Source organism: Oerskovia enterophila, from assembly GCF_001692445.1.
GTDB lineage: Bacteria > Actinomycetota > Actinomycetes > Actinomycetales > Cellulomonadaceae > Oerskovia > Oerskovia enterophila.
The window spans coordinates 113,435-228,777 of record NZ_MAQA01000001.1; the positions used below are offsets into that span (position 1 = coordinate 113,435).

At 71.9% G+C, this 115,343-nt stretch carries 82 protein-coding genes, 4 tRNA genes and 1 riboswitch (2 of these 87 running past the window's edge); of the genes, 56 read left to right on the top strand and 30 right to left on the bottom strand.

The window, feature by feature from the left end; translation table 11 throughout:
• The 9 genes from OERS_RS00490 to OERS_RS00530 all read left to right on the top strand — a co-directional run.
• On the top strand, positions 1–114 hold the 3' end of the coding sequence (locus tag OERS_RS00490; RefSeq protein ID WP_169834154.1) for a sensor histidine kinase. 3,636 nt of this gene lie to the left of the window's left edge; only the last 114 of its 3,750 coding nucleotides appear in the window; its start codon lies off the left edge, out of view; it ends in the stop codon at positions 112–114.
• A 40-nt stretch (positions 115–154) separates the two neighbouring features.
• Positions 155–604: a roadblock/LC7 domain-containing protein gene (locus OERS_RS00495; RefSeq protein ID WP_030151141.1), complete on the top strand. Its 450-nt coding sequence runs from the start codon at positions 155–157 to the stop codon at positions 602–604.
• A 10-nt stretch (positions 605–614) separates the two neighbouring features.
• Entirely contained in the window at positions 615–1,031 is a 417-nt protein-coding gene (locus OERS_RS00500) for a DUF742 domain-containing protein (protein ID WP_056652781.1), read from the top strand.
• A 319-nt stretch (positions 1,032–1,350) separates the two neighbouring features.
• Positions 1,351–1,959 carry a GTP-binding protein gene (locus OERS_RS00505; RefSeq protein ID WP_068623645.1) on the top strand — a complete coding sequence of 203 codons (609 nt, stop codon included), beginning with the start codon at positions 1,351–1,353 and terminating at the stop codon, positions 1,957–1,959.
• A gap of 194 nt (positions 1,960–2,153) precedes the next feature.
• Positions 2,154–2,241, top strand: a tRNA-Ser gene (locus OERS_RS00510).
• A 144-nt stretch (positions 2,242–2,385) separates the two neighbouring features.
• Positions 2,386–3,657, top strand: coding sequence for a threonine/serine exporter family protein (locus OERS_RS00515; RefSeq protein ID WP_082609033.1), 1,272 nt, complete (start codon positions 2,386–2,388; stop codon positions 3,655–3,657).
• Between the two features lie 82 nt (positions 3,658–3,739).
• Positions 3,740–4,396 (top strand): TetR/AcrR family transcriptional regulator, encoded by a 657-nt coding sequence (locus OERS_RS00520; protein WP_068623502.1) that lies wholly within the window; start codon positions 3,740–3,742, stop codon positions 4,394–4,396.
• 41 nt (positions 4,397–4,437) lie between these two features.
• Positions 4,438–7,077, top strand: coding sequence for an MMPL family transporter (locus OERS_RS00525; protein ID WP_068623504.1), 2,640 nt, complete (start codon positions 4,438–4,440; stop codon positions 7,075–7,077).
• Positions 7,078–7,269: 192 nt separating this feature from the next.
• A tRNA-Ser gene (locus OERS_RS00530) sits at positions 7,270–7,358 on the top strand.
• A gap of 180 nt (positions 7,359–7,538) precedes the next feature.
• Here the strand turns inward: OERS_RS00530 and OERS_RS00535 are convergent.
• Positions 7,539–8,903: an FtsX-like permease family protein gene (locus tag OERS_RS00535; protein ID WP_068623506.1), complete on the bottom strand. Its 1,365-nt coding sequence runs from the start codon at positions 8,901–8,903 to the stop codon at positions 7,539–7,541.
• The gene (locus OERS_RS00540) at positions 8,900–9,745 is read right to left on the bottom strand and encodes an ABC transporter ATP-binding protein (RefSeq protein WP_083201109.1); all 846 of its coding nucleotides are present in this window, start codon (positions 9,743–9,745) and stop codon (positions 8,900–8,902) included. The genes OERS_RS00535 and OERS_RS00540 overlap by 4 nt, the downstream gene beginning before the upstream one ends.
• Positions 9,746–9,922: 177 nt before the next feature.
• Here OERS_RS00540 and OERS_RS00545 point away from each other — a divergent pair, with 177 nt between their 5' ends.
• The gene (locus OERS_RS00545; RefSeq protein ID WP_056764551.1) at positions 9,923–10,522 is read left to right on the top strand and encodes a TetR/AcrR family transcriptional regulator; all 600 of its coding nucleotides are present in this window, start codon (positions 9,923–9,925) and stop codon (positions 10,520–10,522) included.
• Positions 10,519–11,772, top strand: coding sequence for a DUF418 domain-containing protein (locus OERS_RS00550; RefSeq protein ID WP_083201110.1), 1,254 nt, complete (start codon positions 10,519–10,521; stop codon positions 11,770–11,772). The genes OERS_RS00545 and OERS_RS00550 overlap by 4 nt, the downstream gene beginning before the upstream one ends.
• 97 nt (positions 11,773–11,869) lie before the next feature.
• Here the strand turns inward: OERS_RS00550 and OERS_RS00555 are convergent, their stop codons facing one another.
• A complete protein-coding gene (locus OERS_RS00555; RefSeq protein ID WP_068623508.1) occupies positions 11,870–12,613 on the bottom strand; it encodes a fumarylacetoacetate hydrolase family protein in 744 nt (247 codons plus the stop codon).
• A gap of 234 nt (positions 12,614–12,847) precedes the next feature.
• Between OERS_RS00555 and OERS_RS00560 the strand changes: the two genes are divergently transcribed.
• The gene (locus OERS_RS00560; RefSeq protein WP_169834155.1) at positions 12,848–14,713 is read left to right on the top strand and encodes a potassium transporter Kup; all 1,866 of its coding nucleotides are present in this window, start codon (positions 12,848–12,850) and stop codon (positions 14,711–14,713) included.
• A 189-nt stretch (positions 14,714–14,902) separates the two neighbouring features.
• Positions 14,903–14,975: transfer RNA gene (locus OERS_RS00565), tRNA-Arg, on the top strand.
• Positions 14,976–15,037: 62 nt separating this feature from the next.
• Here the strand turns inward: OERS_RS00565 and OERS_RS00570 are convergent.
• Positions 15,038–17,668, bottom strand: a complete 2,631-nt coding sequence (locus OERS_RS00570; RefSeq protein ID WP_169834156.1) for a family 20 glycosylhydrolase — start codon at positions 17,666–17,668, stop codon at positions 15,038–15,040.
• Positions 17,669–17,937: 269 nt separating this feature from the next.
• A complete protein-coding gene (locus OERS_RS00575; protein WP_082849226.1) occupies positions 17,938–21,852 on the bottom strand; it encodes a ThuA domain-containing protein in 3,915 nt (1,304 codons plus the stop codon).
• A gap of 254 nt (positions 21,853–22,106) precedes the next feature.
• Here OERS_RS00575 and OERS_RS00580 point away from each other — a divergent pair, with 254 nt between their 5' ends.
• From OERS_RS00580 to OERS_RS00590, 3 genes are all read left to right on the top strand, one after another.
• Positions 22,107–23,000 carry a sugar phosphate isomerase/epimerase family protein gene (locus tag OERS_RS00580; protein WP_068623516.1) on the top strand — a complete coding sequence of 298 codons (894 nt, stop codon included), beginning with the start codon at positions 22,107–22,109 and terminating at the stop codon, positions 22,998–23,000.
• Positions 23,001–23,085: 85 nt separating this feature from the next.
• The gene (locus tag OERS_RS00585) at positions 23,086–23,712 is read left to right on the top strand and encodes a TetR/AcrR family transcriptional regulator (protein WP_068623518.1); all 627 of its coding nucleotides are present in this window, start codon (positions 23,086–23,088) and stop codon (positions 23,710–23,712) included.
• Positions 23,713–23,924: 212 nt separating this feature from the next.
• Entirely contained in the window at positions 23,925–25,148 is a 1,224-nt protein-coding gene (locus OERS_RS00590; protein WP_068623520.1) for a substrate-binding domain-containing protein, read from the top strand.
• Between the two features lie 105 nt (positions 25,149–25,253).
• Here the strand turns inward: OERS_RS00590 and OERS_RS00595 are convergent, their stop codons facing one another.
• The 5 genes from OERS_RS00595 to OERS_RS00615 all read right to left on the bottom strand — a co-directional run bounded on the left by OERS_RS00595 (position 25,254) and on the right by OERS_RS00615 (position 35,486).
• A complete protein-coding gene (locus OERS_RS00595) occupies positions 25,254–25,961 on the bottom strand; it encodes an LbetaH domain-containing protein (RefSeq protein ID WP_068623522.1) in 708 nt (235 codons plus the stop codon).
• A gap of 76 nt (positions 25,962–26,037) precedes the next feature.
• Complete coding sequence (locus tag OERS_RS21695) at positions 26,038–27,555, bottom strand: GmrSD restriction endonuclease domain-containing protein (protein WP_068623524.1); 1,518 nt, start codon at positions 27,553–27,555, stop codon at positions 26,038–26,040.
• Positions 27,556–27,723: 168 nt separating this feature from the next.
• Positions 27,724–28,092: an ArsR/SmtB family transcription factor gene (locus OERS_RS00605; protein WP_068623527.1), complete on the bottom strand. Its 369-nt coding sequence runs from the start codon at positions 28,090–28,092 to the stop codon at positions 27,724–27,726.
• A 67-nt stretch (positions 28,093–28,159) separates the two neighbouring features.
• Positions 28,160–32,158 (bottom strand): discoidin domain-containing protein, encoded by a 3,999-nt coding sequence (locus OERS_RS00610; RefSeq protein WP_068623529.1) that lies wholly within the window; start codon positions 32,156–32,158, stop codon positions 28,160–28,162.
• 85 nt (positions 32,159–32,243) lie between these two features.
• The gene (locus OERS_RS00615) at positions 32,244–35,486 is read right to left on the bottom strand and encodes a GH92 family glycosyl hydrolase (protein WP_068623531.1); all 3,243 of its coding nucleotides are present in this window, start codon (positions 35,484–35,486) and stop codon (positions 32,244–32,246) included.
• 206 nt (positions 35,487–35,692) lie between these two features.
• On the opposite strand from OERS_RS00615, the gene OERS_RS00620 reads away from it, so the two are divergent.
• From OERS_RS00620 to OERS_RS00645, 6 genes are all read left to right on the top strand, one after another.
• Positions 35,693–36,904 (top strand): LacI family DNA-binding transcriptional regulator, encoded by a 1,212-nt coding sequence (locus OERS_RS00620; RefSeq protein WP_083201113.1) that lies wholly within the window; start codon positions 35,693–35,695, stop codon positions 36,902–36,904.
• Positions 36,905–37,421: 517 nt separating this feature from the next.
• Complete coding sequence (locus tag OERS_RS00625) at positions 37,422–38,711, top strand: ABC transporter substrate-binding protein (protein ID WP_056652737.1); 1,290 nt, start codon at positions 37,422–37,424, stop codon at positions 38,709–38,711.
• Positions 38,712–38,906: 195 nt separating this feature from the next.
• Positions 38,907–39,812, top strand: coding sequence for a carbohydrate ABC transporter permease (locus OERS_RS00630; RefSeq protein ID WP_083201114.1), 906 nt, complete (start codon positions 38,907–38,909; stop codon positions 39,810–39,812).
• Positions 39,809–40,723: a carbohydrate ABC transporter permease gene (locus tag OERS_RS00635; protein WP_082609024.1), complete on the top strand. Its 915-nt coding sequence runs from the start codon at positions 39,809–39,811 to the stop codon at positions 40,721–40,723. Before OERS_RS00630 ends, OERS_RS00635 begins: the two co-directional genes overlap by 4 nt.
• Before the next feature lie 286 nt (positions 40,724–41,009).
• The gene (locus OERS_RS00640; RefSeq protein WP_068623536.1) at positions 41,010–46,478 is read left to right on the top strand and encodes a GH92 family glycosyl hydrolase; all 5,469 of its coding nucleotides are present in this window, start codon (positions 41,010–41,012) and stop codon (positions 46,476–46,478) included.
• A 98-nt stretch (positions 46,479–46,576) separates the two neighbouring features.
• Positions 46,577–47,824 carry an AGE family epimerase/isomerase gene (locus OERS_RS00645; RefSeq protein WP_068623538.1) on the top strand — a complete coding sequence of 416 codons (1,248 nt, stop codon included), beginning with the start codon at positions 46,577–46,579 and terminating at the stop codon, positions 47,822–47,824.
• Positions 47,825–47,897: 73 nt separating this feature from the next.
• Here the strand turns inward: OERS_RS00645 and OERS_RS00650 are convergent, their stop codons facing one another.
• From OERS_RS00650 to OERS_RS00660, 3 genes are all read right to left on the bottom strand, one after another.
• Positions 47,898–50,159 (bottom strand): ABC transporter permease, encoded by a 2,262-nt coding sequence (locus OERS_RS00650; protein WP_068623540.1) that lies wholly within the window; start codon positions 50,157–50,159, stop codon positions 47,898–47,900.
• Positions 50,160–50,250: 91 nt separating this feature from the next.
• Complete coding sequence (gene modA / locus OERS_RS00655; protein ID WP_082849230.1) at positions 50,251–51,111, bottom strand: molybdate ABC transporter substrate-binding protein; 861 nt, start codon at positions 51,109–51,111, stop codon at positions 50,251–50,253.
• Positions 51,108–51,515, bottom strand: a complete 408-nt coding sequence (locus tag OERS_RS00660) for a TOBE domain-containing protein (RefSeq protein ID WP_068623648.1) — start codon at positions 51,513–51,515, stop codon at positions 51,108–51,110. Before OERS_RS00660 ends, modA begins: the two co-directional genes overlap by 4 nt.
• A gap of 155 nt (positions 51,516–51,670) precedes the next feature.
• Between OERS_RS00660 and OERS_RS20870 the strand changes: the two genes are divergently transcribed.
• Positions 51,671–51,856 carry a hypothetical protein gene (locus OERS_RS20870; protein ID WP_139107601.1) on the top strand — a complete coding sequence of 62 codons (186 nt, stop codon included), beginning with the start codon at positions 51,671–51,673 and terminating at the stop codon, positions 51,854–51,856.
• 65 nt (positions 51,857–51,921) lie between these two features.
• Here the strand turns inward: OERS_RS20870 and OERS_RS00665 are convergent.
• Positions 51,922–51,992 (bottom strand) — tRNA-Gly (locus tag OERS_RS00665).
• 136 nt (positions 51,993–52,128) lie between these two features.
• On the opposite strand from OERS_RS00665, the gene OERS_RS22190 reads away from it, so the two are divergent.
• The 11 genes from OERS_RS22190 (at position 52,129) to OERS_RS00720 (ending at position 63,638) form a co-directional block, all read left to right on the top strand.
• Complete coding sequence (locus tag OERS_RS22190; RefSeq protein ID WP_068623542.1) at positions 52,129–52,770, top strand: TM2 domain-containing protein; 642 nt, start codon at positions 52,129–52,131, stop codon at positions 52,768–52,770.
• Positions 52,771–52,971: 201 nt separating this feature from the next.
• Positions 52,972–53,547 carry a dCTP deaminase gene (gene dcd, locus OERS_RS00675; RefSeq protein ID WP_056652708.1) on the top strand — a complete coding sequence of 192 codons (576 nt, stop codon included), beginning with the start codon at positions 52,972–52,974 and terminating at the stop codon, positions 53,545–53,547.
• Positions 53,548–53,612: 65 nt separating this feature from the next.
• A complete protein-coding gene (locus tag OERS_RS00680) occupies positions 53,613–54,704 on the top strand; it encodes a hypothetical protein (RefSeq protein ID WP_068623544.1) in 1,092 nt (363 codons plus the stop codon).
• Between the two features lie 128 nt (positions 54,705–54,832).
• The gene (locus OERS_RS00685; protein ID WP_068623546.1) at positions 54,833–55,468 is read left to right on the top strand and encodes a PadR family transcriptional regulator; all 636 of its coding nucleotides are present in this window, start codon (positions 54,833–54,835) and stop codon (positions 55,466–55,468) included.
• Positions 55,469–55,753: 285 nt separating this feature from the next.
• Entirely contained in the window at positions 55,754–58,792 is a 3,039-nt protein-coding gene (locus OERS_RS00690) for a Na+/H+ antiporter subunit A (RefSeq protein ID WP_248948252.1), read from the top strand.
• Between the two features lie 89 nt (positions 58,793–58,881).
• Positions 58,882–59,436, top strand: a complete 555-nt coding sequence (locus tag OERS_RS00695) for a Na(+)/H(+) antiporter subunit C (RefSeq protein WP_056653481.1) — start codon at positions 58,882–58,884, stop codon at positions 59,434–59,436.
• A complete protein-coding gene (locus OERS_RS00700) occupies positions 59,433–61,007 on the top strand; it encodes a Na+/H+ antiporter subunit D (protein ID WP_068623550.1) in 1,575 nt (524 codons plus the stop codon). The genes OERS_RS00695 and OERS_RS00700 overlap by 4 nt, the downstream gene beginning before the upstream one ends.
• A complete protein-coding gene (locus OERS_RS00705) occupies positions 61,004–61,684 on the top strand; it encodes a Na+/H+ antiporter subunit E (protein WP_068623552.1) in 681 nt (226 codons plus the stop codon). The genes OERS_RS00700 and OERS_RS00705 overlap by 4 nt, the downstream gene beginning before the upstream one ends.
• Positions 61,681–62,136: a monovalent cation/H+ antiporter complex subunit F gene (locus OERS_RS00710; RefSeq protein ID WP_082609020.1), complete on the top strand. Its 456-nt coding sequence runs from the start codon at positions 61,681–61,683 to the stop codon at positions 62,134–62,136. The genes OERS_RS00705 and OERS_RS00710 overlap by 4 nt, the downstream gene beginning before the upstream one ends.
• On the top strand, positions 62,133–62,561 hold the full coding sequence (gene mnhG / locus OERS_RS00715; RefSeq protein WP_068623554.1) for a monovalent cation/H(+) antiporter subunit G: 429 nt from the start codon (positions 62,133–62,135) through the stop codon (positions 62,559–62,561). The genes OERS_RS00710 and mnhG overlap by 4 nt, the downstream gene beginning before the upstream one ends.
• Before the next feature lie 66 nt (positions 62,562–62,627).
• Complete coding sequence (locus OERS_RS00720; RefSeq protein WP_082849231.1) at positions 62,628–63,638, top strand: cation diffusion facilitator family transporter; 1,011 nt, start codon at positions 62,628–62,630, stop codon at positions 63,636–63,638.
• A 25-nt stretch (positions 63,639–63,663) separates the two neighbouring features.
• On the opposite strand, the gene OERS_RS00725 is transcribed toward OERS_RS00720, so the two are convergent.
• Positions 63,664–64,623, bottom strand: coding sequence for an alpha/beta hydrolase (locus OERS_RS00725; protein ID WP_068623556.1), 960 nt, complete (start codon positions 64,621–64,623; stop codon positions 63,664–63,666).
• 215 nt (positions 64,624–64,838) lie between these two features.
• Entirely contained in the window at positions 64,839–65,516 is a 678-nt protein-coding gene (locus OERS_RS00730; protein ID WP_068623558.1) for a hypothetical protein, read from the bottom strand.
• Between the two features lie 285 nt (positions 65,517–65,801).
• Between OERS_RS00730 and clpB the strand changes: the two genes are divergently transcribed.
• The 4 genes from clpB to thiC all read left to right on the top strand — a co-directional run bounded on the left by clpB (position 65,802) and on the right by thiC (position 72,779).
• Positions 65,802–68,420 carry an ATP-dependent chaperone ClpB gene (gene clpB / locus OERS_RS00735; RefSeq protein WP_068623562.1) on the top strand — a complete coding sequence of 873 codons (2,619 nt, stop codon included), beginning with the start codon at positions 65,802–65,804 and terminating at the stop codon, positions 68,418–68,420.
• Positions 68,421–68,622: 202 nt separating this feature from the next.
• Positions 68,623–69,708 carry a CAP domain-containing protein gene (locus OERS_RS00740; RefSeq protein WP_139107602.1) on the top strand — a complete coding sequence of 362 codons (1,086 nt, stop codon included), beginning with the start codon at positions 68,623–68,625 and terminating at the stop codon, positions 69,706–69,708.
• A gap of 67 nt (positions 69,709–69,775) precedes the next feature.
• Complete coding sequence (locus OERS_RS00745) at positions 69,776–70,759, top strand: diacylglycerol/lipid kinase family protein (RefSeq protein WP_068623565.1); 984 nt, start codon at positions 69,776–69,778, stop codon at positions 70,757–70,759.
• A gap of 177 nt (positions 70,760–70,936) precedes the next feature.
• Positions 70,937–71,046, top strand: a riboswitch (TPP riboswitch).
• Entirely contained in the window at positions 71,037–72,779 is a 1,743-nt protein-coding gene (gene thiC / locus OERS_RS00750; RefSeq protein WP_082848882.1) for a phosphomethylpyrimidine synthase ThiC, read from the top strand. Its footprint overlaps the riboswitch before it by 10 nt.
• A 76-nt stretch (positions 72,780–72,855) precedes the next feature.
• Here thiC and OERS_RS00755 read toward each other — a convergent pair whose 3' ends face one another.
• From OERS_RS00755 to OERS_RS00770, 4 genes are all read right to left on the bottom strand, one after another.
• Complete coding sequence (locus tag OERS_RS00755; RefSeq protein ID WP_068623568.1) at positions 72,856–73,515, bottom strand: response regulator; 660 nt, start codon at positions 73,513–73,515, stop codon at positions 72,856–72,858.
• Positions 73,512–75,002, bottom strand: a complete 1,491-nt coding sequence (locus OERS_RS00760; protein ID WP_068623570.1) for a sensor histidine kinase — start codon at positions 75,000–75,002, stop codon at positions 73,512–73,514. Before OERS_RS00760 ends, OERS_RS00755 begins: the two co-directional genes overlap by 4 nt.
• A 231-nt stretch (positions 75,003–75,233) precedes the next feature.
• The gene (locus OERS_RS00765) at positions 75,234–76,127 is read right to left on the bottom strand and encodes an ABC transporter permease (RefSeq protein ID WP_056652637.1); all 894 of its coding nucleotides are present in this window, start codon (positions 76,125–76,127) and stop codon (positions 75,234–75,236) included.
• Positions 76,127–76,840, bottom strand: coding sequence for an ABC transporter ATP-binding protein (locus tag OERS_RS00770; RefSeq protein ID WP_068623572.1), 714 nt, complete (start codon positions 76,838–76,840; stop codon positions 76,127–76,129). Before OERS_RS00770 ends, OERS_RS00765 begins: the two co-directional genes overlap by 1 nt.
• Positions 76,841–77,203: 363 nt before the next feature.
• On the opposite strand from OERS_RS00770, the gene OERS_RS00775 reads away from it, so the two are divergent.
• The gene (locus tag OERS_RS00775; protein WP_082848880.1) at positions 77,204–77,941 is read left to right on the top strand and encodes a TetR/AcrR family transcriptional regulator; all 738 of its coding nucleotides are present in this window, start codon (positions 77,204–77,206) and stop codon (positions 77,939–77,941) included.
• Positions 77,942–78,128: 187 nt separating this feature from the next.
• Here OERS_RS00775 and OERS_RS00780 read toward each other — a convergent pair whose 3' ends face one another.
• The 3 genes from OERS_RS00780 to OERS_RS00790 form a co-directional block, all read right to left on the bottom strand.
• On the bottom strand, positions 78,129–80,453 hold the full coding sequence (locus OERS_RS00780; RefSeq protein ID WP_068623574.1) for a glycoside hydrolase family 3 C-terminal domain-containing protein: 2,325 nt from the start codon (positions 80,451–80,453) through the stop codon (positions 78,129–78,131).
• Positions 80,454–80,550: 97 nt separating this feature from the next.
• On the bottom strand, positions 80,551–81,210 hold the full coding sequence (locus OERS_RS00785) for a DUF4190 domain-containing protein (protein ID WP_083201115.1): 660 nt from the start codon (positions 81,208–81,210) through the stop codon (positions 80,551–80,553).
• Positions 81,207–81,869, bottom strand: coding sequence for a DUF4190 domain-containing protein (locus OERS_RS00790; protein WP_056652626.1), 663 nt, complete (start codon positions 81,867–81,869; stop codon positions 81,207–81,209). The genes OERS_RS00785 and OERS_RS00790 overlap by 4 nt, the downstream gene beginning before the upstream one ends.
• Positions 81,870–82,172: 303 nt before the next feature.
• Here OERS_RS00790 and OERS_RS00795 point away from each other — a divergent pair, with 303 nt between their 5' ends.
• Complete coding sequence (locus OERS_RS00795; protein ID WP_082848878.1) at positions 82,173–84,395, top strand: NTP transferase domain-containing protein; 2,223 nt, start codon at positions 82,173–82,175, stop codon at positions 84,393–84,395.
• A 127-nt stretch (positions 84,396–84,522) separates the two neighbouring features.
• Positions 84,523–86,979 (top strand): GH36-type glycosyl hydrolase domain-containing protein, encoded by a 2,457-nt coding sequence (locus OERS_RS00800; RefSeq protein WP_068623576.1) that lies wholly within the window; start codon positions 84,523–84,525, stop codon positions 86,977–86,979.
• Between the two features lie 141 nt (positions 86,980–87,120).
• On the opposite strand, the gene OERS_RS00805 is transcribed toward OERS_RS00800, so the two are convergent.
• Positions 87,121–87,912, bottom strand: a complete 792-nt coding sequence (locus tag OERS_RS00805) for an exodeoxyribonuclease III (protein ID WP_068623578.1) — start codon at positions 87,910–87,912, stop codon at positions 87,121–87,123.
• A 125-nt stretch (positions 87,913–88,037) separates the two neighbouring features.
• Here OERS_RS00805 and OERS_RS00810 point away from each other — a divergent pair, with 125 nt between their 5' ends.
• From OERS_RS00810 to OERS_RS00830, 5 genes are all read left to right on the top strand, one after another.
• Positions 88,038–88,805 (top strand): SDR family NAD(P)-dependent oxidoreductase, encoded by a 768-nt coding sequence (locus OERS_RS00810; protein WP_068623580.1) that lies wholly within the window; start codon positions 88,038–88,040, stop codon positions 88,803–88,805.
• Positions 88,806–88,866: 61 nt separating this feature from the next.
• Positions 88,867–89,451 (top strand): orotate phosphoribosyltransferase, encoded by a 585-nt coding sequence (gene pyrE / locus OERS_RS00815; protein WP_056652610.1) that lies wholly within the window; start codon positions 88,867–88,869, stop codon positions 89,449–89,451.
• 61 nt (positions 89,452–89,512) lie between these two features.
• Positions 89,513–90,247, top strand: coding sequence for a hypothetical protein (locus OERS_RS00820; RefSeq protein WP_068623582.1), 735 nt, complete (start codon positions 89,513–89,515; stop codon positions 90,245–90,247).
• 144 nt (positions 90,248–90,391) lie between these two features.
• Positions 90,392–90,988 carry a LemA family protein gene (locus OERS_RS00825; protein ID WP_056652604.1) on the top strand — a complete coding sequence of 199 codons (597 nt, stop codon included), beginning with the start codon at positions 90,392–90,394 and terminating at the stop codon, positions 90,986–90,988.
• Between the two features lie 245 nt (positions 90,989–91,233).
• Positions 91,234–95,943 (top strand): HtaA domain-containing protein, encoded by a 4,710-nt coding sequence (locus OERS_RS00830; RefSeq protein WP_068623584.1) that lies wholly within the window; start codon positions 91,234–91,236, stop codon positions 95,941–95,943.
• 266 nt (positions 95,944–96,209) lie between these two features.
• Here the strand turns inward: OERS_RS00830 and OERS_RS00835 are convergent, their stop codons facing one another.
• Both OERS_RS00835 and OERS_RS00840 read right to left on the bottom strand, forming a co-directional pair.
• Complete coding sequence (locus OERS_RS00835) at positions 96,210–96,983, bottom strand: HAD-IIA family hydrolase (RefSeq protein ID WP_056652593.1); 774 nt, start codon at positions 96,981–96,983, stop codon at positions 96,210–96,212.
• Positions 96,983–97,927: a DedA family protein gene (locus OERS_RS00840; RefSeq protein WP_068623587.1), complete on the bottom strand. Its 945-nt coding sequence runs from the start codon at positions 97,925–97,927 to the stop codon at positions 96,983–96,985. Before OERS_RS00840 ends, OERS_RS00835 begins: the two co-directional genes overlap by 1 nt.
• Positions 97,928–98,045: 118 nt before the next feature.
• Here OERS_RS00840 and OERS_RS00845 point away from each other — a divergent pair, with 118 nt between their 5' ends.
• Together OERS_RS00845 and fbaA are read left to right on the top strand one after the other, a co-directional pair.
• Positions 98,046–98,801: a TrmH family RNA methyltransferase gene (locus tag OERS_RS00845; protein ID WP_083201116.1), complete on the top strand. Its 756-nt coding sequence runs from the start codon at positions 98,046–98,048 to the stop codon at positions 98,799–98,801.
• 162 nt (positions 98,802–98,963) lie between these two features.
• Positions 98,964–99,986 (top strand): class II fructose-bisphosphate aldolase, encoded by a 1,023-nt coding sequence (fbaA, locus tag OERS_RS00850; RefSeq protein WP_056652591.1) that lies wholly within the window; start codon positions 98,964–98,966, stop codon positions 99,984–99,986.
• A 157-nt stretch (positions 99,987–100,143) separates the two neighbouring features.
• Here fbaA and OERS_RS00855 read toward each other — a convergent pair whose 3' ends face one another.
• Positions 100,144–100,599, bottom strand: coding sequence for an STAS domain-containing protein (locus tag OERS_RS00855; RefSeq protein ID WP_082609009.1), 456 nt, complete (start codon positions 100,597–100,599; stop codon positions 100,144–100,146).
• Between the two features lie 114 nt (positions 100,600–100,713).
• On the opposite strand from OERS_RS00855, the gene OERS_RS00860 reads away from it, so the two are divergent.
• Positions 100,714–103,104, top strand: coding sequence for an ATP-binding SpoIIE family protein phosphatase (locus tag OERS_RS00860; RefSeq protein ID WP_083201117.1), 2,391 nt, complete (start codon positions 100,714–100,716; stop codon positions 103,102–103,104).
• A gap of 33 nt (positions 103,105–103,137) precedes the next feature.
• Here the strand turns inward: OERS_RS00860 and OERS_RS00865 are convergent, their stop codons facing one another.
• Positions 103,138–103,479, bottom strand: a complete 342-nt coding sequence (locus tag OERS_RS00865; RefSeq protein ID WP_056764619.1) for an STAS domain-containing protein — start codon at positions 103,477–103,479, stop codon at positions 103,138–103,140.
• A 69-nt stretch (positions 103,480–103,548) separates the two neighbouring features.
• Here OERS_RS00865 and OERS_RS00870 point away from each other — a divergent pair, with 69 nt between their 5' ends.
• The 7 genes from OERS_RS00870 (at position 103,549) to purD (ending at position 110,605) form a co-directional block, all read left to right on the top strand.
• On the top strand, positions 103,549–103,989 hold the full coding sequence (locus tag OERS_RS00870; protein WP_056652584.1) for a DUF3151 domain-containing protein: 441 nt from the start codon (positions 103,549–103,551) through the stop codon (positions 103,987–103,989).
• 365 nt (positions 103,990–104,354) lie between these two features.
• On the top strand, positions 104,355–105,641 hold the full coding sequence (locus tag OERS_RS00875) for an adenylosuccinate synthase (protein WP_068623590.1): 1,287 nt from the start codon (positions 104,355–104,357) through the stop codon (positions 105,639–105,641).
• A gap of 350 nt (positions 105,642–105,991) precedes the next feature.
• Complete coding sequence (locus OERS_RS00880) at positions 105,992–106,531, top strand: SipW-dependent-type signal peptide-containing protein (RefSeq protein ID WP_068623592.1); 540 nt, start codon at positions 105,992–105,994, stop codon at positions 106,529–106,531.
• Position 106,532: 1 nt separating this feature from the next.
• Positions 106,533–107,240 (top strand): hypothetical protein, encoded by a 708-nt coding sequence (locus tag OERS_RS21355; RefSeq protein ID WP_068623594.1) that lies wholly within the window; start codon positions 106,533–106,535, stop codon positions 107,238–107,240.
• 121 nt (positions 107,241–107,361) lie between these two features.
• Positions 107,362–108,717 (top strand): RCC1 domain-containing protein, encoded by a 1,356-nt coding sequence (locus OERS_RS00890; RefSeq protein ID WP_068623596.1) that lies wholly within the window; start codon positions 107,362–107,364, stop codon positions 108,715–108,717.
• Positions 108,714–109,295, top strand: a complete 582-nt coding sequence (locus OERS_RS00895) for a signal peptidase I (protein WP_169834158.1) — start codon at positions 108,714–108,716, stop codon at positions 109,293–109,295. The genes OERS_RS00890 and OERS_RS00895 overlap by 4 nt, the downstream gene beginning before the upstream one ends.
• 11 nt (positions 109,296–109,306) lie before the next feature.
• Entirely contained in the window at positions 109,307–110,605 is a 1,299-nt protein-coding gene (gene purD / locus OERS_RS00900) for a phosphoribosylamine--glycine ligase (RefSeq protein WP_068623600.1), read from the top strand.
• A 109-nt stretch (positions 110,606–110,714) separates the two neighbouring features.
• On the opposite strand, the gene OERS_RS22195 is transcribed toward purD, so the two are convergent.
• Positions 110,715–113,417 (bottom strand): cellulose binding domain-containing protein, encoded by a 2,703-nt coding sequence (locus tag OERS_RS22195; RefSeq protein WP_068623602.1) that lies wholly within the window; start codon positions 113,415–113,417, stop codon positions 110,715–110,717.
• Positions 113,418–113,606: 189 nt separating this feature from the next.
• Positions 113,607–115,343: the 3' portion of a cellulase family glycosylhydrolase gene (locus OERS_RS00910; RefSeq protein WP_083201119.1), read on the bottom strand. The gene runs 330 nt beyond the window's last position; the window shows 1,737 of its 2,067 coding nt (coding positions 331–2,067); its start codon lies off the right edge, out of view; it ends in the stop codon at positions 113,607–113,609.

The following is a 115,343-nucleotide window of genomic DNA, read 5'->3' on the forward strand; positions in this document are numbered from 1 at the left end:
GCCTTCCAGTCGGCCACGGCCCGGGGACGGGTCGAGGCCGACGACGAGACGGGGTCGACGGACCCGTCCTCGCACGGGAATGATGTCCCTGACTCAGCGCCGCAGTCGCGGTAACGAACAGCTCGCCGTCTGTGGTAACTGACAAGGAGGAAGTGTGAACGCGCTCAGCACCGAAGCAACCAATTTCGGGTGGTTGCTCGACAACTTCGTGCGGACCGTCCCGGGAAGTCGGCACACCCTGGTGGTGTCTGCGGACGGCCTGCTCATGGCGATGTCCGACCAGCTGGACCGCACGAGCGGTGACCAGCTCGCCGCGATCGTGTCCGGCATGTCCAGCCTGACCCGCGGGGCCGCACGTCAGCTCAACGGGGGCAACGTCCGTCAGTCGATCGTCGAGATGGACAACGGCTTCCTCTTCCTCATGAACGTGTCGAACGGATCGGTCCTCGGCGTCGTCGCCGAGTCCACGTGCGACATCGGCCTGATCGGCTACGAGATGGCGCTTCTCGTCTCCCGGACCGAGGCGACCCTGACGCCTCAGTTGATCTCGGAGATGCGCGGTAGCCTGCCTGTTGACGGAGCAACACGAGCCCCGGTGGGATGAGGTTAGGTCGATGACGAACGCACCTTTTGGCAGCTTGGGAGCGCACAGCTCGGACTCGTACGAGGCCGCGACGGTCCGTCCGTACGCGGTGACCGGCGGACGTGTCCGTTCGGCGACCTCGGACCTCCCGCTCGAGGCCCTCGTCGAGGTGATGCCGGGTGCTGTGAACAGCTACGGCCTGCCTCCTGAGAAGCGCGCGATCCTCCAGCACGCTGCTCACAACTACGTGTCGATCGCCGAGCTCTCAGCGCTTCTGCGGATGCCCCTCGGCGTCACCCGCATCCTCGTCGCCGACCTCGCCGAGGACAACTACCTGACGGTTCACACGTCGACACCGTTGAACGTCCACACCGGCCACGGCGGCAGCAACTCGGGACTGTCCCTGAGCATCTTGGAGAGTGTTCTCAATGGCATTTCCACCCTCTGACGCTGCCTCGGCCGGTCAGCCGCAGCCCGGCGCCGGCCCGGCCGTCGCGAGCCCGTCGTGGGCTCCGGTCGCGCCCGGCGGCGGTGCTCCCAGCGTGCAGGCTCCCGCCGCGCAGTCGCCGGCCCCGGTCCGCCAGAGCGTCCTGAGCCCTCAGGCCGCTACGGCAACGACGCCCTCTCCGCAGACCCCTGCCCCGGTCGCTGCGCAGCAGGCCCCGACGGTCCACCAGACGCCGCCCGTGCAGCAGGCTCCCGCCCCCGCGGCCCAGCAGCCGGTGCCGGCTCAGCAGGTGGCCGCTCAGCCGGTGCCCGCTCAGCCCGTGGCCGCCCCTGCAGCGGCTCCCGCAGCCGCCCCCCAGGCGACGCGGACCGCGCCGACGGTGGTCAAGATCGTCGTCGCGGGCGGCTTCGCCGTGGGCAAGACGACCTTCATCGGGTCCATCTCGGACATCGAGCCGCTCAACACCGAGGCCGCGATGACGGAGCACTCGGTGGGGGTCGACGACGCGGGTGGCGTGAGCGACCGCAAGATGACGACCACGGTCGCGATGGACTTCGGTCGTATCGAGCTCCCGGGCTCGCTGTGGCTCTACCTGTTCGGCACGCCGGGCCAGGACCGCTTCCTCTTCATGTGGGACGACCTGGTGCGCGGCGCGATCGGCGCCGTGGTGCTCGTGGACACGGACCGCCTGGAGCAGTGCTTCCCGGCGATCGACTACTTCGAGTCGCGTGGCATCCCGTTCGTCGTCGGCGTCAACTGCTTCGACGGCGTCGCCAAGCACAAGCTCGAGGACGTCCGTGAGGCGCTGCAGATCCCCGCGCACGTGCCCATGCTCTACACCGACGCGCGTTCGCGTGCGGCGACCAAGCAGACGCTGATCTCGCTCGTCCAGCTCGCGATGCGCCAGCTGCGCTCGGGCGCGGCCTGACGCATTCCTCGCGCGGGCCGGACAGCCCGACGATCGCTTGCGGCGGCGGGTCCCCTCCCAGGGTGACCCGCCGTCGTCGTGCCGGGGCGAGGGCAGCGCGACCGTGCCCACCGGTGGTCGCGCCGGGGCCCGGTCGGTGCCGGTCAGCGCCGGCAGGTGCCCGGACGTGCCAGAATGTGCGTCGGAGCATCCCAGGAGGGCTGACAGAGCGGCCTAATGTGACGGTCTTGAAAACCGTTGTTGCGCAAGCAACCGGGGGTTCGAATCCCTCGCCCTCCGCCACCGGCGAGAGGCCCCGGACCGCACGTGCGGTCCGGGGCCTCTCGTCGTCTCACGGGCTCGGTGGCGCGCGGGACACGTGGACCGGACCGTCTCACCGGGTCGCCCGTGGGTGCACCGGGGGGACGGACGGGACATCATGACGGGGTGACAGCAGAAGCGACCGACGAGCCGGGCCTGGGGCCGAGCGAGCTCGTCCGACAGTCCGGCACGGTTCTGCGGGTCGGGCGCCTCGCGCTCTCCGCGGGGACCGGCAGCTACCGCGTGAAGTCCCACATGACACGGGTGGGGCGGGCGCTGGGGCTGGACCGTACCGCTGCCCACGTGACGCTCACCGAGATCACCGCGACGTCCTACCGCGACCGGAACTTCCGCACCGAGGTCTCCGAGGTCCGTGCGGTCGGCATCAACTCGGACCGCCTGTCGGAGCTCGAGTCGTACGTCGGGGACCTGCCCGAGCACGTCACGGCCGCCGAGGTCGACGCGGAGCTCCAACGGATCGCCGCCAAGCCCTTGCTCTACGGTGCGTTCCTCAACGCCCTGTGGGCAGCGATCGCATGTGCGGCGTTCGCGTTCCTCAACAACGGTGGCGTGATCGAGTGCGGCGCGGTGTTCGTCGGCGCGTTCCTGGGGCAGATGGTGCGCCGGGCCATGTTGCACAAGGGGATCAACCAGTTCGGCACGACCATGCTCGCGGCGACCGTGGCGGCGTCCGCATACCTGCTGGTCGTCCTGGCCTTCGAGAACGTGCTGGGGCTCTCTGGCGGGCACGAGGCCGGCTACGTGTCCGCGGTCCTGTTCCTGGTGCCCGGGTTCGCGCTCGTGACGGCGGCTCTCGACCTGGCCAAGCTGGACTTCTCGGCCGGGATCGCACGCATGACCTACGCGCTGATGATCCTGGCGTCGGCGGCCCTCGCGGTGTGGGCCGTGTCCGCGATCGCGGGCCTGCAGCCGGACCGGCTGCCGCCGCCTGCGCTCGACGACACGCTGTTCCTCGCGCTCCGGCTCCTGGCCAGCTTCGCGGGCGTCCTCGGCTTCGCGCTGATGTTCAACAGCCCCTGGAAGATGGCAGTGGGCGCGGCGTCGATCGGCATGGTCGCCAACGTGGGTCGTCTCCTGATGATCGACGCGGGCTTCGCGTCGCAGGCCGCCGCTGCGGCGACCGCGCTCGTCGTCGGCGTCCTCGCGGCCTACATCGCCCCGGCGATGAACGTTCCCCGCATCACGCTGTCCGTGCCCGCCGTGGTGATCATGGTGCCCGGAGTCACGGCGTACCGGGCGGTGTACCAGTTCAACAGCGGGGCCACGGTCGACGCGCTGGCCTCGACCGTGGAGGCCGGGCTCGTCATCATCGCGCTGTCGATCGGGCTCGCGGTCGCGCGCATGCTCACCGACAAGAACTGGACGTTCGAGCGGTAGGTGCCCGAGTCGGCCCGATTGCTTCACAGGTCTCTCACCCGGCTCGTTGCACCGAGTGCATCGATGCACTTAGCGTAGGAACATGTCCCTCGCCACCGGAGATCGTCGTGCTGCCCTCAAGGCGCGCCACCGGCGCGCGATCGTGGACGCAGCGGCCGCCCTGATCGGCGAGTCGGGCGGCACGGCCTTCTCGGTCGACGAGCTCGCGTCACGGGCGGACGTCTCGCGACGCACGGTCTTCAACCACTTCGCCTCGCTCGACGACGTCGTGACCGAGGTCTGCAGCGAGGTCGTCGGTGCGGCGCTCGGCCGCCTCGACGCGCTCTCGACCAGCGCGGACCCCGCCCACGCGGACGCCGCGCTGCTCGACGAGGTCGCCGACGCCCTGCGGGCGACCGACTTCGTGACCCCGCTGACCTACCTGACGCGGGTCCTCGGGGACGAGGGCGGCCCCTCTCCCCGCCGCGCGTTGACCCTCATCAAGGTGTTCGCCGAGGTCAGCACGCGCCTCACGACAGGACTGGCCTCGAGCCACCCCGAGGCCGACCCGTTCGACGTCGAGCTGCTCGTCGGCTCGGTCATGAGCGGGCTCATCGTGATCTATCTCCACTGGGTCGAGGTCACGGGGGCGGTCGACGACGTCGACTCCCGCGAGACCTGGTCGGCCCTCCTCGAACGGCTCCTCGACGCGACACGGACCGGGCACGCCTCGGTCGCGTCGTCGCGCCGCACCCACTGACTCCTGTTCACCGCGTACTCGCGCGCAACCGAAGGACTCTCATGGCTGAATTCCTCTATCGCGTCGGCCGCTGGTCGGCGCGCCGAGCCCGGACGGTCGTCGTCTCGTGGCTCGCGATCCTCGTCGTGGCGGGCGTCGCGTTCGCGCTCGGCGCCGGCACGCTCGCGACCACGTTCTCGATCCCCGGCACCCCGACGGCCGAGGTCACCGACCGCCTCCAGAGCGACTTCCCCGACGCCTCGGGCGGTACGGGCACCGTCGTGGTCCAGACCGAGGACGGCGAGCCCTTCACGGCCGAGCAGGAAGAGGCCGTCGCCGGGCTGGTCGCCGAGGCCGCTGCGGTCGACGGCGTCACCACGGTCATGGACCCGTTCCAGACCGAGGCGGACCGTGCGGCGCAGGCGCAGCAGGTCGAGTCGGGCCGTACCCAGATCGAGGACGGCCGGGCGCAGCTCGACGCCGGGCAGGCGCAGCTCGACGCGGGTCGTGAGCAGCTCGAGGGGGGCCAGGCTCAGCTCGACGCCGCGCGCGCCCAGGCGGAGGCCGCGGGCATGCTCGCGCAGGTCCAGCCGCAGCTCGACGCTCAGCAGTCCGCTCTCGACGAGGGGCTCGCGGCGCTCGACACGCAGCAGACGACGCTCGACGACGGCCGCGCGACGCTCGAGGAGCAGGAGGCCCAGCTCGAGCAGGGGGCCGCGCTCCTCGACATGGCCTCGGAGATCCGCATGGTCTCGGAGGACGGCAGCGCGGCGATCGTCATGGTCTCGTTCGCCGACCCGCAGATGGAGATCCCGCAGGAGACCAAGGACGCGCTCGTCGACGTCTTCGCGGACGCTCCCGAGGGGCTGCAGATCGACCTCTCGTCCGACATGACCATGGGCGCACCGAGCATCATCGGCGCCGGCGAGATCGTGGGCCTCCTGGTCGCCGCTGTCGTCCTGGTCATCATGCTCGGCACGCTCATCGGTGCGGGCCTGCCGATCCTCACGGCTCTCATCGGCGTGGGCATCGGCGCGCTGGGGGCGCTGTCCCTGTCCGGCGTCGTCGAGATGGCGTCCGTGACCCCCGTGCTCGGGCTCATGCTGGGCCTGGCCGTCGGCATCGACTACTCGCTCTTCATCGTCAACCGGCACCGCCGCCAGCTCAAGGCGGGCGACGAGCTGCACGAGTCGATCGCGCTCGCGAACGGGACCTCGGGCAACGCCGTGGTGTTCGCGGGGACCACGGTGCTCGTGGCGCTGCTGGCCCTCAACGTCACGGGCATCCCGTTCCTGGGGCTCATGGGCACGGTCGGCGCGCTGTGCATCGCGATCGCGGTGCTCATCGCGGTCACGCTCACCCCCGCCCTGCTGGGCCTCGTGGGTCTGCGCATCCTCAGCACGAAGGAGCGCGCGCAGCTCGAGTCGAGCACGGGGACCGGGGGAGCGGCTGTCGCGGCCCCCGCCGCAGCCTCTGCGACCCCCGTCCGTCCCATGTCGACCGGGTGGGCCGTCGTGCGCGTCGTCGTCGGTGTCGCAGGGCTCCTGCTCGTCGCGCTGCCGGCGCTCGACCTCCGGGTGAACCTGCCCGACGGCTCGACCGAGCCGCACGACTCCTCGCAGTACCAGGCGTACGCGACCCTGGCCGAGAAGTTCGGCGAGGGCCAGAACGGGACGTTGCTCGTGGTGGCCGACCTGCCGGCCGTCGAGGCAGGGTCTGAGGCCGAGGCTGCTGTCGACTCGATGACGGCCCAGGTGGAGATCGCCCAGGTGCTGTTCGACCAGGAGGACGTCGTGGCGGTCGCGCCGATCGGCACGTCCGAGGACGGCACGGTCGCCGCGTTCCAGGTGGTGCCCCGCGAGGGACCCACGAGCGAGTCGACCGAGGAGCTCGTGCACACGCTGCGCGACATGTCGCCCATCGACGGGACGTACGAGATCGGGGTGGCCGGCTCGGCGAGCGGCAACGTCGACATCTCGGAGAAGCTCGAGTCCGCGCTGCCGGTCTACCTCGCGGTGGTCGTCGGCCTCTCGCTCATCATCCTGGTCCTGGTGTTCCGGTCGATCTTCGTGCCGGTCATCGCGACGCTCGGCTTCATCCTGTCGTACTTCGCGGCGCTCGGTGGGGTCGTCGCGATCTACCAGTGGGGCTGGCTGAGCGGTGTGTTCGGCGTCGAGAGCCCGGGCCCGATCCTGAACTTCCTGCCGACCATCCTGGTCGGGATCCTGTTCGGGCTCGCGATGGACTACATGCTCTTCCTCGGCTCGGGCATGCGTGAGGCGTACGCCCACGGTGCGCCCGCGCGGATCGCGGTCGTGCAGGGCGTCCGGGCAGGGCGCTCGGTCGTGACCGCGGCGGCGATCATCATGATCGCGGTGTTCGGCGGGTTCATCTTCTCGCACAGCGCGATGATCCGGCCGATCGGGTTCGCGCTCGCGTTCGGCGTGCTCGTGGACGCGTTCGTCGTGCGGATGATGCTCGTGCCCGCGCTCATGCACCTCGCGGGCGACAAGGCGTGGTGGCTGCCGCGCTGGCTCGACAAGATCCTGCCCGACGTCGACGTCGAGGGGGCCTCGCTCGAGCGGCGCCACCCGCACGCGCACCCAGCGGCGAAGGACCCGGCCGAGGGCGCTGCCGACCCCGCGGAGGGCGCCGAGCGGGACGGTGACGTCGAGAAGGACGAGGTGCCCGCGCGGGGCTGACGCTTCGCGACCAGGGCACCGGAGCCGCTCTCCTCGCGACGAGGAGGGCGGCTCCGCTCGTTCCCGGACTCCGGGCAGCGCTGTTCGGACGGGCGGCCGGGACGTGCTCGGAGGGGTCTCGGCGACCGCGTTTTGCTCCGCGGTGCCGGGAGAAGGTAGCCTTGCGACGCTCGGTGCCTAGCATCCGAGCAAGGAGACGTCGCATAGCCAGGTCTAGTGCGCCACCCTGCTAAGGTGGTAACGGGGCAACCCGTTCGAGGGTTCGAATCCCTCCGTCTCCGCTCAGGAAGGTCCCGGCTGCGTCAGGCCCGGGGCCTTTTCTGTCGCCCGTGATTCGACCGGCCGCCCAGCGCGCAGAGGCCCACCACTGCGGCCCGCGCGCCCACCCCGCCCCGCTCGTGCGGAACGCCCGACGACGGAGCGCACGCCCCGCCGTCGGGCACCCGCAGGCGCAGCTCGGCTCAGGCCGCCATCGCCGAGCGGACCACGAACCGCGACGCGGCCGCGCCGGCCAGGACGAGCGCCGACGCCCCTGCGACGCACAGCAGGAACTGCAGCACCACGTCCACGTTCGCGAACGCGTTGAGGCCCACGATCGGCGCCATGAACATCAGCGCGCCGGTCGTGGCCACGCCCACGCTCGCGACGAGCGGGATGACCGTCTCGCGCAGCCGCGCCTTGTCGAGGGTCTTGAGGTCGGTGCCCGCGAGGGTCAGCGTGCGGTACTCGCCACGCTGGTCGATCACGCGGCCCGCCTGCATGACGCCGGTCGAGACCGCGGCGAGCACGCCCGCGATCGCGAGCGTCAGGAAGCCGCCGGTCGTGAGGTCGGTGAGGAACTGGATCTCGCCCGGGTCGGCTCCCATGCCCGGGTCGAACAGCGCGAAGATGCTCGTCATGCCGGCGATGAACGTCGCGAGGGCGACGCCGCCGACCGAGCGCCACGCGGTCTTGGGCGAGTCGACGATGCGGCGGCCCGCGAGGAGCGTGGGGACGGTCCGAGCGCGGTGCGCGGTGATCCGACCGACGACCCAGATGACGAACGGTCCGACGACGTTGAGCGTCGCGAACCCCGCGACGAGCACGAGCACCAGGACCGTGATCGCCACGGCCGCGCTCCCGAGCGACACGTTGGTCACGACGATCATGGCGAGGAACGCGACGCCCGTGCTGACCAGGCGCACGGCCTTGAGGCCCGGAGGGGTCACGCGTGCGGCGACGCCGAGCGGCGTGATGGCGACGCGGCGCAGCGACACGGCCGCCGAGACCAGCGCGACGAGCACGACCCCGACGACCGCGATCAGCATCGCCGGGACCCCCACCCAGAGCTCGGACAGCGCGAACGTCCGGCCCTGGAAGCGGAGCTGGGCCACCAGGGGCAGCAGGGCTGCGTAGCCGACCAGGCCCGCGAGGGCCCCCACGAGGGCCTGCGCGGCCGCGTCGAGGACCGTGAGGGTCGCGACCTGCCCCGTGGTCGCTCCCGCGAGGCGCAGCGACGCGAGGCGCGCGTCGCGGCGGGCGACCGCGAGGCGGGCGGCGGCGCCTCCCAGCGTGACGAGCGGGATGAGGAGCAGGAGCGCGGCGATGCCCGCGAAGAGCGGGTACTGGGTGTCGTAGGACGTCACGTCGGCCTCGACCCCCCGGGTCATGCCGTCGAGGCCGCCCGCGCGCCCCAGGAAGGCGCCCACGCCCCCGACGACGACGAGCAGGATCGCGGTCGTCGTCGCGAACGCGATGATCGCCAGCACGTTGGTCAGGCCCTGGGGGTCGCGGCTGTCGGAGCTGCGGCGGCGCAGGAGCCACCACAGGTCGAGCGTGGCCCTCATCGCGTCGCCCCGTGGCTCTGGCCGGGCTGCGTAGCGGACGGGGCCCCGTTCGCGGGGTGAGCGGCCATGGCTGCCTGCGTGGCGGCGTCGGGCACGGGCGTCTGCGGAGGTGCCTGCTGCGCGGGGGCTCCCGCGAAGAACTCGCCCGACACGAGCCCGTCGCGCATGGTGACCGTGCGCGAGCAGTAGCGGGCCACGCCCGCGTCGTGGGTCACGACCACGAGGGCCGCGCCGGACGCCTGGACCGCCCCTGTGAGGACCGAGAGGACCTCGGCGCCCGTGGCCTGGTCCAGCGCACCGGTCGGTTCGTCGGCGAAGACGACGCCGGGCGACCCGACGAGGGCGCGCGCGATCGCGACGCGCTGCGCCTGCCCGCCCGAGAGCTCGCCCGGGCGGCGCTGCTCCATGCCGGCCAGACCCAGGTGCGCGAGCCAGCGCGCGGCGACCTGCGTGGCCTCGGCCCGCGGCGTGCCGGCGAGCATGAGGGGCAGGGCCGCGTTCTCGACCGCGGGGAGCTCGGGAAGGAGCTGGCCCGACTGGAAGACGAAGCCGAAGTCCTGGCGGCGCAGGGCCGTGCGGCGGCCCTCGCTGAGCGTCGTGAGGTCCTCGCCCCGCCAGGACACCGCGCCCGACGTGGGCTTGATGATGCCCGCGAGGCAGTGCAGCAGGGTCGTCTTGCCCGAGCCCGAGGGGCCCATGATGGCCACGGACTCGCCGGGCGAGACCGTGAGGGAGACGCCCGCGAGGGCGTGCGTGGCGGTGTGGTCGGTGCCGTAGACCTTCGTCAGCCCGGAGGCGACGAGGGGCGAGCCGGTCGAGGGGGCAGGGCCGAGGTTCGTCATGCTCCCATCCTTCGGCGGGGACGAGGGGCGCCGCGTCCGGCCACGGTGGGGACCTGCCCGACGGCGTGTCATGCCCTGGGGGGACCGGCCGCCGTTCTCGCGGCGTACGGGGTTGCCGGACTCCTCGGCGTCCGGTTATTTTTGAGTGAGTACTCAATCAAAGAAAGGGCGGGACGTATGAGGACGGTCGACGAGGAGCAGCGCGCCGCTCGGCGGACTGCGCTGCTGGACGCCGCGGAGGTCTGCTTCGCCGAGCGCGGATACGACGCGACCCGCACGGCGGACATCTGCGCAGCGGCGGGCATGAGTGCGGGCAACCTCTTCCACTACTTCCCGTCCAAGCACGACGTGCTGCTCGCCGTCGTCGACCGGGACGCCGAGCGCACCGCGACCGAGGTGGGCGAGCTGGCGCATGCCGACGACCCGTGGGACGCGTTGCTCGCGCTCCTCGACGAGGTCTGCCGGCTCGCCTCCGACCCCGCCGCGGCCGGTCTCGCGCTCGAGCTCTCCGCGCTGGCCCATCGCGACGAGGACGTGCAGCACCGGCTCCAGGCCGGGGACCGCGCCTTCCGGGACGCGCTCGCCGAGCTCCTGGCCGCGGGGGTCCGGACCGGGCAGGTGGCCACGAGGCTGTCGGTCGAGGAGGGGGCGACGTGGCTCGCGGCGCTGGTCGACGGGGTCTTCGCGCGCGTCGCCGCGGACCCGGGGTTCGACGCCCTGGCACAACGCTCCACGTTGCGGCGCGTGGCGACCGCGCTGCTCGCGGACGAGTCGTGAGCCCGGAGCGAGGGCCGCGGGGCACGATCGAGGGCCGGTCGGCGGGCCCGGAGGCCGAGAGCCCGGCCGGTCGTGCGGCTCGGGGGAGACGGCTCACCGACGTCGACGCGCTGCGGGCCTTCGCGCTGCTGGGGATCCTCGCGGTCAACGTCTGGGCTTTCGCCGACCCGTACTACGCGACGGCGAGCAGCAACCCCGCGTTCGCCGGTCCGCTCGATCACGCCGTGCGGTTCGTGGTGGCCGCGCTGTTCGAGACCAAGTTCTACCTGCTGTTCTCGTTCCTCTTCGGCTACTCGTTCACGCTCCAGATGGCCTCGGCCGAGCGCGACGGCGCGTCCTTCGTGGGCCGGATGCTGCGGAGGATCCTGGGGCTCGCGGTGCTGGGGGCGGTCCACGGTGTCGCGCTCTACTACGGCGAGATCCTGGTGGTGTACGCGGGGCTCGCCCTCGTGCTGCTCGTGGCGCGCAACCTGGCCCCGCGACGGGCCGTGGTCCTGGGGAGCGTGCTGCTCGCGGCCGTGGGGATCCTGTGGGTCGGGCTCGGAGCCCTCCAGCTCGCGTCCGGCTACCCGTCGGCTCCCGCCGGTGCAGGGGCGGGCGAGGCGCTCGCGAAGCTGGCGGCGTTCGGCGGGGAGGCGGGGGCGACGTTCGCGTTCACCGCGGGACACCGTACGGAGATCCTCGTGTCGCTCGTCCTGCTCCAGGGACCGAGCGCGCTCGCGATGTTCCTGTTCGGGCTCGCCGCCGGGCGGCGCGAGCTGTTCGCTCGCGAGCTTCCGCGCAGGGCGGTCCGGTGGGTGCTGGGGCTCGGGCTCACGGCAGGGCTCGCGGGCGGGGTCTTCTACGCCTGGGCCGCGACGTACGCGCCGGGCGGAGGGATCGAGACGCTCGCGTTCGGCGTCGGGCAGCTCACCGCCCCGCTCCTGACCGCCACGTACGTCGTCGGGTGCCTGGCGCTGTTCCGGCGCGCGGCGAGCGTCCGTGACGCGCTCGCCCCGGCCGGGCGCATGGCGCTCACGAACTACCTGGGTCAGTCGCTCGTGCTCGCCCTCGTCTTCACGGGCTACGGGCTGGGGCTCGTCGACCGGGTGGCGACCGTGGCGGTCGTCGGGATCGTGGCGGCGATCTTCGCGGCCCAGCTCGTGGCGAGCCGGTGGTGGCTCGGACGGCACGCGTACGGGCCCCTCGAGTGGGGGCTGCGCTGGGTCACGAACGGCCGGCGGCCACGGTGGTTCAGCGCCCGGGGCTGAGGTCGGCAGCGGGCGCTGCCGGGGGCGGCTTGCCGGGCGCCCACCGTGGTGGCAGCGCGTGGCGGCCCCCGTCGGGGGCCGCCGCGCGGCTCGCGGCTCAGACGATCGGGTTGGTCAGCGTCCCGATGCCCTCGATCGTGATCGCGGAGGTCTGGCCGGGGACCACGTGCGCCGACGTGCCGGGCGACCCCGTGAGGACCACGTCGCCCGGACCGAGCGTCAGGTGCGAGGTCAGGTAGACGAGCTGCTCGACGACGTCCCACGCGAGACCCGACGTCGACGCCTCGGCCTGCGTGGCGCCGTCGACCTGGACGTCGATCGCGAGGTCCGCGACGCCCGCCACCGCGAGGTCGGTCTCGATCCAGGGGCCGAGCGGCGTGAAGCCGTCGCCGTTCTTGGACTGCGTGAACTTGTCGTCGAGCGCGCTCTGCTCGTACGCCGTGACGTCGTTGCCGACGGTCCAGCCGAGGATCACGCCGGGGACCTGCTCGGGTGTGAGGTGGCGGGCCGTGCGGGCGATGACTATCGCGAGCTCGCCCTCGACCACGACCTTGCCCGCGGCGGGGTCCAGGCGGACGGGCTCACCCGGGCCGACCACGGTGCGCGCCGACTTGGTGAACGCCTGCGGCGGGACGAGGCGGTCTGCGGGACCGCTGTTGTGGGCCATGCCGAGCACGACGCGCGGTTCGCACGGGGCCAGGAGGCGAGCGCCGTCGACGGGGTGGGTCTCGCCCGTGCGCTCGAGCCCGGGGGAGTGGTGGTCGACGACCACGGCCCAGACGTCGCCGTCCTGGACGACGGGGCGCGGGCCGGTGGGGGTGGCGATCCGAGCGAGTCTCACGGTGGTCTCCTCCGTCTGCGGTGTCGGCGCGGTCGTGCCGGCTGAGCGTGAGACTACAGGAGGTATGACGTCCGATGTGACCATCGGTGTGGCTCGCCCGACGGCCCGGCGAGACACTGGGAACGGCGGGTTCCGCGGTCTCGCGCGGCCCACGGCGCGCGGCGAGGAGGCACCATCCCACGCACGGCAGAGGGCTCGGCAGGGAATGAGCGGTCGGTCGGCGGCCTCGCGCTCGTGGGTGCCCTGGGCGTCGTCTTCGGGGACATCGGCACGTCGCCCCTGTACACGGCGGCGGCCGTCGTCACCACGGCCCGCGGGGCCGGTGTCGAGGCCGACCGGACCTTCGTCTACGGGATGACCTCGACGATCCTCTGGTCGTTGACGCTGGTCGTCAGCATCCTCTACGTCCGTCTCCTCCTCCGTGCCGACAACGACGGCGAGGGCGGCCTCCTGGCGCTGCTCGGCCTGCTCAGACGAACCCTCGGCAGAGCTCGTGACGGGCGGCGGGCAACCGTCGTGCTCACCGTGCTCGGGATGCTCGGGGCCGCGATGTTCCTCGGGGACAGCGTCATCACGCCGGCCATCTCCGTCCTGTCGGCCGTCGAGGGGCTCGAGGTCGTGGAGCCCTCGCTCGCCCGGTTCGTGGTCCCCGCAGCCCTCGTGATCCTCCTGGGTCTGTTCCTCGTCGAGCGGTTCGGTACCCGGACGATCGGGCGGTTCTTCGGACCCGTCATGGTGCTGTGGTTCGCCACCCTCGCCGCGTGCGGCGTCCGAGGGGTGGCGCAGACGCCCGAGGTCCTGGTGTCGGTCTCCCCGCACTGGGTGCTGCTCTTCTTCGTCGACCACCCCGCCGCGGCCTTCCTGTCGCTCGGTGGTGTGGTCCTGGCGGTCACCGGGGCCGAGGCCCTGTACGCGGACCTCGGGCACTTCGGCCGCCGGCCCATCGTGCGCGCCTGGGCGTTCGTCGTCTTCCCCGCCCTCGCGCTGAGCTACCTGGGTCAGGGCGGGCACATGATCGCCTCACCCGAGGCGGCGCGGAATCCGTTCTTCTCGCTGGTCCCCGCCCCGCTCACGATCCCCGTCGTCGTCCTGGCGACCCTCGCGACGATCATCGCCTCGCAGTCCGTCGTCTCGGGAGCCTTCTCGGTCGTCCACCAGAGCGGGCGCCTGGGCGTCCTCCCGCCGTTGCGCACCGTCCACACGTCCCCCGCCAACAGCCGCCAGATCTACCTGCCCGCCGTGAACGTCCTCCTGGCTGCGACGGTCCTGCTCGTCGTCGTCACGTTCCGGTCGTCGGCCGCGCTCGCGTCCGCCTACGGCATCGCCGTGACGCTGACCATCTCGATCACCACGGTCGTGTACCTCGCCCACGGCTGGACGTCCCGACGGCGGCTCACCGGCAGCACGGTCGTCGCGGCCCCGATCCTGGTCGTCGTCCTCGTCTTCCTCGCGGCCAACCTGGCGAAGGTCGGCTCGGGAGGGTGGCTGCCCCTGACGATCGGCGCCGTCGTGTTCGTCGTCATGGTGACCTGGTGGACCGGGCAACGGCACGTCGATCGCGGACGGCTCGCCCTCGAGACGACCGTCCAGCGCGTCGAGGACGTCCTCGAGGCGCACGGGTCCGTGACCAGGACCCGCGGAACCGCGGTGTTCCTGAGCCGGCACAGCGGGGTGGTGCCCCTGGCGCTGCGATCCATGGTCGAGCAGAACCACGCGCTCCAGCGCCACGTCCTGCTCGTGAGCTGGGCGACGGCCGACCGGCCGACCGTCCCCACGAGCGAGAGGTTCCAAGTGTCGACCGCGGGCAGCGAAGGCGTGGTCCAGGTGATCGCGACGTACGGGTTCCGGGAGCGCCCCCGGATCGTCCGGCTGCTCAGCCAGGTGCAACGAGCAGCCCCCGACACCATGCGCGGCGTCGACCTCGGCACCGCGACGTACTTCGTCTCGCTCTCCGTGCCTCGCTCCAGCTACCGCTCCTCGATGCCCCGATGGTCCCAGCGGCTCTTCCTCGGCCTGTCGCGCCTGGTGCCGGACCCCGTCGAGACCCTCGACCTTCCTCGCGAACGGACGATCGTGCTCGGCCGCGACGTGCCGCTGTGAGTCGGCCGCACGCGCGCGGGGAAGATCGGCGGGATCTTGCCGATCCGAGCCGGCGGCAACGCTCCGGACGGCACGCCCGCGAGTGTCGTGCGTCACGAAGAGGCTGGTCAGGCCGTATCGGTTTGAGTATCCAGCGAAAACCGTTGTAGTCTTCTCGACGGCTGCTCAAGAGAAATCACGAACAGCCGGGCGCCCGTAGCTCAACGGATAGAGCATCTGACTACGGATCAGAAGGTTGGGGGTTCGAATCCCTCCGGGCGCACAGAACACGAAGGCCAGGAACCGCAAGGTTCCTGGCCTTCGTGCTTTTCGCTGGTCTCTCGATCAGCCGCAGTCCAGCGCCGGGTGGCCGGCCGTGACCTCGCTCTCGGTGCCCCCCGCCCCGCCCGTCGTGACCGTCACGGTCCCGGCGTCGATCGTCGAGGCACGGGTCGCGAAGGACTGGTGCGCGCTGGCCCCGGGGGCGACCGCGCTGAACGACTTCTTGCCGGCCGCGGTCACGACCTGGAGGTCGACCGCCACGTCACCGACGTTGACCGCACGGACGCTGATCACAACCCTGCCGGCGACGCAGCGCGTGGTCGCGTCGACCTCGACCGTCGCGGGGGCCGGGGAGACCGCGTCCCAGAGCGCACCGACTGCGGCCCGGTCGAGGGCACCGGTGTAGACCCGCAGGTCGTCGACGTCGACGGCCGCCGCGTCGCTCGCACCCGGCCACCCCGGGGCGTTCAGGAGCCGTCCGAGCTGGGCCAGCCCGAGCGTCGCGGTACCCGGCACGGTCGAGACCTGCGTACCGTCCGCGTAGACCGTGATGGTCGCGCCGTCCGAGACCAGCGTCAGGTGCACCCACTCGTCGAGCGGGGTGGCGTACTCGGACCGATGGTCGGCGACGCCGAGCTGCGTGAACCCGACCTTGGCCGTGGCCTTGTACTGCTCGAGCTTGATCGCGGTGCGCACCCCGGACGAGGTGTCCGAGAGCAAGGCGGAGCTGCTCCTGGCGCCCGTGCGACGGACCCAGGACGCGACCGTCCACGGTCCGCTCACGGGAGCGGCGCTGAGTGCCACCCCGTCGTCCACGCCGTCGAGGCTGACCGCACCGCCCAGCTGCCCGGGGGTCCAGGTGCCGCCGTCCACCGCGGCCCGCACGCCGGTCACGACGTCCAGGGCCGACTGTCCGCTCGTCTCGTCGAAGGTCCAGTGGTGGATCAGCTCGGGCTCCACGGGGACGACGGGCTCCCACTCGACGTCGGGCGCGCGGAACCACTCGTACCCCAGGGCGTCCCAGCGGTCGTCGTGCTGCGTGAGGCGGGAGAGGAACTCGGTGTAGTCCTTGTCCTGCGCCGGTGACCAGGCGATCTCGGCGATCGCGGGCATGCGCGGGAAGATCATGTGGTCGGTGTACTGCTCGACCGGGATGAACTGGGAGTGGCTCGTGGGCAGGCTCGTGCTCCCGCGGTAGGCCCGGTCGGCCCACAGCGAGGCCTCGACCCCCGCGACCTGCTCCTCGGTCACGACCTTGACCGTGCCGTCGGTGCTCGAGAGCTCCGTCACGGGGTCCCAGTCGTAGGCGCGTCGCAGGTTGACGAGGCCGGCCCACGAGAGGCCGTAGGCCGTCGAGGAGCTGTACTTCATGTCGGTGTAGGACCGGTCGGCCGGCGACACGACGACACGCGCCCCGGCCGCCAGGGCCGCGCGGACCTCACGGATGTCCGCGCTCTCGGCGCCCACGCCGATCTTGGGACGGTTGACGCGCCCCTCGGCCCAGTACTGGACCAGGCTGCCTGCGGGCAGGGTCGCCCCCTGTGCCCACTGGTGCCATCCGACGATCGTCTTGCCGTGCTCGGTCGCGATCTCGTTGGCCATGGCCGTGTACGCCTCGTACCAGCCCGCCGGCGGGTTGGGGACCTCGTCGCCGCCGAGGTGGATGTACTGGCCGGGGTTCTGCGCGGCGACCGAGGAGATGACCTTCTCGAGGTAGTCGCGGATGTTCGCCGAGTTGGCCTCGGTCGCGCAGACCATCGGCAGGTTCACGTCGAACCCGTAGTACGGCGCGGTCGGCACCCCGTCGCACGTGAGGCCCGGGACGGACGCCTGTGCCGCGAGGGTGTGTCCCGGGCCGTCGATCTCGGGGACGATCTCGATGTAGCGCGAGGCCGCGTACTCGACGATCTCCGCGTAGTCCGCAGGGGTGTAGAACCACGGATCACCCGTGTTGCTGCCCGGGGCCCAGCCGCTCTGCGTCGAGGCGCCGATCTCCGTCAGGGCGGGGAGCCCGTCGATCGCGATGCGCCAGCCCTGGTCGTCCGTGAGGTGCAGGTGCAGGGTGTTGAGCTTGTAGAGCGCGATCTGGTCGATGTAGCGCTTGACCGCGTCGACGGGGTAGAAGCGGCGGGCGACGTCGAGCATCGCGCTGCGGTACTCGAACCGGGGCTCGTCCTCGATGACGACCGCGGGGACGACCCAGTCCGCGTCCTGCGCCTGGGTCGCCTCGACCGCTGCGGGGAGGAGCTGACGGAGCGACTGCACACCGTGGAAGAGCCCGGCCGCCGTAGGCGCGTCGATCGCGACGGCCCCCTCGGAGACGGTGAGGTCGTAGCCCTCGGGGTCCGTCGAGGCGGCGTCGGTCAGGGTGAGCGTGATGGCGCTGGTCGCGGCCGACGCGTCGGAGACCGGCAACGAGAACCCCGTGGACGGTCGGAGCAGGTCGGCGAGGTACTCGCCGACCGGCGCGGCGTCGTCGGGAGCGACGATCACGCTCGTCGGGCCGAGCCGGAACCCGGACCCGGGCCCTCGCTCGAGGCTCACGGGCCTCGGGACGAGCGCGAGGGGTGCCTCGTCCTCGGAGGCGGAGGCGGGGGCGGCGGACGACCAGGCGGTCGTCGCCACGGCAGGACAGATCAGGGCAAGGGTCACGGCGACGGCTGCGACGCCGCGACCACGGTGCGGGATTCTCACGGGCACTCCTCATTGAGCGGTCGGGAACCCTTCGAGCCTCAGCCATCCCGACCAGTATGTCAATATCTGACGGATTACCAGTTCAAACAAGCATGAAAGTGCACCAAGCCTGCCGAGGGCACGGCAGAGCGCCCCGCCCCCGGGGAGTCGGGGGCGGGGCTGAGGACGAGGTCGGCGTCGCTGTCCGACAGAAGAACGACGCCGACCTCGACCTCGGGTGGGGCCTCGCGCGCCTCAGGAGTGGAAGACGCGCGCGGCCTCGTGAAGCGTCAACCGCAGTCGACCGCCTCGTAGCCGGTCACGATCTGCGTGGTGATCGGACCGGATCCTGTGTCGCCCGTCGCGGTCACGGTGACCTCGCCGGCCGGGATGCTCGCGGCACGGGTCGCGAAGGACTGCTGGGCCGACTTCCCGGGAGCCACGCCCGCGAAGGTCTTGCGGCCGTGCGGGGTCTCGACGACGACGTCCACGGGGACGTCCTCACCGTTGACCGCCCGAACCGTGAGCGTCGTACGCCCCGCGACGCACTTGGCGGTGACCGTCGCCGTGACGGCGAGCTCGGGCTGCTCGACATCGGGCACGTCGAGGAAGATGCCGCCGATCACGGCGTTCGGGCCCGTGGCCTTGTCGGCCTTGACCCGGACCGAGGACTCGATGCGGTAGGTGAGCCACACGCCCGCCGCGTTGTCCGCGACCGAGAACGCCGGGTAGAGGACCGAGCCGTCGGCCCGCAGGACCTGGACGTCCTGCGTCCTCGCCGTGTCGTGGCTGTTGACGTAGACCGACAGGTCGTAGGCCGAGCCCTCGGGGACCGTGACGTCGACCGCCGCCCCGGCACCGAACCAGGTCGATGCGCGACGCGCGGCGCCGTCGGGCGGGACCTGGAGCGCCGAACGCTTGGTGGTGCTCTGCTCCCACGTCCAGGCCTGCGTCCCCGTGACCGGAGCCACCGTGACGCCCTGGGGCAGCTGCGTCCCGATCTGAGGGATCGCGTAGCCCGCCGTGCCGTACTTCCCGATCCAGTCACCCTGGGTCGAGGTGTCCTGACGAGGTGCGCCCTCGGGCGGGACGCCGACGCCGGACCCGACGGCCTCGAACACGTCGAGCGTCATCGACCAGTTGACCCCGGGGTTCGAGCGGAAGACCAGGTAGACGTCGTGCGTCCCGGCGGGGGCGGTGATCGGCGTCGGGTCCGTCTCCTTGAACGTGAACCATCCGCCCGTGCTGTTCACGGGCGTCGTGGCCACGAGCTGACCGGTCGGCGAGCCCAGACGCATCTCGATCCGCCCGCCTCCCTCGGGACCGGCCGACACGCGGTAGCGCACGGCGTCGATCCCCTGGAAGTTCATGTCCTCGTAGCGCAGCCAGTCGTCGTCCTGGATGTCGCCGACGTACTGACCGAGCTCGGCCGCCGCGTTGTTCTCGACCGCGACCCCCTTGACCTCGTCCCAGTAGTGCGCCTGGAAGCGCGTGGGGCGGTAGACGTTGGTCGCGCTCGTCGTGATCGGCTGGACGCCCGCGGCCCCGCCCTTGTCGGTGTAGCGCGCGTCGATGACCCAGAACGCGTCCGCCTCGAGGTGTCCCTCGTCGAGGATCGTCGAGGCCTCGCCCTCGCACGCGTTGACGGGCAGCGTGGGGTGCGCGTGCTCGTCGTGGCCCAGGGCCGGCTGGACCGTGACGTCCTTGCAGTCGATCTGGCCGTCCTCGGCGTCGGTCACCTCGACCTTCCACGGCAGGACGTCGTTCCAGCGGAAGAAGCTGCCGTTCGGCGGAGCCGTGATCGTCACGACCGGGCTCGTGTTGCCCACCACGATCGGGACCGTGGCGGTACCCGTCTTGGCGGACTCCGTCTTCTCCGTGACCGTCAGGCGCGCCTCGAAGTTGCCGTTGGTCGTGTAGACGTGGGTCGGGTTCTGCTCGGTCGAGGTGCTGCCGTCGCCGAAGTCCCAGGCGAACTCGAGCTCGTCGCCGTCACGGTCGACGGTGCCCTCGCTCGAGAACGTCACGGACAGCGGGGCGAGACCGGTCGTGACGTCGGCCGTGGCCTGGGCCGTGGGGGCCCTGCCGTCGGCCGCGTAGTCGACGCGGTACAGGCCCGAGTTGGGGTTGTCACGGCCGAAGCCGCCGCCCCACTCGAGGAGGTACAGCGCGCCGTCGGGCCCGAACTGCAGGTCGAGCGGCGAGAGGAACTGCTGGCTCGAGAGCACCGGGTTGATCGCGAGCAGCGAACCGTCCGCGGCCAGCGGGAACTCCTTGATGAAGTTGCGCCCCCACTCGAAGAACAAGGGCGTGCCGCTGAAGTACTCGGGCCACTTGCGGTCCGAGTCGAGCGCCTCGTCGAAGTGGTAGACGGGACCAGCCATGGGGGCGCCCGCACCGCTGCCGAGCTGCGGGAACTCGGCCGAGGCGCCGTACGAGTAGTAGACCTCGGCGGGGACCGACGGCGGGAGCTCGGTCAGGCCGGTGTTGTTCGGGGAGGTGTTGACCGGGTTGGCGCAGTCGAACTTCGCACCCGACGTGCTCGTCACGAAGTCGAAGTCGTTGTACGCGATGTTGTTCGCGTGGCAGTACGGCCAGCCGTAGTTCCCCGGGGCCTTGATGGACTGCCACTCGACGTAGCCCGCGGGGCCACGGTTCGGGTTGGCGCTGCCGGCGTCGGGCCCGTAGTCGGCGAGGTAGACCGTGCCGTCGACGTCGACCGTGAAGCGGAACGGGTTGCGGAAGCCCATCGCGTAGATCTCGGGACGGGTCTTGTCCGCGGTGTCCTCGGCCTCCGGGAAGAGGTTGCCCTCGGGGACCGAGTAGGTGCCGTCCGGCTCGGGCGTGATGCGCAGGAGCTTGCCGCGCAGGTCGTTGCTGTTGGCCGACGTGCCCTGGGCGTCGAAGTGCGCGCGGCCCGGACGCTCGTCGATCGGGGTGTAGCCCGAGGACTCGAACGGCACCACGTCGTCGCCGACCGACAGCCACAGGTTGCCCTGGCCGTCGAAGCGCAGCGTGCCGCCCGTGTGCCCGATCTCCTTGTCGTCACGGCCGGCGGGGATCTCCAGCATCACGACCTCGGAGTCGAGCTTCATGGTGTTGCCCTCCATGGTGAAGCGGGAGAGCCGGTTGACCGAGCCGCCGTCCTGGGGGGAGTAGTAGAGGTAGACCCAGTCGTTCTGCTCGAACTGCGGGTCGAGCGCCAGGCCGAGCATGCCGTCCTCGCCGCCCCCGTACACGGGGATCGTCGCGGCCGTCACGGTGCTCTTGAGCTCCGGGTCGTAGATCCGGACCTGGCCGCGGACGAGCTCGGTGAAGAAGACGCGGCCGTCGCCCGCGACCGCGATGCCCCAGGGGGCCGAGGTGTTGGTGTCGAGCGGCACCTTGTCGAAGTTGTCCCATACCGTGCCGCCGCACGCTCCGGGCTCGACGCCCGCCGCGTAGCGGATGCCGCCGAGGGCGTGCTTGCGCACGTTCTCCTCGCTGTACGACGACTTGGCGTGGCCGACCGAGGTGACCCAGGTCCGGCCGCCCTCGTAGTCCGAGCACCACGTCACGGGGTGGTCGAGCATGCGTCCGGGGGTCGAGGTGGGGACGCTCGTCGGGTCGAGCTGGGCCAGGACGTGCTTGTCGCCACGGACCGACTTGGTGAAGCCGTACCACTCCTCGTTGCGCTCCCAGCGCTCGGGCAGGTCGGCGGTCGACGGGTGCTCGCGGTCGACGACGGTCATCTCGCCCGGCGTCCCGGCGGCGGAGTGCGCGGTGAACTCGGTGCCGATGAGCGCACGGTAGAACGGGAAGCCCGGCTCCATGTCGAGCGGGTTGTGCATGGCGACGACGCCGCCGCCCCCGCGCACGTACTTCTCGAAGGCCTTCTCCTCGGCCGGGTTCCAGACGTCCCCGGACGCCTGGGCCAGCACGATCACGTCGAAGTCCGCGAGGCCCTCGTCGGTGAAGAGCGTCGAGTCGGTCGCCTGGACGACCTCGAATCCGCCCGCCGCAGCGAGCTCGTCCCACATGGCCTTGGCCTCGGGGACCGAGTCGTGCACGAACCCGGCCGTCTCCGAGAAGATCAGCGCCTTGAACTCCGGGTTCTCGGGGTGCTCGTGCCCCTCGTGGGCGACGGCCGGCGCGGTCAGCACCCCGGCCAGTCCTGTCGACAGTGCCAGGCAGGCCGCGATGGCTGCCCCTCTGCGCGTTCTCATCTGTGCTCCCTCATGTCCGCTCCGTTGCGTCGGGCCCCTGCGATCTGTTCATACGGCGATCTGGCAACTTTTGATCGATGGTCGTCAGAACGTGATCGTGATGCTAGTGTCAGCCGCACCACATTGCAATACTGGTCAGTATGGTGAAGACGTGCAAGGCTGCATGGCCTGAGGGAATCTCAACGATGAGGCCCGCAGAACCGGATCTCAGACCCGCACCGACCAGTACGTTCCTATCCCGATGGAGGGGTCCCATGCCACAGATCGGAATCGGTTTCCACACCGACGCCTTCAACTCCAGCCACAAGTCGTTCGAGCAGGCGTTGGCCTGGGCGCAGGAGAACGACGTCCACTACATCGAGCCGGGCGTGATCGAGGGCGCCTGCTGGATCCACGGGCTCGGCTACTTCCCGCACATCTCGCTCCTCGAGGACCCGGCGCTGCTCCGCAAGAAGATGGAGCGGTACGGCGTCGAGTTCTCCCAGATCGACGCGGCCTACCCGCTGTCCGGTCGGGACGGGCTCACGGTCGGCGTCCCGTACGTCCAGAAGGCCATCGCCTGGGCCGCGCTCGCGGGCTCTCCCCGCGTCGCGACGACCGACGGGCTCTACAAGCCCGAGGGGCTCGAGGACCGCGAGGCCCTCGACCTCATGAAGCGCAGCTACGGCGAGATCATCCGGGTCGCCGAGGCGCACGAGGTCGTCGTGACGATCGAGGTCCACGGGTACTTCACGACCAAGGCCGACTGGCTCGCGGAGATGCTCGCGTTCTGCGGGGACTCGCCGTGGCTGCGCCTGAACCTGGACACCGGGAACACCTTCATCGCCGGCAACGACCCGGTCCAGTTCGCCGACCGGTTCCTCGACAAGATCGACCACGTGCACATCAAGGACGTCTCGCAGTCGCTCGCCGACTCTGTCCGTGGGGGCGCGACGGGCATCGCGATCAGCCACGTGGCAGCAGGGGACGGCGTGAACGCCGAGAACATCCGGCAGATCCTCGCGAAGCTCAGCGACAACGGGTTCGACGGCGTCCTGAGCATCGAGTGCGAAGGGCAGGGCGGGCCGATGCTCGCGGACTCGTTGTCGTGGCTCCGCAAGGAGGTCGCGGCGGCCGGGTTCACCGAGCGCGTGCCCGCGTTCGCCTGAGCTCCCCCGGTCGCGCGTCGGCAGGTGCGCGACGGGGACCGGCCTGTTCAGTACCGACGAGTATGGAAGGAGGTAGGGTGGCGTCATGCCGACGTCCTCGCCCACTGTTGCCAAGCCCGACGAGCTCGCGCTCGCAGCGTTCACGCTGTTCTCGACGCGAGGCATCGCCGGGGTCAACATGGACGCGATCGCGGCAGGCGCCGGGGTGACGAAGGGCAGCCTGTACTGGCACTACTCCTCGAAGAAGGAGGTCGTGCTCGCAGCGTGCGGGGTCTACTACCGCCAGTGGCGAGAGGCGATCACCGCCGCGACGGAGCAGTCGACCGGCGCGTTCGCGAAGGTCGAGGCCGCCGTGGAGTACTCGGTGCGCAGCTGCCTGCTGGACGATGCGAACCGAGTCTTCACGATGGAGATCGTCGCGCAGGCGCTCTACGACCAGGACGTCCGCGTGAGCTGGGCAGGCTTCCTGGACGAGGCCGAGCGGTACTTCCTGGGACTGGCCCATCGCGCGGTCGGTGCCGGAGAGCTCGAGTGCGACGACGTGGACAGCGCGGTCAGCGTGATGTTCTCCGCGATGGAGGGCATCAAGCAGATCTCGTTGTTCCGGCCGCAGTCCTGTGCGCCGGAGAGCGAGCTCCGGATCAGGGCCCAGCTCCTGTCGCTCCTCGGCACCCCCGTCCCGGGGCGTCCCGGGAAGGCCTCGAAGGCTTAGCGTCCCCCCGCAGGCCCTGAGAGCCGGACCTGCACCTTCTCCCGGCCGGGCTCGGTGTCGAGCCCGTGGCCCGGGAGCACCCCCGAACACCCCGTTCGACGCGGCGTACCCGTTTCCTGCCGGGCGGCTCGCCGCTGCCGTCATCACCCCGTTCAGCACCACCGTTCAGCGCATCCATCAGACGACGACGTCTCGATCATCAGGAGCAGGAAATGCGTTCTTCTCGAGTTCTCATGGCAGGGGCCGCGACCGCGGCACTGCTGTTCACCGCTGCGTGCACCACCGACGCCCCCACCGACGCGGTCCCCGAGGCGGGGAGCACGGCCTCGGAGGAGGCCGGGGCCGACGAGTCCGGTGCGAACAGCCAGTGGTTCGTGCAGGCCGACTATGAGCGCCAGCTCGCGCAGCGCTCGGCGGTCCCCGAGGGGCCGGCCGACCAGCCGTGGCTGCAGGCGATCGACCCCGAGTACGTGGACACCGCGCAGTACGCCAAGGAGGGGGGCAAGAAGCTGTGCTTCTCCAACGCCTCGCTGTCCAACCCCTGGCGTGTGACCGCCTTCATCACGATGCAGCAGCAGGTCGAGGTCCTCAAGGCCTCGGGCGAGATCTCGGAGTTCCGCGTCTCGGACGCAGCGGACGACGACAACAAGCAGATCACCGACATCCAGGCGTTCGTCGAGGCCGGTGACTGCGACGCGATCATCATCTCGCCCTCGACCACCGCGACCCTGACCCCGGCGGTCGAGGCGGCGTGCGAGAGCGGCAAGCCCGTGATCGTGTTCGACCGCGGCGTCAACACCGACTGCATGGTCACCTACATCCACCCGATCGGTGGCTACGCCTACGGCGCCGACGGCGCCGAGTTCCTCGTGGACAACCTCGAGCCCGGCTCCAAGGTCCTGGCGCTGCGCGTGCTGCCGGGCGTCGACGTGCTCGAGAACCGTTGGGCCGCCGCGGACAAGATCTTCTCCGACAGCGAGATCGAGGTCGTGGGCCAGGAGTTCACCGGTGGTGACGGCGCCAAGATCAAGGACATCGTGACGCAGTACCTGCAGCGCGGTGACGTGGACGGCATCTGGATGGACGCCGGCGACGGCGCCGTCGCGGCGGTCGAGGCGTTCGAGGACGCCGGCAAGCCCTACCCCGTGTTCATGGGCGAGGACGAGCTGAGCTTCCTGCGCAAGTGGCAGGAGACGGACATGACCGCGCTCGGGACGGTCTACTCGACGTTCCAGTGGCGTACGCCCGTGCTCGCGGCCCAGAAGATCTGGAACGGCGAGCAGGTCCCGGTCGAGTGGGTCCTCCCGCAGTCGCCCATCACCGAGAAGGACCTCGACAAGTACCTCGAGGCCAACAAGGACATGCCGTCGCTGCACTACGCCAAGTTCGGTGGCGAGGACCTGCCCGGCTACCCGGAGGCCTGGTCCGACCGCTGAGCCGTCACCTCTCGAACGGAGCACACCGGGCCGCCCCGTCCCTCGACCGACGTCGAGGGACGGGGCGGCCCGCTGCGCGGCGGGTCTGGAGGGGGGCGGGCCGGATCAGAGGACCGCCTGTGCGCCCGTGAGGTGGGCGGGGTCCGGATCGAGCGCGACGTCGTCTGGCGTGACCCCCACCGACCTGGCGAGCGCCTCGACGTCGCTGCCCTGCAGGAGCGGCAGCGACTCCCGGACGTGCTCGTCGTCCCAGGTCCACCACCGGGCCCGCCAGAGCAGCTTGCGCCGCAGCGCGTCGAAACGATGGCGCACCACGCGCCCGTCACCCACGACCACAGCGAAAGGAGCGACGTCCTTCGCGACGACGGCGCGCGCCCCGATGATCGCACCCACCCCGATCTGCACGCCGCCCAGGATGGTCGACTCGTACCCGGTCCAGACCTCGTGCCCCACGACGGTGTCACCGATCGGCTTCCAGGCGTCGGCCGCGCCGTCGACGAAGTTGAACCCGTACGCGGTGACCGCGTCCATGTCGTGCCCTTGGTTGCCGCCCAGCAGGAAGGTCGTCCCCGACGCGAACTGGCAGAAGTTGCCGATCACGAGCTTGTCGGTCGGGACACCGTGGTAGGTGGGGGAGTCGGCGAAGAGGTACCGCGCGCGGTCGGCAAAGCTCTCTCGGTGGTAGTGGCCGCTGTACCAGGAGTGTCGTCCCTCCGCGAGGATGATCCCCGCGTGGTCGAGGACCTCGGGTGAGGTGTCGAGGCGCTCGACCACGGTGAAGTCGGGGAAGAGCTCCCGTGAGGTGGTGTCCATCGGATCAGTGCACCCGAACCGGCGCAACGGCGGCAAGGCAATTGAGGAGGCGTGCGGCGGCGCGCCGATCCTCAGGTCACCACCAGGCTCGCTTGAACCCTGCGGCCTCGGCCTCCTTGCGGTTGTCGAAGCACACGTCGGCCGCGACCTCCTTGAAGTTCCACTCCTCGCCCCGCACGTAGTAGACGTTCGTGGCGCCGTCGGTCGGGCGGACGTACAGCCCCTTGACCTTGCAGTCCTCCGGGACGGGCTTCGGGGTCGGAGCCGGAGTCGGCGTCACGGGTGGCGCGGGCTCGGCCGCCACGGGCGGCGCCTCGGGCGTCGGCGTCGGCGTCGGGCTGGGCGTGGGCCTGGGCTTGACCGGTGCGGGGACGACGGGGTCGCGAGGCGGGGGGAGCGTCGACCCGGTGGGGAGCGGTTCGTCGGGGCACGTCGAGAGGACCGCGACCATGGCGGCCTGCTCGGCGGCCGAGACCCGCAGGCCGTACGTGTACTTGACCGCGACCTGGCGGGCGACGTAGGCGCACCGGAAGGACTCGGCCGGCGGGAGCCAGGCCGATGCGCTCCCATCACCCTTCTGCTGGTTGAGCGTGCCGTCGACGACCAGGAGGTTGAGCGGGTCGTTGGCGAAAGCCTCGCGGCGCGGCACGTCCCACGACTGTGCGCCGTGGCGCCAGGCGTCGGTCAGGGGCACGACGTGGTCCACCTGGACCGCGCCGGACGACAGGGGGCCGCGCTCGAACGCGACGTCCTTGCCGCTGTACGGGTCGCTCAGGAGCCCGGTCATGACCACGCAGTCTCGCGTCCCGGGCTTGAACGAGACCCCGGACAGGGACCGCGCGAGCGCGTCGTTGCGAGTGTCGCAGCCGTTGCCGTCGGTGTCCGCGAAGCGTGTGCCGAACGCGTCGGACGAGTACCCGGCGACGGGGTTCGGCTCGCCGACCTCGAGGAGCGCGACTGTCGCGAGAGCGCTCTGCGACGGTGCCGCCGCCGTCACGGTCGCGATGTCGAGGGCCGCGAGCTCGAGGACGGCCGAGTTCGCGACCTCGATGTAGTCCGGGGTGCTGTCCTCGGGCGCCTCGTCGACGGGCGTCGGGGCGGTCGACGGCTTGGCGACCACGGCCGGCGGTGCCGGGTCTTCACCCTGCCCGGCGAGGGCCGCGGCACTGCCGGTGACCGCGACGACCAGCACGGCAGCCCCGACCCAGAGCGCGGGCTTGGAGAGAAGACCCCGCTGCGGGGCGGGCCGACGCGCTCGGGTGCGCTGCGCCGTCGGGCCGGACGGGTGCGGGCCCGCGGGAGGTCCCGACCTCACGGTTCCCGCCGGCGGCGGCGGCACGGGGGGCAGCGCGCGCACCGAGGAGGCCGGCGCATACGTCGCGGGCTGCTCCTCGATCGATGGCCTGACCTCGGCGAACGGGGTCGCGGGCTGGTCCGCGCGGGGGAGCGCTGCGCCCACTCCGAGAGGCAGGCGCTGCGTGCTCGCGGGCAGGGCCGTGGGGCGCGTGTGCTGGGACCAGCGGTCGCCGTCGAACCACCGCTCGGTGCCGGCGGCCGAAGGATCCGGGTACCACCCGGGAGCGGTGCGACCCATCAGGCCTCCTGCTGCTCTGGCCGCCTGCGAGCAACCCTCCGGCGGCGTCCTGGACCGGCAGGGCGATCGAAGATTAGCCGAGGGTGGAGCACGGCGACGAATCCGTCCGGCCCGACGGCGGAGCGCGCCCCGGTGGTCGTCTCGCCCCGGTCGCACGGGCACCGGTGCTCAGGCCGTGGCCGACACCTGGACGGGGCCGCGCGGCGAGGCCACCGGATCCGGTGCCAGCAGGTACCTGCGGAGCGTGGCGAGCATCCGGTCGACCTTCTCGACGTCGGCCGAGTACCGCACGCGCCGTCCCTGGCGAGCCTCGCGCGGTTGGTCGGCGCGGACCAGGCCGTGCCGTTCGAGCCGACCCAGGACGTGCAGGACGGACTGCTGGTGGGCCCCCGTCGCGAGGGCGAGCTGACCGCTCATGAGACCGCCGTGGGTCGTGAGCTGCCGCAGCACGGCGCGGGTCAACGGGCTTGTGAGCTCGTCGATGACGGACTGGACCGCGTCGTTCTCCGGGTCGGGGACGTAGGCGTAGCGCGACATGGACTTCTCCTCGGGGTGGGGCCGCCGCGCCGCCCGGGGGGACGGGCGACGCGGCGGCGGCGATGGGCTACCCGCAGGCGGCCGGCTGGAAGGGGGACTCGACGACGGTGGTGCCGCCGCCTGACCCCGTGGCGGTGGTCTCGACGATCCCGGTGGCGTCACCGGCCTCGCGGACCCGGAAGGTCTGCGACGCGGACCGTCCCGGTGCGACCCCGACGAACGTCTTGGTGCCCACGGGCGTCCGGACGACCACGTCGAGCGGGACCTGCTCGCCGTTCACGACGCGGACGGACAGGTACTGGACCCCGGCCGTGCACTTCGTGGTGACCGTCGTGCCGATCGACAGGTCGGTCGCGAGCCCGGGGTCCGCGGCGCCCGGCGCGAGGGCCTGGAGGCTCGAGAGCCCCGGCCCGCCGGCAGCCCACCCGTCGACGGTCAGGGCGACGTAGCGCGTGGTGGCTCCGACGTCGAGCGAGCCGCGGCCGGAACCACCCTCGATCCGGCCGACGTCCGTGAACGTCAGACCGTCGTCGCTGACCGAGACCGTGGCCGCCGGGGCGTCCCCGTCCCAGCGCGTGACGACCCGGCCGACCTCCTGCGCGGCGCCGAGGTCGGTGACCATGCGTCCCGTGGCAGAACCCGGCGACCAGGCGGTCGACGGGTCGCCGTCGACCGCGAGCGACGGCGACGTCATGCCCGAGGGGAGCACCGAGGCCGGGAACGTGAGGGTGCTCAGGGCGTGGTCCGCCACGGGGAACGGGGTCGCTCCCCGGAAGCGGAGCGTGGCGGGCGTCGCCGTGCCCGGGACCGCGACCTCGCGGGCGTCGCCCGTCTCGGCGTTGCGGACGACGAGCGAGACGGGGGCCGCCGAGGTGAGGACCACGGTGCGTGCGTCGGTGACGTCGGCGTCGAACGACCCGGTGACCTGCGAGACGTCGAGCGTCGCACGGGGTGCCAGGACGACCGCGCTGCCGGCCGGGACGCTCACCTCGACCTGGGACCCGGCAGCCGTCACACGCTGCCTGCCCGGGTACAGGGCCGCCGTCGAGCCGTCGTGGGCCACGGTGACCGTCGTGGTGACCGGCGCACCGGTGAGGTTGAAGACCGACAGGTAGCCGTCCAGACCGCTCACGAGCGTCCCGGGCGAGCTGCTCGTCGGGACGGCGCGCGCGGCCTGCTGCGCGGTCGTCGCCGCGTCGCCGACCACGGCCTCGACGAGCCGGGGGCCCGTCGCACCGTCGGCCAGGCGCACGACGTGCTTGGCGTCGCCCGAGCGCGAGACGGTGACCGGGGCGTCCGTGCCGCGGACCACGAACCCGCCCTTGCCCTCGATGTTGATCCAGCCGCCCTGCGAGCGCAGGACCTCGTTGCCCTTCTCCTCGTGCCGCCCGGCGTCGTGCCAGGTCGTGCCGTCGGTCGAGGTCTGGATCACGTACACGTCTCCGGCCGACGCCTCCCAGCCCAGCTCGACCCGGGACACGTCCTGGACGGTGCCGAGGTCGATCTGCACCCAGGAGTCGGGCCGGGTGCGGTCCGTGCGCGAGACGGCCCAGCGGGTGTCGGCCTTGCCGTCGGTGACCGCGGTCGCGGGCTTGCCGTCGTCGGCGCTCGACGCGGTGGCGGGCCTGCCCGCCGCGAGGTTCGTCGACCCCTGCGGGCCGAACGCGCGCAGGTGGTAGAGCGAGTACCCGTAGTCGGCGTTGCCGCGGACGCCCTGCATCCGGACGAAGCGCGCGGGGGCGGGGGAGGACCCGTCCGCCGCCGTGAGGTCCACGGTGTCGAGGCGCGCGACGTTGGCGTCCTGGGCCGACTTCCCGTACCGGGTCGCGACGGTCCAGGTCGTGCCGTCGAGCGAGGTCTCCACGGTGTACTCGGCGCCGGCCGAGGCCTCCCACGCCAGGCGCACAGAGGCCAGGGTCCGCACCTCGCCCAGGTCCACCTGGACCCACGAGTCGGGGCGGGTGCGGTCGGTCTTGGAGACCGCCCACCGCGTCGTGGGGCTGCCGTCCGTGACGCGTGCGGCCGTGCGGCCGCCCTCGGCGTCCTGGCTCGACGCGGTCGCGGGCTTCTTCGCGGCCAGGTCGGCCGCCCCGTCCGGGCCGTAGGCGTGGAACGCGTACATCGAGTACCCGTAGGTCGCGTTGCCGCGGATGCCCTTCATCCGGACGTAGCGGGCCTGGACCTGGTCGAACGGCAGGTCGTCGACGCGCGCCGCGTTGGCGTCGGCCGGGTCCGGGGCCGGGACGACGGGGTTGGCCGCGGTGACCTCTCCGTCGGACGTCGTGTAGGTGCGCGACCCGTCGAGCCCGTTGTACCCGCCCATGTCGAGGTTGCGGACCGTCACGGTCCCGTCGGTGGGACCCGCGCCCGTCGAGGCGTAGATCGCAGACCCCGTCGGGAGCGTCACCTGGCCCGCGTACCCGTCCCCGATCCGGAAGACCGAGGCGGTCCCGTCGAACCCGTCCCTGGCAGCGGTCGAGACGTCGACCGACCGGGCGCTCACCTGGGCCGATGCGTTCGGGTAGAGGAAGGGCGAGCTGCCCGAGAGGTGGAAGAGCCACGAGTCCTGCTCGGGGACCCAGGGGAACTTGACGAAGCCCTGGCGGCTGACCGCGCCGGCCCAGGCGTTCGCGGACTGCTGGACGACCAGGCCCGGGCCCGCGCCGAAGTCACGGACTCCCGCGAGGCGCTCGAAGAGCTCGTCGGAAGGGGTCGGGACGACCGGACCCTCGGGGGACTCGGCGCTCGCGACGTGCAGGAGGTAGGAGATCGCGATCTCGGCGCGCGCCTCGGGCTCGTACTTGGCCTCGCCCGAGAACTTCGTCAGGCGGTAGACCGGCGCGTACATCTGGTAGTCCGCGAGAGCGTCCGCGAGGCTCGCCTCGGCGCGCGCCGCGTCAGGGTCACGCAGAACCTGACCGAGGAACGCCACGGGCAGCACGTCGCGGCCGTAGAGGAACTCGCGGTCGTTGACCATGGGCATGAACGGCTCGCCCTGCTCCGACATGACGAGCTGGATGGACCGCCACAGCTCCGCGGAGTTGGGCTGCTCGAGCAGGATCTCCGGGATCGGCTCGCCGGCCAGGAGGAAGTGGATCGCGTTGCGCGCCCCCGAGCGCCACACGTCCGACTGGTAGTGCGGCCCGAACGACCCGTGGTTCTCCACGATGTAGGTGTCGTAGATGTTCTGCATCGTGTTGTCCGAGACAGGAGCACCCGCCACGACCGCGGGGTTGTTCTTGTCGGCCGTCGGCTGGCCCGCGGCGTTGCGCCCCCAGGTCGCGAGCTGGTCGGCCCAGCGGCCGGCGTCGGGGTCGTCGGGCGCCCAGGCGAGGCCCGGTGCGAGGGCCTGCGTGTAGACGCCGACCTCCTCCTGCGCGGTGTCGCCCTTGTACCCGCCCGTGGGCCAGTGGGCGTTCCAGCCACCCGACAGCGGGTCCTGGGCGAAGTTCAGGTCGGCCGCGTAGCGCGACTGCTCGGTCGCGATCGTCGTGAGGTTCGCACGCGTCGTCGCGTCGAGGTCGTCCCACAGGAGGCGGCCCGCGGCGAGGAAGTACGACTGGAAGGTCGACTCCCAGAACAGCTTGCGCCCCCAGGTGCCCTGGGGGTTCACGAGGCGGTTCGACGCCGCGTAGTGCGTGATCGTCGAGAGCGTGTGCGCCTTGAGGTCCTCGCGCGAGATGCCGGCGAGCTCGGCGTCGTACTCGCCCTGGGTCACGAGCACGGCGTTGCCGAGCACGACGGCGAAGTTCATGTCCTTGAGCTGGTAGACGCCTGCGGCAGGGTCGTAGACCGACTCGACCCAGCGGGTGTGGCGCAGCAGCGCCTCGTAGTACTTGGCGGCCGTCTCGTCGGGGGCGCCGTAGGCCGGGGCCGTGGTCGCGGTGCTCGCGCCGGCGGTCGCGGGCACCCCGGTCGCGGATGCCGTGGTCGAGAGGCCCGCGAGGAGGAGCGAGCCCGAGGTCAGGGCGACGACGGCGGTCCGGAGCGCGCGTCGACCGGGTCGGCGCGAGGGCCGTGGCTCGGGAGCGCGGTCCGCCCGGGGACGGAGGGGCGTGCGGTGCATGGTCGGCTGCTTCCTGCGTCGTCGTCGACGCATCGGAGGGGTGGAGCCCGGGGGCGGGAGGGCGGTCCCGCCCCGAGGGTCGTGCTCACTGTCCGCAGGTCACCGCCGCGTGCTCGACGTCGGTGACGGTCTCGCGCACGTCCTGCGCGTCGCTCGGCCGCGCGGTCACGGTGACGCTCCCGGCCTCGACGTCGGCGGACCGGGTCGAGAAGGTCTGCGCGGCGGACCTGCCGGGGGCGACCTGCGAGAAGGTCTTGGTGCCCCACGCCGTCGCCACGACGACGTCGAGGGGGACCGAGTCGTCGTTGACCACGCGGACCACGACGGCCCCGGTCCGGCCCGTGCACTGCGCCCTGGCGCTCGCGACGACCTCGACCCCCCGGTCGACGATCGGCTCGGAGGTGCCGACCGCGAACAGGTGCATCACGCCCTTGTCGGTCCCCTGCGGCAGGATCACCGACTCGATGGTGCGGGCCGGGTCGACCGACACCGGCACCGTCCCGAAGACCTTGGCCTGGGTCGTGTCCTTGGTGCCGTTGGCCTTGTTGCGACCCGTCGTGGTCACGACCGAGACGTTGCCGAACTGGTAGGTGGTCCCCGGGGTCCAGTCCGTCAGCTCGACCTGGACGTCCTGCCGGGTGCCGTCGGTGTAGACGACCGTCGCCGTGCCCTTGGCCGGCCCGTTGGTGGCCAGGCCGAGGAACGAGATCTTCTCGACCCGGACGCCCATCGGGACGCTCTGGCCGTGGGGGATCCAGTTGTCGGGCGCACCCGGCGCGGCATCCGGCCAGGTGTAGGTGACTCCCGTCGTGCCCAGGGGGAGGCGAGCGCCGGGAGTCGCGCCGGCCGCGGCGAGGTCAGCGCGGGACAGGGTGTTGTCGGACGCGTCGATCGAACCCGTCGCGCCCTTGCCGTCCGTCGTCGTGCCGATGTTGTTGAAGACGTCGCTCCCGTCGGTGAACGACGGCGGGACGTCGGCCTTCCCGGTGCCCCAGGTGCCCGGGGTCGAGCGCATGGTGAGGTCGAGCGTGCCGCCCTGCTGGGTGAAGGACTCCGGGAGCCACGAGGCCGAGGACGTGACGCCGTCGACCCGGAGCGAGTCCACGTAGCGTGACCCGCTCGACGCTCCGGGCGCCGTGAGCGAGATGACCCGGGGCGCACCGTCGGCGACCCGGCTCGTGATGGTGACCTGGTCGAACGCGGGCGAGGACACGAGCAGCTCGGCGCGGCCGAAGATCGCCGGGTAGAGGCCGAGGTTGGACCAGACGAACCACGACGAGAGCGAGCCCAGGTCGTCGTTGCCGGGAACGCCCGTGGGAGCGGTCGTGAAGAGCTCGGCCCGCGCCCGGTCCAGCGCGTCCGTCGTCTTCGCGGGCTGCTGGAGCCAGTGGTAGACCCAGGGCGTCGAGGTGCTGGGCTGGTTGCTCATGTAGGCGTACGGAGTGTTGTAGACGCCTGCGTCGAGCCGCGTGAGGTGCTTGTCGAGATCGGCCGTGACCTTCTCCACCCCGCCACGCTTGGCGATGAGGGTGCTCATGTTCTGCGGGACGGCCCAGCCGTACTGGTAGCCGGTCGCCTGGTCGAACTGGTTGCCCCGCTCACCGAGGTTGAACCCGCGGTCGAAGCCGTTGCGACCGCGGGGACGGATCTCGCGGGTGACCGGGTCGAAGACGTTCTGCCAGTTCTGTGCGCGCTGCATGAACCGGTCGTACGCTGCGTCGTCACCCAGACGCTGGGCGAGCTGGGCGATCGAGAAGTCGTTGGTCGCGTACTCGAGCGTCGTCGAGGTCGAGACGGCGTTCTTCGCGTTCTCGACGAACCCGAGGCCCGCGAACTGGTACCCGTTGTCGCGCTTGTTCCGCGCGGGGTCGAGAGGCAGGGCCTGCGAGGAGACGAGGTGCGCGAGCGCCGCCTCGCGGTCGTAGTCGGTGCTGCCGAACGCGTCGATGACCGAGAGGACGGTCGGCAGGGAGTCTCCGCTCATCTTCTGCTGCGCCACGCCGAGGTGCGGCCAGTTGGGCCAGTAGCCCGACTGGCCCACCAGGTCGACGATCGACTGGTTGATGTCGGACGCGACGTCGGGGAAGAGCATCGCGACGAGCTGTGCCTGGCCGCGGTACATGTCCCAGCCGGAGTACGTCGCGTAGTGGTGACGCCCGGGTTCCACCTGGCGGACCGTGCCGTCGTAGCCGAAGTACTCGCCGTTGACGTCGTCGTAGGTGTTCGGGTGCAGCAGCGAGTGGTAGAGCGCCGTGTAGAGGGTCACCTGCTCGGCCTCGGTGCCCCCCGCGACGTCGATCGTGCTCAGGGCGTCGCGCCAGGTGGTCTCCGCCGAGGTGCGCGCCTCGTCGAACGTCACGTGGCCCGCCTCCGTGGCGGCGTTCTCCGCGGCGTTCTCGATGCTCACGTAGGACAGGCCTGCCTTGACCGTGACCTCGGCCCCGTCGGGGAAGGTCACGAAGACGCCCGCACCGTGCCGCTTCTGTGCGGACGCGCTGGTCGAGCCGACCGTGACGTCCCCGCCGGTCCAGGTGCCGGACGAGACGATCGGCTGGTCGAACGTCGCCGAGTAGTACGCCTTGTAGCGCCCGCCGCCCTCGCAGACCGGTGCGGTCTCGACCCAGCCGGAGATCGTGCTGCCCTCGATGGTCACCCCGCTGCCGAAGACGCTGTTGTTCGAACCCGTGGTGTTGAAGATCAGGGTCGACGAGTCGGCGTCCGCGGGGAAGTCGAAGCGGCTGATCGCGGTGCGGGTCGTCGCGGTGAGCTCGGTGGACACGCCGTTCGCGAGGTCGACCGAGTAGTACCCGGGTTCGCCGACCTCGTCCGCGTGGTCGAACGCGAGGTAGTACGGCTTGATGTCGGCGCCGGGGGAGGACGGGAGAGCGCCCTGGGCGGTGAGGGGGCCCGCGTAGGGCAGGACGGGAAAGTCGAACGCGCCGTTGCGGTTGACGCATCCCGTCCCGGACAGGCGGTTCATGCCGAACCCGCGGATCTTGTCGGCGCTGTACTCGTAGCCGCCACGCATGTCGCCGTCGCGGCTGCGGAAGGTCGTGGGGCTCGACTGCACCATGCCGAAGGGCACCGTCGCGCCGGGCCAGGTGTTGCCGTACGCCGCGTTCCCCTTGTTCTGGGAGAAGTCCTCGGCGGTACCGATCCAGGGATCGACGGCAGCGAAGGGGTCCAGGTTCACGAGGTCGGCGCCGGCGACGGGCTGGGCCGTGGCGGTGCTCGGGGTCGTGAGGCCGAGGCCTGTGACGAGGGCCGCCGCCGCGACCAGCGCGGGCAGACGGCCGCGGGTGCGGGAGGGGGAGGCTGGGACGGGCAAGGGACGTGTCCTCTCGGGGGTGCTGCCCACCCCGGGGCGCGCCCGGGAGCGGCGTCGCGCGTGGGGTGCGCGGCGCCGTCGGGCAGGTTCGGGGGTGAGGCAGGTGGTGCGAGGGTCGGGCGGGTGTCGGGTCTGTCGCCGCGGGTTGGGCGGCGGGCTGGTCCGCTGTCCTGTCTGTGTGCTCGTCTCGACTTGACAGCGCTGTCATGGTCGGGTGTACTCACCCTATACACACCGGGGTCGTCCTGACCAGCCCCTCGTTGCGACGAGTCGGTCAGGTGGCGCTCCGGGCCGGGACGCGCTGGGGTGTGGAAGAATCCCCGCCAGTCAATCGTGCGGGGGTGGATGTGGTGGCCAAGGACGGCCGAGCTGCACGCGGTGGAGGTCGACCGACCCTCGCCGCGGTGGCCGAGGCCGCAGGAGTGAGTCTCAAGACCGCCTCCCGCGTGCTCAACAACGAACCCAGCGTCTCCGAGTCGACCCGGCTCAAGGTCCGTGCAGCGGCCGACGCGCTCGGCTTCCGTCGCAACGCCGTGGCGGCCGACCTCGCGCGCGGAGGCGTCTCGCGGCTCGTCGGCTTCGTCACCGGTGACATCGCCAACCCGTTCTACTCGGACCTCGCGAGCGGGATCGAGCGCGAGCTGCGCAAGCACGGGCTCCAGCTCATCACGGCGAGCTCCGACGAGGACGTGGACCGTGAGCGCGAGCTGATCGACGCGCTCATCGAGCGCCGCGTCGCGGCTCTCTTCATCGCCCCGACGGCCGACGACCACTCGTACCTGCGTTCCGAGCTCGCCGACGGCGTGCCGATCGTCTTCCTCGACCGCCCGCCGGGCGGGATCGACGCTGACACCGTGGTGCTCGACAACCGGGCCGGGGCCGCGGCCGCCGCGCGCCACCTCGTCGACCAGGGGCACCGCAGGATCGCGCTCGCGGGGGACCTCCCGCGGCTCTGGACGTTCCGCGAGCGTCGTGAGGGCTTCGTCAACGCCTTGCGGGACGCAGGCATCGGCGACCCCGAGCGCTACGTGCGCGACGGGCTGCACGACGCCGAGACGGCACGTGTCGCGGTCGAGGAGCTGCTGGCGCTCGACGAGCCGCCCACCGCGATCCTGACGGCCAACAACAAGATCACCCAGGGGGCGCTCCGGGCGCTGCACCCCGCGGCTCGTGGGGCGCGGCGCGACGTCGCCCTCGTCGGGTTCGACGACTTCGAGCTAGCGGACATCCTCCAGGTCAGCGTCGTCGGCTACGAGGTCTCCGCGATGGGCCAGGAGGCCGCGCGGCTCGCTGTGGCGCGCATCGAGTCGCCCGGGGAGCCTGCGCACCTGCGTGTCGTGCCCACGGTCCTCATCGCGCGCGGGTCGGGCGAGATCGCCCTGGCGGCGCCCCTGGAGGGCGTGCCGGCAGTCGGCTGAGGCGCACCCGTCGGCGGTGACGTCTCGATCCTCGGGCGCCCGTGCGACCCGTGCTCCCGCAGGGCGCCGCGTCCGCGCGGTGCTGCGGCGCCGCCCCGCGGCACCGCTGCCCTGCCCGCTCCCGTGCCCGACGGTGCCTGCTCCCGTGCCCGCCGGTGCCTGCTCCCGCGGCGCATTCACGCCCAGGTGCCCGGTGGAGGTCGTGCCCGGCGGTGTCGGCTGAGCGGGACTGGGTCCCGCTCAGCGCAACGTGGATTCGATCAGCGCAACCCGTGCTGTCGGGAGTCAGGGGCGCCACCGGGTGATCCGCGGAGCCTGCCCTGGCGCCACTCCGGCCGTGAGGAACCGCGGGATGTCGGGGTTCGTGGGGGAGGCCGCTTTGTCGCCGTCGTCCTCTTCGGGGCGCCCTGAGGTCTCCCCCAGGTAACGATTCGGCGCAGCTCTTTGACAAGTGGCGTCGGGCCGCCGTACGTTCGTCCTGTTCCTGACAGCGCTGTCAACACGAAAGTAGGATCCCATGCGTAACGGATTGCGTGTCGCTGGGGCACTGGTGGGCACCGCTGCCCTCCTGGCCCTCGCAGCTTGCAGCGGAGACACCGGCAACGACTCGACCGAAGGTGGCACGGACGCCGCCTCGGGCGGCAACGTCGAGGTCTTCACCTGGTGGGCAGCCGGTTCGGAGAAGGCAGGGCTCGACGCCCTCGTCACCGTCTTCGACGAGCAGCACCCCGACTTCACCTTCGAGAACGGCGCGGTCGCCGGCGGTGCCGGTTCGGCCGCGAAGGACCTCCTCCAGACCCGCCTCCAGGCCAACGACCCGCCGGACACGTTCCAGGCGCACGCCGGCAAGGAGCTCACGGACTACATCGACGCCGCGCAGCTCGAGGACATCTCGGACCTGTACGACGAGTACGGCGTCAAGGACGTCTTCCCCGCGGACCTGATCGACCTCCTCACGGTGGACGGCAAGATCTACTCGATGCCCTCCAACATCCACCGCTCCAACATGGTCTGGGCCAACCCTGCCGTGCTGACGGAGGCGGGCCTCGACCCGGCCGCCACGTACGAGACCATGGACGACTGGTTCGTCGCCCTCGACGCCGTCAAGGCCACGGGCAAGACCCCGCTCTCGGTCGCCACGACGTGGACCCAGGTCAACCTGCTCGAGACGGTCCTCATGGCCGACCTGGGCGCCGAGGCATACAACGGCCTGTGGGACGGTTCGACCGACTGGGAGAGCCCCGAGGTCACGGCTGCTCTCGAGGACTTCGAGAAGCTCATGAGCTACACCAACACCGACCGTGACGGTCTGGACTGGCCCGAGGCGACGCAGCTCGTCATGGACGGCCAGGCAGCGTTCAACGTCATGGGCGACTGGGCCGTGGCGGCGTTCGAAGAGGCCGGCAAGACCGCCGGCACCGACTTCACGTACTTCCCGGTCCCCGGGACGGACGGCATGTTCGGCTTCCTCGCCGACTCGTTCACGCTCCCCGTGGGTGCCAAGAACGCCGACGGCGCCAAGGCCTGGATCGAGACCGTGTCCAGCCTCGAGGGCCAGACCGCCTTCAACAAGGCCAAGGGCTCCATCCCGGCCCGTACCGACGCGAACCCTGCTGACTTCTCCGAGTACCAGCAGACCGCCATCACGTCCTTCGCGGACGACACGATCGTCCCGTCGCTCGCTCACGGTGCGGCTGCCTCGATCGCCGTCCTGAACGGCATCTCGGACGCGACGAGCAAGTTCACCTCCGGTGCCTCCGACCTCGCGCAGTACCAGGCCGACCTGGCCGCCGCTGCCGCCGAGTAAGGACGCCCGACCCGGCCGACCGGGGTCGCCCGTCGCGGAGCTGCTCGCGCAGCTCCGCGACGGGCCCCGGACGGTCCGCCCCACCCCGCCGTACCCGCAGCTCGTTTCCACCGCACCGTCCCCGGCAGGGCCCCGTCGCACCTCTGTGCGCCGTGAGAGCCGTCGGGAGGTGCCCACACCTTGGGAGGATCACCGGTGATCCAGTCCGCTCGACGATGGGGCCCGCCACTGCTCCTCGTCGCCCCGTCACTGATCTTGGTGGGGGTCTTCGTCTACGGCCTCATCGGGATCAACTTCGCCACCTCGACCACTGACATGCACAAGGCTGCGCAGTCCACGGGGCAGGCCCCGGTCACGCGGGTCGGCCTCCAGAACTACCTCGACCTGCTCGCGAGCCCGGAGTTCCAGCACTCGCTGATGAACCTCCTGATCTACACCGTGGTCTTCCTGGTCGGCACCATGGTCGTCGGCTTCGTCTGGGCCTGGCTCCTCGACAAGCCCATCAAGGGCGAGGGCTTCTTCCGCGCCGTCTACCTCTTCCCCATGGCGGTCTCGTTCGTCGCCTCGGGTGTCGTGTGGCGCTGGCTCCTCAACTCCAACCAGGACGAGAAGGCGAGCGGGCTCAACCGGCTGTTCCAGATGATCGGTCTGGACGCGCTCCAGAACAACTGGTGGAACAACGTCACGTTCGGCATCGCGGCGATCGCGATCCCCGCGATCTGGCAGCTCTCCGGCTACGTCATGGCGCTCTTCCTCGCCGGGTTCCGGGGCATCCCCGAGGAGCTGCGCGAGGCGGCCCGCATCGACGGCGCCAACGAGTGGAAGCTCTACCGCTACGTGCTGTTCCCGCAGCTCACGCCGATCGCCCTCTCGGCCCTCATCATCGTGGGCCACATGTCCCTCAAGGCGTTCGACCTCATCATGTCGATCTCCAAGCCCTCGAACTACCAGACCAAGGTTCCGGCCGTCGACATGTACGTCTTCAAGTCCAGCTTCGACTACGCGAACGCCGCGGCCGTCGGTGCGATCCTGCTGGTCATCGTGGCCTTCGTGATCGTGCCCTACCTGATCTCCCTGAACCGCAAGGAGAAGATCCGATGACCGCCGTCGCCACGCCCGTCGAGGCGCAGACCCCCGGCTCGGGATCGGGCTCCGGAGCGGCAGGCTCGCGCCGGCAAAAGAAGCCCGTCCAGCGCTTCTCCGTGGGGCGCACGCTCCGCTACGCGATCCTCATCCTGTTCGTGCTGATCGTCCTCGTGCCCGTCTACGTCCTGTTCGTGACGAGCTTCAAGGGGGCGGGCGACGCGGCCCCGAGCCGCGCGTGGAACCTTCCCCAGGTGTGGACCACGGAGAACTGGCAGGCGGCCTGGACCGCGCTGTCTCCGGCGATCCTGCGCACGCTGCAGATGGTGATCCCCTCGGCGATCATCGCGGCGTTCCTCGGGTCGCTCAACGGGTTCGTGCTCTCGCGCTGGACCTTCCGCGGGGCGAACCTCGTCTTCACGCTCATCCTGTTCGGCATGTTCATCCCGTACCAGGCGGTGATCATCCCGCTCAACCAGCTGGTCCAGGACCTCAACCTGCCGAGCGGCATCCCCACGCTGATCCTGCTGCACGTGATCTACGGCCTGCCGATCACGACCCTGATCTTCCGCAACTACTACCAGACCGTCCCGAACGAGCTCATCGAGGCCGCCCGCGTCGACGGCGCGGGCATGCTGCGCACGTACTGGTCGATCGTCCTGCCGATCTCGATCCCGAGCTTCGTGGTCGTGCTCATCTGGCAGTTCACCTCGGCGTGGAACGACTTCCTCTTCGCGGTGTTCTTCTCCTCGAGCCAGAACGGCCCGGTCACGCTCGCGCTCAACAACCTCGCGAACGGTGCCCTGCTCCAGAACTACGGCGTCTCGATGGCGGGGGCCCTGTTCGCCTCGCTCCCGACGCTCATCGTCTACATCCTGCTCGGCAAGTACTTCATGGGCGGCCTCATGTCCGGCTCCGTGAAGGGCTGACGCCTGGCTGCCGGTCCGTCCCGGGGAACCCCCGGGGCGGACCGGCAGCCGCGCCGAGCCCCAGACTTCCGGTGTCCGACGCTGTGCACCGGGGAACGGCGCTCCCTCGTCGACCTTCTGAGAAGGGTCGACGAGGGAGTTGCTTGCACCAACTTGACAGCGCTGTCGGCTTCCCGGGGGGACGGGAGGCCGAGACCCGCGGACCACCACCCGGTGGCCCGCACCGCACGGAAGAAGACCCCGCTGCACCAACTGTGGCCGGAACGATCGAAGGAGATCGCACGACATGAGCTGGTACCCACCCACGCACGAACGCCCGACGGCGGATGCGCCGTCGGGCAGCAAGCCCACCTCTCCCGGCACACCCGCGGGCAAGGGCCGGCGCCGCATCGCGGGCGTCCTCGCGGCCGGCCTCGCCCTGCCCATGCTCCCGCTCGGCGTCGGGACGGCCTCGGCCGCACCCGAGCCCGGCGACTTCTCGACGTCGTTCGAGACCGGTGACGCCGCCGCTCTCGACACGACCGTCGCCCAGCGCGACGGCGCGCCCTGGCAGTCCAACGTCACCGGACCCGTCAGCACGCTGCCCGGCAGCGCGCTCGGCAAGCTCGCGGGCGTGACCGCGAGCGGCGAGAACCTCCCCAACGAGGGCGCGGCCAAGCTCGCCGACGACAACTCGGGCACCAAGTGGCTCACCCGGACCACGACCGGCTGGGTCGCCTACGCGTTCACCGAGCCCGTGCGGATCACGGGCTACTCGATGACGTCGGGCGACGACGCCGAGGGGCGCGACCCCAAGAGCTGGACCCTGGAGGGGTCCACGGACGGCACCACGTGGGTCCCGCTCGACCAGCGGACCAACGAGGACTTCCCCCAGCGCAAGCAGGCCCGGGTCTTCGAGGTCACGACGCCCGGCACCTACCAGCACTACCGCCTCAACGTCACCGCGAACTCGGGCGAGCCGCTCCTCCAGCTCGCGGACTGGAACCTCTCGACCGACCTGAACGCTGCGCCCGCGCAGACGCCCATGGTCACCAAGGTCGGTGCCGGCCCGTCGAGCGGCCCGACCATCAAGACCAACGTCGGCTTCACGGGCACCAAGGCCCTGCGCTACGCGGGCAGCCAGCTCGCCGACGGGCCGTCGAGCGCGACCAACATCCTGTACGACGACGTCGACGTCGCCGTGGGCGAGGACACGCGCCTGAGCTACACGATCTTCCCCGAGCTCCTCAACGACCTCGCGTACCCCTCGACGTACGCGTCGGTCGACGTGCGGTTCACCGACGGGACGTACCTGTCCGAGCTCGGCGCGCGCGACCAGCACGACACCCCGTTCTCGCCCGAGGGCCAGGGCACGGGCAAGATCCTCTACGCCAACCAGTGGAACTCCATCCAGGTGGACCTGGGCGGCGTCGCGACCGGCAAGACGGTCGACGAGGTCCTGCTCGGCTACGACAACCCCACGGGCAAGGCCGGCACGCGCTTCCAGGGCTGGGTCGACGACATCGCGTTCACCGCGAGCCCCGAGCGGATCGACGGGTCGAGCCTGACCAACTACGTCGACACGCGCCGCGGCACGTTCGCGACCGGCGGGTTCTCGCGCGGCAACAACATCCCCGCGTCCGCGGTGCCCAACGGCTTCAACTTCTGGACGCCCATGACCGACGCGGCGTCCCAGAGCTGGCTCTACGCGTACCAGCAGCAGAACAACGCGAACAACAAGCCTCAGCTCCAGGGCATCGGGGTCTCGCACGAGCCCAGCCCCTGGATGGGTGACCGCAACCAGCTCGCGTTCCTGCCCGCGGCCGGCGGCGGCACGCCCAACGCCACGCTCGGCACGCGCGCGCTCGAGTTCACGCACGACGACGAGACCGCGCAGCCCGACTACTACGGCGTGAGGTTCACCAACGGCATCCAGGCCGAGGTGACCCCGACCGACCACGGCGCGGTGCTCCGCTTCTCCTACGCGACCGACCAGGGCCAGGTCCTCGTCGACAGCGTGAGCGGCGACGCCAAGCTGGCCTACGACGCCGCGAGCGGCACGCTCTCCGGCTGGGTCGACGGCGGCAGCGGACTCTCGGCCGGACGCTCGCGCATGTTCATCTCCGGGACGTTCGACCGCCTGCCCAGCGCGGTCGGGACGGCCGCTGGCAACCGCGCCAACGCCCGGTTCGCGACGTTCGACACCTCGTCGGACAAGACCGTCGAGCTCCGCGTGGCCACGTCCTTCATCAGCCAGGCGCAGGCCCGCAAGAACCTCGACCTCGAGGTCACGGGCAGGTCCTTCGAGGACGTGCGCTCCGCGGCGCAGTCCGCCTGGAACGACCGACTGAAGGTCGTCGAGGTCGAGGGCGCCAACGAGGACAAGCTCACGACGCTCTACTCCAACCTCTACCGCCTCAACCTCTACCCCAACTCGCAGTTCGAGAACACGGGCACGGCCGAGGCGCCGAAGTTCCAGTACGCGAGCCCCGTCGCCGCCAAGACCGGCAGCGCGAGCGACACCACGACGAACGCCAAGATCGTCGACGGCAAGATCTACGTCAACAACGGCTTCTGGGACACCTACCGCACGGCCTGGCCCGCCTACTCGCTCCTGTACCCGGAGCTGGCGGCCGAGCTCGTCGACGGGTTCGTCCAGCAGTACCGTGACGGCGGCTGGGTCGCCCGCTGGTCCTCCCCGGGCTACGCGGACCTCATGACCGGCACCAGCTCGGACGTGGCCTTCGCCGACGCGTACCTCAAGGGCGTCCCGCTCGTGGACCCGCTCGCGACGTACGACGCCGCGCTCAAGAACGCGACCGTCCTGCCGCCGAACAACGCCGTGGGCCGCAAGGGCCTCGACACGTCGCAGTTCCTCGGCTACACCCAGGCGTCCACGCACGAGTCCGTGTCGTGGGGCCTCGAAGGGCTCATCAACGACTTCGGTATCGGCAACATGGCCGCGGCCCTCGCCGAGGACCCCGCCACGCCCGACGAGCGCCGCGAGCAGCTGCGCGAGGAGTCCGAGTACTTCCTCGAGCGTGCGACGCACTACGTCAACCTGTTCGACCCGGCCACGGGCTTCTTCCAGGGCCGCAACGCCGACGGGACGTTCGAGAAGTCGCCCGAGACGTTCAACCCCGAGGACTGGGGCGGTCCCTTCACCGAGACCAGCGGCTGGAACTTCGCGTTCCACGCCCCCCAGGACGGTCAGGGCCTCGCCAACCTCTACGGCGGTCAGGACGGCCTCGAGGCCAAGCTCGACCTGTTCTTCAGCACCCCGGAGAAGGCCCCCAACGGCGGCATCCACGAGCGTCTCGAGGCACGTGACGTCCGCATGGGCCAGTGGGGCATGAGCAACCAGGTCTCGCACCACATCCCCTACCTCTACGACGCGGCCGGCGCCCCGTCCAAGGCGCAGGAGAAGGTCCGCGAGTCGCTGCGCCGTCTGTTCGTGGGCAGCGACATCGGCCAGGGCTACCCCGGCGACGAGGACAACGGCGAGATGTCGTCGTGGTGGATCCTGTCCTCGCTCGGCATCTACCCCTTGCAGGTCGGCTCGGAGGAGTACGCGATCGGCTCGCCGCAGTTCACCAAGGCGACCGTGCACCTCGAGAGCGGCGACCTGGTCGTCAACGCCCCGCAGAACAGCGTCGACAACGTCTACGTCCAGTCGCTCACGGTCGACGGCGAGGCCCACACCTCGACGTCGATCAAGCACTCCGACCTGGTCGGCGGGACCACGCTCGACTTCGAGATGGGCCCCGAGCCCTCCGCGTGGGGCACGGGCGAGGACGACGCACCGCCGTCCTTGACCACCGGTGACGAGGCGCCCGAGTCCGACACGGACGTGACGACGTCGGGCCTGGGGACGGTGACCGTCTCCGACGGCACGCCGGCCGCCCAGCTCGCGTCGCTCACCGACAACACGTCACAGACCCGCACGACCTTCACGACGGGCACGCCCGTCGTCACCTGGAAGGCCGCAGGCCTCCAGCCGACGGTCACGTCCTACACCCTGACCTCGGGCGTGACCGGCACGGCCGCACCCAAGGCCTGGAAGGTCGAGGGCTCGAACGACGGCCAGACCTGGACGACGCTCGACGAGCGCACCGACCAGCAGTTCCGCTGGGCAGTCCAGACGCGGCCGTTCACGCTCGCCGAGCCCGCCGCGTACTCGCAGTACCGCGTGGCGATCACGGCGACCTCGGGCGAGGGGGCGCTCGCGCTCGCCGAGCTCGAGCTGCTCGCCGACCCCAAGGCCTCGACCGGCGCCGAGCTCACGCTCACGGCCGGCCAGGACGTGGCGACCACGACCGGCACCGAGGTCAAGGCGTCGCTCGCGACGCTCGTCGGGGTCACGCCCGAGGAGGTCGCCGCAGGCGACGTCTCCACGACCGTGACCTTCGGGGACGGCAGCGAGCCCGCCACCGGGATCCTCACCAAGGTCCAGCTCGGCGGGTACACCGTCACCGCACCGCACACCTTCGCCGCACCGGGCGTCTACCCGGTCACGGTCACGGTCACGCGCGGCGACAAGACCGTCACGGCCTCGCTCGACGTGTCCGTCGAGCTGGTCCGGGAGGGCTCGCTCCTCGCGGCCTACGACAACGTGTGCATCGGCGACGTCGGGACCACGTTCGGCAGCTGCGACGGCCAGGGCGTGTTCTTCGACCGGGCCCAGCTCGCGGCGAAGGGCTTCGTGCAGGGCCAGCGCGGCACGGTGCCGGGCACGGACCTCGCGTTCGACGTCCCGGCAGTCCCGGTGGCGCAGCCCGACAACGCGACGGGCGACGGCCAGACCATCGAGATCGACGTCCCCGCGGACGCCGAGCAGCTCTCGGTGATCGGCACGGGCACGGAGAAGAACCAGGTGGCCTCCGGGACGCTGACGTTCGACGACGGCTCGTCGCAGCCCATCGACCTGAGCTTCGGCGACTGGTCGGGCGCTGCCCGCAACCCGGTGTACGGCAACATCCCCGTCGCGGTGACCGACCACCGCCTGCGCGGTGGCAGCCCGCAGACCGGCACCCCCGCCGCGATCTTCGCGACGGCGCCTGTCACGCTCCCCGAGGGCAAGCGGCCCGTGAGCCTCACGCTCCCGGACCAGCCGGGGTCGCTCTCGAGCGACGGACGCATCCACGTCTTCACGGTCGCCTCCGACGGAACCCCGGTGGAGCACGCTCCGCTGGTCGTCGAGGCGGCTGCGGGCGTGAGCGTCGCGGCCGGTGCCTCGCTCGAGGCGACGCTCGCCACCGTGACCGGTGGACGCGCGACGGCCGGTTCGCCGCTGCGGGCGGCGATCACGTGGGGCGACGGCAGCGACGTGACCCCCGGGACGGTCGTCCCGGGTGACGTCGCCGGCACGGTCAAGGGTGCGCACACCTACGCGCAGCCCGGGACCTACACCGCCTACGTGACCGTCGACGACGGGTACGCGAGCAAGAGCACCCCCGTGACCGTCACGGTCACCGAGGCCGCTCCGACGCTCGACGTCGCGACGACCGTCAAGACGCAGTGCACGGCCAAGAAGGTCACGCTGTCCGTCACCGCGGTCAACGGGGAGTCCTTCCCCGTGACGATCAAGGTCGTCACCCCGTTCGGCACCAAGACGTTCACGAACGTCGGGTCGGGCAAGAGCGCGCACCAGTCGTTCGCGACGCGTGCGGGCTCGATCGAGGCGGGCACCGCGACGGTGACCGCCACGGCGACGGTCGACGGTGAGGAGGTCGTCGTCACCAGCGAGGTCGCCTACGGTGCGGCCACCTGCGGCTAGCCGCAGAAGTACCTGAGCGGGTGCCCTGCCGCCGGACGTCCGGCGGCTGGGCACCCACCCGGGGGAACATCATTGACAGGTACGAGGAACGGGGAACCATGACCACCAGGGACGACGCAGCCGGAGCACCGGACGCTGCCACGTGGCGCCGGAGCCAGCTCGACGGGCTGCTCACCTTCGCGGAGGCGTCGCTGGGAGCGGACGGCGGGGCGCGCTGGCTCGACGACAAGGGCGCGCCGGACCCCCGCGAGCCCGTGCACACGTGGATCACGGCGCGCATGGCGCACATGTACTCGCTCGGCTCCCTGCTGGGCGTCCCGGGTGCGGACGAGCACGCCGACCTGGCGCTCGAGGGCCTGCGGACCTACCTCGCCGACCCCGTGGACGGCGGCTGGTTCGCCTCGCGAGGGCCGGGGGACGCGGTGGACGACACCAAGAGCGCCTACGCGCACGCGTTCGTGGTCCTCGCCGCCGCGAGCGGGACGGTGGCCGAGCGGCCGGGCGCGCGCGAGCTGCTGGACCTCGCCCTCCGGATCCTGGAGCAGGAGTTCTGGGAGGCGGAGCAGATGCTGTGCGACGAGTGGGACCGCGCCTGGACGACCTGCGCTCCTTATCGTGGTGCGAACGCGAACATGCACGGGGTCGAGGCGATGCTCGCGGCGCACTCGGCGACCGGCGACCCGCTCTGGCTCGCTCACGCGACGGCCGTCGCCGACCGGGTCGTCGCGGTGGCCGCCGAGTGGGAGTGGCGCGTGGTCGAACACTTCGACGAGTCCTGGAACCCCGAGCCCGAGCTCAACGCCGAGCGCCCCAACGACCAGTTCAAGCCCTACGGCTCGACCCCGGGGCACGGCTTCGAGTGGGCGCGGCTGCTGGTGCAGCTCGACGCTGCGAGCGACTCGGCGGGCGCGGGCGCGTCCGCGGGCATCCCGGGACCGCACCTCGAGGCGGCCCGCCACCTGTTCGACCGGGCGCTCGCCGACGGCTGGGACCCGGACGAGGGCGGGTTCGTCTACACCGTCAACTGGCACGGCCGCCCCATCGAGCGGCGTCGCTTCCACTGGGTCGCGGCCGAGGCGATCGGTGCGGCCGAGGTGCTCGCCAAGGCCACGGGGGAGGAGCGGTACGCGCGGCTCGCCCAGGAGTGGTGGGCGTACGCGCAGGCTCACCTGGTCGACGTCGAGCACGGCTCGTGGCACCACGAGCTCGACGTCCACAACCGCCCGTCGGGCGTCGTGTGGGACGGCAAGCCCGACATCTACCACGCGGGGCAGACCCTGCTCCTGGCCGACGTGCCCGTGACGGGGAGCCTCGCGGAGTCGGTCAAGGCTGCCGTCTCGCGCTGAGCCTCCTGCCGGCCTCCGCCGGGTGCGGAGCCCGTGCGCGGCACGCCGGGCGCGTCGCGCACGGGCTCGGCACTCAGCGCGTGCCGTAGATCTGCACCTCGGCCGCCTTGACGGCGAACCACACGCGCTCGCCCGGGGCGAGGCGCAGGTCGGCGACCGAGCGGGGGGTCAGGTCGGCGGCCAGGTGCCCGACGGCGTCACGCACCTCGCGCGGACCCGGCACCTCGCCCCAGGCCCGGAAGAGCTGCCCGTGCGGCTCGATCGAGGTGATGGTCACCGCGAAGGCGTTCCGCGGGCTGCCCGACGGCGCCTCACGGTGGATGGCGACCGCGCGGGGCTCGAACACCGCGACCGCGGGATCGCCGGGGACCAGGTCGGCCGCGTCGGCGACGACGCCCGCGACCGTGAGCGCCGGTCCGAGGCCCAGGTGGCCGGTGCCGGTGCCGCCGCGGGGCGCGGTGTCCTGGGCCGGGCTCGTGGTGACGGTCGGACCGCCGACGGACCCGTCGCCGGTCGTGAGCAGCAGCCCGCCGTCGTCGGTCGCGACGCCCGCGAGGAGGTTGATGCCCGCGAGGCGCGCCGCGAAGCGGGACCGGGGACGGGTCAGGACCTCGCGCGCCGGGCCGTCCTCCACGACCCGGCCCTCCTCGAGCACGACCGCCCGGTCGGCGAGCAGGAGGACGTCGAGCAGGTCGTGCGTCACGAGCAGCGTCGTGCGCGGAGCGGCGCGCTGCGCGTCGTGCAGGACCCGGCGCACCTGCTGCGCGACCCCGACGTCGAGCGAGGCCAGCGGCTCGTCGAGCAGCAGGACGCGCGGGTCGGTCGCGAGCGCTCGCGTGATCGAGACCCGCTGGGCCTGGCCACCCGAGAGCGCGCCGGGGCGACGAGCCGCGAGCGGTCCGGCACCGAGCCCGTCGAGGCGTTCACGGGCGTCGGCCCGTGCGGCACGGCGGGGCACACGCCGAGCCCGTAGGCCGAACGCGACGTTGTCCGCCGCGTCGAGGTGCCCGAACAGCAGCGGCCGCTGGGTCAGCCAGCCGACCCCGCGGCGGCGCGGCGGGACCGAGAGGCCGCGCGAGGTGTCGGTCAGGACCTCGCCGTCGACCGTGACGCGGAGCTCGTCGGGCGGGGACCCCGGCGCGGGTGCGTTCGTCCGCGAGCCGGGAGCGGCGCCGTCGGGCAGGGAGCGCCGCGCGCGGCGGGATCCCGCGCGACGCGGGTGGTGCGCGCGGTGGGGGAGCAGGCCCGTGACGGCCTGGAGGACGGTCGACTTCCCAGCGCCGTTGGGCCCGAGGATCGCGACGACCTGGCCGGGCTCGACCGTGAGGTCGAGGTCGACGCCGCGTTCGGCGAGGCGCACGCGCACGCCGAGGGTGACGGGCTCGCCCGCCACGGGGGTCGCGCCCGGCTGCCGGGGGTGACCGGGCCGGTCGTCGTCGCCGGGACGCTCGTCGGCTTCGATGAGCCCCCGGTCACGCGCGGCGCCCCGGTCGCCGTCGAGCCCCCGGTCGTCCTCGGCGGACGGTCCCGCCTCCCGGACGCGAGACTCCGTGCTCCCGAACGGCCCGCCGTGCACGGCCGCCGTGACGACCACGGCCACGACCACGAGCAGGAGCGAGAGCGCTACCGCTGCGTCGGGGTCGGCGCTGCGCTGCAGGTAGATCTCGAGCGGCAGGGTCTGCGTGACGCCCTGGAGCGCCCCGGCGAACGTGATGGTCGCGCCGAACTCCCCGAGGGCGCGCGCGAACGCGAGCACCGCCCCGGACACGAGCCCGGGAAGGACGAGCGGCAGGGTCACGCGGCGGAGCACGGTCGTGGGGGAGGCGCCGAGCGTCGCGGCGACCTCCTCGTAGCGCGCGTCGTGGGTCCGCAGCGACCCTTCGAGGCTCAGCACGAGGAACGGCAGCGCGACGAAGGTCTGCGCCATGACCACCGCGGTGGTCGTGAACGCGATCTCGATCCCCAGGACGGACAGGTGCTGGCCGATCAGCCCGCGCCGCCCGAACGTGTAGAGCAGCGCGATCCCTCCCACGACGGGCGGCAGGACGAGGGGGAGCAGCACGAGCGCACGGGCCACGCGCTGCCCGGGGAACGTGGTCCGTGCGAGGACCAGGGCCATGGGCGCGCCGAGCAGCACGCAGCACACGGTCGCGACGAGCGAGGTCCGCACCGAGAGCCACAGGGCGTCGGTCGCGGTGGGCGAGGTGAGCAGGTCCCAGATCCCGCCGAGCCCCCCGGACACGTCGAGGCGCGCGACCATCGCGACCACGGGCACGACGACGAACAGGGCGCCGAGCAGCGCGGGCGCGAGCACCCAGCGCGGCAGGCCGCGCATCAGCCGGCCCTCCTGTGCGTCCGGACGAGGCGGCGGCCCCGGGCGCGCCCGAGGATCGACCCGAGCCCGGTCCCGTCCCCGCGTCCTGGCCTCACGGTGCCCCGAAGCCCGCCTTCGCGAGCGCGGCCTGGCCGACGGGTCCGGTCACGAGGTCGAGCCACTCCTGTGCCAGTGCGGCGTCCGCGGCGCCCGACGTCACGGCGATCGGGTAGGTGTTGACGACGGTCCTGGTCTCGGGCACGTCGATCACCTCGACGTCGTCGCCCGCGAGGGTCGCGTCGGTCACGTAGACGATCCCGGCGTCGGCCTCCCCGGCGGTGACCTTGGCGAGGACGTCGGTCACGCTCGCCTCCTCGCTCACGCGGTGGACGGTGGTGCCGGCAGCGGCCTCGACCTTGGCGGTCGCGGACCCGCAGGGCACCTCGGCCGCGCACACGACGACCTTGAGGTCCTCGCGCGACAGGTCGGCGAACGACGTGACGCCGCCGGGGTTCCCGGCGGGGACGACGACCGTGAGCGTGTTGGTCGCGAACACCACGGGGTCGGCCGCGTCCCCGCCCTCGACGACGCGGTCCATGTTCTTGGTGTCGGCCGAGGCGAACACGTCGCCGGGACTGCCGGCGAGGAGCTGGTCGGCGAGGTCGGCCGACCCGGCGAACGACAGGGCGACGCTCACGCCGTCGTGCTCGGTCTCGAAGCCCTCGGCGAGCTCGGCGAACACGTCGCGCAGCGACGCGGCGGCGAGCACCGTGAGGGTCTGCTCCTCGACGGCCGCGTCCGACGGCGGGGTGGCGCCGACGGCGGGGGCCTCGCTGCCCGACGACGTCCCGCACGCTGCGAGGGCGGCTGCCAGCAGGGCGGTGGTCGCCACGGCGAGCGCACGCCTCGTGGCTCGCCGGCGGGGTGCGGCGGACGACCGCGCGGTCCGGGGAGCGGGGGTGGTGCGGTTCACGCGATGCCTCCTGGCGTCTCGACGATCACGGTGGTGGCCTTGACGACGGCGACCGCGAGGCTGCCGGGCTCGAGCCCGAGCTCGCGCACGGCCTCGGTGCTCATGAGCGACACGACGCGCTGCCCGCCGCACAGCATCTCGACCTGGGACATGACGGTGTCGCTCACGACGTGGGTCACGATCCCGACGAACCGGTTCCGGGCCGAGCGGGCCACCCCCGAGGGGTCGCTCGTGGGCGACTGGGCGTTCTGGGTCGCGAAGCGCGCGAGCTGCGCGCCGTCGACGACCTTGCGCCCGGAGTCGTCGAGGGTGACGTCGAGGTCGCCGGCGTCGACCCAGCGGCGGACGGTGTCGTCGCTGACACCGAGCAGGTCGGCGGCTTCGCGAATCCGATAGTGCGGCATGAGAGCGAGCATAGTGCCGCAGATGCGGAAACGATGCGACACGATGTCACGATACGAACGGGTTGGCGGTGATATGCCTGATTCCGCGGGTCGTGCGTGGCATGCTCCGAGTGGCGTGCGGGGCGCGCGTCGAAGAACCGGGAGGAGAACTTGTCGTGAGTCGATACTGGAGCTCGTTGGGCCTGGTCGTGATCGGTGTGATCTGGGCCGCCGGAGGGGCAGTCACGGCGATCGCGGGAGGCGACGAACCTGGGTCGCCGATGCTCTGGGTCGCGCTCGGTGTGGTCGCGGTCGTCGCCGGCGTCGCGAGCTACGTGGTGCGTGCTCGGCGCGACGCCTGACGAACCCTCACGCCTCAGGGACGCGAGAGGCCCCGCACCGTATCGGTGCGGGGCCTCTCGAGCGGAGCGGATGACGGGAATCGAACCCGCGCTATCAGCTTGGGAAGCTGAAGTTCTACCATTGAACTACATCCGCATGACGTGGAACCCTGCAGCTCGCAGGCCGTCTCCGGCCGGTGCGAACCGGTCAGGAACCGGCGTGCGTCCACGATCATACCCAACACGGGCCATGATGCCAGCATCCGAGCCTGCACTACGCCTGAGGAGGCGCCTTGTCCGAGAACCCGTACCAGCAGCAGCCCACTGATCCTGCGGCTGGAGCGGACCCGTACGCGGCGCAGCAGCCCACGTACGGCCAGCCGGCCCAGCCCGGCTACGGCACGCCCGCAGGTTCGCCCACGGCCCCGGGGGTGCAGGGCTACCCGCCGGTCGACCCGTCTGCGGGCCAGCAGGGCGGCTACGGCGAGCAGCCCGGCTACGGGTACGCCGCTCCGGCAGACCCCTACGGCCAGCAGGCCCAGCCCGGCTACGGTGCCCCCGCGGACCCGTACGGCCAGCAGCCCGGCTACGGGTACGCCGCTCCGGCAGACCCGTACGGCCAGCAGGGCCAGCCGGGCTACCAGCAGCCCTACGGCGCGTACGGTGCCCAGCAGACCGGCTACTACGAGGACCCGAACGCCAAGTCGCGGCTCGCGGCGGGTCTGCTCGGCATCTTCCTGGGCAGCCTCGGGATCCACCGGTTCTACCTGGGGTACACCGGGATCGGCGTGACCATGCTGCTCATCTCGGTGCTGTCGCTGGGGATGCTCAGCTGGGCCGTCGCCATCTGGGGGCTCGTCGAGGGCATCCTCTACCTGACGTCCAAGACGGGGCAGTACGCGGTCGACTCGACGGGTCGCCCGCTGCGCAGCTGACGCAACCGGCTCCGCGCGAGTCGGACCCGAGGCAGGTCAGGCAGGGTGGCCGAGCCCACCTGACCCACCTACCTCGGGACCGGCGCCTCGGGACACCGGCTCACGCCCGGCTCGCGGGGGCCGCCGAGGCCGAGGCCGTGCTCCCGCAGGCCTCCCCGGACCGCCTCCCGGCGGTGACCCGGCGCGGAGTACCGTTGCCCCGTGCTCCTCTCCGACCGCGACATCACTGCCGAGATCGACGCCCAGCGGGTCCGCCTCGACCCCTACGACCCCGCGATGCTCCAGCCGTCGAGCATCGACGTGCGCCTGGACAAGTTCTTCCGGTTGTTCGACAACCACAAGTACCCGTTCATCGACCCGTCGACGGACCAGCCGGACCTGACGCGCCTCGTCGAGGTCGAGCCGGGCGAGCCGTTCATCCTGCACCCGGGCGAGTTCGTCCTGGGCGCCACCTACGAGCAGGTCTCCCTTCCCGACGACGTCGCAGCCCGCCTCGAGGGCAAGTCCTCCCTGGGGCGCCTCGGGCTCCTCACCCACTCGACCGCCGGCTTCATCGACCCCGGGTTCAGCGGCCACGTGACGCTCGAGCTGAGCAACGTCGCGACGCTCCCCATCACGCTGTGGCCCGGGATGAAGATCGGCCAGCTGTGCTTCTTCCGGCTGTCGTCGGCGTCGGAGCACCCGTACGGCTCGTCGATCTATGGTTCTCGGTACCAGGGTCAGCGGGGCCCGACGGCCTCGCGCTCCTGGCAGAACTTCCACCGCACCGACGTGTGATCCCCAGCCGGCTCACCCGAGCCCGCCAGATCGGACGTTCTCACCGCAGAGAGGCTGACACCACCGTGTCCCAGGCGCCCAGCTCGACCCTCCAACCGTTCCCTGCGTCGTCGGCGCAGGGCCACCAGGCGCGGCACCTGCTCGCGCTGCCGGGGGACGTCGAGATCGACGAGGTCGAGACCCTCGCCGTGTCCAGGTTCGCCGGGGCGCGGTGGGACGTGGCGCCGTCGGGCACGGATCCCCTGACCCCGGCGCCCCGCACGGCCAAACCGGGCGAACCCGGGGTCCTGCGCACCTCGCGCCACTCGACGCTCACGGGACCGTACTCGCCGTGGTCGGCGGACGGCGCCAACCCGGGCCTGCCGCCCGGCACGGCGCAGGTGTACGACGTCGTGTGCCCGCGCGAGCGCGGCGACGTCCCGTTCCCCGGTGGTGGGGACCGTGACGGCGTCGGGCGAGCTTTCCCCGCGGGCCTGCCCACGCGCGAGGAGGAGCGCGTCATCGCGTGGCTCGTCGAGGTCGCGCGCCGCCTGGGTGGCTCCATCCGGGTGGACGCGGGCAACCCGGCCGCGCCCGCGGTCGTGCTCACCCCGGACCCGGGCGTCGCGGTCGACATGTCGGTGTTCTCGGACGTGTGGCTCGACCCGGAGGCCGCGCTGTCGGTCGTCTCGACCGTCCACCCGCGCGTGGTGCTCGCGACCGAGGGGCGCTCGTACGGTGGCCCGCCCCAGGGCATCGGCGAGCTGCCGCTGTACCGGGGCGAGAAGATGGACCCCGAGCTGCGGCGCGCGCTGCACGCCCAGGCCGACGACATCGACATCGCCGCACTGACGAGCGGCAAGGTGCTCGACGGCTACGGCCTGATCCTCGACATGGGGGTCGACGGCCTGGTGGCCGTGGAGATCGGCGGCGAGGAGCAGCTCCCGCTCCTGCTGCGCAACCTCCCGTGGGCCTCGCAGGGCGCTGTCGCCTACCGGTTGCGCTGGGAGCCGCGCGACCTGGTCGAGGCACAGATGGAGTCGCCGTCGTTCGAGCTGAAGATCGCGCGCAAGCGTGCGGCCGAGCTCATCGCGACCGTGACGCGGGCGCTCTACGCCGCGGTCGGTGGCGAGATCGCCGACGAGGCCGACTTCCTCGTGGACCCGCAGGACATCTGAGCGACGGGTGCGGGCCGGCCGGCGGCCCGCACCCGGCCTCGGGAGGCCGGAGCGTGGTTGCGCTCCCAGAGGCCCGCGAATACTCTGTGCCGAGTAGTCGAAGACGGGCGAGAACGGGCGAGGCGGACATGGTTGACGACGCAGCGTCCGGCGACGCCGCCACAATACGGCGCCGCGCGAACGCCCTGGCGCTCGCGGTCCTCGCGCAGCTCGCGGAGCGGCCCATGCACCCGTACGAGATCGCCCGCACGCTCAAGGACCGCCGCAAGGACGAGTCCGTGCGGCTCAACTACGGCTCGCTCTACTCGGTCATCACGGCGCTCGTGCGCGACGGGCTCATCGAGCCCGCGGGCACCGAGCAGGACGGGAACCGCCCGCAGCGCACCGTCTACCGGTTGACCGGGGCGGGGCGGACCGAGGTCGACGACTGGATGCGCGCCCTGCTGGGCGCGCCCGTCAAGGAGTACCCGCAGTTCATGGCGGCGCTCAGCTTCCTCCCGCTGCTGGCGCCCGACGACGTCGCGGACCTCCTGCGCACCCGTCTCGTCGCGCTGCGGGTCAAGGTCCGCCGGATCGAGGACGACCTGGAGGACCTGGAGCACACCGACGGGGCGCGAGGCGAGACGTCCGAGCTCGCGGTCGCGGGCTCGCGGTACGAGCTCGCGATCCTGCGCGCCGAGCTCGCGTACGCCGACGTGCTGGTGCGACGCATCGCCGACGGGACCCTCGGGGGGATCGAGGCGTGGCGGGCGGCCGTCCGCTGACGCCCTCCGGAGGCGCCGTCGGCTCGCCGCGTCGTGGTCCGCTCGTGTGTTCCCGCTGAACCTGTGACATCACCCACCGATCCTCGGGGCGCCGAGTGGTCACCAGGGCCTCGTTGAACGGTAAAATACCTACCGGACCCGGTGTGTCTCCGGGCCGTCCTCTGCATGCGCGCTGTCGCGTCGTCCTGGTCGGTCCTGACGGCAGCCCCTGGTCCACGTTCTCGCCCACCCGCCCCCGACCAGGACGGAGCGGACGTGCTCTATCTGCTCGTTGCGCATCTGGCAATGGCACTCGGCGCGCCCGCACTCGTGTCGGTGCTGGGCCGCAAGGCGTTCTTGGTGATGGCTCTCGCGCCCGCCTCCGCCGCTGTCTACGCCCTCAGCTGGACCACACGCGTCATGGACGGCGTGCACCCCACCGAGGTCACCCAGTGGGTGCCCGGGCTGGGGCTCGAGCTCGCCTTCCGCATGGACACCCTGTCCTGGCTCATGCTGCTGCTCGTCGGCGGCGTCGGGGCCCTGGTCCTCGTCTACTGCTCGGCCTACTTCTCTCCCACCGCGTCCGGCCTCGGGCGCTTCGGCGCCGTGCTCACGGCGTTCGCGGGGGCCATGGTCGGCCTGGTCACGGCCGACGACATGCTGCTCCTGTTCATCTTCTGGGAGCTCACGACCGTCTTCTCCTACCTGCTGATCGGCCACTACGCCGACCGCAAGGCTAGCCGGCGTGCCGCGATGCAGGCCATCATCGTCACGACCGCAGGCGGTCTGGCGATGCTCGTGGGTGTCGTGATCCTGGGGGTCCAGGGCGGCACCTTCCGCCTCTCGGAGATCATCGCGGACCCTCCGACGGGCGGGGCCGTGACTGCCGCGACCGTGTGCCTGCTGGCCGGGGCGGCGAGCAAGGCCGCGCTCATCCCGCTGCACTTCTGGCTCCCCGCAGCCATGGCCGCTCCCACCCCGGTCAGCGCCTACCTGCACGCCGCGGCCATGGTCAAGGCTGGCGTCTACCTCGTGGCGCGGTTCGCCCCCGCCTACTCCGACACCACGGTCTGGCGCACGATCGTCATCGTCCTGGGTGTGGGCACGCTGCTCGTGGGCGGCTACCGCGCGCTGCGCCAGCACGACCTCAAGCTCGTCCTGGCGTTCGGCACCGTGAGCCAGCTCGGCCTGATCGTCCTGCTCGTCGGGCTCGGGACGCGGTCCGCCGCTCTCGCGGGCCTGGCGATGATCGGCGCGCACGCCATGTTCAAGGCCTCGCTCTTCCTCGTGGTCGGCGTGGTCGACGCCGCGACGGGCACCCGCGACCTGCGCCGGCTGACGGGCGTCGGGCGCGCGCTGCCGCTGACCGCGCTCGCGGGCGGCCTCGCGACCGCGTCCATGATCGGCCTGCCCCCGCTCGCGGGCTACGTCGCCAAGGAGGCCGCGCTCGAGGCGCTCCTGCACGGCGAGGGACCCACCTGGGTCGACGCCGTGGTGCTGATCGGCGTCGTCGTGGGCTCGATGTTCACGGTCGCCTACGGCGCCCGCTTCTTCTGGGGCGCGTTCGCGACCAAGAAGCACGTCGCGGCGGCCGTGGCCCGGGCCAACGAGCACGTCCGCCTCAACGCGACCGGCAAGCAGCTCGTCGCCCAGCGCGGCGCGGGGCTCCCGCTGCCCGACGAGGCACCGATCGACCCGGCCCGCATCCACCGCCAGCCCGTGCTCCTCGTGTGGCCTGCGCTCGTCCTGGCGCTGCTCGGCCTCGCGGCCGCGCTCGTCCCGCACTTCGGCGAGAACCTGCTCGCGCCCTACGCCGACACCTACCCGACCGGCGAGCCCGGGCACCTGACGCTCTGGGCCGGGTTCACGCCGGCCCTGGGGCTCACGGTCCTGATCCTCGCCGTCGGCGCGCTGCTGTTCTGGCAGCGCAAGGCCGTCGAGCGGTTCCAGGCCTCGCTCTGGACCGGCCCGGAGGCCGACCGCACCTACCGCCGGATCATGCGCCGCCTCGACGACGTCGCCGCCGACGTCACCGCGGTCACGCAGCGTGGTTCGCTGCCGTTCTACCTCGGCGCGATCCTCGTCGTGCTCGTCGTCGGGCCCGGCCTCCTGATGTTCATCGGCGGGCAGTGGCCCGAGCAGGTCAAGGCGTGGGACCGCCCAGCGCAGATCGCCGCGGTCGCGGCCATCTGCGTCGCGTCCGTCCTCGCGGCCCGCTCACGCCGTCGCCTCAAGGCCGTGATCCTCGTGGGCATCGCGGGCTACGGCAACGCCATGCTGTTCCTGCTGCACGGCGCCCCGGACCTCGCGCTCACGCAGGTCCTCGTCGAGACCATCACCCTCGTGGTCATGGTCCTGGTGCTCCGCAGGCTCCCTCCGTACTTCTCCAACCGGCCGCTCGCGACGTCGCGCTGGGTGCGGCTCGTCCTGGGCGTCGCGGTGGGCGTGGTCATGATGGGCTTCGCCCTCACGGTCCCGCTCGCCCGCGTGGCCAGCCCCATCTCGCTCGACTTCCCGGCCGAGGCGTTCATCCACGGGTACGGCAAGAACATCGTCAACGTGACCCTCGTGGACATCCGCGCCTGGGACACCATGGGCGAGATCTCGGTGCTGCTCGTCGCGGCGACCGGTGTCGCGTCCCTGGTCTTCCTGCGGACCCGCAGCGGCGAGATCCTGCGCGAGCGCAACGCGACGTCGTCGGGCGCCGCGACCCCCGGGATCTGGGCCAACGAGGAGGACCCGGGCGCCGCGCTGCGCCGCCGAGGCGTCGACGAGGCGACCGCGCAGGGCAAGCAGCCGCGCATGCTCGTGTGGCTGAGCGCGGGGCGCACGCTCGCCCCGCAGCGACGCTCGGTCATCTTCGAGGTCGTCACGCGCGTGCTCTTCCACTCGATGATCGTGTTCGCGATCTTCCTGCTCTTCTCGGGGCACAACGCCCCCGGTGGCGGCTTCGCGGCCGGGCTCGTGGTCGGGATCGCGCTGATCGTTCGCTACCTTGCGGGCGGACGCTACGAGCTCGGCGAGGCCGCTCCGGTCCACCCCGGTCTGCTGCTGGGCACGGGGCTGTTCCTGTCCGTCGGGGTCGGGTTGATCGGCCTGATCATGGGCGGGAGCGTGCTGCAGAGCGTCGCGATCGACCTGACCCTCCCGCTCGTCGGGACGATCCACCTGGTCACGTCGCTGTTCTTCGACATCGGGGTGTTCCTCGTGGTCGTCGGCCTGGTCCTCGACATCCTGCGCACGCTCGGTGCCGAGATCGACCGGCACGGCGAGGCCGCGGCCCGGGAGGACGCGGGCCCCATGGAAGCGATGGAACCGGACCAGATCGGAGGGGGGCGACGATGAACCCGACGAACCACCTGCTCGCGCCGCTCCTGCTGCCGGCAGCCGACATCGACCCCGCAGAGGTCGCGCGGACCACCGACAGCATCGACATGACCCCGAGCCTCGTCCTGGTCCTGGCGATCGGCGTCCTGTTCGCCACGGGTGTCTACCTGCTCCTCGAGCGCAGCCTGACGCGCGTGCTCATCGGCTTCATCCTCATCGGCAACGGCGCGAACCTCATGTTCCTCGTCGCCGGAGGGCGGGCCGGGGGCGCACCGATCATCGGGAAGACCGAGCCGGCCCAGATGAGCGACCCGCTCGTCCAGGCCATGGTCCTGACCGCGATCGTCATCACCCTGGGCCTCACGGCCTTCGTGCTCGCCATGGCCTACCGGTCGTGGCAGCTGCACGGCCACGACGAGGTGCAGGACGACCTCGAGGACCGCCGCGTCGCGCGCCACGCCGCGCGCAACGCCCCGGCGTTCGAGGACAGCGACACCGAGGAGAGCGGAGCCACCCTGGACGACGAGGCCGCCGAGGTCTACGACGAGACCGACGGCGACGGGGACGGGGAGACCGACGCGCGCGACGGGAACCGTCCTGGGCCGGACAAGGCGGCACGCAGACAGGGCCGACCGGGCACCGGAGGAGGTGAGGGCCGATGACCTTCCCCTACAGCTTCGCGACCCTCGTCCCGCTGCCCGTCGTCCTGCCGCTCTTCGCGGCGGGCCTCGCGCTCGCGCTGTGGCGTCACCCGCGCGCCCAGCACATCATCTCGGTCGCCGCGCTGACGCTGGTCCTGGCCGCGTCGATCGGGCTGCTCATCGGCGCCGACAGCGGCCCCATCGTGGTCGACGTCGGGGAGTGGGCCGCGCCCGTCGGCATCGACCTGGTCGCGGACCGGCTCTCTGCGCTCATGCTCACGGTCTCGAGCTTCGTGCTGCTGTGCGTCCTGCTCTACTCGCTGGGGCAGGGCGTGGCCGACGGGCACGACAAGGCCCCCGTCTCGATCTACCACCCGACCTACCTGGTCCTGGCCGCGGGCGTCGCCAACGCGTTCCTCTCGGGCGACCTGTTCAACCTGTACGTGGGCTTCGAGATCCTGCTCGCCGCGTCCTACGTCCTGCTGACGCTCGGCGGGACGGGTGAGCGCATCCGCGCCGGGTCCATCTACGTGGTCGTCGCGCTCCTCTCGTCGGTCATCTTCCTCGTCGCTATCGCGCTGACCTATGCCGCGACGGGCACGGTCAACCTGGCCCAGCTCGCCGAGAGGCTCCCGGACGTGGACCCTGGGGTCCGCATGACGCTGCAGCTCCTGCTGCTGCTCGCGTTCGGGATCAAGGCGGCGATCTTCCCGCTCTCGGCCTGGCTCCCCGACTCGTACCCGACGGCGCCCGCCCCGGTCACGGCGGTGTTCGCGGGGCTGCTCACCAAGGTCGGCGTCTACGCGATCATCCGCACCCAGACGCTCCTGTTCCCCGACAACCGCCTCGACACCGTGCTCATGTGGCTCGCGCTGCTGACCATGGTGATCGGGATCCTGGGCGCCGTGGCGCAGAACGACATCAAACGTCTGCTGTCGTTCACCCTGGTCAGCCACATCGGCTACATGATCTTCGGCATCGCGATGGCGTCCGAGGCCGGGATGGCGGCGTCGATCTTCTACGTCGTGCACCACATCACCGTCCAGACGACGCTGTTCCTCGTCGTCGGGCTCATCGAGCGGCGGGGCGGATCCACGTCGCTCGACAAGCTGGGCGGCCTCGCGAGGATCGCGCCGGGGCTCGCGATCCTGTTCTTCGTCCCCGCGATGAACCTCGCGGGCATCCCGCCGCTGTCCGGGTTCCTCGGCAAGGTCGGCCTCCTCCAGGAGGGCGTCGCCCAGGGCACGCCGCTCACGTGGGCGCTCGTCGTGGGCAGCGTCGTGACCTCGCTCCTGACGCTCTACGCGATCGTCAAGGCGTGGAACAAGGCGTTCTGGCAGACGGCACCGGTCGAGCTCCCGTCGACGGGCACCCCGCGAGGCATGGTCGGGCCCACGACGGCGCTCGTCGCGTTCGGTCTGGCCCTCACGTTCGCCGCGGGCCCGCTCTACTCGTACGCCGAGCGCGCCGCAGGGAATCTCATGCAGCCCTCGACGTACGTCGACGCGGTGTTCCCCGACGACTCGGGGCGTGGGCAGGGAGTGTCGAGCGACCTCGTCGAGGAAGAGCAGCAGGGAGGTGAGGACTCATGAGCCTGCACCGTCGGAGAGGACCGCTCGCGGGCGGCTGGTTCGGCCGGCTCACCGCGCAGTGGCGGACCGTGGCCTGGCTGACGGTCGTGTGGGTCATGCTCTGGGGCGACCTCTCGTGGGGCAACGTCATCGCGGGCGTGATCATCGCGAGCCTGCTCATCACCTTCATGCCGCTGCCGTCGATCGCGACGAGCGGGACGGTCCGTCCTTGGCCCCTGCTCGTGCTGGTCTCCCGGTTCGTCGCCGACCTCGTGGTCGCCTCGTTCCAGGTCAGCATGCAGGCCTTCCGCTTCCACCACACCCCGCACGGGGCCGTGGTCGGGGTCAGGCTCCGCAACCCCTCGGACATCTACATGACCATCACGGCCGAGCTCAGCTCGCTCGTGCCCGGGTCGCTCGTCATCGAGGCGCACCGGCTCACGGGCATGCTCTACCTGCACGTGCTCGACCTCGACGCCGCGGGCGGTGCCGACAAGGTCCGCCAGGACACGCTCGACCTCGAGGCGCGTGTGCTCCGCGCGTTCGCGTCCAACGAGGAGCTCAAGGCCGCCGGGCTGTACCACCACCCGGGTGAGCCGTCCGTGCCCGCTGGAGCGTCGCCGTCGGGCACGCGCGGGGCGGACGACGCTGCGCGCCGGACCGATCGGCGTACCGACCGACGGGAGGGGAAGCGATGATCGTCGTCGTCCTGATCTGCGCCGTGCTCCTCGCCTCGGCCGCGACGCTCGCCGTCGTGCGTGCCGAGAAGGGGCCGTCGATGCTCGACCGCACCATCGCGCTCGACGTCTTCACGACCACGCTCGTCGGCACCATCGCGCTCGAGGCCGCCTGGTCGCGGCGCACCGAGACCATCCCGATCCTCGTCGTGCTCTCGCTCGTGGGCTTCGTCGGGTCCGTGACCATCGCGCGCTTCGCGTCGGTCGAGCCCGAGGGCGAGCGGCGCATCAAGACCCGCGAGGAGATCGCGGCCGAGGAGGCCGAGCGGCTCGCGGCCGAGGACGACGAACGCGACATGGCTGCCGACCCCGAGCACGGCGCGGAGCACGAGCCCGACGATCTCGCGGAGGCAGAGCCCGCCGCCGCCCCCGAGGTCGACGGCACGACCGGACCCGAGGAGGCACGCTCATGAGCTGGACCGTGGTGGCCGACGTCCTGGCCGGGGTCTTCCTGCTGTGCGGGGCGTTCCTCGCGTTCGCCGCGGGCGTGGGCGTCGTGCGGTTCCCGGACCTGCTCGCGCGCATGCACGCCGCGACCAAGCCGCAGGTGCTGGGCCTGATCCTCGTGCTCATCGCGCTCGCGCTGCGGATCCGCAGCTGGTCCGCCGTGGGCATGCTCGTGCTCGTCGTGATCTTCCAGCTCATGACGTCGCCCGTCGCGGCGCACATGGTCGGGCGCGCGGGCTACCGGACCGGGAAGGTGCGTCCGGACCTGCTGGTGCTCGACGACCTCACGGCCGACCAGGAGGCCGCAGACCGGGAGAAGGTCGAGGCCGACCGGGACGCGGCGCAGGCCGCGACCGACGCCGAGGGTGACGGGGACACCCGCCGGGGGTGACGGGGACGCGCGCCGAGGGTGACCTGTCCCCGCGCGCCTCGCGGGGTCCGGTGATAGACCCGCTACATGACCTCGTCGTCCCAGCCGCCCTCGACCACCCCCGTCGCCGACAGCCCCCGGGTCGTCAAGACCGAGGAGCACGCCGAGAGCGCGCTCACGGTGATCGTCGCGTTCGGCGCGAACCTGCTCATCGCGGTCGCCAAGTCGGGCGCCGCGGTGATCACGGGCTCGGCCTCGATGGTCGCGGAGGCCGTGCATTCCTGGGCCGACACGGGCAACGAGGTGTTCCTCCTGCTCGCGAACAAGCGGTCGCGCAAGCCCGCGGACCACGACCACCCGCTGGGGTTCGGGCGCGAGGCGTACGTGTGGTCCATGTTCGCGGCGCTCGGGCTGTTCGCCGTGGGCGCGGGGGTCTCGATCACGCACGGCATCCAGGAGCTCGTGCACCCTGAGCCTGCCGACGACTTCGGGATCGCGTACGCGGTGCTCGGTGTGGCGTTCGTGCTCGAGGGGGTCTCGTTCCTGCAGGCGAACCGACAGGCGCGCAAGGAGGCGAAGGCGGCCGAGCGAGACCTGCTCCAGCACGTCCTGGTCACGTCCGACCCGACGCTGCGGGCCGTGTTCGCGGAGGACGCCGCGGCCCTCATGGGACTCGTGGTCGCGTTCGTGGGCATCTTCCTCCACCAGGTCACGGGGTCGCCCGTCCCGGACGCGATCGGCTCGATCGTGGTCGGCCTGATCCTCGGGGTCATCTCGTGGATCCTGATCGACCGCAACCGGCGCTTCCTCGTGGGCGAGCCCGCGGGGGCCGCGACGCGCGACGCCGCGCTGCGCGAGCTGCTGGCCGACCCCGAGGTCGACCGGGTGACCTACCTGCGTCTCGAGTACGTGGGTCCGCGCTCGCTCTACCTGGTCGCGAGCGTCGACCTCGTGGGGGACGACGACGAGCACGTGGTCGCCGAGCGCATCGACGCGCTCGAGCGTCGGGCGACCGCTGCGCCCGTGATCGCGGGGGCCGTGATCTCGGTGTCCCCGGCGAGCGAGCGTTCGCTCGTGCCGTCGGACGAGCCGGGATAGCGCGGGTAGCGCGCGGCGCGCCTCGTCAACCGGGCAGCCGCTCGTCGAGCCAGCCGAACACCTCGTCGAGGAACGCGCTGCGCGCCGGCTCGGGGGACAGGACCAGGTCGTGCGCGCCGCCCTCGATCTCCACGAGCGTCACGTCGTCGCCGAGCCCGGGGGCGCGGTCCTTGATGTGCTGGACGTCCAGGACGCTGTCCGTGGTGATGACCTCGGGGTGCCAGCCCTTGTTCGGGCCGGACCGTGTCGAGGTCAGGACGAGCACGGGGCACCCGATGCGCAGCCCACGAGCGATCTGCGCGTGCCCGCGACGGATCTCGCGCAGCCAGCCGGCGCGGACGGGGAAGCCCTCGTGGGGCTTCCAGCCCAGCTCGTAGTCCCACTCGCCTCCGGTTCCGGCGTGCAGCGCCTGCCCATAGGCGTCGTCGAGCGACCCGACCTTCAGGCGAGGGGCGAAGCGCCCGACGACGTCGATCACCCGGGTGGAGACCACGCGGTCGAACCAGCTCGAGTTGAGGTCGAACCACGGGCTGTTGAGGACGAGCGCGGCGATCCTGCCCGGTCGTGCGTTGGCCCACAGGCTCGTGACGAGACCGCCCGTCGAGTGCCCCACGACGACGAGCTCGTCGTGGCCCTCGGCACGGATCGTGGCGGCCGCGGCGTCGAGGTCCTGGGCGTAGACGCTCAGGTCGTCGACCATGTTGGGGTCCTTGCCCGCCTCGGTCCAGTGCGCGAGCGAGCGGCCGTAGCCCCGCAGGTCGATCGCGTAGAACGCGTAGCCGTGGTCCTCGAAAGCGTCCCCGAGGTGGTCCTGGAAGAAGTAGTCGACGAACCCGTGGACGTACAGCACGGCCCGACGGCGGCGCTCACCTCCCGCGGGAGGCGTCGCTTTGCGGACGAGCGTCGCGGTGTCGCCGTCGGGGAGGTCGAGCGTGCGGGCGACCCACTCGGGGCCGAGGACGTCCTGGTGCCAGCCGTTCGTCATGGTGCAGCCCTTCGCCCGCGTACTCGGGCGGTATCGCGGTGCCGCCATTGTGCCCCTTGCGGGGTGCCCTGTCAGGACGAGCGAGGAGGCGTGCCTCGCTCGTCCTGACAGCCCCTTCCGGGGGCTGCCCTCGGTCGGTACGACCGGGTTCGCGCGGTCGCTCCCGCCTCGCGAGCGGGAGCTTCCCACCCTGCTCGCCGGACGGGAGCCGCGGATCAGGCGGGTGGTGCGGGGCTCGCGGGCGGAGCCGGAGGAGCAGCAGGCGCCGCGGGCGGTGCCGGGCGCAGGTCCTCGCGCAGGCGCGTGGTCTCGTCGAGCTCGGAGTCGTCGGCCTGCTCGGTCCAGGGCTCGGTGACCTCGGCCGTCCAGGTCTGCGCGGGCTGCGGGTGGGCGGGCGGCGGCGCGTACTGTGCCGGCGCCTCCGGCTGTGCGACCGGTGCGACCGGTGCGGCCGGCGGGACCGCGGAGGCGGGCGCGTCGGGAACCTGCGGGGCCGGCGCGTGCGGCGGCGCGAACTGCTGCCCGGCGGCCGGCGCAGGCGGTCCGGGCGGGGCCGGCGGGGTCTGCTGCGGTGCGTACTGGTCGACCGGGACGGCCTGGACCCCGGCCCCGACCGTGTGCGGAGACTGCGCCGGGTAGTGCGCCGGGACCGGTTCGGCGCCCGGGGCGGAGGCCGCCGGGTCCGGAGCGCCGAAGGGCTGACCGGGCTGCCCCGGGTACGCCGGCTGCCCGGGGTACGGAGGCTGTGCCGGGTACCCCTCGACGGGGGCGCCGTGCCCGTACGGCTGGGCGACCGGTGCCTTGCGGGGGCGCAGGAGCAGCCAGGTGACGAGCCCGATGACGACGAGCCCGAGGAGCACGATCACCACGATCGCGACGAGTGCGAGGTTCACAGGGCACCCCCGGCGGGGAGGTCGGAGGAGAGCTGCTCTCCCGGGTGGGCCGGCGCCGTCGTGCGGTCGCCGCGGTCCGGTGCGAGGGTGGCGGAAGGTTCGAGCCGTCGTGTAGTCACGCCCCCAGCATCCCGTGGATCGCGGGACGAGAAAAGGGGAACCACCGGCTGGTACGGCAGCCGTCCGACGCAGTTGCCGACATGACGGACAGACTTGAGTGGAATACGCTCAAGTTTGGTCGCGTTGATCCAGGTAGACCCAGACCCCAGAAGTACCGGAGACCCCATGGACACCAAGTTCACCACCATGTCCCAGCAGGCCATCGGCGAGGCCATCCAGACCGCCTCGGCCGCTGGCAACCCCCAGCTCGAACCCGTCCACCTCCTCGCCGCACTGCTCACGCAGGAGGGGGGCGTCGCCGTCGGGCTCCTCGACGCCGTGGGCGCGAACGCCCAGGCCATCGGCCAGAAGGTGCGCGCGGCGCTCGTCTCTCTGCCCACCGCGAGCGGATCGGCAGTCGCGCAGCCGACGGCGTCGCGCGCGACGTCGACCGCCCTCGACCTGGCCTCGAAGGAGGCCCAGGGCATGGGGGACGAGTACGTCTCGACAGAGCACCTGCTCATCGGCATCGCCGCAGGTTCCTCGCCCGCCGCGCAGATCCTCACGGACGCCGGGGCGAGCGCCGACGCGCTGCGCTCGGCCCTGCCCGCGGTCCGCGGCTCGGGCCGCGTCACGAGCCCCAACCCCGAGGGCACCTACAAGGCCCTCGAGCAGTACGGTCAGGACCTCACCGCGGCCGCGGCCGAGGGCAAGCTCGACCCCGTGATCGGGCGCGACTCGGAGATCCGGCGCGTCGTGCAGGTCCTGTCCCGGCGCACCAAGAACAACCCCGTCCTGATCGGTGACCCCGGCGTCGGCAAGACGGCCGTGGTCGAGGGGCTGGCCCAGCGCATCGTCGCGGGCGACGTCCCCGACTCGCTCAAGGGCAAGAAGCTCATCTCGCTCGACCTCGCGGCCATGGTCGCGGGCGCCAAGTACCGCGGTGAGTTCGAGGAGCGGCTCAAGGCCGTCCTGGAGGAGATCAAGTCCTCCGACGGCGAGGTCGTGACCTTCATCGACGAGCTCCACACCGTGGTCGGTGCGGGCGCGGGCGGAGAGGGCGCCATGGATGCGGGCAACATGCTCAAGCCCATGCTCGCCCGCGGCGAGCTGCGCCTGGTCGGTGCGACGACCCTCGACGAGTACCGCGAGCACATCGAGAAGGACCCGGCCCTCGAGCGCCGCTTCCAGCAGGTCTTCGTGGGCGAGCCCTCGGTCGAGGACACCGTCGCGATCCTGCGCGGGCTCAAGGAGCGCTACGAGGCGCACCACAAGGTGACCATCGCCGACTCGGCGCTCGTGGCTGCCGCCGCGCTCTCGGACCGCTACATCACGGGCCGCAAGCTCCCCGACAAGGCGATCGACCTGGTCGACGAGGCCGCGTCGCGCCTGCGCATGGAGCTCGACTCGTCGCCCATCGAGATCGACGTGCTCCAGCGCGCCGTCACGCGCCTCGAGATGGAGGAGGTCGTGCTCTCCGAGTCCGACGACCCCGCCTCGCGCGAGCGCCTCGAGAAGCTGCGTGCCGACCTGGCCGACCGCCGCGAGGAGCTGTCCGCGCTGACCGCGCGCTGGGACGCCGAGAAGGCGGGCCACAACCGCGTCGGCGACCTGCGCGCCAAGCTCGACGAGCTGCGCGTCCAGGTCGAGCGGGCCATCCGCGAGGGCGACCTCGAGACCGCGGGGCGCATCCAGTACGGCGAGATCCCGCAGCTCCAGGAGCAGCTCCAGGCGGCCGAGCAGGAGGAGGCGTCGATCGACAGCGACGAGTCCGCCACGGCGCCGCCCCAGGCGCCGATGATCGCCGACAAGGTCGGTGCGGACGAGATCGCCGAGGTCGTGTCCGCGTGGACCGGCATCCCCGCGGGCCGCATGCTCCAGGGCGAGTCCGAGAAGCTCCTCCACATGGAGGACGTGATCGGCAGGCGCCTGATCGGGCAGAAGGCCGCGGTCGCCGCGGTGTCGGACGCCGTACGACGTTCCCGCGCAGGCGTCGCCGACCCCGACCGTCCCACGGGCTCGTTCCTGTTCCTCGGCCCCACGGGCGTCGGCAAGACCGAGCTCGCGAAGGCGCTCGCGGACTTCCTGTTCGACGACGAGCGCGCCATGGTGCGCATCGACATGTCGGAGTACAGCGAGAAGCACAGCGTCTCGCGCCTGGTCGGTGCCCCTCCGGGGTACGTCGGCTACGAGGAGGGCGGCCAGCTCACCGAGGCCGTGCGGCGCAGGCCGTACTCGGTCGTGCTGCTCGACGAGGTCGAGAAGGCGCACCCCGAGGTGTTCGACATCCTGCTCCAGGTGCTCGACGACGGTCGCCTGACCGACGGCCAGGGCCGCACGGTCGACTTCCGCAACGTCATCCTGGTGCTGACGTCGAACCTGGGCTCGCAGTTCCTCGTGGACCCGCTGCTCGACGACGCGGCCAAGCGTGAGGGCGTCATGTCGGCAGTGCGGGCGAGCTTCAAGCCCGAGTTCATCAACCGGCTCGACGACGTCGTGATCTTCGACCCGCTCGACCTCGACGAGCTGGGACGGATCGTGGACATCGCGGTCGACCGGCTCGGCGAGCGGCTCGCGGACCGTCGCCTGACGCTCGAGGTCACGGCCGGGGCACGCGAGTGGCTCGCGCTCGAGGGCTTCGACCCCGCGTACGGAGCACGCCCGCTGCGCCGCCTGGTGCAGCGCGAGATCGGCGACCGCCTCGCGCGCAAGCTGCTCGCGGGCGAGATCGCGGACGGCGACACGATCGTGGTCGACCGCTCGCAGGTCGAGGGCGAAGGGCTCGAGCTGCGCGTCCAGCAGTGACGGCCCGGTGAGGTGCGTGCTGTCGGGCGGGGGGATCCTCCTGCCCGACGGCGTCGCTCGCCTCGTGCGTGGAAGGCCCGGTCCCGGGAGGGGCCGGGCCTTCGTGCGTGCGCAGCCTGGTCTCGCTCTCACGGAACGGGCATACTGGACGATCAGCCCACGTTCCCTCGACGGAAGGTCATTCGTGCTGCCGGACTCTCCCGTGCCCGACCACCTTCCGCAGACTCGCGCCGCCCGCCGCCGCGCCCAGGAGATCGCGTCCTCGCCGTCGCGCGCGGCCAGGCGTCGGCGCCGTGCCGAGGCCGTCCGGCACGCGCGCCCCGGCGCCGAGGTGCGTCGCGCGAGCGCGCTGCCCCAGGTCATGGTGGTCACGCTCGGCCTCGTGGGCGGTCTGCTCGCGGTCCCGGCCGCCCAGGAGCTCGACGGCGAGGGGCCGGGCCTCGAACCGATCGGAGCGCGCTGGGACGCCGCGCTCGGGCGGGACGCCGACCGCGCCAGCCGGAGCGACGGCCCCCGCGGAGCGGTCCTCGCCGAGGCGGAGTCCGCTGCGCAGGCCCCTGCGGCGCCGACGGTCGGGCGACCGGGCGGGGGAGCCGGGGCTCCGCCGGAGACGACCCCCGCGCCCGACCCTGCGCCGACCACCGAGGGCGCGCCCGAGGCGCCGGCCCCGACCGGCCCGCCGCAGCTCGGCGCGACCGGACCCGAGGTCCAGGCGATCCAGGAGCGGCTGCAGGTGCACGGGGCCACGGTCCTGGCCGACGGCGAGTTCGGTGCGGGGACCGACCGCGCGCTGCGCACGTTCCAGGCGGCGCGCGGCCTCGAGCCCGACGGCGTGGCCGGTGCGGCGACCCGGGCCGCGCTGCTCGCCGACCCCACCACCTCGACGGGCGGAGCCGGCTCGACCGGGGGAGCGCCGTCGTCGGGCACCGGGGACATGGCCGCGGTGCTGAGCCTCGTCAACGCTCAGCGCACGGCCGCGAGCTGCCCGGCGCTGCGGGCCGACGACCGGCTCGCCCGCGCCGCGACGCTGCACGCGCAGGACATGGTCGACCAGGGGTACTTCAGCCACACGAGCCTCGACGGGCGGACGTTCGGCGACCGCGTGACCGCTCAGGGGTACGCGCGACCCGGCGGTGAGAACATCGCCGCGGGCCAGCAGACCGCCCAGGCCGTGGTCGACGCGTGGATGGCGTCCGAGGGGCACCGTGCGAACATCCTCAACTGCGACTTCACCGCGATGGGGATCGGGCGCGTGGGCAACACCTGGGTGCAGGTCTTCGGGTACTGAGGACGCCCGGAAGGTCCGAGGTGTCCGCTTGCCGGGCGTGCCGGCGCGCGCCGCGACATACTCAGGTGTGAACCCGTCCCACGAAGCAACGCCCGAGCCCGCCGCCCAGCAACGTCTCGACCACGCACCGCTCCGTTCCGCGGTCATCGTCAACCCGAACCGGGTCGAGGGGCTCGACGAGCTCCGCCGGACCATCGAGGCCCAGCTCGCCGACGCGGGCTGGCCCGCCCCCGCCTGGCTCGAGACGACCGCCGAGGACCCCGGCACCGGCCAGGCCCGGCAGGCCGTCGAGGACGGCGCCGAGGTCGTGTTCGTGAGCGGCGGCGACGGCACCGTGCGCGCCTGCATCGAAGGGCTCGTCGGGACCGAGGCGGCGCTCGCGGTCCTGCCCGGCGGCACGGGCAACCTCCTCGCGACCAACCTCGGTATCCCGCCCAGCCCGGAGGACGGTATCCGCCTCGCGCTCGACCGCGGGCGCCGCGCCGTCGACATCGGCGAGGTCGACGGGCAGGCGTTCGCCGTCATGGCGGGCATGGGGCTCGACGCCGCGATGATGGAGGACGCGCCGACGGCGCTCAAGGCCAAGGCTGGTGCGCTCGCGTACGTCGTCTCCGCGTTCAAGCACCTCGCCGACGACGAGATGAAGGTCGAGGTGCGCGTCGACGACCGGCCGGTGCTGCGCCGTCGTGCACGCAGCGTGCTCGTCGGGAACGTCGGCAAGCTCCAGGCGGGCGTCAACCTGCTGCCCGACGCGGTGCCCGACAACGGGCAGATGGACGTCGCGATCCTCGCGCCCCGCAACCTGGGCCACTGGGTCCAGCTCCTCGTCGGAGTGCTGCGAGGGCGCAAGCGCGTCCCCAACATGGAGGTGCTGCGCGGGTCACGGATCTCCGTGATCTCCGACCGGCCGCAGCCACGCCAGCTCGACGGCGACGTGATCGAGCCGTCGAAGAAGCTCGAGGTCAGCGTCCGTGCCGGGGCGCTGTGGGTGTGCGTCTACCAGCCCGACACCTCCGACGACATCGCGGAGGGCGCGCCGGCGGACGGGTGATCCGTGGCCGGTCGTGAGTGCGGAGCTCTTGCGCGACACGCCCGGCGTTTCGCGCAAGAGCTCCGCACTCACGGGCAAGCGCCGAACGCGGGACGGTCGCGCCGACGCCCGGCGCCGTGCGCTACGGTGACGACCGCACCACCCAGCACCACCGCACCACCAGCACGACCCACAACTCCACACACCCACGGGAGCTCGCAGCAGCGAGCTGAGAGGGCGGCTCAGCGCCGCCGACCGTTCGAACCTGTTCGGATCATGCCGACGTAGGGAGAGAGCCATGAGCTCTGAGACCGCTGTGCCCACAACCACCGGGCCCGCCGCCGCTGCGCCCGTTGCCGCTGCGAGCGGCACGCGCACCATCACGACCGGACCCATCGCGGGGTCCGCCAAGGTCCACCACCCGGTCCCGGGCGCGGAGCACCTGCGCGTCCCCGAGCGCCGCGTGCTCCTGAGCAACGGCGAACACCTGGACCTGTACGACACCTCGGGCCCCTACACCGAGTCGGACGACCCCGCGGCGTTCGACCTCGCTGGCGGCCTGCCCGCCCTGCGGGCGTCCTGGCTCCGGCCCGACGCCGTCCCCACCGAGCGCGGCACGGGCGGCGCCCGGACGCAGCTCGCCTGGGCACGCGTCGGGGTCGTGACCGACGAGATGCGCTTCGTCGCTGCCCGCGAGGGCGTCGACGTCGAGCTCGTGCGCGACGAGGTCGCGCGTGGCCGGGCGGTGATCCCGGCCAACCGTCGGCACCCCGAGATCGAGCCCATGATCATCGGCAAGGCGTTCGGCGTGAAGATCAACGCGAACATCGGGAACTCGGCCGTGACCTCCTCGATCGAGGAGGAGGTCGAGAAGATGGTGTGGGCCGCGCGCTGGGGCGCCGACACCCTCATGGACCTCTCGACGGGCAAGGACATCCACGAGACCCGCGAGTGGGTGCTGCGCAACTCCCCGATCCCCGTGGGGACGGTGCCGCTCTACCAGGCGCTCGAGAAGGTCAAGGGGGACCCCGCGAAGCTCACGTGGGAGATCTACCGCGACACCGTGATCGAGCAGGCCGAGCAGGGCGTCGACTACATGACCGTGCACGCGGGCGTCCTGCTGCGCTACGTCCCGCTGACCGCGCGCCGTGTCACGGGCATCGTGTCCCGCGGCGGCTCGATCATGGCCGCGTGGTGCCTCGCGCACCACCAGGAGTCGTTCCTGTACACGCACTTCGCGGAGCTGTGCGAGATCCTGCGCGACTACGACGTGACGTTCTCGCTCGGCGACGGCCTGCGACCGGGGTCCATCGCGGACGCCAACGACGCGGCCCAGTTCGCCGAGCTGCGCACGCTGGGCGAGCTGACCAAGGTCGCGAAGTCCTACGGCGTGCAGGTCATGATCGAGGGCCCGGGGCACGTCCCCATGCACAAGATCGTCGAGAACGTGCGCCTCGAGGAGGAGCTGTGCGAGGAGGCGCCGTTCTACACGCTCGGCCCGCTCGCGACCGACATCGCGCCCGCCTACGACCACATCACGTCCGCGATCGGCGCCGCGATCATCGCCCAGGCCGGGACTGCGATGCTCTGCTACGTCACGCCCAAGGAGCACCTGGGGCTGCCCGACCGCGACGACGTCAAGACGGGGGTCATCACGTACAAGATCGCGGCGCACTCCGCCGACCTGGCCAAGGGGCACCCGCGTGCGCAGCTGCGGGATGACGCGCTGTCCCGTGCCCGGTTCGAGTTCCGCTGGCACGACCAGTTCGCGCTCTCCCTCGACCCCGACACCGCCCGCGCCTTCCACGACGAGACGCTGCCGGCCGAGCCCGCCAAGACCGCGCACTTCTGCTCGATGTGCGGGCCCAAGTTCTGCTCGATGCGGATCTCCGCGGACGTGCGCGAGTACGCCGAGAAGAACGGCCTGACGTCGGTCGAGGCGATCGAGGCCGGCATGGCGGAGAAGTCGAGCGAGTTCACGGACGCGGGCGGCCGGGTCTATCTCCCCGTGACTCCCGCCCAGCCCGTGACGCCGAGGTAGAGGTCTAGGGCTCGAGGTAGAGGGCCTAGACCTCTACCTCGAGCCCTAGACCTCTACCTCGCGGCCAGGGAGCGGCTCAGCGCGACGGTGCCGCGATCCCGTGCTCGTACGCCCACACCACGAGCTGGACGCGGTCGCGCATGCCCGTCTTGGTCATGATGCGGCTCAGGTGCGACTTCACGGTGCTCGCCTCGAGGTAGAGCGTCGCCGCGATCTCGGCGTTCGACTGCCCCCGGCACAGCAGCGCCAGGATGTCGTGCTCGCGCGAGGTGAGCAGGCCCGAGGCGACCTCGTCGGGCGCGGCGGGAGACCGCCGTCGGGCGAACTCGTCGATCACGCGCCGCGTGAGCGTCTGGTCGACGAGACCCTCGCCCGACGCCACGCGCCGCACCGCGTCGACCAGCACGTCGGGCTCGGCGTCCTTGAGCAGGAACCCGCTCGCCCCGGCCTCCAGGGCGCCGAACACGTAGTCGTCCAGGTCGAACGTGCTCACCACGAGCACCGGGACCGGGTCGACGACGCCCGGTCCCGCGAGCGCGCGCGTCGCCGTGATGCCGTCCCCGCCGGGCATGCGGACGTCCATGCACACGACGTCGGGGCGCTCGCGGCGCGCGACGCGCACGGCGTCCGTGCCGTTCGCCGCCTCGCCCACGACCTCGAAGCCCTCGCTCTCGAGGATCACGGTGAAGCCTGCGCGGACGACGGCCTGGTCGTCGACCAGCACCACTCGGGTCATGGGGCCTCCTGCCCGACGGCGGAGCCCGGCTCGTCCGAGGACGTCGCCGAGCGCTCGGGGATGGTGGGGGTGGGAGCGGCGGCTTCGGCCGCTGCGGGCCGGGGGACCGAGAGCCGGACCCGCCAGCCGTCGCCCGGGACCGAGCCCGCGCTGAGCTTCCCGCCGACGAGGGTCGCGCGCTCGGTCATGCCGATGAGGCCGTGCCCGGGCGCGGCCTGGGCGACGGCCGTCGCGCTGGTCGACCTGTCGGACACCGCAGCGGCCGCCGGGGCACCGTGCCCGTCGCGCGCATCGAGGTCACGGCCCGCGCTCCGACCGGTCCGGCCGCCCGAGATCGCCGCGACCGGCAACCTGTTGGTCACCGTGAGGACGAGCGCGGCCTGCTGGTAGTCGGTCACGACCTCGATCGCGCGCCCCGGGGCGTGGCGGCGCGCGTTGCTCAGCGCCTCCTGGAGCACGCGGTACACCGTGAGCTGGACGGCGGGGGAGAGCCCGAACGGCGAGCCTCGACGGACGTCACGCACCTCGGCCCCTGCGCTGCGTGCGAGGTCGAGCAGCTCGCCCGCGTCGTCGAGCGTGGGCTGCGGTGCGGCCGGGGCCTCCTCGCCCGGTTCGCCGGGACCGGCCTGCGACGAGCTGCGCAGGATGCCGACGACCAGGCGCAGGTTGTCGAGCGTCTCGCGCCCCTGGGTGCGGATCCAGCGCATCGACTCCTTGGCGCGCTCGGGGTCGCGGTCGACCAGGCGCTCGGCCGCGGCCGCCTGGACGACGATCCCCGACAGGTGGTGCGCGGCGACGTCGTGCAGCTCGCGGGCCATGCGGCCGCGCTCCTCCAGGACGGCCTGCGCCGCGAGCATGTCGCGCTCGCGCTCGGCCTGGGCCACGCGCCCCTGGAGCTGGGCGAACAGCTCGCGGCGCGTGCCGACGTACGCACCCACGAGCGCCGAGGCCACGTAGGTCAGGAGCGCTGACGCGAGGCCGCCCCAGACCTGGACCGCGACCGGCGCGGGACCCGTCGAGGTGATCGGCACGGGCCCGCCGAGCACGAAGCTCAGCAGGACCTGCACGCCCGCTGCGGCCGCGGCCGCCCACAGGGCCGTGCGGCGCGGTGCGTACGCACCGACCGAGTAGGCCGCGACGAGCGTCGCGGGCGCCTGGAACGAGACGAAGGCGGGAAGCACGGGCACGAGAGCGACCTGGCCCACCACGGTCAGCGCGAGCGCGAGCAGAGGGGCCCGACGGCGCAGCGTGAGCGCCATGGCCTGCGCGACGACGAGCACGATCGCTGCGACCCGCCCGCCGGTCGAGAACCGCAGGGAGTCTGGCCCGCCCTCGACCACGATGCCGAGGTCGGTCAGGGCGACCCGCTCGACGGCCAGCAGGAAGCCGACCGTGAGGACCGCGACGACCACGCCCAGCAGGGCGTCGCGACCCGTCGAGGTACGGATGCCGACCGCGGCGAGACGGCGGTGCAGTGTGTCGAGCACGGGGGGCCTCTCGGGTCGGGCGGTCGGGCGGTCGGGCGGTCGGGCGGTCCGGCGGTCGGGCGGTCGGGCGGTCGGTGGTCGGGCAGAGCGGCGTGCGGGGTCACCGGTGCCGGGAGGCCCGGGCTCAGGTGCCCCGCACCCAGGCGACCCGCCCACCCGGGGGAGCGGCGCCGTCGGGCACCACGGTACGTGGCCGTGGCGCCCGACGAGCCGCCCCTCGAGGGCAAGACGTCAGACGAGGTCGCGGCGACGGAAGGTCACCGCGCCCGACCCGAGCGCGACCGCGACCCACGCGGCCAGGCCCAGCACCGCGGCCCCGACGCCCAGGGGGGCGAGGCCGCCCAGGACCGACGTCGCGCTCTGGCCGGTCGACGCGAGCGACCCCAGCCCGAGCGGCAGCCATGCCGCGGCGTTCGACGTGCCCCCCGAGAGCAGCAGGACCGCGGCCTGGACCAACGGCTCGACCACCACGAGCCCCACGACGACGAGGATCGCCGCGACCTGCCCGCGGATCAGCGTCCCGATGCCCAGCCCGAGCCACGCGAACAGCACGAGGACCACGAGCCCACGCCCCCACACGCCCAGGACGTCGCCCGCGCCGACCATGAGCTGAGCGCCCGGTGTCGACGCGACGGCCACGAACAGGCCCAGGGCCGTGAGCACCGCGAGCGCGGCGCCGGTCACGAGCGCGACGACCGCGGTCGCGCCCGCCTTGCCCCCGAGGATGCGCAGCCGCGACGGGACCACGAGGGCCGTAGGGACGATGCCGCCCGTGCGGAAGTCGGTCGTGACCGCGAGGACGCCCAGCAGCAGCATGCAGATGACCGACACGCCTGCCGAGCCCGAGCCCGCGGGGCCGTTGCCCAGCAGGTCCAGCATCGCGCGCTGCACGGGTGCCGCGCCCAGGTCGGTCAGTCCGGTGAGGTCGGGGGCCAGGTCCGCGGTCAGCTCGGGCGAGGCCTGGAGGCCCACGGTGGCACCGCCACCCAGGCCCTCGAGGCCCGACAGGACGCGCGGCAGGGCGATCGTCAGGGCCTGGACGAGGACCATGCCCGCGAGGGCGACGATCCCCAGGATCCAGGGCGTGCGGGTCGTGCGTAGCTTGAGCAGCTCGGCGCGGAACATCAGCGCACTCCTTCTGTCTCGGCGGTCAGGTTCAGGTAAAAGTCCTCCAGGGACTCGCCCCGGACGAGGTCGGTGAGCGGGCCGTCCGCGATGACCTGGCCCTGGCCGATCACGACCAGGTCGTCGGCCACCTGCGTGACCTCGGCCAGGACGTGGCTCGCGAGCAGCACCGCCCCGCCGCCGTCAGCGAACGAGCGCAGCACCTCGCGCATCCACCGCATGCCCGCGGGGTCCAGGCCGTTGGCGGGCTCGTCGAGCACCAGCACCTGCGGGTCGCCCAGGAGCGCCGCAGCCAACCCGATGCGCTGGCGCATGCCGAGCGAGTAGGTCCTGACGCGCCGGTCGGCGGCACGGTCCATCCCGACGAGCGCGAGCACCTCGTCGACCCGTCGGCCCCCGATCCCGGCCGCGGTCGCGAGGACCCGCAGGTGGTCGCGTCCGCTGCGACCCGGGTGCAGGCCGCCCGCGTCGAGCAGCGCGCCGACGACCTGGCCGGGCTTCTCCAGCGCCGCGTACGGGCTGCCCTGGATCGTCGCGGTCCCGGCGCTCGCGGACGCGAGCCCCAGCAGGACGTTGAGCGTGGTCGTCTTGCCCGCGCCGTTGGGGCCGAGCAGCCCGACGACCCTCCCGGGCTCGACGGCGAAGCTCACGTCGCGGACGGCGTCGAACGTCCCGTAGGACTTGCGCAGGCCCACGATCTCGATGGCTGGCATCGGGGATCCCTTCTCCTCCGGCCGCGCAGCCGGGGTGCCGCGCGCCGTGCCTCCAGCCTGGCTTCCGGGTTGTGGCGGGCGCTTCTGGCGGAGGGGGGAAGGTGGGTTGCGACTTCCGGCGGAGGTGGCGTCGGCTAGGGGCCACCCGCTCGCGTGGCGCCGAGGTAGAACGTGCTGCGCGAGGTAGAGCGCGCCACGTCCTATCTCGGCGCAGGACGTCCTACCTCGCGCACACCGGGCCGTGGCGGCGGCCCTGCGGGACGATCCAGCCGCAGGAACCCCTGCGGCGGTAGGGTCACGGAATCGGAACATCGCGGTACGCACCGCAGGACCGTTCACGCAAACACTCATGGGGGAGGGCGCATGCCCAGCAGGACGTCAGAGACCACGCAACCACGCGAGGGCGCCCGCGGGGTACCTGAGCGCGCGCCCGACACGTCGGCGTCGCGCGAGGCCCCTGGGCGAGGCTCCGGCGCTGCACCCCGTGGCTACGCGAAGGGTCGTGCCAAGCGCGACGAGATCCTCGAGGCGGCGACGGGGCTCTTCGGCGAGGTCGGCTACCACTCGGCGTCGCTCCGCGAGATCTCCTCGCGTGTCGGCATCTCCCACCCCGGTCTCCTGCACCACTTCCCGACCAAGGAGCTGCTCCTCCAGGCGGTCCTCGAGCACCGTGACGAGGTGGACTTCGCGCTGCTCGCGGACGACCTGGCGCAGGGTGTCGCGTACTTCGACGCCCTGGTCAACGTCGTCGAGCGCAACGCGGCCCGCCCCGGGATCGTCGAGCTCTACTGCATCCTGTCGGCCGAGGCCACGGCCCCCGACCACCCCGCGCACGAGTACTTCCAGCGCCGATACGACGACGTGCTCGCCCGGAGCCGGCGTGAGCTCACGGACCGCGCGGCCCAGGGCCGGCTGCGGCCCGACGTCGACATCCCGGCCACCGCGCGAGCGATCGTCGCCCTCATGGACGGGCTCCAGGTCCAGTTCCTGCTCGAGCGCAACGGGCCGCGCCCGCCCGTCGACATGGCGGCCGGCCTCCGTGCCTACCTCTCGCTGATCCTGCCGGACGCGGCACCGGCAGAGGCCGAGACCTCCGACTGAGGCCGCAGGCATGACGCCTGGCGCTTGAGGAGCTGGTGGCTGGTGGCGGCCGACGGCTGGCCGCTGACACAGCTCGCCGGCCGGTGGCGGCTGACCTCCGACCGCTGCCGGCCGGGTCGCTGTCGGCCGGGCACGCGAACGGGCGCCCCCGGATCCATCGATCCAGGGGCGCCCGTCGGTCGTCCGGTCAGGCCGCGCCGGACGCTGCGAGGAGCCGGTCGAGCTGGGCCTCGTCGAACAGCATGCCGTCGAAGGCCGCGATGACCCGCAGCGGCATGTCACCGGCGAGCGCCAGCATCCCCTCGTCCAGGGGCATCGCGGAGGTGCCGTCGGTCTGCGCCATGGCGGTCCGGATGATCTCGCCCGCGACCGGGTGGGCGAGGGCCTCGCTCAGCGTCGACGACGGGGTCAGCGGCGGGGTGATGTCCTCGCCGACCACGGTGACGGCGGCGGACCCGCGCAGGTCACGGGACGAGGCGCCCACGGACACCACGAACTCGCCGCCCTCGACGACCCAGCGCCGCAGCACGGGGTGCCAGTACGACAGGTCGCGTGCGTCGAGCTCGAACGAGAGGGTGCGCGTCCCGCCCGGAGCGAGCTCGACCTTCCCGAACGCCTTGAGCTCGCGCTCGGGGCGCTCGACCGCGGCCTGCGGGTCGCCCACGTAGACCTGGACGACCTCGGCTCCTGCGACGGCCCCCGTGTTGGTGACGGTCACGTCCACGGTGAGCGACGCCGTCGGGCCCTCGCCCGAGACCGTGACCGACAGGTCCTCGTACGCGAAGGTCGTGTACGACAGGCCGTGGCCGAACGGGAAGGCGACGTCCATGCGCTTGGCGTCGTAGTAGCGGTACCCGACCAGGACGCCCTCGCCGTAGCGGACGTGGCCGAACTCGCCCGGGAAGTTCCCGTACGACGCGTTGTCCTCGAGCCGGAGCGGGACGGTCTCGGTCAGCTTGCCCGACGGGTTGCGGACGCCGAACAGCAGGTCCGCGACCGCGCCGCCGCCTGCCTGGCCGCCGAGCCAGCCCTCGAGGATCGCCGCGGTGTGGTGCTGCCAGGGGGCGATCGTGACGGCCGACCCGTTCGCGAGCACCACGACGACGCGCGAGCACACGGCCGCCACGGCCTCGAGGAGCGCGACCTGGTTCGCGGGCAGGTCCATGTCGTCGCGGTCGAAGCCCTCGGACTCGTGGCTCGCGGGCAGGCCCAGGAAGAGGACGACGGTCTCGGCGCCCCGTGCCAGCTCGACGGCCTCGGCGCGGAGGGCGTCGTCGGCCGCCGACGTCTCGGCCGTGATGCCGAAGCCCGCCGCGAACGGGACCTCGGTGCCGGTGATCGCGCGGATCTCCGTCAGGGCGTCGTCGAGGCGCGTCGGCTGGACCTGGCTCGACCCGGCGCCCTGGTAGCGCGGGCTGCGTGCGAACTCGCCGACGACGGCGAGCGACGCGGCGGCGGCCGGGTCGAGGGGGAGGACGGGCGTGCCGTCGACGGGCTCGTTGCGCAGGAGGACCGCGCCCTCGGCGGCAGCCTCGCGGGCGAGGGCGTGGTGCTCGGCCACGTCGAAAGCGCCGGGCTCGGCGAGCGCGGGCAGGGCGCGGTTCAGGAGCGTGAGGTGGCGGCGGACCGCCTGGTCGAGGATCGCCTCGTCGAGCTCGCCGGCGCGGACCGCGGCGACGACCTGCGCGTCGGTGCGGCCGCCCGTGGCGGGCATCTCGAGGTCGAGACCGGCGGCGAGCGCGGCGACGCGGTCGGAGACTGCTCCCCAGTCGGAGACCACGACGCCGTCGTAGCCCCACTCGTCACGCAGGACCTCGGTGAGCAGCCAGTGGTCCTGCGACGCGTACGTCCCGTTGATCTTGTTGTACGAGCACATGACGGTCCACGGCGAGGCCTTCTTCACCGCCCGCTCGAAGCCCGTCAGGTAGATCTCGCGCAGCGTGCGCTCGTCGACGTCGGCGGAGACGCGCATGCGGTCGGTCTCCTGGTTGTTGGCCGCGAAGTGCTTGAGCGAGGTGCCCACGCCCTGGCTCTGGATGCCCCGGATCAGCGCGGCGCCCAGGTCCCCCGAGACCACGGGGTCCTCGGAGAAGTACTCGAAGTTGCGGCCGCAGAGCGGGGAGCGCTTGATGTTGATGCCGGGGCCGAGGAGCACGGCGACGTCGTTGGCGCGGGTCTCGCGACCGAGCGCCTTTCCGACGCGGTCGAGCAGGTCGACGTTCCACGTGGAACCGAGAGCGGCGGCCGTGGGGAAGCACGTCGCGGGGACCGAGTTCGCGAGGCCCAGGTGGTCCGAGGCCCCGCTCTGCTTGCGCAGGCCGTGCGGGCCGTCGGTGACCATGACCGCAGGAACCTCGGCACCCGCGCGCTCGACGGGCTGCGTGTGCCAGAAGTCCAGCCCCGACGTCAGCGACGCCTTCTCCTCGAGCGTGAGCTCCTGGACGAGCCGCTCGACGTCGAGCGGTCCGGCGGTGCGCGCAGTGGTGGGGGTGGCGGTGTTCTCGTTGCTCACGGTGCACTTCCTCGAGGGTTCGCGGCCAAGCCGCTCTGCTTGTTCCTCCGAGACTATCCGAGAAACCTACCGAGTGGTAGGTGTGTTGCGGCGGGCGTCAGTCGATGAGCGAGCCTTCGGTCAGCACGGGCGTCGCGGCCAGGCAGAGGCCCGTCCGGTCACCCTCGGCCCACGACTCCTCCGAGGGGGTCCAGATGGAGAGCTCTATCTCCGCGGGGTCGACGTCGCCGGCCAGGACGGCCGGCACGCAGACGCGCGAGACCCTCGACTCGACGTCGCCCTGCCCGGGCCAGAGCGAGTCCGCCGAGAAGTCGGTGCGGGCCACGACCTGGGCCTCGTGAGGTTCCGCGCACGGGACGACGCGCACCGTGGTGACGGGACCGTCGTCGGGCAGGTCGGCGAGGCAGTTCCCCAGGACGAGCTGCCGCGCGTGCGCGTCCTGCGGTGCGCTCACGTCGGCGGGCAGCGCGCGCGTCGCGGCGCCGCCCAGCAGCAGGGCGACGCTGACGGCGATCGCCGTCAGCGTCGTGGCCAGACCCAGCGCGATCCCCGCCCAGGCGAGCCCGACGCCTCGTGTGCCGTTCCGTCGGATCCGCGCGAGCGCCGCGGCCCCGACGCCTACACCGACCGGCCCGAGCAGCAGCCCCGTCGGGATCGCCGCAAAGGCCAGGGGCTCGGTCCGGGCAGCAGCGGGCTGCCAGCCCGGCGCGTAGTAGACGTCCTGGTCGTACCCGGACGGGGGAGGCGGGGTGCTCATACGGAGCCCGCTGCGATGCCGATGAACCAGAGCGCGAGGAGCGCCGTCATGACCGCGCCCACCGCGATCCCCGTGATCGCGTACCCGCGTCCTGTCGTCCCGTCGCGCGAGATCTGCTGGAGGGCCACGATCCCCAGGACCAGGCCGACGATCCCGGGGAAGAAGCACAGGGCGAGCCCGGCGAGCGACGTGATCATGGACGCGAGAGCCAGTCCGCTCTGCCGCGGAGGGGGAGCGAACGACGCCGTCCACGCGGGCCCCTGGGGGCCCTGCTGCCAGGCCGGCGGCATCCCCTGCGGGGCGCCGGGATACGGCGTGGTCGGACCGGGGGGCCACTGTCCCTGGGGGTACGCACCGGGGGCAGGCGGGTAGGGAGAGCCGTACGGGTTCCCGTGGACGGGCGTCCCCGGTGCGCCGTACGGAGGGTGGGCCGGGCCGCCCGACGGCGGAGGCGCCGTCGGGAACCCTGCGCCGGACGGCCCGGCGGGAGGGAAGTACGGGTCCGGTTCGACGGGCGCGTCCTCGATGCCGGCCGCGGGCGGCTGGTACGGGACGAGCGGAGGCTGACGCGTCGGTCCGCCGGGGGAGAGGTAGGGGTTGGGCGGAGGCGTCGGATCCTGGTCCGGTGCGCCGGGGCCCTGCGGCGGGTAGGAGGTCATGGGAGAACCGTAGCGACGTGGCGCGGACCTCGGTGGAACTCCCCACAGGACTCACCCTGCGGAGGCCCGTCGCGGACGCGGGCGGGTGCTCGCGCATATTTTGTGAGGATTCCACCCCAAACCACCCCTGGCCCTCGTTCGCACGGCTCTGCGCGTCTATGATCGTGGTGGTACCGGGCATCCGCGGTCTCTCGTACGAGGGATTTGGAAGGAGTCGTGCTTTTCTCGCTCGGCTCTCCGGTGCCCTACCGAGCGCGGCCGGCACAGGTCGCGCGCGACGCATCACCGAGCAGTGAGGACGTCATGACCCTGCCACAGGCCGCACAGGCTCCCGCCACCACGAACGATCGAGCGGCGGTGGTTCTCGCTGCCGGTCACGACGACGCGTCGCGCGAGCTCATCACGCGCCCGCTCGGCGAAGCGACCGTGGTCGAGCTCGCCGTCGCCAACGTCCGCAAGATCGTCGCCGACGACCGCATCGTGGTGGTCGTCGCCCCGGGCGACACCACGGTCCGCGGACTGCTGGGCGACGACCTCACGTACGTCGAGCAGCAGGACCTGCCCGGGACGGGCGGAGCGGTGCTCGCGGCCCGTGCCACGATCGAGGCCTTCGCGACCCCCGCGCGCGAGGTCCTCGTCGCCTACGCCGACACGCCGCTCCTGCGCTCCGAGTCGCTGCTCGGCCTCCTGACCCGTCACACGCTCAAGAGCGCGGACCTCTCGCTGCTCGCTGCCGTCGTGACGGAGGACCTGCCCACCTACGGGCGCATCGTCCGCGAGGACGGCGAGATCACCGCGATCCTCGAGGAGGAGGACCGCCCGGCCGACGCCGGGACCGGCGGGACCCCCGCCGAGGTCAACGTGGGTGCCTACGTCGCGTCCCCCGGCCTGCTGTTCGCCGAGCTCGAGGCCATGCTCGCCGGCGGCGAGCACCGGCTCACCGAGCTCGCCCGCCGCGTCATCGCCAAGCACAAGAGCATCTCCTCGTACCGGATCTACGACACCGACGAGGTCCGGGGCATCAACACCCCCGAGGAGCTCCAGGAGGCCGCGGACATCCTCCTCAAGCGGCTCTTCATGCCCAAGAAGAACACCGACACCAAGATCGTGTTCGGCACCGGCGGGTGGCGCGCCATCATCGGCGAGGGCTACACGCTCGCGAACGTGCGTCGCCTGTGCCAGGCGATCGCGAACGAGACGGTCCGCAAGGGCATCGACGGGCTCGGCGTCGTGATCGGCGGCGACCGCCGCTTCCTCTCGCGCGAGTCCGCCGTCGCGGCGGCAGAGGTCTTCGCGGGCAACAACATCCCGGTCACCCTCCTGCCCGACGACGTCCCCACGCCCCTCGTGACGTTCGCGGCCCCGTACCTCGGCGCGGCCTACGGCATCATCGTCACCTCGAGCCACAACCCGCCCGAGTGGAACGGCATGAAGGTCTTCCGCCAGGACGGCTCCCTGCCCCTCGACGACGAGACCGACCGCTACCAGGACGAGGCCAACGCGCTGAGCGTCGACGACGTCATCACGCTCGACCTCGCGGTCGCCCGCAAGGCCGGCCTGGTCGTGGACAAGGTCCTCACCGAGCCCTACGTCGACGCGATCGAGAAGATCGTCGACGTCGACGCCGTCCGCGGCTCGGACCTGCGCGTGATCGTCGACCCCATGTACGGCACGAGCCAGCTCACGCTCGGCACCATCCTCAACGACATGCGCGTGCGCTCCGAGTTCATCCACGCCTCGCACAACCCGCTGTTCGGCGGGATCGCGCCCGCACCGGACCTCCAGCGCCTGTCGACCCTGATCTCGATGATCAAGCAGGGCGACGGCCGCTACGACCTGGGCATGGCGACGGACGGAGACTCCGACCGCATCGGCATCGTCGACGAGACCGGCGAGTACATCTCGACCAACGACCTCCTGCTCCTCCTCTACTGGTACCTGCACGAGTTCCGCGGCGAGAAGGGCGGCGTCGTGCGCAACCTCGCGACGACGCACCTGCTCGACCGGCTGGCCGCGCACTTCGGCGAGGAGTCGCGCGAGGTCAAGGTCGGCTTCAAGCACGTCACGGCCGGCATGGAGGAGATCGGCGCGGTGCTCGGCGGCGAGTCCTCGGGCGGCCTCACGGTCCGCGGCTGGATCCTCGGCAAGGACGGCATCTTCGCGTGCGCCCTGGTCGTCGAGATGCTCGCCCGCACGGGCAAGAAGATCTCCGAGCTGCGCGAGATGATCTACGAGATCACGGGTCGTCTCTACACGCTCGAGGCCGGCGTCGACTCGACGCCGGAGATGCGCGTCGCCGTGCCGCGCCGCCTCGAGGCGGACCCGCTCACGCACATCGGGCCCTACCCGGTCGTGAGCATCTCCCACCTCGACGGCACCAAGATCGTCCTCGAGAACGACAACTGGGCGCTCCTGCGGTTCTCCGGGACCGAGCCCGTGCTGCGCATGTTCGTCGAGGCCGACTCCCCCGAGAAGGCCACCGAGCTGCTCGACTGGCTCAAGGGCTTCGTCACGGCGGGCGTCTGAGCCTCCTTCCCCCGGGGTCCTACGACCTCGGAGGCTCGGACACGGGCCCGCGGCGCCACGACGCGCCGCGGCCCGGCCCACCTCATCACCTCCCCACCCCACCTCACCGACAGGAACCGACCCGACGATGCGCTACGGCCACTTCGACACCGCTCGCGACGAGTACGTCATCGAGCGCCCAGACGTCCCCGTCTCGTGGACGAACTACCTGGGCACCAAGGACTTCTGCACCGTGCTCTCGCACAACGGCGGCGGCTACTCGTACTACAAGTCGGCGCAGACCGGCCGCATCTCGCGGTTCCGCCAGAACGGCGTCCCGCTCGACCGCCCGGGGCACTACGTGTACCTGCGCGACGAGGCCGACGGCGACTTCTGGTCGGTGTCGTGGCAGCCGGTGGGCAAGCCGCTGGCGGAGGACGGGGCGCCTCTGGACCCCTCGGGCGGGGCGGGCCGCTGGACCACGCGCCACGGCCTGAGCTACTCGACGTTCGAGGCCCAGTACAAGGGCATCGACGCCCAGCAGACGATCTTCATCCCCCTGGACGACGACGTCGAGATCTGGGACGTGCGCCTGACCAACACGACCGACGAGGTCCGTGAGCTGACCGTCGGGTCGTACGTGGAGTTCTCCTTCCACACGATCACGATCGACAACCAGAACCTGCAGATGTCGCTCTACTCGACGGGGTCGTCCCACGAGGACGGCATCATCGAGTACGACGCCTACTACGAGCCGTGGACGTTCCACTACTTCGCGTCGAGCGAGACGCCGTCGTCGTACGACTCGTTGCGTGACAACTTCATCGGCCCCTACCGGTCCGAGGCCAACCCGATCGCGATCGAGCGCGGGTACGGCTCGAACGAGAGCGCGACGACGCAGAACCACTGCGGTGCGCTCCAGCACAAGATCACGCTCCAGCCGGGCGAGACCAAGCGCCTCGTCTACATGCTCGGCTACGGCTCGCGCGCCGAGGCCGGTCGTGCGATGCAGGCCAAGTACGCGGACGTCGCGACGGTCGACGCCGAGCGTGCCCGCCTGGCCGCCTACTGGAAGGCCAAGCAGGACAAGCTGCGCATCCGCACGCCCCACGAGGGCATGAACACGATGATCAACTCGTGGACGCTGCTCCAGGCGGAGACCTGTGTCGTGTGGTCGCGCTTCGCGTCGTTCGTCGAGGTCGGCGGACGCAGCGGCCTGGGCTTCCGCGACACGGCCCAGGACGTCATGAGCGTCATCCACACCAACCCGACCAAGACGCACCAGCGCATCGTCGAGCTCCTGCGGGCCCAGACGGAGGCGGGCTACGGCCTGCACCTGTTCGAGCCGAAGGCGTTCGACCCGGACGCACCCAAGCTGCCTGACGTCCCGTCGCCCACGATCGTCCCGACGCCGGACCCCAAGGACCTCATCCACGGGCTCGAGGACACGTGCTCGGACGACCACCTGTGGCTCGTGCCGTCGGTCGTGGAGTACGTCAAGGAGACGGGCCGCCTCGAGTTCCTCGACGAGGAGATCCCGTTCGCGGAGGGCACGCCCGCCACGGTGTACGAGCACCTCACGCGCGCGCTCGACTTCTCGAGCCAGCAGGTCGGTCAGAACGGTGTGGCCCTGGGCCTGCGTGCGGACTGGAACGACTGCCTCAACCTGGGCGGCGGCGAGACCTCGCTGGTCACGTTCCTGCACGCGTGGGCCATCCAGGCGTTCCTGGAGCTCGCACGGCACCGTGCCGCTGCCGGGGACGAGGCCGCGGCAGCGGACGTCGCCAAGTACGAGGCCGAGCTCGAGCGCATCGCGAAGGTCGCGGACACCCAGCTCTGGGACGGCGCCTGGTGGATCCGCGGCTACACGCGCGACGGCGTGAAGATCGGCTCGAACGACAACGACGAGGGCAAGATCTTCCTCGAGCACCAGGCGTGGCCCGTCATCGCGGGCATCACGACCCAGGAGCGCGGCGAGGCGTCGATGGACTCGGTGCGCGAGCTCCTGGGCTCGGAGTACGGCAACCACCTGAACTGGCCGGCGTTCACCAAGGTCGACGACACGGTCGGGTTCGTGACGCGCGTGTACCCGGGCATCAAGGAGAACGCCGCGATCTTCTCGCACCCGAACGCGTGGCCCATCATCGCCGAGGCCATGCTGGGCCGCGGTGACGAGGCCGTGCAGTTCTACGACGCGATCCTGCCGTACAACCAGAACGACAACATCGAGGTCCGCGGGGCCGAGCCGTACGCCTACGTGCAGTTCCTGTACGGCCGTGACCACGAGTGGTTCGGCAAGGCGCAGAACCCGTGGCTCACGGGCACCGCAGGCTGGATGTACACGGCCGCGACCAAGTACATCCTCGGAGTGCGCCTGGCTCTCGACGGTCTGGTCGTCGACCCGTCGATCCCCAAGGACTGGGACGGCTTCGAGGTGCGTCGCGAGTGGCGCGGAGCGGTCTACGAGATCGAGGTCCGCAACCCCGACCACGTCTCGAAGGGCGTGACGTCGGTGACGCTCGACGGCGTCGAGCTCGACCCGACGCAGCCGATCCCGGCCCAGCCGGAGGGCTCCGAGGTCAAGGTCGTCGTGACGCTGGGCTGAGTCGCCCTCAGCTGCCGAGAACGGGGTTGTGGTCGTTCTGAGACTCAGAACGACCACAACCCCGTTCTCGGCACCGGGGGTTTTCGGCACCGGGGGTTCTCGGTGCCTGGAGCGGCCGGGGGCCGCCTGGGGGCCCGGTGGTCAGTCCGAGAAGTCCACGATCACCGGGACATGGTCCGAGGCGCCCTTGCCCTTGCGCTCGTCGCGGTCGATCTCCACGCCCGTCGCGCGGGCCCGCAGCGCGGGGGACAGGTAGGCGAAGTCGATCCGCATGCCCTGGTTCTTGGGGAAGCGCAGCTGCTGATAGTCCCAGTAGGTGTACTTGTGCTCCTCGGGGAAGAACTCGCGCGTGACCTCGGTGTACCCGGCCTCGGCGAACGCTGAGAACGCCTCCCTCTCGGGCGGGGAGGTGTGCGTGTGCCCCGCGAACACGGCCGGGTCCCACACGTCGGTGTCGAGCGGCGCGACGTTCCAGTCGCCGACCAGCGCCACCTGCGCCGCAGGATCGGCCGCGAGCCAGCCCGCGGCCTGCTCGCGCAGGTTGCCGAGCCACTCGAGCTTGTACGGGTAGTGCGGGTCGTCGAGCGCGCGCCCGTGCGGCACGTACAGGCTCCACACGCGCACGCCGCCGCACGTCGCACCGATCGCCCGCGCCTCCAGGTGCGGCTCGGCCCCGAAGTGCGGTTGCGTCGCGAAGCCCGTCTCGACGTCCTCGATCCCCACGCGGGACACGATCGCGACCCCGTTCCACTGGCTCAGCCCGAAGTGCGCGACCTCGTACCCCGCGGCCTCGAAGACCTCGTGCGGGAACTGGGCGTCCTTGCACTTGGTCTCCTGCAGCGCGAGCACGTCGGTGCCCGAGCGCTCCAGGAAGGCCACGGCCCGCTCGGCGCGGGCTCGGATCGAGTTGATGTTCCAGGTGGCGAGTCGCATGGCGCCCAGGCTAGCCGGGGCGACCCACGCCCGGTGCGGGCTGACGGCGAGCCGGCGGCCCGAGGTGCGTGGCGCCGTCGGGCACGGGGGTCCCCCGCCCGTCGTGCGCCCCCTAGGCTGGGCCCATGGCGACTGCACTGATCACCGGCGCGAGCGCCGGCCTGGGCCTCGAGTTCGCGTGGCAGCTGGCCACGGCCCGTCACGACCTGGTCCTCGTCGCGCGCGACGCCGAGCGCCTCGAGCGCGTCGCGGCGCAGATCCGCGCGGCCGCGGGCGTGCGGGTCCAGGTGCTCCCGGCGGACCTCTCGGTGCCCGACGACGTCGCGCGCGTCGCAGCACGCCTCGCCGTGGTCGACGAGGACGAGGCAGGACAGCGGCCCGTGGGCCTGCTCGTCAACAACGCCGGCTACGCGGTGCACCAGCGCTTCGTGGGCGGGGACGTCGACGCCGAGGTCAAGGCGCTGGACGTCATGGTGCGCGCGGTCCTGGTGCTCTCGCACGCCGCGGCGGGCCAGATGACCGAGCGCGGGCGCGGCGCGATCCTCAACGTCGCGTCGGTCGCGGCGCTCACGGCGAGCGGGACCTACTCGGCCGCCAAGGCGTGGGTGCGGACGTTCACCGAGGGGCTCGCGGTCGAGCTGCGCGGGACGGGCGTGACGGCCACGGCCCTGTGCCCGGGGCTCATGCACACCGAGTTCCACGAGCGGGCCGGGATCGACTACACGCAGCTTCCCGAGGTCGCGTGGCTCAACGCGGACCGGGTCGTCGCGGCGGCCCTCGCGGACGTGCGCCGCGGCGTCGTGATCTCGACGCCCTCGCTGCGGTACCGGCTGGCGTCGGGGCTGCTCAAGGTCGCACCGCGTGCGGCCGTGCGGGCGTTCGAGGCGCGCTGACCGGTCTCGGGTCGCGGTCGGGCGCGGAGGACGGACCCGCAGGAACGCTAGCCTTGACCCCATGACCGACACCTCCACGCACCTGTCCCCGACGCCCCGCGAGCAGCTCCGCGACCTGATCGCCGAGCTGGCGATCGTGCACGGGAAGGTCACGCTCTCCTCGGGCAAGGAAGCCGACTACTACGTGGACCTGCGCCGCATCACGCTGCACCACCGCGCGGCGCCGCTCGTCGGGCACGTCCTGCTGGACCAGCTCGAGGAGGCCGGGCTGGGGACCGCGGAGGTCGACGCCGTGGGCGGACTGACGCTCGGTGCTGACCCCATCGCGACCGCGCTGCTGCACGCCGCGGCCTCGCGGGGCCAGGACCTCGACGCGTTCGTGGTGCGCAAGGCCGCCAAGGCCCACGGGATGCAGCGTCAGATCGAGGGGCCGGAGATCGCGGGGCGCCGCGTCGTCGTCGTCGAGGACACGACGACGACGGGCGGCTCGCCCATCACGGCGATCGAGGCGGCGCGGGCAGCGGGCGCCGAGGTCGTGGGCGTCGCGACGATCATGGACCGCGACACGGGCGCACGCGAGAAGATCGAGGCGCTGGGCGTGCCCTACTTCTCGATCTTCGGTCTGACGGACTTCGACCTCGCCTGAGCGGGGCCTGAGCAGGTCTTGAGCGACCCGTGAGCGGGCCGGCAGCGGGAGGGGGCACGTCGTGACCTGGGTGGCGTGGGTCGTCTTCGTCGTCGTGGACGTCGTGGCGATCGGTCTGATGTACGTGTTCTGGCGGGCCGGCAAGGCGCGGCTGCGCATGTTCGAGGCGTGGGCCGCGCGCCACGGGTGGCGCTACGAGGCCCTCGACCGCGAGCTCGCCAAGCGCTGGCGGGGGACCCCGTTCGGGGCGGGGCACGACCGCAAGGCGACCGAGGTCCTCGCGGGCGAGTACGCAGGCCGCCCGGCGCGGTCGTTCACGTACGTCTGGACGGTCGGGGGTGGCAAGAGCGAGACGACGCACACGGCGCACGTGGTCGCCCTGTTCCTGCCGGCGGTGCTGCCCGCGCTCGAGCTGACGCCCGAGGGATTCGGGGCCAGGCTCGCCAAGGCGTTCGGCGGGCAGGACGTGCAGCTCGAGTCGGAGGACTTCAACCGGGCCTGGCGCGTCGAGACGAGCGACCTCCGGTTCGCGCACCAGGTCCTGCACCCGCGCCTCATGCACCGTCTCCTCGAGCCGGACTTCGCGCGACGCAACGTGCGGATCGAGGGGGACGCGATCCTCGGGTGGACGGGGGGCAGGACGGTCCTGGACAACGTGTTCCCCCTCATGTCGCGGCTCGCGGCCGTGGCCGACGCGATCCCGGACCACGTCTGGCTCGACCGCGGGGCGTCGCCACCGCGTCGGCAGGGAGACCCGCCCCGCTCCGCGCCGACGTGGGGGACGCCGGCTCCCTGACGCCTCGGTCCGGGGTGCCGTGCTCCCCGCTACGATGCACGTACCTTCCGCGTCGCCCGACGACGTCACGCACCTCGGCCTGTCGGGCCCGGGCGCGCGGGCGTCCGGGCCGGGCGGTCCGACACCTCAGCCCAAGGGGGCAGCATGTCAGGCGGCATCATCGCCTTGATCGTCATCGGCGTCATCGTCCTGATCGTCCTCTTCTGGGCGGTCGCGCAGTACAACGGCTTCGTCCGGCTGCGGAACCTGGTGCAGGAGTCGTGGCGTCAGATCGACGTCGAGCTGCACCGGCGCCATGACCTCATCCCGAACCTGATGGAGACCGTGAAGGGGTACGCCGCGCACGAGCGGGGCGTCTTCGAGCAGGTCGCCGCGGCGCGTTCGGCAGCGGCGGGACCGGTCTCCGGTCCGGCGGACCAGGCGGCCAAGGAGAACCAGCTGACGCAGGCGCTCGGTCGGCTGTTCGCGGTCGCCGAGGCCTACCCGCAGCTCCGTGCCAGCGAGAACTTCGGTCAGCTCCAGGCCGAGCTGACGAACACCGAGGACCGCATCGCGGCCGGTCGTCGGTTCTACAACGCGAACGTCCGCACGCTGAACACCAAGGTCGAGACGTTCCCGCCGAACGTCATCGCGAAGATGTTCGGCTTCCAGCGGGCCGAGTACTTCGAGGTCGACAACCCGGCGGTGCGCAACGCGCCGCGCCTGGACTTCAACGGCAACGGCCCGATCCTCGACCGCTGAGGTCGAGGACCGGCCGCGACGTGCGGCACGGACGGACGAGGGGCGGTGCGCCAGGGGCGCGCCGCCCCTCGGCGCGTCCCGGTCCGACGGGCGTCTGAGACGAGGGTGTGACTCCGACCACAGGAGATAAGGTAATCCTTGCTTTGGTGAGGCACGCCTTATATGGTCCACAGGGCGATGGTCGAGAGACCTGTCGCCCTGACGCCGCCATCGCGGGCGGCCCACGAACCATCACGGGAGACCGAGTGCTCATCACGCAACGAGGAGGGCGCCGTCGCGCTCTCGCCTCACTCCTGACCGGAGCGCTCGTCGCCGGTCTCGCAGTCGTCGGGGTCACTCCCGCCAGCGCCGCGGACACCGTCATGGTGTCGGGCGGCAGCGCCACCTGGAACCTCAAGGACAGCTGGACCGGCTACGTCGGCGGTGCGGGGACCATCACGCCCGCGCTGACCGACGGCAAGTCCGTGTACTCGCCCGCGAGCGGCAGCATCGACCCCGTGACGGGTGTCGGCGCGCTGCGCTTCGGCGGATCGACCCACTACTCGGCGCACGGCGGCATCCTCGACGTCACCGTCTCGGACCTGCGTCTCGCGATCAGCTCGCCGACGACCGGCGTCCTCACCGCGGACGTCGCCACGGCCGCAGGGTTGGCGGACGACGTCAAGGTCGCCGACGTGGCCGTGAGCACGGCCCGCGCGGGCGACACGCTCACCGTCACGGCGAACGGGGCCCTGTCCAGCGCGTTCGGTGCGCTCGACGGCAACTTCGTCGACTACGTCGGCCAGCCGATGTCGACCTTCACCGCCACGCTCGACGCGCCGCTCCCCGTGGCGCCGGCCGCGCCGACGACCACGACGCTCGCGGTCGCCCCGGCGGGCACCTCGGTCGAGGGCACGGCGGTAGCGCTGAGCGCGACGGTCGCCCCGGCAGCGGCGGGCAGCGTCGAGTTCCTCGACGGCCCCACCTCGCTGGGTACGGCCACTGTGTCCGACGGCGCCGCTCGCCTCGACGTCACAGCTCCGGCCGTGGGGGAGCACGCCTACTCGGCACGCTTCACCCCGGCCGACGCAGCCGCGTTCGTCGCCTCGACGTCCGCGTCCACCGCGCACACCGTGACGGCCAAGACCGTCGACCCGCCGGCTCCGGTCGCAGACCCGAAGGTGACGGTCACGCCGAGCACGGACGTCGACCCCGCGGTCGAGAACACGTTCACGATCTCGGGGACGGGGTTCGTGGGTGCTGGCGCGAAGAACGGTGCCTACGTCCTGCTGGGCGAGTCGTCGATCTGGAAGGGCGAGGGCCCGCTCCTAGCCGAGGGCTGGCTGCAGCAGGTCTACGTCCGCTCGATCGTCGACGGCGCGTTCACGACCACGATCACGGTCCCGGCGGGCTCGTTCGACGCCACGAAGGAGTACGTGGTCGCGACGTCGGCCGCGCACGCCCTCTCGGTCACGGATCGTTCGCTCGACACGTTCACGCCCGTCACGTTCAAGGGCGAGGAGCCCACGGCTCCGGTGTTCGAGCCTGCGATCGAGGTCTTCGCTGCTGATGGTGTGACGCCGCTGGGCGACACTTTGGTCCGTCCCGGTGACGCGATCGTGGTGAAGGGTTCCGGTTTCGATCCGGCGGCGAACGTCGGTGGTCGTGGGGCGCCGATCCCGGCGAACCTGCCGCAGGGTACGTACGTGGTGTTCGGCTCGTTCGCGGACGAGTGGCAGCCGTCGACCGGTGCGCCGACCACGGCTCGCAAGGTCGGGCCGCAGGCGTGGGCCCTGGCGGAGTCGGTGCTGGACCAGGTCCCGCCGGCTTTCCAGGGGACGATCCGCAAGCAGTGGGTCGACATCGCCGAGGACGGCTCGTTCACGGCGACGCTGACGCTTGCCGAGCTCGAGGCGATCGAGGGCGGTTCCTTCGGGGTCTACACCTACGCGGCCGGTGGCGTGAAGAACGCCGCTCAGGAGCTCGCGTTCCCCGTGAGCTTCACCAACGACCCGGCCCCGGTGTTCGAGCCTGCGATCGAGGTCTTCGCTGCCGATGGTGTGACGCCGTTGAAGAGCACGTTGGTGCGTCCGGGTGACGCGGTCGTGGTGAAGGGGTCTGGTTTCGATCCGGCGGCGAACGTCGGTGGTCGTGGGATGCCGATCCCGGCGAACCTGCCGCAGGGCACGTACGTGGTGTTCGGCTCGTTCGCGGACGAGTGGCAGCCGTCGGCGGGTGCGCCGGCGTCGGCTCGCAAGGTCGGGCCGCAGGCGTGGGCTCTGGCGGAGTCGGTGCTGGAGCAGGTTCCGCCGGCTTTCCAGGGGACGATCCGCAAGCAGTGGGTCGACATCGCGGAGGACGGTTCGTTCACGGCGACGTTGACGCTCGCTGAGCTCGAGGCGATCGAGGGTGGGTCGTTCGGTGTCTACACCTACGCGGCTGGTGGCGTGAAGAACGCCGCCCAGGAGCTCTCGGTCCCGGTCAGCTTCACCAACGCCCCGGCGCCTGCGCCGCTCACGGTCACCCTCGGTGCGCCGTCGGTCACGGCGGGAGCCAAGCTGTCGCTCACCGTCGCGGGTCTTGCGACCGGCGACAAGGTCTCGTCCGTCCTCCTGGGCGACACCTCGGCGAGCTTCGTCGCGAGCGGCGACTCGGTCGTCGTGACGGTGCCGGCGGACCAGGCCCCTGGTGAGCTCACGGTCACCGTGACGAGCACGCTCGGTGCCACGGGGACGGCGACCGTCACGGTCGTCGGCAAGCCGGTGGTCCCGGTCGCCGATCCGAAGGTGACGGTCACGCCGAGTGCGGACGTCGACCCCGCGGTCGAGAACGTGTTCACGGTGACGGGTACCGGCTTCGTGGGCGAGGGCGCCAGGTACGGCGCGTACGTGCTGCTGGGTGACGCCTCGATCTGGAAGGGCGAAGGCCCTCTGGTGGCGTCGGGTTGGCTCGGTCTGCAGTGGGTGTCGCCCGCTCAGGTCGTCGACGGGAAGTTCACGACGACGATCACGGTTCCGGCCGGGTCGTTCGACGCGTCGAAGGAGTACGTGGTCGCGACGTCGGCGGCGCACGGCCTGTCTGCCACGGACCGCACGCTCGACACGTTCACGGCTCTGTCGGTGAAGCAGCCTGGGAAGGACGCGGAGGCGACGAGCACGACGCTGCGCGCTTCGTCGGGGAGCAGCGTCGAGGGCACCGACGTCACGTTCACCGCGACCGTCACGCCTGCCTCCGCCGAGGGGACGGTTCGTTTCCTCGACGGTGCCAAGGACCTGGGTGCGGCATCGGTGAAGGACGGCGTCGCTGTCCTCGTGGCGAACGACCTCGCGGTGGGCTCGCACTCGGTGACCGCCGCGTTCACGCCGACGGACGACGAGTCCTTCCTGACCTCGACGTCTTCGGCGGCGACCGTCACCGTGGTCGCCAAGCCCGTCACCCCGCCGACCTCCGGCGTTGCCGGGAGCCTGCAGTGGGGCGTCAAGGAGTCCTTCCGCAGCTACATCACGGGGAACATCGCGAAGGGTGGCATCCAGACCTCGGGTGGAGCGACGGGCGCCGCGAGCGACCGCTACACGTTCCCCCAGTCCGCGAAGAGCGCGTTCGACACGGGCGCGCGTCAGGGCACGGTCGACTACGCCGGTACCGTCCGCTTCACCGGGCACGGCGGGGTGCTCGACGTCCGCCTCACGAACCCCCGCATCGTCGCGACGGGTGGCCAAGCGACCCTGGTCGCCGACGTCGACTCGAAGGACATCGACGGCGGTTCGTTCGTGCAGGCAGGCGTCACGATCGCGACGCTCGACCTGTCCGCGGCGAAGGTCACGACCGCGAACGGTACGACGACCTACGCGGCCGTCCCCGCTGTCCTCACCGCCGTCGGCGTCCCGGCGTTCGGCTCGTTCTACACGGCCGGCGACGCGCTCGACCCCGTGACCTTCACGGTCGGCGCTGCGGTCGACAACCCGGGCACGACGCCGGGCGAAGGGTCGGGCAACACCGACGGTTCGGGTACGCCGAAGGACCCGGCCGTGGCCGACCTCTCCGTCTCGCAGGTCGCCCCCGGCGACCAGGTCACGATCAGCGGCTTCGGGTTCGGGGCGAACGAGTCGGGCCTGCGCACCGAGGTCCACTCGACCCCGCGGGTGCTCGCCACGGGCATCACGGCCAACGCCGGTGGTGCAGCCACGTCGACCGTCACGATCCCCAAGGATCTTCCGGCGGGTGAGCACACGCTGCTCCTCATCGGGGCGAACCACACCGCGTCCGCGGCCATCACGGTCACGGGGTCGAGCACCTCGGGCAGCGGTTCCGCCGCTCAGCAGTGCTTCGCGCAGGGCGTCAACGGCGCCACGCTGACCTGGGCCGTGAGCGACACGTTCCGTGCGTACATCGCGGGGCCGATCGCCAAGGGTTCCGTCTCGGCCACCGGAGCCAAGGACAACGGCTCCACGACCACGTGGAGCAGTGGCAAGGGATCGTTCAACACCGACCTCGGCAAGGGGCGTGCTTCCTTCGCAGGCTCGGTGGCCTTCACCGGCCACGGCGGCATCCTCGACCTGCAGATCTCCAACCCGCGGGTCCAGGTCGACGGCGGCAGCGGCACGCTCGTCGTCGACGTCGTGAGCAGCGACATGGAGGGCAACAAGTCCACGAGCAAGGGCGTCGCGTTCGCGAGCCTCGACCTCTCGGGCAAGAAGTCGACCTCGGGCACCACGCTCACGTGGACCGGCGCGCCGGCCACGCTGACGGCCGCAGGCGCCAAGGCGTTCGCGGGCTTCTACGAGGCAGGGACCGCTCTGGCCCCCGTCACGTTCAGCCTCCCGATCGGGGGCGACGTCGAGTGCGACGCGTTCTCGGGCCTTGCCGCCACGGGCACCGAGGCGGGCAACGTCACGGCCCTCGCGGTGATGCTGCTCCTCAGCGGCGCGGGCCTGCTCGCGGTGAGCAGGCGCCGTCGGGCACGCGCGACCGTCTGACGCACCACCGCAGGACCGCTCCACGAACGGCGGGCGGGCCGGGACCACTCCAGGCCTCGGCCCGCCCGCCGTTCGTCGTCCTCGCCTCGGCCGGTCGCGGCGACCTCGGACGCGGGCCGGTAGCGGTGCTCCAGGCGCCCCGCGGAGCCGTGGTGGGGGTTCTACCTCGGCACGGCCGATCGCAGGCCTGCGAGGCCCCGCAGCACGCTGCCCCGGTACCCCGAGCTGGTCGGGGGCCGGGGCAGCGTGCTGTCCGGGAGCGTGGGTCAGACGAGGTCGACGAGGTTCGCGATCGAGTCGACGACCTTGCTGGGGCGGAACGGGAACGTGTCGACCTCGTGGATCTTGGTCGAGCCCGTCATGACGAGGTAGGTGTAGAGCCCGGCCTCGATGCCTGCGACGACGTCGGTGTCCATGCGGTCGCCGATCATCGCGGTCGTCTCGGAGTGCGCGTCGATGCGGTTGAGCGCGGACCGGAACATCATGGGGTTGGGCTTGCCCACGAAGTACGGCTCGCGTCCGGTGGCGGCCGTGATCATCGCGGCGACCGCACCCGTCGCGGGCAGCGGTCCCTGCTGCGAGGGGCCGGTCGTGTCCGGGTTGGTGCAGATGAAGCGCGAGCCGCCCAGGATCAGGCGGACGGCCTTGGTGATCGCCTCGAACGAGTACGTGCGGGTCTCGCCGAGCACCACGTAGTCGGGGTCGGACTCGGTGAGCGTGTAGCCGGCCTCGTAGAGGGCCGTGGTCAGGCCCGCCTCGCCGATCGCGTAGGCGCTGCCGCCGGGGACCTGGTCGCTCAGGAACTGCGCGGTGGCCAGGGCGGACGTCCAGATCGACTCCTCGGGCACCTCGATGCCCGAGGTCGCGAGGCGCGCGCGCAGGTCGCGGGCCGTGAAGATCGAGTTGTTCGTCAGGATGAGGAACGGGCGTTCCTTGTCGCGCAGCGCGCGCACGAACTCGGCAGCTCCGGGGATGGCGTGGCCCTCGTGGACGAGCACGCCGTCCATGTCGGTGAGCCAGCTCTCGATCACGCGCGTCATCAGTGGTCCTCTCCAGGGGTGTGCTCGACGGCGTCCGGCGTCTTCTCGGACCCGGTCGGCGAGGCGGTGGTCGCCTCGGCCGTCGTCAGGGGGGTGTCGCTCGCACCAGCGGTCGGGGCGGCGGGTGCAGCCGCGGTGGAGGTGGCGGGTGCAACCGCGGTCGGGACGGCGGGGGCGGCCGAGGTCGCGTCAGCCGCAGCTGCGGCCGTCCCGACCGCGGCGAGCTGGGCCTTGGCGCTCTTCGCCTCGCGGCGGGCCCGCAGCACCTCGATCACCACGGGGACGACCGAGACGGCGACGATGAGGACGAGGATCGTCTCGATGTGGTCGTTGACGAACTGGACGTTGCCGAGCCAGTAGCCGAGCAGCGTCACGCCGACGCCCCACACGAACGCGCCGACCAGGTTGTAGGCGACGAACGTCCGGTAGCGCATGCCGCTCATGCCCGCGGCGACCGGGGCGAACGTCCGCAGGAAGGGGACGAACCGCGCCAGGATGACCGTGCGTCCGCCGAAGCGCTCGAAGTAGTCGTGGGCCTGGTCGATGTACTTGGTCTTGAGGACGCGCGCGTCGGGCGTGAAGAGGCGGGGGCCGATCTTGTTGCCGATCAGGTAGGCGAGCTGGTCCCCGAGGAACGCGGCCGCGAAGATCATCGCGCACACGACCCAGATCGACAGGTTCAGCTCGTCCTGGGCGACCAGGAGGCCTGCGGTGAAGAGCAGCGAGTCGCCGGGCAGGAACGGGAAGAGCAGCCCGGTCTCGATGAAGACCACGGCGACGATGCCGAAGACCGCGTACACACCGAAGCGCTCGATGAAGCCGCTGATCATGGTCCGCGCGTCGAGCCAGTCCGGCCCGAGCGCGACGACCTGGCCCCCGTCGACGGCAGAGAGCGCTGCGGCGGCGTGGGGCAGCGCTGAGGTCAGGAGCAGGTCGGTGAGCACGCCACCAGCGTAGTGGGCGCGCGGCGGAGCGGGCCCGGGCCGTGTCGAGCGCCTGTCGAGCACTCGTGAACATCGTGGGGGGATCGGGTCCTGGTGGTGCGCCGGGGACAATGGAGCCGTGACGAACACCCCCGCGCGCCCCGCGCGCGACGACCGGCCCGCAGCGCTCCCCCGGGCAGAGGCGCCGACCGGACGGCCGAGCGAGCCCTCGCCCGAGCCCCCGCTCGCCCGCGGCGAGGACCAGGTCGAGGTGGGCGTGGGCCCCTGGCCGGGCGGACAGGAGAACTGGCCGACGGACGCGCGCTACGACGTCGAGCTGCTCGAGCACGGCGACCGGCGCAACGTCGTGGACGCCTACCGCTACTGGACGGTCGAGGCGATCGTCGCGGACATGGACGCGCGCCGCCCCGAGGGCCGGCGCCTGCACGTCGCGATCGAGAACTGGGGCCACGACCTGAACATCGGGTCGGTCGTGCGCACTGCCAACGCGTTCAACGCGGCGGGCGTGCACATCGTGGGCCGGCGGCGCTGGAACCGCCGCGGAGCCATGGTCACCGACCGCTACCAGCACGTGAGCCACCACCCGCAGGTCGAGGACCTGCTCGCGTGGGCCGCGGCGCAGCACGACGGCGCGGGCGTCCCGGTGATCGGGATCGACAACGTCCCGGGCTCGATCCCGATCGAGGGCTTCGTGCTCCCGCCCGAGTGCGTCCTGCTGTTCGGGCAGGAGAGCAGCGGGCTCTCGGCCGAGGCGCGCGCGGCGAGCCGGGAGATCCTGCACATCACGCAGCTCGGGTCGACGCGGTCGATCAACGCGGGGGCCGCGGCGGCGGTCGCGATGCACGCGTGGGCCGTGCAGCACGCCTACCGGTAGCAGGCCGTCCCGACCCCCGGGACGTCCCAACCAGTGGTGACGGACGTCCACCAGTGGGACGGGCCACACCGCCGGTAGGGATCCATGGCAAAATCATGGGGATAACAGGGCGCGCGGCAGTGTCGTCGGCACCCACCTCCTTCCGTCATTGGAGTTCTGCAGATGGCTATCGCAACCCCCGAGGTCTACGCCGAGATGATCGACCGCGCGAAGGCAGGCAAGTTCGCCTACCCCGCCGTCAACATCACGTCGTCGCAGACCATCACCGCCGCCATTCAGGGCTTCGCCGAGGCCGAGTCCGACGGCATCATCCAGGTCTCCGTCGGCGGCGCCGAGTACGCGGCGGGCTCGACCATCAAGGACCGCGTCACCGGTTCGCTCGCCCTCGCGGCGTACGCGACCGAGGTCGCCAAGAACTACGACGTCACCATCGCGCTGCACACGGACCACTGCGCCAAGCAGAACCTGGACTCCTGGGTCCGTCCGCTGCTCGCGCTGGAGATCGAGCAGGTCAAGGCCGGCAAGCTCCCCACGTTCCAGTCGCACATGTGGGACGGCTCGTCCGTGCCGCTCGACGAGAACCTGATCATCGCCGAGGAGCTCCTCGAGCTCTCCGTCGCCGCGCGCACCATCCTCGAGATCGAGGTCGGCGTCGTCGGTGGCGAGGAGGACGGCCACACGGCCGAGATCAACGACAAGCTCTACACGACGGTCGAGGACGGTCTCGCGACCGTCAAGGCCCTCGGTGCGGGCGAGAAGGGCCGTTACCTGACGGCCCTCACGTTCGGCAACGTGCACGGCGTCTACAAGCCGGGTGCGGTCAAGCTGCGTCCGTCGATCCTCGCGGACATCCAGAAGGCCGTCGGCGAGGCCATCGGCAAGGAGAACCCGTTCGACCTCGTCTTCCACGGCGGTTCGGGCTCCACGGCCGAGGAGATCACCGAGGCCGTGGACAACGGCGTCATCAAGATGAACATCGACACGGACACGCAGTACGCGTTCACGCGTCCGGTCGTCGACCACATCTTCCGCAACTACGACGGCGTCCTGAAGGTCGACGGCGAGGTGGGCAACAAGAAGGCCTACGACCCGCGCGCCTGGGGCAAGCTCGCCGAGGCCGGCATGGCTCAGCGCATCGTCGAGGCGTCGCAGCAGCTGCGTTCCGCGGGCCAGAAGATCCGCTGAACGGCTCGCTGAGCCGCCCGCGAGGGCGGTGAGCCCGGCGGGAGCGTCCCGCCACCAGCAGTGCCAGCAGGCCCCGGTCCGTCAGGACCGGGGCCTGCTGCGTGTCGTGGGGCTGCTCGGGCTGCCCGACGGCGGAGCATCCGTCGGGCGGTCGGCCTCAGCGGTCGCTGCGCGGGAGGCGACGGCTCCCGTTGAGGTGCGTGACGCCGTCGGGCAGGTCGAAGCCGGGGTCCTCGTCGACGATGTCGAGCATGTCCCCGATGCGCGTGACCTCGAGCAGGAAGCGGACGGTCGGGGGAGCGCGCAGCACCCGGACACGGTGCGGCCCGCGCGTCGCGAGCCGCGCGAGGAACGCCACGCCCGAGGAGTCCATGAAGGTCACGTGGTGCGCGTCGATCTCGACGGGGAGGCCCGTGGCCTCGGCGTCCGCGGTCGCGTCCAGCAGGTCCGGGCCCAGATCGGCGTCGATCTCGCCCGACAGCACGATGCGGGCGCGTGTCGCCCCGACGATGACGTGAACGCTCGCAGGGTCGGACTGCTCCGTCACGACGTTGCTCGACCCGGTCGCGGGGTCGTCAGGCTCGCTACCAACCGTGGTGTTACCGTCGCGCACGTTGCTCCTCCCAGCGTGGACCGGACCCGCACAGGTCTCGGAGATCACCAATCTACGGTTGAATGTCCACTCGGGACAGTAACGCGCTCACGGCAATCTCGGTCGGAGGTGGGAATGGTCGGCTCGTCGAGCCTCGGGCTGGGCTCCTGGGCCCATGGTCCGCGCGCGGCCGGGGCCTCCCTGCCGGCAGGCGGACCGGAGCTCTTCGCGCGCGCCGCGCAACGCTCCGGGGTCGCGTCCTTCCTGCTGGGCAGCCGGTCCCAGGGCATGCCGATGATCTGGGTCAACGACGCCTTCTGCCGGCTCACGGGGTTCACGGCCGACGAGGTCCTGAGCCGCAGCCCGCGCTTCCTCGCCGAGCTCCTCGCGGACCCCGCCGAGGCGGACCTGTTCCGCGCCGCGGTCGAGGAGGGACGCGACGTCGCGCGCACGGTCCGCAGCGACCGGCACGACGGCGCGTCGTTGTGGACGCAGGTCTCCCTGTCCCCGGTCGACGAGGCCGACGGCGAGGTCGCCCACTGGATCGGCATGATGATCGACGTCTCCGAGCACATCGACCGGTCTGCGGCCCAGCTCGCGTCGCTCGAGCTCGAGCGCCGGGAGCGCGTCAGCCTCGCGATCATCACCGAGACCTCGGACCTGCTCAACGACCTCGACTACCCGCTCGCGCTGCGCGAGATCTGCGACGTCCTCGAGGGGGCGCTCGTCGGGTGGGCAGGTTTCTACATGAACGACGACGGGCTGCGCTACGCCGAGGGCATCGACACGACGACCCCGCCGAGCGGCCGTGGGCAACGTCACGGCCGCTACATCGCGGACGGGGCGGGCGTCGTCGAGGGGGCCATGGGGCTCACGGACGCTCTCGGGGACGCCACGGGTCCCGCGGGCCTCGTGCCCGGCACCGTGATCGACCTGCAGGACACGGTGCAGGACCTGCTCGACGGCCGGATCGACGGCCCGGTCCGCCTGGACCTGACGGCCGACTACCCGCAGTGGTCCGCGTCGAGCTGGCTGAGCCGGGACGTGCGGCAGCGCACCTCGTCGAACGCCGATGCGCCCAGCGCCGTCCTGCTCCACGCGATCGCCGGCCGCCGCCGCGTCCTGGGGCTGCTCGCCACGAGCGGGCTGCCCGCCTCGGCGACGACGGCCCCCGACGCGTCGGGCACCGGGGCGGTCCTGCGTGCGCTCGCCCGGCGAGCGGGCCTCGCGATCGACAACGTGCGCCTGTACGCCCGCGAGCACCGCCTGGCCGAGACGCTCCAGCGGGCCATGCTGCCCGAGCAGGCGGACGTCACGGGGCTCGACGTGTGGACCTACTACGCGCCCAACTCCGAGCACGCGCAGGTCGGCGGCGACTGGTACGACGTCCTGCAGATCTCCCCCGACGTCGTCGGCCTGGTGATCGGGGACGTCGTGGGCCACGACGTCGAGGCCGCGGCCGCGATGGGGCAGCTGCGGTCGGTGGTCCGTTCGTACGCGTACGAGCTCACGACCCCGGGGCCCGTGCTCGAGCGCGTCGACCAGCTCGTCGTCGGGATGCGCATCCCGCGGTCCGCGAGCCTTGTGTACGCGGCGCTCACGCACCGTCCTCCGGCTCGGCCTGACGCGCGTTCGCCCGAGCTCGACCCCGAGGCGTTCGAGGAGAGCACGACGGTCCTGGAGGCCACCACGGCGGCGACGACGGCCACGACCGACGGCGCAGCCGACGAGGGCGACGACGCGAAGACCTGGGCGATCGAGTACTCGCGGGCGGGGCACCTCCCGCCCCTGCTGCTCCGGGGTGGTGCGGTGACGCAGCTCAACGAGGCGGGCGGCTCGCTCGTCGGGTTCGGTACCGGCACCCGGGCGACGGGGCGCGTCGAGCTCGAACCCGGCGACGTCCTGCTCTTCTACACGGACGGGCTGATCGAGCGGCGCGACCGCGCGCTGCGCGTCGGGCTCGACGCCCTCGTGGAGGCGACCCGGTCGATCACGGCCATCGACTCGGCCGGTATCGGCGAGGAGCTCCTCTCCCGCCTCGCGGACGCCCCCGAGGACGACGTGGCCCTCGTGGTCGTGCGGATCCCGGACCCGGTCTCGGACCCCGTCACCTCGGCCCTGAGCCCGCGGAGCCGTCGCTGGCTCCTCCCGAGCGAGCCCGCGTCCATCGGGCGCGCCCGTCATGCTGTGCTGCGCACGTGCCAGGCCTGGGACCTGGGTGACAGCGCCAACGCCGAGCTCGTGGTCTCCGAGCTCGTCGCCAACGGGGTCCTGCACGGCTGGGGTCACCTCGCGCTGCGGCTGTTCGACACGGGCGACGGCCTGCGCGTCGAGGTCGAGGACTCCAACCCTGCGCCGCCCGTCTCGACCGACGGGCACGCGCACCGGATGGGCGGGTTCGGGATGCAGATCGTCGAGCGCCTCGCGGACTGGGGCTGGCGTCCGGCCGGCTCGGGCAAGCTCGTGTGGGCGCGCCTGCGCCCGCTCGGGGAACGCCCGGACAGGACGTCGAGCGCCTCGGACTGAGGGCCGGTCAGGCGGGTCGGTCGACCGGCTCGGTCAGGACGCGCCGGCGCCGGCGGGCGGGTCGCAGCGGTGGTCGACGTCGATCCGGAAGAGGTCGAGCGCGCCGCACACCTCGAGGACGAACAGGTCCCGGTCGTCGCACCCTCGCAGGACCGTCGCACCGCCGCGCTTGCGTCCCGAGTCGGCGAGCGAGATGAGGAACGCTGCGCCCGTGGAGTCCATGAACGTCACCCGGCACATGTCGATCACCAGGAGCTGGCGTCGCAGCCCGACGACGCGGGCCGCGATCTCGGGGAACTGGTCCCGTTCGGCGAGATCGAGGTCCCCGGCGATGACGAGAGTGGTCGTCGCGGGGGAGGTCGAGATCTCGATCATGGTCCTGACTCTAGGCGGGTGCGCCGTTCGTTGCACATGCGCTCGTCAGGGGCCTGCGAGAATCGACGGATGTCGACCACACCAGTGCGCCCCAACCTCCTCGACGGACCGGCTCCGGTGCGTCTGCCCGCCGAGCCGGACGTCGTCGCCGGCCTCGCGCGCGGCGACGAGCCGTTCGGGCTCGCGGCCGCCCACCCCTCGTCCTCGCTGCTCTGGGCGCTCCTCGCCGAAGCCACGCTGCGCGACGGGGGAGAGCACGCCCCGGTGACCGCGTACGCGTTCGCGCGCACCGGGTACCACCGGGGCCTCGACGCGCTGAGGCGGGCAGGGTGGCGCGGCCAGGGGCCGATCCCGGCCGACCACGAGCCCAACCAGGGGTTCCTGCGGGCGCTGCTCGCGCTGCACCGCGCCGCCGCGCTCATCGGTGAGACCGACGAGGCCGACCGCTGCGCCCAGTTCCTGGTCGACTCGGGTACCTCGGTCGACGAGGTCGCCGCGCTCGTCGCCTGACGCGCGCAGCACGCAGCACGTCGACGGCGCCGCTCGACGCCCGGCACGCTCGGGGCGCTCGACCCGCGACCCGCACCCGAGCCCGGGGCGGGAGCGGGAGCGGTGCCGTCGGACACCTGGAGCGCACCTGGTGGACCAGGGGAGCCGTCCAGGGCAAGGACGGGTAAACTCGTCCCGGCTTCCGGGTGACTGCCGCCCGGACGTGCCTCGGGCCCGCAGAGGACCCGCCGGTGAGACACGACACGCATCGACCCCCGTCGTCAGTGCGTGCCGCCGTTCGCCGGCCGGCCCGTCCTCTGTACGTGCCGGTCGGTGCTGGTCCGTGACCCGGTCCGAGGAACAGGCAGTCTGAAAGTGGGGAATCCATGCCAGGCGTGGTGCTCATCGGTGCCCAGTGGGGCGACGAAGGCAAGGGCAAGGCGACCGACCTCCTCGGTTCGCGGGTCGACTACGTGGTCAAGTTCAACGGCGGCAACAACGCCGGGCACACGGTCGTCATCGGGGACGAGAAGTACGCCCTGCACCTGCTGCCCTCCGGCATCCTGTCGCCGGGCGTGACCCCCGTCATCGCGAACGGCGTGGTCGTCGACATCGAGGTGCTCTTCCAGGAGCTCGACGACCTGATCTCGCGCGGTGTGGACGTCTCGCGTCTCCTGGTGTCCGGGAGCGCGCACGTCATCACCGGGTACCACCGCACCATGGACAAGGTGAGCGAGCGGTTCCTCGGCAAGCGCCGCATCGGGACGACCGGGCGCGGGATCGGGCCGGCGTACGCCGACAAGATCAACCGTGTCGGGATCCGCATGTGGGACCTGTTCGACGAGAAGATCCTGGCCGAGAAGATCGAGGGGTCGCTCGACCAGAAGAACCACCTGCTGGTCAAGGTCTACAACCGCCGCGCCATCACGGTCGACGAGACCGTCGAGGAGCTCCTCGCGTACGCGGAGCGCGTCAAGCCGATGGTCGCGGACACCTCGCTGATCCTGAACCAGGCGCTCGACGCGGGCAAGAACGTCCTCTTCGAGGGCGGGCAGGCCACGATGCTCGACGTCGACCACGGCACCTACCCGTTCGTGACGTCGTCGAACGCGACGGCTGGTGGTGCGGTGACGGGTTCGGGTGTCGGACCCACCAAGATCTCGTCGGTGATCGGCGTCATCAAGGCCTACACGACCCGTGTGGGCGAGGGCCCGTTCCCCACCGAGCTCTTCGACGAGATGGGTGAGTACCTGCTCAAGACGGGTGGCGAGTTCGGCGTGACCACGGGGCGCGCGCGCCGCTGCGGCTGGTACGACTCGGTGATCGCGCGCTACTCGAGCCGCATCAACGGGATCACGGACCTGGTCGTGACCAAGCTCGACATCCTCACGGGCATCCCCAAGATCCCCGTGTGCGTCGCCTACGACGTCGACGGCGTCCGGTACGACGAGATGCCCACCGACCAGACGGCGTTCCACCACGCCAAGCCGATCTACACCGAGTTCGACGGCTGGACCGAGGACATCTCCGGCTGCCGGACCTTCGAGGACCTGCCGGCCAACGCGCAGGCGTACGTGCGTTCGCTCGAGGAGCTCTCGGGTTCGCGGGTCTCGGCGATCGGCGTGGGGCCGTCGCGTGACGCGATCATCCCGCTGCACGACCTGCTGCACTGAGACGCCGGTACCGCACCCGTTCCCGACCGGACGGAAGGTTCCAGGTGCGTTGACGAACGTCTGACGGTAGAAACGGACGTAGCGGATTCTCGATCTTCGTATCGAGCGTCCGTTGCGTCCGTTTTTATGTTCTGGTGCTGTGATGTGCGTCGAACATGCCGGAAGAATCCGACAACCTGCGTGAATTAGTCAGGTTTCATCCTCGATTCCGTCAAGGATGGTCGATATGGTATAGGCGTACCAAGAAAGTCCAGGCAACGGCGCTTCTTGGGGGGACCGCAAGGGATCTTCAGGGTGAGCGTCGGCGTTCTGGCCGTTCGCACCCTGACCGACAGAAACGGGTGTGTGACATGCAGGAATCTCGTAGCCGCAAGATCAAGGTCGGGCTCGCCGGACTCGTCGTCCTCGGCGTGGGCGTCGCCGCGACCAGCGCGCTCTGGAGCGACAACGTCTGGTTCCAGGGCGACGTGACCTCCTCGACGTTCAACCTCGAGGGCTCGATCGACGGGACGACCTGGGTCGAGTCCGACAACGGGACGAACATCGAGCTGACCATCCCGACGGTCGAGAACCTCTCCCCGGGAACGCCCGTCACCAGGACGGTCTACGTCAAGAACGACACCGACTCGACGAACCCCGCCAACCTTGCGGCCCCGGTCGTCGAGGTCACGAGCGACAGCGCCGAGCTCAAGAACGCGCTCACCGTCACGGCCGCGTACGCGGACGCCGGTGCGGCGGCGAGCCTCGCGCCCGACGCCCAGGTCGCGATCGACGTGACCTACACGCTCACGATCCCCGCCGGTTCGAGCGCCGCCGACAACGCCGCGCTCCAGGGCAAGACGGCCGAGTTCACGATCCAGGTCACGGGCACCGAGGTCGTGACTCCCTGACATGACCCGGACCTCACGCACGGCTCGCGCCGTCGTGGGGGTGACGGCCCTCTGTGCGCTCGGCAGCGCCGGACTCCTCCCGGGGAACGGTGCTGCCGTCGCCGTCGAGGCACCCTCTGTGGTGGCGGCCGGGGAGGTGAGCCCCCAGCCCGTGTCGTTCTCCCTCGACGGCATGTCCCCCGGGCAGACCCGCTCCACCGTCGTCGACCTCGTCTCGACCCACGCGTCGGACGCTGCGGTCGTCGACGTCCGCGTCACGACGACCGGCGAGCTGGGCGACTCGATCAGCACCTCGATCGACGCGTGCACGAGTCCCTGGCAGGGCGACGTGTGCCCGAGCGGCGCCCTCCGGCTCGTCGACGGCTGGCGGGGGCCGCAGTCCGGGCCTGCCGCGCAGGACGTCGTCCTGCCCGCCGGAGCGACCACGTCGCTCCGCGTCCTCGTGACGCTCGACGACGACGCACCCGGTGGCGCCACGGGCACCGTCCGGTACGACCTCGCGCTGCAGGGGGAGACCACGGCCGGGGGCGGGGGGACCACCGCCCCCTCCGGTCCCGGAGGGCCTGGTGGGCTGCTCGCGACGACGGGCACCGCCGTGTGGTCGGTCGCGGCGCTTGCCGGTGCTGCGATCGGCGTCGGGGCAGCGCTCCTGCGCCGCAGGAGACATCCTGAACCCGGCGCGACGACCGGGCAGCCGGTCGGGCCGTGAGGCGCAGCGGAGAGACAGGCGCACTCCACGGCTCACGACCTCCGCGCCACCTGCGCGGCAGGTGCTTCGACACGCAGGGCGGTGCGCCCCGCTCGCACGACGACCAGGAGAGGAGGCACCCGTGATCGATCGATCGTCCCCGCGGGGAGGCGTCCGGCGGCTCGCCCCGGGCCGTTCCGCGGCACGGGCGGCCGCCGTGCTGGCGCTCCTGCTCCTGGTCGGAGTCACCCTGTGGAGCGCAGGGCAGTCGCGTCCGACCTCGGCGGCGTGGGCCGACTCGGTCTTCGCCGACGGCCGCGTGACCACGGCGTCGATCTCCGCCGCGGTCGACGTGGTCGCAGGCGACTTCCACTCGTGCGCGCTCGTCGAGGGTGGCGAGGTCTGGTGCACAGGGGCCAACGACCGCGGCCAGCTCGGGACGGGCACCACGGCATCCTCGGACGTCCTCGTGGGACCGGTCGGAGGGCTGCTCTCGGGCAAGGAGGTTACCTTCCTCGACGCCGGCGACAACCACACGTGCGCGTTCGCCGAGGGCTCGGTGTACTGCTGGGGCGACAACTCGAGCGGGCAGATCGGGGTCGGCGGTGCGGCGTTCTACACCGAGCCGGTGGCGATCCCGCCGGGGAACGCGATCGGACCGGTGACCGAGCTCGAGCTCGGCGCGACCGGCTCGTGCGCGGTCGCGGGCGGCAAGGGGTACTGCTGGGGCGACACGCTGGGGCCTGCAGGGACCTCCTCGACCCCGGTCGAGATCTCCGGTGGGGCCATGCCGGCCGGGGCGACCGTGACCGACATCGCGATCGGTGCCGGTCTCGGGTGCCTCCTGGCCGACGGTGCGCCGTACTGCTGGGGTGCGAACGACGTCGGGCAGCTGGGCGACGGGACGACCGACCCCAGCCCGGCCCCCGTGGCGGTCGTGACGAACGGCGTGCTCCAGGGAGCGGAGATCCTCGACATCTCGGTCGGCGGGAAGACCGCTTGCGTGATCGGCCGGAAGACGGCGGGCCCGGAGAGCCAGTCGCCGTACTGCTGGGGGGACAACTCCTGGGGGCAGCTCGGCATCGGTTCGACGGGCGGCAGCTCGCCCGTCCCCGTGGCGATCGCCGAAGGCGGAGAGCTCGCCGGGACGCCCGTCGTCTCGCTCGATCTGGGGGACGGGACGACGTGCGCGCTGACGGCGTCCGGCATCGCGTACTGCTGGGGGAACAACTCCGAGGGCCAGACCGGGACGAACGTCACCTGGAACGCCATCGTCGACCGGCCGACCGAGGTCGACCGCGGCAACATGAATGCCGTCAAGGACAGTGCGCGGTTCCGGACGATCGACGTCGACGCGACGCACGGCTGCGGGGCCGCGACGGACGGGATGCTCTACTGCTGGGGCCTCAACTCCTCGGGGCAGCTCGGGACGGGCAGCACGGTCCAGTCGTACCGCCCGGTCATGATGAGCCCGACCTGGTCGGGATGGGCCTCATGAGGTGGCTCAAGCGGATCGGCGACGCGTTCCTGACGGTCGCCGCCGTCGCCGGGGTGCTCGGTCTGCTGCTGTTCGTCGGCATCCAGACGGGACGGCTGCAGACCATGGTCGTCATCTCCGGATCGATGGTGCCGACCTACGAGGTGGGCGACGCGATCGTCGCGCGCCGCGTCCCGGCGTCGAGCCTCGAGGTCGGTGACGTCGTGAGCGTCTTCACCCGTGACGGCGTCCTGGTGACGCACCGTGTCGTCGCTATCGAGGGCGGACCTGGCGACGAGCGGACCCTCACGCTCCGTGGGGACAACAACCCCGTCGACGACCCCGAGCAGTACGTCGTCGACGACGCACTGGTGCCGCTGGTCCGGATACCCGGGGCCCGCGACGCCATCGAGACCCTGCGTCGGCCCGCGGTCGGCATCCCCGTCGTCGTCGCGGCGTGCGCGCTCGTCGGGTTCGCGCTCATGCCCTCCTCGAAGAAGCGTCAGGAGCCCGAGGACGAGCCGACGTCGGGCGGTCCCGCAGCGGGACCGGTGCCCGACGACGTGGACGCCCCGGGCCCACCGCGCACCGATCGGTAGACTGCGTTCCCGTGAAGATCCTCGTCATCGGTTCGGGTGCCCGCGAGCACGCCATCGTCCACTCCTTCGCCCAGGAGTCCGTCGCCACGGGCGCGGAGGCGCACGAGCTGCACGCCGCCCCGGGGAACCCGGGGATCGGAGAGCTCGCGACGCTCCACGCGGTCAGCGCGGTCGACGGCGAGGCCGTCGCGGCGCTCGCGGTCGAGCTGGGAGCAGACCTGGTCGTGATCGGCCCGGAGGCGCCGCTCGTCGCCGGTGTCGCGGACGCCGTGCGGGCGGCCGGCATCGACTGCTTCGGCCCCAGCGCCGAGGCCGCCGCGCTCGAGGGCTCCAAGGCGTTCGCCAAGGACGTCATGGCCGCAGCGTCGGTCCCCACCGCTCTCGCGCACGTGTGCACCGACATCGACCAGGTCGCCGACGCGCTCGACGCGTTCGGTGCGCCCTACGTGGTCAAGGACGACGGGCTCGCCGCGGGCAAGGGCGTCGTCGTGACCGACGACCGCCAGGAGGCGCTCGAGCACGCGCAGGCCTGCTTCGCGACGCCTCGCCCCGGCGCGGGCGACCCCGTGGTCGTGATCGAGGAGTACCTCGACGGACCCGAGGTCTCGCTCTTCTGCCTGTCGGACGGCACGAGCGTCGTCCCCCTCGCTCCTGCGCAGGACTTCAAGCGCGCGTTCGACGGCGACGCGGGCCCCAACACGGGCGGCATGGGTGCCTACAGCCCGCTGCCCTGGGCTCCCGCGGGCCTGACCGAGGAGGTCGTCACCCGGGTCGCGCAGCCCACGATCGACGAGATGGCCCGCCGCGGCACGCCGTTCGCCGGAGTCCTCTACGTGGGCCTCGCGCTCACGAGCCGCGGCACGCGCGTGGTCGAGTTCAACGCCCGCTTCGGTGACCCGGAGACCCAGGTCGTCCTCTCGCGGCTCGTCACGCCGCTGTCCGCGGTGCTGCGCGCAGCGGCCCGCGGCGAGCTCGCGGACTTCCCGCGGCTGCGCTGGTCGGACGACGCGGCCGTGACCGTCGTCGTCGCCGCGAACGGCTACCCGGCAGCGGTCCGCAGCGGGGACGCCATCACCGGGGTCTCCGAGGCCGAGTCCCTCGAGGGCGTGCACGTCCTGCACGCGGGCACCGTGCTCGACGACGAGGACGTGCTGCGCAGCGCCGGCGGGCGCGTGCTGTCGGTCGTCGCGCGGGGCCAGGACCTCCAGGAGGCGCGCCGCCGTGTCTACGCAGGCGTCGACAAGATCGTCCTGCCCGGCTCGCACCACCGCACCGACATCGCCGAGAAGGCCGCGCGCGAGCAGCGCTGAGCCCGTGCTCGACGAGGGCCCGCGAGCTGTTGCTCGCGGGCCCTCGCCGTCCCCGGCCCGTCCGACGGGGCCCGGTCCATGGGGGCGCCTCGGCCGCAGGCGCCCCCGGTCAGGAGGTCGAGCAGGCCTTCCCGCCGAGCGTGATGCTCGTCGGGGTCCCGGCCGTGCCCGACGCGATGAAGCCGACCGTCGCGCTCGCCCCCGGGGCGAGGGTCGTCGACCAGGCCGGTGCCGCGACGGAGACGGTCGCACCGCTCTGCGTCAGCGTGCCGCCCCAGCCCTGGGTGACCTGCTCGCCGCTCGCGAACGTCCAGCCGGCCGACCAGCCCGTCACGGGCGTCGTCGCGGTGTTCTTCACCGTGAGCGACCCCTGGAAGCCCCCGGGCCAGGAACCGGTGACCGCGTACTGCGCGGTGCAGGCACCCGTGCCGGGCTGTTCGGTGGGCTGTTCGGTCGGCTGCTCGGTCGGCTCGGGGGCCGTGCCCGTGAGGTCGCCCACGACGATCCCTCGCCCGTTGGTCCCGACGAAGACCCGGCCGTACACGTCGGGGTCACCCGTGATCGTGCTGCCCGTCCAGGCCCACTGGTGCTCGTCGTCGTTGATGCGGACCCACGTGGCCCCCGCGTCGTCCGAGCGGAACAGGCCTCGGACGCCGTCGATCTTCGACGACGTGTAGACGGCCGGGTAGCTGTTCCCGGGAGCAGCCTTGCCGAACCCGACGGCGTCGCCCTCGTCGACCGCGGAGACGCGGGTGAACGTCGCACCCCTGTCGGTCGAGCGCCACATGCCGTAGGTCTTGTCGGTCGCGCCGCCCGCGAGCCACACGTCTCCCTCGTGACCGGGGACCGCCGCGAACCGGACGTTCCCGTCCGCGGGCAGGCCGGCCGCGGTCGACGCGGTGAACGATGCCCCGCCGTCGGTGCTGCGGTAGAAGGTCCCGGCCGCGTAGCCGTAGAAGACCTGCGGGTTCACGCGGTCGGACTCGACGCGGGCGCCTGCCGGGATCCCGGTCGACGCGGTCCAGCCCGACCCGAGCGTCGTCGAGACGTGCACCCCGGTGCCGGCCGGGCTCCACACGATGCGTCCGCCGTCCGCGGCCACCGCGACCGTGCCGGCGCCGGTCACCCCGGCCGGCTCCTGCCCGGCCCACCACGAGGAGCCGCCGCTCGTGGAGATCCCGATGTGCGACTCGACGTCGCCGTCGACGCCCTGACCGACCCTGACCACGGTCGAGGGCGACAGCTCGGCGAAGTCGAGGCTGTGCACCGCGCCGTGGTACGGCTGGGTGTACATGCCCGACGGCACCTGCGTGACGTCGGTGTGGACGAACCCGCCGATGTCGGCGAGCCCCGAGATGAGCTCGGCGCCGCCCGGAGGTGCGACGAGGTCCAGGACCGCCGTCTCCTCGATGCCCTGCGCCTTGACGGAGATGTCGACGGTCCCGCCCGTGTCCCACTCGGTCAGGTCGGTCCCGCCGTAGATCGTCGCGCCCGTGCCGTAGAAGAAGCGGTCGGAGTCGAACGGGTCGATCTCGAACGACTCGGTCATCCAGCCGAGCTTGGGGCTGGGCTCGGGCGGGTTGGGCTGCTCGCCGAAGTCGAGCCACGGAGCTCCGCTGATGTCGAGCGTGTACCGGAGCGTGCGGTTCGGATACCCGTCCCAGTCCCAGATGCGGCTCCAGGTCTCACCGCGGTCGGTGCTGCGCCAGATCACGATGTCCGGCCACCACGAGACCTGGCTCACGACCATGAGGGTGTCGGGGTCCTGCCGGTCGATCGTCAGGCCGGAGTACCCGTAGTAGGCGTCCGCACTGCTCGACGGGACCGGGCTGATCCGGTCCCAGGTGCCGGTCGCGACGTCGAGCCGCCAGACGTCGCCGCTGCCTCCGTCGTACGGGCCGCCCGTGTCCGAGGTCGCGACGTAGAGCTGGCGACCCGTCGCGTCGAGCACGCCCTTGTGGGGGAGGAACCCGGTGGGTTGGCCCGGGACGCGTTCCCAGGTGGCCCCGGCGTCGGTCGAGCGGTAGACGCCGTTCTCCTTGTCGGCGACCCCGACGTAGATGGTCCGGGTCGGCTGCGTGCCCGTCGAGCTCGACGGGTCGAACGTGACCCAGACGACGCCCTGGTTCGAGCTGAGGTAGCCGTTCTCGTCGTCGGGGTCCTGCACGTAGCTGCCCGGGTTGGGGAACGCCGTGACCTCGGACCACGTGACGCCCTTGTCGGTGCTGCGCCACAGCCCGTTGCCTCCCTCGGTGCCGAGGTAGAGGACCCGGTTGTCGTGCGGGTCGACCGAGAGCCGTTCGCCCATGCCGCGGCCGGGCATGTTGCCCCCGACCTTGAACGGCAGGTCCGTCTTCTGCCAGGTCTCGCCGCGGTCCGACGACCGCAGGACCGCACCGTCGTTCGGGTCCCACGAGTTCGTGTACGTGCCGACCGCGACGTAGACGTTGTCCGGGTCGACGGGGTCGGTCGCGAGGCTCAGGACGCCGTTGTGGTTCCAGTCGTCCCAGCCGACGTGGTCGAGCAGCGGGATCCAGCGCTGCGTCGCGGCGTCGAGCCGGTACGCGCCCCCGATGTCGGTGCGGGCGTAGACGAGTCCCGGTTCGGTCTGGTTGAAGACGATGCCGGGGACGAACCCGCCACCGACGATCTCGACGTTCCCCCAGTCGTACGCCTGCGCGGCGCTCGCGGCGGGGGCCGCGGCGAGTCCTGCGGGGGTCAGGCCGCCGGTCGCGGCGACGGCGCCCGCCGTGCCGAGCCCGGCGGCGAGACCGAGCCCGGCGAGGGACGCGATCAGTGGTCGATAGCTCATCCGTGGCACTCCTTCGTGACGGTCGGTCGGGGCGGGCCCGTCGTCACCCCCTCCGACGGACCCGCGCGGCCGACCTTAGCGAAGCGCTTCGACGATCGGCACCGGGTGAAACGTTTAGGGGACGTCCGGGCGGCCCGTCGCCGGGCGGCCCGTCGCCGGGCCGCCCGGACGGTGGGCGTCGGGCGTGCCTCAGGCGCTCGTGCAGGCCTGGCCGTCGAGCGCGAAGCCCGACGGGCCCGCCCCCGTGCCGTTCGCCGTGAAGCCGACCTCGACGCTCGCACCAGGGGCCAGGGTCCCGTTCCACGGCGCGTTGACGACCGTGACGGTCGTGCCCGACTGGCTGAACGTGCCCGACCAGCCGTTCGTGACCTGCTGCCCCGCGGGGAGCGAGAAGGTCAGCGTCCACCCGTTGCGGGGTGTGGGCCCCGTGCTGGTGACCTTCACGGACCCGGTGTATCCCGTGCTCCAGCCGTTCGTGGAGGACGTCACGGCGCACTGGCCCGTGGGGGTCACGGGCCCGGCCGACGTGGTCACGGTCCGTGCGGCCGACGCGGGCGAGACGTTGCCCGCCGCGTCGCGCGCCCGCACCGTGAACGAGTAGGTGGTCGCGGGCGAGAGCCCCGTCAGGGTGGCGCTCGCCGTGCTCGTCGTGGCGACCTTGGTGGCCCCCGTGGCGTCGTTCCGGTAGACGTCGTAGGCGGTCACGGCCCGGTCGTCGGTCGAGGCGCCCCAGGCGAGCGTCACGCCCGACGACGTCACGTCCGTCGCGCTCGGGGTCCCCGGCACGGTCGGTGCCTGGGTGTCCGGGACGGGCGTGGTGCCGCCGTCGCCGTACAGGTCGCCGAGCGACTGCCCGGTCGTCGAACCCACCCCGCCGAGGGGCACCTGATGGTCGAGCGAGACGAACTTCCCGCCCTCCTTCCACAGCGCGGGCTCGAGCAGGTCGTACTTGGCCTCGTCCCACGTGGTCCAGTCGTGGTTCAGCAGACCGCCCGTGTCGCCCGAGTTCGGGTTGATGCACCAGAACGTGTGGCTGATCCGGTGGTCGACCATCATGTCGCGCAGCGCGCGCATCCACTTCTCGTTCTTTCCCCCGTCGAGCAGCCCGCCCCACTCGCCCACGAGCAGCGGAGCCGTGCCCTCCTTCCACAGGTACAGCCAGCTCGGGTCCCACACCTCGGCCTCGAGCGAGGCCCGGTCCCAGTCGTCGCCCTCGAACCACGGCTGCGGCGAGACGAGCGGCCCGTAGTCGTGCGGCGAGTAGACGAGCTGGTCCTGGTGCGCACCCAGGTCGACCGGGTGGTCGGCCGCGCCGCGCAGGTTGCCGCCCCACCACGTGTTGTGGAAGTCGTCGAGGCCGCGGTCGGCCCAGGTCTTGCCGGCCTTGGGATAGACCTGGACCCCCTCGACGAGGATCAGCAGGTGCGGGTTGATCGCGAGGATCCGTGCGGCGGCCTGCTCGGCGACGTAGCGCCAGTTGTCGGCGTCTCTCGACCCGTCCCACTTGGCGCGCAGGGCCTCGGACTGCGAGCCGTGCGGCTCGTTCTTGAGGTCGGCCGCGACGATCGTGTCGTCGTCGGCGTACTCCTGGGCGAACCACTCCCAGCCCGCGTAGAAGTCCTCGACCGTGAACCCGCCGTGGGTCCACAGGGGGTAGACGTGGCCCGAGTTGTCGGCCGTCGCGCTGTGGAGGTCGATCATGACCTTGAGCCCGTACTTCTCGCACAGCGAGAGCCAGTGGTCGAAGATCTCCTTGTTGTCCATGCCCACGAGCTCGGGGTTCACGAACGTGTTGACGTTGGGCGACGCGACGGTCTCCCCGTCCCTCCACTCGAGCAGCAGCTCGGTCGAGACCGGGACGCGCACGATGTTGATGCCACGCTCGGCCATCGAGCGCGTGATCGCCTCGAGGTTGCCGGACCACAG

Coding starts and splice junctions, on each gene's coding strand:
- OERS_RS00500 (WP_056652781.1), top strand. CDS start 615: ATGACGAACGCACCTTTTGGCAGCTTGGGAGCGCACAGCTCGGACTCG.
- OERS_RS00520 (WP_068623502.1), top strand. CDS start 3,740: ATGTCCCTCGCCACCGGAGATCGTCGTGCTGCCCTCAAGGCGCGCCAC.
- OERS_RS00525 (WP_068623504.1), top strand. CDS start 4,438: ATGGCTGAATTCCTCTATCGCGTCGGCCGCTGGTCGGCGCGCCGAGCC.
- OERS_RS00535 (WP_068623506.1), bottom strand. CDS start 8,903: ATGAGGGCCACGCTCGACCTGTGGTGGCTCCTGCGCCGCCGCAGCTCC.
- OERS_RS00540 (WP_083201109.1), bottom strand. CDS start 9,745: ATGACGAACCTCGGCCCTGCCCCCTCGACCGGCTCGCCCCTCGTCGCC.
- OERS_RS00545 (WP_056764551.1), top strand. CDS start 9,923: ATGAGGACGGTCGACGAGGAGCAGCGCGCCGCTCGGCGGACTGCGCTG.
- OERS_RS00575 (WP_082849226.1), bottom strand. CDS start 21,852: ATGAGAACGCGCAGAGGGGCAGCCATCGCGGCCTGCCTGGCACTGTCG.
- OERS_RS00580 (WP_068623516.1), top strand. CDS start 22,107: ATGCCACAGATCGGAATCGGTTTCCACACCGACGCCTTCAACTCCAGC.
- OERS_RS00585 (WP_068623518.1), top strand. CDS start 23,086: ATGCCGACGTCCTCGCCCACTGTTGCCAAGCCCGACGAGCTCGCGCTC.
- OERS_RS00590 (WP_068623520.1), top strand. CDS start 23,925: ATGCGTTCTTCTCGAGTTCTCATGGCAGGGGCCGCGACCGCGGCACTG.
- OERS_RS00595 (WP_068623522.1), bottom strand. CDS start 25,961: ATGGACACCACCTCACGGGAGCTCTTCCCCGACTTCACCGTGGTCGAG.
- OERS_RS21695 (WP_068623524.1), bottom strand. CDS start 27,555: ATGGGTCGCACCGCTCCCGGGTGGTACCCGGATCCTTCGGCCGCCGGC.
- OERS_RS00605 (WP_068623527.1), bottom strand. CDS start 28,092: ATGTCGCGCTACGCCTACGTCCCCGACCCGGAGAACGACGCGGTCCAG.
- OERS_RS00610 (WP_068623529.1), bottom strand. CDS start 32,158: ATGCACCGCACGCCCCTCCGTCCCCGGGCGGACCGCGCTCCCGAGCCA.
- OERS_RS00620 (WP_083201113.1), top strand. CDS start 35,693: ATGGTCGGGTGTACTCACCCTATACACACCGGGGTCGTCCTGACCAGC.
- OERS_RS00625 (WP_056652737.1), top strand. CDS start 37,422: ATGCGTAACGGATTGCGTGTCGCTGGGGCACTGGTGGGCACCGCTGCC.
- OERS_RS00635 (WP_082609024.1), top strand. CDS start 39,809: ATGACCGCCGTCGCCACGCCCGTCGAGGCGCAGACCCCCGGCTCGGGA.
- OERS_RS00640 (WP_068623536.1), top strand. CDS start 41,010: ATGAGCTGGTACCCACCCACGCACGAACGCCCGACGGCGGATGCGCCG.
- OERS_RS00645 (WP_068623538.1), top strand. CDS start 46,577: ATGACCACCAGGGACGACGCAGCCGGAGCACCGGACGCTGCCACGTGG.
- OERS_RS00650 (WP_068623540.1), bottom strand. CDS start 50,159: ATGCGCGGCCTGCCGCGCTGGGTGCTCGCGCCCGCGCTGCTCGGCGCC.
- OERS_RS00660 (WP_068623648.1), bottom strand. CDS start 51,515: ATGCCGCACTATCGGATTCGCGAAGCCGCCGACCTGCTCGGTGTCAGC.
- OERS_RS00685 (WP_068623546.1), top strand. CDS start 54,833: ATGGTTGACGACGCAGCGTCCGGCGACGCCGCCACAATACGGCGCCGC.
- OERS_RS00690 (WP_248948252.1), top strand. CDS start 55,754: ATGGCACTCGGCGCGCCCGCACTCGTGTCGGTGCTGGGCCGCAAGGCG.
- OERS_RS00695 (WP_056653481.1), top strand. CDS start 58,882: ATGACCCCGAGCCTCGTCCTGGTCCTGGCGATCGGCGTCCTGTTCGCC.
- OERS_RS00700 (WP_068623550.1), top strand. CDS start 59,433: ATGACCTTCCCCTACAGCTTCGCGACCCTCGTCCCGCTGCCCGTCGTC.
- OERS_RS00705 (WP_068623552.1), top strand. CDS start 61,004: ATGAGCCTGCACCGTCGGAGAGGACCGCTCGCGGGCGGCTGGTTCGGC.
- OERS_RS00710 (WP_082609020.1), top strand. CDS start 61,681: ATGATCGTCGTCGTCCTGATCTGCGCCGTGCTCCTCGCCTCGGCCGCG.
- mnhG (WP_068623554.1), top strand. CDS start 62,133: ATGAGCTGGACCGTGGTGGCCGACGTCCTGGCCGGGGTCTTCCTGCTG.
- OERS_RS00720 (WP_082849231.1), top strand. CDS start 62,628: ATGACCTCGTCGTCCCAGCCGCCCTCGACCACCCCCGTCGCCGACAGC.
- OERS_RS00725 (WP_068623556.1), bottom strand. CDS start 64,623: ATGACGAACGGCTGGCACCAGGACGTCCTCGGCCCCGAGTGGGTCGCC.
- clpB (WP_068623562.1), top strand. CDS start 65,802: ATGGACACCAAGTTCACCACCATGTCCCAGCAGGCCATCGGCGAGGCC.
- thiC (WP_082848882.1), top strand. CDS start 71,037: ATGAGCTCTGAGACCGCTGTGCCCACAACCACCGGGCCCGCCGCCGCT.
- OERS_RS00755 (WP_068623568.1), bottom strand. CDS start 73,515: ATGACCCGAGTGGTGCTGGTCGACGACCAGGCCGTCGTCCGCGCAGGC.
- OERS_RS00765 (WP_056652637.1), bottom strand. CDS start 76,127: ATGTTCCGCGCCGAGCTGCTCAAGCTACGCACGACCCGCACGCCCTGG.
- OERS_RS00770 (WP_068623572.1), bottom strand. CDS start 76,840: ATGCCAGCCATCGAGATCGTGGGCCTGCGCAAGTCCTACGGGACGTTC.
- OERS_RS00775 (WP_082848880.1), top strand. CDS start 77,204: ATGCCCAGCAGGACGTCAGAGACCACGCAACCACGCGAGGGCGCCCGC.
- OERS_RS00785 (WP_083201115.1), bottom strand. CDS start 81,210: ATGAGCACCCCGCCTCCCCCGTCCGGGTACGACCAGGACGTCTACTAC.
- OERS_RS00790 (WP_056652626.1), bottom strand. CDS start 81,869: ATGACCTCCTACCCGCCGCAGGGCCCCGGCGCACCGGACCAGGATCCG.
- OERS_RS00795 (WP_082848878.1), top strand. CDS start 82,173: ATGACCCTGCCACAGGCCGCACAGGCTCCCGCCACCACGAACGATCGA.
- OERS_RS00800 (WP_068623576.1), top strand. CDS start 84,523: ATGCGCTACGGCCACTTCGACACCGCTCGCGACGAGTACGTCATCGAG.
- OERS_RS00805 (WP_068623578.1), bottom strand. CDS start 87,912: ATGCGACTCGCCACCTGGAACATCAACTCGATCCGAGCCCGCGCCGAG.
- OERS_RS00810 (WP_068623580.1), top strand. CDS start 88,038: ATGGCGACTGCACTGATCACCGGCGCGAGCGCCGGCCTGGGCCTCGAG.
- pyrE (WP_056652610.1), top strand. CDS start 88,867: ATGACCGACACCTCCACGCACCTGTCCCCGACGCCCCGCGAGCAGCTC.
- OERS_RS00825 (WP_056652604.1), top strand. CDS start 90,392: ATGTCAGGCGGCATCATCGCCTTGATCGTCATCGGCGTCATCGTCCTG.
- OERS_RS00835 (WP_056652593.1), bottom strand. CDS start 96,983: ATGACGCGCGTGATCGAGAGCTGGCTCACCGACATGGACGGCGTGCTC.
- fbaA (WP_056652591.1), top strand. CDS start 98,964: ATGGCTATCGCAACCCCCGAGGTCTACGCCGAGATGATCGACCGCGCG.
- OERS_RS00860 (WP_083201117.1), top strand. CDS start 100,714: ATGGTCGGCTCGTCGAGCCTCGGGCTGGGCTCCTGGGCCCATGGTCCG.
- OERS_RS00865 (WP_056764619.1), bottom strand. CDS start 103,479: ATGATCGAGATCTCGACCTCCCCCGCGACGACCACTCTCGTCATCGCC.
- OERS_RS00870 (WP_056652584.1), top strand. CDS start 103,549: ATGTCGACCACACCAGTGCGCCCCAACCTCCTCGACGGACCGGCTCCG.
- OERS_RS00875 (WP_068623590.1), top strand. CDS start 104,355: ATGCCAGGCGTGGTGCTCATCGGTGCCCAGTGGGGCGACGAAGGCAAG.
- OERS_RS00880 (WP_068623592.1), top strand. CDS start 105,992: ATGCAGGAATCTCGTAGCCGCAAGATCAAGGTCGGGCTCGCCGGACTC.
- OERS_RS21355 (WP_068623594.1), top strand. CDS start 106,533: ATGACCCGGACCTCACGCACGGCTCGCGCCGTCGTGGGGGTGACGGCC.
- OERS_RS00895 (WP_169834158.1), top strand. CDS start 108,714: ATGAGGTGGCTCAAGCGGATCGGCGACGCGTTCCTGACGGTCGCCGCC.
- OERS_RS22195 (WP_068623602.1), bottom strand. CDS start 113,417: ATGAGCTATCGACCACTGATCGCGTCCCTCGCCGGGCTCGGTCTCGCC.